The organism is Stenotrophomonas sp. 05N423, from assembly GCF_056397145.1.
The window spans coordinates 277,020-387,825 of sequence record NZ_JBFTMV010000003.1 but is presented as its reverse complement, the minus strand read 5'-3'; the positions used below and the strand labels follow the sequence as shown (position 1 = coordinate 387,825).

108 protein-coding genes (2 of these 108 only partly in view) are annotated in these 110,806 nt (G+C 69.0%); 54 read left to right on the top strand and 54 right to left on the bottom strand.

Features of this window, described 5'->3' with window-relative positions:
• From AC1DGW_RS08195 to AC1DGW_RS08185, 3 genes are all read left to right on the top strand, one after another.
• Positions 1-627 carry the 3' portion of a hypothetical protein gene (locus AC1DGW_RS08195; protein ID WP_478021417.1) on the top strand. The gene continues 69 nt to the left of window position 1, outside the view, so 627 of the gene's 696 nt are visible here — the last part of the coding sequence; its start codon lies off the left edge, out of view; its stop codon occupies positions 625-627.
• Between the two features lie 69 nt (positions 628-696).
• Positions 697-1,272 carry a cytochrome b gene (locus AC1DGW_RS08190; protein WP_478021415.1) on the top strand — a complete coding sequence of 192 codons (576 nt, stop codon included), beginning with the start codon at positions 697-699 and terminating at the stop codon, positions 1,270-1,272.
• Positions 1,273-1,275: 3 nt separating this feature from the next.
• Positions 1,276-2,322, top strand: a complete 1,047-nt coding sequence (locus tag AC1DGW_RS08185) for a PstS family phosphate ABC transporter substrate-binding protein (protein ID WP_478021413.1) — start codon at positions 1,276-1,278, stop codon at positions 2,320-2,322.
• A gap of 51 nt (positions 2,323-2,373) precedes the next feature.
• Here the strand turns inward: AC1DGW_RS08185 and AC1DGW_RS08180 are convergent, their stop codons facing one another.
• From AC1DGW_RS08180 to hemN, 11 genes are all read right to left on the bottom strand, one after another.
• Positions 2,374-2,970: an SCO family protein gene (locus AC1DGW_RS08180; RefSeq protein ID WP_478021411.1), complete on the bottom strand. Its 597-nt coding sequence runs from the start codon at positions 2,968-2,970 to the stop codon at positions 2,374-2,376.
• Positions 2,967-3,734 carry an SUMF1/EgtB/PvdO family nonheme iron enzyme gene (locus AC1DGW_RS08175; RefSeq protein ID WP_478021409.1) on the bottom strand — a complete coding sequence of 256 codons (768 nt, stop codon included), beginning with the start codon at positions 3,732-3,734 and terminating at the stop codon, positions 2,967-2,969. The genes AC1DGW_RS08180 and AC1DGW_RS08175 overlap by 4 nt, the downstream gene beginning before the upstream one ends.
• A 13-nt stretch (positions 3,735-3,747) precedes the next feature.
• Entirely contained in the window at positions 3,748-4,821 is a 1,074-nt protein-coding gene (gene nirK / locus AC1DGW_RS08170) for a copper-containing nitrite reductase (protein WP_478021407.1), read from the bottom strand.
• 179 nt (positions 4,822-5,000) lie between these two features.
• A complete protein-coding gene (locus AC1DGW_RS08165; protein ID WP_478021405.1) occupies positions 5,001-6,242 on the bottom strand; it encodes a hypothetical protein in 1,242 nt (413 codons plus the stop codon).
• Positions 6,239-6,511, bottom strand: a complete 273-nt coding sequence (locus AC1DGW_RS08160) for a DUF2249 domain-containing protein (RefSeq protein ID WP_478021403.1) — start codon at positions 6,509-6,511, stop codon at positions 6,239-6,241. The genes AC1DGW_RS08165 and AC1DGW_RS08160 overlap by 4 nt, the downstream gene beginning before the upstream one ends.
• A complete protein-coding gene (locus AC1DGW_RS08155) occupies positions 6,496-6,906 on the bottom strand; it encodes a SirB2 family protein (RefSeq protein WP_478021401.1) in 411 nt (136 codons plus the stop codon). The genes AC1DGW_RS08160 and AC1DGW_RS08155 overlap by 16 nt, the downstream gene beginning before the upstream one ends.
• Positions 6,903-8,132: an NnrS family protein gene (locus AC1DGW_RS08150; protein ID WP_478021399.1), complete on the bottom strand. Its 1,230-nt coding sequence runs from the start codon at positions 8,130-8,132 to the stop codon at positions 6,903-6,905. Before AC1DGW_RS08150 ends, AC1DGW_RS08155 begins: the two co-directional genes overlap by 4 nt.
• 12 nt (positions 8,133-8,144) lie before the next feature.
• A complete protein-coding gene (locus tag AC1DGW_RS08145) occupies positions 8,145-8,615 on the bottom strand; it encodes a hypothetical protein (RefSeq protein WP_478021397.1) in 471 nt (156 codons plus the stop codon).
• 324 nt (positions 8,616-8,939) lie between these two features.
• Positions 8,940-11,216 carry a nitric-oxide reductase large subunit gene (locus tag AC1DGW_RS08140; RefSeq protein WP_478021395.1) on the bottom strand — a complete coding sequence of 759 codons (2,277 nt, stop codon included), beginning with the start codon at positions 11,214-11,216 and terminating at the stop codon, positions 8,940-8,942.
• A gap of 831 nt (positions 11,217-12,047) precedes the next feature.
• Positions 12,048-12,803 carry a helix-turn-helix domain-containing protein gene (locus AC1DGW_RS08135; RefSeq protein WP_273081154.1) on the bottom strand — a complete coding sequence of 252 codons (756 nt, stop codon included), beginning with the start codon at positions 12,801-12,803 and terminating at the stop codon, positions 12,048-12,050.
• Positions 12,804-12,822: 19 nt separating this feature from the next.
• Positions 12,823-14,226 (bottom strand): oxygen-independent coproporphyrinogen III oxidase, encoded by a 1,404-nt coding sequence (hemN, locus tag AC1DGW_RS08130; RefSeq protein WP_478021393.1) that lies wholly within the window; start codon positions 14,224-14,226, stop codon positions 12,823-12,825.
• Positions 14,227-14,487: 261 nt separating this feature from the next.
• On the opposite strand from hemN, the gene AC1DGW_RS08125 reads away from it, so the two are divergent.
• From AC1DGW_RS08125 to AC1DGW_RS08085, 9 genes are all read left to right on the top strand, one after another.
• A complete protein-coding gene (locus tag AC1DGW_RS08125) occupies positions 14,488-15,072 on the top strand; it encodes an RNA polymerase sigma factor (protein ID WP_478021391.1) in 585 nt (194 codons plus the stop codon).
• Entirely contained in the window at positions 15,062-16,036 is a 975-nt protein-coding gene (locus AC1DGW_RS08120) for a FecR family protein (protein WP_478021389.1), read from the top strand. Before AC1DGW_RS08125 ends, AC1DGW_RS08120 begins: the two co-directional genes overlap by 11 nt.
• A gap of 368 nt (positions 16,037-16,404) precedes the next feature.
• Positions 16,405-19,599, top strand: coding sequence for a TonB-dependent receptor domain-containing protein (locus AC1DGW_RS08115; RefSeq protein ID WP_478021387.1), 3,195 nt, complete (start codon positions 16,405-16,407; stop codon positions 19,597-19,599).
• Positions 19,600-19,673: 74 nt separating this feature from the next.
• Positions 19,674-20,798: an ABC transporter substrate-binding protein gene (locus tag AC1DGW_RS08110; RefSeq protein ID WP_478021385.1), complete on the top strand. Its 1,125-nt coding sequence runs from the start codon at positions 19,674-19,676 to the stop codon at positions 20,796-20,798.
• On the top strand, positions 20,795-21,865 hold the full coding sequence (locus AC1DGW_RS08105) for an ABC transporter substrate-binding protein (protein WP_478021383.1): 1,071 nt from the start codon (positions 20,795-20,797) through the stop codon (positions 21,863-21,865). Before AC1DGW_RS08110 ends, AC1DGW_RS08105 begins: the two co-directional genes overlap by 4 nt.
• A gap of 269 nt (positions 21,866-22,134) precedes the next feature.
• Positions 22,135-23,055: an arginase gene (rocF, locus tag AC1DGW_RS08100; RefSeq protein ID WP_478021381.1), complete on the top strand. Its 921-nt coding sequence runs from the start codon at positions 22,135-22,137 to the stop codon at positions 23,053-23,055.
• 127 nt (positions 23,056-23,182) lie between these two features.
• Positions 23,183-23,335 (top strand): entericidin A/B family lipoprotein, encoded by a 153-nt coding sequence (locus AC1DGW_RS08095; protein ID WP_055766683.1) that lies wholly within the window; start codon positions 23,183-23,185, stop codon positions 23,333-23,335.
• A 55-nt stretch (positions 23,336-23,390) separates the two neighbouring features.
• Positions 23,391-23,525, top strand: a complete 135-nt coding sequence (locus AC1DGW_RS08090) for an entericidin A/B family lipoprotein (RefSeq protein ID WP_478021379.1) — start codon at positions 23,391-23,393, stop codon at positions 23,523-23,525.
• A gap of 188 nt (positions 23,526-23,713) precedes the next feature.
• The gene (locus AC1DGW_RS08085; protein WP_478021377.1) at positions 23,714-23,935 is read left to right on the top strand and encodes a CsbD family protein; all 222 of its coding nucleotides are present in this window, start codon (positions 23,714-23,716) and stop codon (positions 23,933-23,935) included.
• Positions 23,936-24,018: 83 nt separating this feature from the next.
• Here the strand turns inward: AC1DGW_RS08085 and AC1DGW_RS08080 are convergent, their stop codons facing one another.
• Entirely contained in the window at positions 24,019-24,810 is a 792-nt protein-coding gene (locus AC1DGW_RS08080; protein WP_478021375.1) for a hypothetical protein, read from the bottom strand.
• A gap of 109 nt (positions 24,811-24,919) precedes the next feature.
• Between AC1DGW_RS08080 and AC1DGW_RS08075 the strand changes: the two genes are divergently transcribed.
• The 4 genes from AC1DGW_RS08075 to AC1DGW_RS08060 all read left to right on the top strand — a co-directional run bounded on the left by AC1DGW_RS08075 (position 24,920) and on the right by AC1DGW_RS08060 (position 29,525).
• A complete protein-coding gene (locus AC1DGW_RS08075; protein ID WP_478021373.1) occupies positions 24,920-26,212 on the top strand; it encodes a tryptophan--tRNA ligase in 1,293 nt (430 codons plus the stop codon).
• 67 nt (positions 26,213-26,279) lie between these two features.
• A complete protein-coding gene (locus tag AC1DGW_RS08070; RefSeq protein WP_478021371.1) occupies positions 26,280-26,579 on the top strand; it encodes a hypothetical protein in 300 nt (99 codons plus the stop codon).
• A gap of 196 nt (positions 26,580-26,775) precedes the next feature.
• A complete protein-coding gene (locus tag AC1DGW_RS08065) occupies positions 26,776-27,708 on the top strand; it encodes an MBL fold metallo-hydrolase (protein WP_478021369.1) in 933 nt (310 codons plus the stop codon).
• Between the two features lie 164 nt (positions 27,709-27,872).
• Positions 27,873-29,525, top strand: coding sequence for a M28 family metallopeptidase (locus AC1DGW_RS08060; protein WP_478021504.1), 1,653 nt, complete (start codon positions 27,873-27,875; stop codon positions 29,523-29,525).
• Positions 29,526-29,608: 83 nt separating this feature from the next.
• Here AC1DGW_RS08060 and AC1DGW_RS08055 read toward each other — a convergent pair whose 3' ends face one another.
• The gene (locus tag AC1DGW_RS08055; protein ID WP_478021366.1) at positions 29,609-30,943 is read right to left on the bottom strand and encodes an MFS transporter; all 1,335 of its coding nucleotides are present in this window, start codon (positions 30,941-30,943) and stop codon (positions 29,609-29,611) included.
• A gap of 169 nt (positions 30,944-31,112) precedes the next feature.
• Between AC1DGW_RS08055 and yedA the strand changes: the two genes are divergently transcribed.
• Positions 31,113-32,012, top strand: a complete 900-nt coding sequence (gene yedA, locus AC1DGW_RS08050) for a drug/metabolite exporter YedA (RefSeq protein ID WP_478021363.1) — start codon at positions 31,113-31,115, stop codon at positions 32,010-32,012.
• Entirely contained in the window at positions 32,009-32,920 is a 912-nt protein-coding gene (gene rarD / locus AC1DGW_RS08045; protein ID WP_478021361.1) for an EamA family transporter RarD, read from the top strand. The genes yedA and rarD overlap by 4 nt, the downstream gene beginning before the upstream one ends.
• Positions 32,921-32,928: 8 nt before the next feature.
• On the opposite strand, the gene AC1DGW_RS08040 is transcribed toward rarD, so the two are convergent.
• From AC1DGW_RS08040 to AC1DGW_RS08015, 6 genes are all read right to left on the bottom strand, one after another.
• Positions 32,929-34,089, bottom strand: a complete 1,161-nt coding sequence (locus AC1DGW_RS08040) for an alpha/beta fold hydrolase (protein ID WP_478021359.1) — start codon at positions 34,087-34,089, stop codon at positions 32,929-32,931.
• A gap of 181 nt (positions 34,090-34,270) precedes the next feature.
• On the bottom strand, positions 34,271-37,126 hold the full coding sequence (locus AC1DGW_RS08035; protein WP_478021357.1) for a TonB-dependent receptor: 2,856 nt from the start codon (positions 37,124-37,126) through the stop codon (positions 34,271-34,273).
• Positions 37,127-37,378: 252 nt separating this feature from the next.
• Positions 37,379-38,686, bottom strand: a complete 1,308-nt coding sequence (locus AC1DGW_RS08030; protein ID WP_478021355.1) for an ABC transporter permease — start codon at positions 38,684-38,686, stop codon at positions 37,379-37,381.
• 11 nt (positions 38,687-38,697) lie between these two features.
• On the bottom strand, positions 38,698-39,858 hold the full coding sequence (locus AC1DGW_RS08025) for an ABC transporter permease (protein WP_478021353.1): 1,161 nt from the start codon (positions 39,856-39,858) through the stop codon (positions 38,698-38,700).
• 82 nt (positions 39,859-39,940) lie between these two features.
• Positions 39,941-40,627, bottom strand: coding sequence for an ABC transporter ATP-binding protein (locus AC1DGW_RS08020; protein WP_478021351.1), 687 nt, complete (start codon positions 40,625-40,627; stop codon positions 39,941-39,943).
• Positions 40,628-41,675: 1,048 nt separating this feature from the next.
• Complete coding sequence (locus AC1DGW_RS08015; RefSeq protein WP_478021349.1) at positions 41,676-42,926, bottom strand: efflux RND transporter periplasmic adaptor subunit; 1,251 nt, start codon at positions 42,924-42,926, stop codon at positions 41,676-41,678.
• A gap of 205 nt (positions 42,927-43,131) precedes the next feature.
• Here AC1DGW_RS08015 and AC1DGW_RS08010 point away from each other — a divergent pair, with 205 nt between their 5' ends.
• The 4 genes from AC1DGW_RS08010 to AC1DGW_RS07995 are packed head-to-tail and all read left to right on the top strand — an operon-like array spanning position 43,132 to position 46,687.
• Positions 43,132-44,058 (top strand): ABC transporter ATP-binding protein, encoded by a 927-nt coding sequence (locus AC1DGW_RS08010; RefSeq protein ID WP_478021347.1) that lies wholly within the window; start codon positions 43,132-43,134, stop codon positions 44,056-44,058.
• Complete coding sequence (locus AC1DGW_RS08005) at positions 44,058-44,846, top strand: ABC transporter permease (RefSeq protein ID WP_478021345.1); 789 nt, start codon at positions 44,058-44,060, stop codon at positions 44,844-44,846. The genes AC1DGW_RS08010 and AC1DGW_RS08005 overlap by 1 nt, the downstream gene beginning before the upstream one ends.
• A gap of 36 nt (positions 44,847-44,882) precedes the next feature.
• Complete coding sequence (locus AC1DGW_RS08000) at positions 44,883-46,088, top strand: sensor histidine kinase (protein WP_478021343.1); 1,206 nt, start codon at positions 44,883-44,885, stop codon at positions 46,086-46,088.
• On the top strand, positions 46,085-46,687 hold the full coding sequence (locus AC1DGW_RS07995) for a response regulator (protein WP_478021340.1): 603 nt from the start codon (positions 46,085-46,087) through the stop codon (positions 46,685-46,687). Before AC1DGW_RS08000 ends, AC1DGW_RS07995 begins: the two co-directional genes overlap by 4 nt.
• A 74-nt stretch (positions 46,688-46,761) precedes the next feature.
• Here AC1DGW_RS07995 and AC1DGW_RS07990 read toward each other — a convergent pair whose 3' ends face one another.
• The 10 genes from AC1DGW_RS07990 to AC1DGW_RS07945 form a co-directional block, all read right to left on the bottom strand.
• The gene (locus AC1DGW_RS07990) at positions 46,762-47,793 is read right to left on the bottom strand and encodes a hypothetical protein (RefSeq protein ID WP_478021337.1); all 1,032 of its coding nucleotides are present in this window, start codon (positions 47,791-47,793) and stop codon (positions 46,762-46,764) included.
• Positions 47,794-47,895: 102 nt separating this feature from the next.
• Positions 47,896-48,231, bottom strand: coding sequence for a TfoX/Sxy family protein (locus AC1DGW_RS07985; RefSeq protein ID WP_478021334.1), 336 nt, complete (start codon positions 48,229-48,231; stop codon positions 47,896-47,898).
• Between the two features lie 6 nt (positions 48,232-48,237).
• Positions 48,238-49,617, bottom strand: coding sequence for a leucyl aminopeptidase family protein (locus AC1DGW_RS07980; RefSeq protein ID WP_478021332.1), 1,380 nt, complete (start codon positions 49,615-49,617; stop codon positions 48,238-48,240).
• A 55-nt stretch (positions 49,618-49,672) separates the two neighbouring features.
• Positions 49,673-50,332 carry a DUF1294 domain-containing protein gene (locus AC1DGW_RS07975; protein ID WP_478021330.1) on the bottom strand — a complete coding sequence of 220 codons (660 nt, stop codon included), beginning with the start codon at positions 50,330-50,332 and terminating at the stop codon, positions 49,673-49,675.
• 4 nt (positions 50,333-50,336) lie between these two features.
• On the bottom strand, positions 50,337-51,032 hold the full coding sequence (locus AC1DGW_RS07970) for an HAD family hydrolase (RefSeq protein ID WP_478021328.1): 696 nt from the start codon (positions 51,030-51,032) through the stop codon (positions 50,337-50,339).
• A 38-nt stretch (positions 51,033-51,070) separates the two neighbouring features.
• Positions 51,071-52,168, bottom strand: a complete 1,098-nt coding sequence (locus tag AC1DGW_RS07965; protein ID WP_478021326.1) for an AI-2E family transporter — start codon at positions 52,166-52,168, stop codon at positions 51,071-51,073.
• Positions 52,169-52,213: 45 nt separating this feature from the next.
• Positions 52,214-52,630, bottom strand: coding sequence for a protein sip-5 (locus tag AC1DGW_RS07960; RefSeq protein WP_478021324.1), 417 nt, complete (start codon positions 52,628-52,630; stop codon positions 52,214-52,216).
• On the bottom strand, positions 52,627-53,124 hold the full coding sequence (locus AC1DGW_RS07955) for a phage holin family protein (RefSeq protein ID WP_478021322.1): 498 nt from the start codon (positions 53,122-53,124) through the stop codon (positions 52,627-52,629). The genes AC1DGW_RS07960 and AC1DGW_RS07955 overlap by 4 nt, the downstream gene beginning before the upstream one ends.
• 7 nt (positions 53,125-53,131) lie before the next feature.
• Positions 53,132-53,491 (bottom strand): hypothetical protein, encoded by a 360-nt coding sequence (locus AC1DGW_RS07950; protein WP_055766593.1) that lies wholly within the window; start codon positions 53,489-53,491, stop codon positions 53,132-53,134.
• Positions 53,492-53,732: 241 nt separating this feature from the next.
• Positions 53,733-55,157, bottom strand: coding sequence for a Do family serine endopeptidase (locus AC1DGW_RS07945; protein ID WP_478021320.1), 1,425 nt, complete (start codon positions 55,155-55,157; stop codon positions 53,733-53,735).
• A 464-nt stretch (positions 55,158-55,621) separates the two neighbouring features.
• Here AC1DGW_RS07945 and AC1DGW_RS07940 point away from each other — a divergent pair, with 464 nt between their 5' ends.
• The 5 genes from AC1DGW_RS07940 (at position 55,622) to AC1DGW_RS07920 (ending at position 60,804) form a co-directional block, all read left to right on the top strand.
• Positions 55,622-57,775, top strand: a complete 2,154-nt coding sequence (locus AC1DGW_RS07940; protein ID WP_478021318.1) for an adenosylcobalamin-dependent ribonucleoside-diphosphate reductase — start codon at positions 55,622-55,624, stop codon at positions 57,773-57,775.
• A 141-nt stretch (positions 57,776-57,916) separates the two neighbouring features.
• Positions 57,917-58,561, top strand: coding sequence for a hypothetical protein (locus AC1DGW_RS07935; RefSeq protein WP_478021316.1), 645 nt, complete (start codon positions 57,917-57,919; stop codon positions 58,559-58,561).
• A gap of 77 nt (positions 58,562-58,638) precedes the next feature.
• A complete protein-coding gene (locus tag AC1DGW_RS07930; protein ID WP_478021313.1) occupies positions 58,639-59,403 on the top strand; it encodes a TSCPD domain-containing protein in 765 nt (254 codons plus the stop codon).
• 70 nt (positions 59,404-59,473) lie between these two features.
• The gene (locus AC1DGW_RS07925) at positions 59,474-59,899 is read left to right on the top strand and encodes a GNAT family N-acetyltransferase (RefSeq protein ID WP_478021309.1); all 426 of its coding nucleotides are present in this window, start codon (positions 59,474-59,476) and stop codon (positions 59,897-59,899) included.
• A 200-nt stretch (positions 59,900-60,099) separates the two neighbouring features.
• Positions 60,100-60,804: a hypothetical protein gene (locus AC1DGW_RS07920; RefSeq protein ID WP_478021307.1), complete on the top strand. Its 705-nt coding sequence runs from the start codon at positions 60,100-60,102 to the stop codon at positions 60,802-60,804.
• A 60-nt stretch (positions 60,805-60,864) separates the two neighbouring features.
• Here the strand turns inward: AC1DGW_RS07920 and AC1DGW_RS07915 are convergent, their stop codons facing one another.
• Both AC1DGW_RS07915 and AC1DGW_RS07910 read right to left on the bottom strand, forming a co-directional pair.
• Positions 60,865-61,689: a carboxylesterase family protein gene (locus tag AC1DGW_RS07915; protein ID WP_478021305.1), complete on the bottom strand. Its 825-nt coding sequence runs from the start codon at positions 61,687-61,689 to the stop codon at positions 60,865-60,867.
• Positions 61,690-61,876: 187 nt separating this feature from the next.
• Complete coding sequence (locus AC1DGW_RS07910) at positions 61,877-62,254, bottom strand: VOC family protein (RefSeq protein WP_478021302.1); 378 nt, start codon at positions 62,252-62,254, stop codon at positions 61,877-61,879.
• 216 nt (positions 62,255-62,470) lie between these two features.
• On the opposite strand from AC1DGW_RS07910, the gene AC1DGW_RS07905 reads away from it, so the two are divergent.
• Both AC1DGW_RS07905 and AC1DGW_RS07900 read left to right on the top strand, forming a co-directional pair.
• Positions 62,471-63,604: an alpha/beta hydrolase gene (locus tag AC1DGW_RS07905; RefSeq protein ID WP_478021300.1), complete on the top strand. Its 1,134-nt coding sequence runs from the start codon at positions 62,471-62,473 to the stop codon at positions 63,602-63,604.
• A 101-nt stretch (positions 63,605-63,705) separates the two neighbouring features.
• Positions 63,706-64,206, top strand: a complete 501-nt coding sequence (locus AC1DGW_RS07900) for a hypothetical protein (RefSeq protein WP_478021298.1) — start codon at positions 63,706-63,708, stop codon at positions 64,204-64,206.
• Positions 64,207-64,273: 67 nt separating this feature from the next.
• Here the strand turns inward: AC1DGW_RS07900 and AC1DGW_RS07895 are convergent, their stop codons facing one another.
• Positions 64,274-65,152, bottom strand: a complete 879-nt coding sequence (locus AC1DGW_RS07895) for an SDR family oxidoreductase (RefSeq protein WP_478021296.1) — start codon at positions 65,150-65,152, stop codon at positions 64,274-64,276.
• A 156-nt stretch (positions 65,153-65,308) separates the two neighbouring features.
• On the opposite strand from AC1DGW_RS07895, the gene AC1DGW_RS07890 reads away from it, so the two are divergent.
• From AC1DGW_RS07890 to bioD, 6 genes are all read left to right on the top strand, one after another.
• Positions 65,309-65,746, top strand: a complete 438-nt coding sequence (locus AC1DGW_RS07890; protein WP_478021294.1) for a winged helix-turn-helix transcriptional regulator — start codon at positions 65,309-65,311, stop codon at positions 65,744-65,746.
• Between the two features lie 27 nt (positions 65,747-65,773).
• Positions 65,774-66,439 carry a hypothetical protein gene (locus tag AC1DGW_RS07885; RefSeq protein ID WP_478021291.1) on the top strand — a complete coding sequence of 222 codons (666 nt, stop codon included), beginning with the start codon at positions 65,774-65,776 and terminating at the stop codon, positions 66,437-66,439.
• 78 nt (positions 66,440-66,517) lie between these two features.
• Positions 66,518-66,787 (top strand): hypothetical protein, encoded by a 270-nt coding sequence (locus tag AC1DGW_RS07880; protein WP_478021286.1) that lies wholly within the window; start codon positions 66,518-66,520, stop codon positions 66,785-66,787.
• Positions 66,788-66,878: 91 nt separating this feature from the next.
• Positions 66,879-67,415, top strand: a complete 537-nt coding sequence (locus AC1DGW_RS07875; protein ID WP_478021284.1) for a DinB family protein — start codon at positions 66,879-66,881, stop codon at positions 67,413-67,415.
• A 45-nt stretch (positions 67,416-67,460) separates the two neighbouring features.
• A complete protein-coding gene (gene bioA, locus AC1DGW_RS07870) occupies positions 67,461-68,753 on the top strand; it encodes an adenosylmethionine--8-amino-7-oxononanoate transaminase (RefSeq protein WP_478021282.1) in 1,293 nt (430 codons plus the stop codon).
• Positions 68,750-69,400 carry a dethiobiotin synthase gene (gene bioD / locus AC1DGW_RS07865; protein ID WP_478021281.1) on the top strand — a complete coding sequence of 217 codons (651 nt, stop codon included), beginning with the start codon at positions 68,750-68,752 and terminating at the stop codon, positions 69,398-69,400. The genes bioA and bioD overlap by 4 nt, the downstream gene beginning before the upstream one ends.
• A gap of 235 nt (positions 69,401-69,635) precedes the next feature.
• On the opposite strand, the gene AC1DGW_RS07860 is transcribed toward bioD, so the two are convergent.
• On the bottom strand, positions 69,636-72,002 hold the full coding sequence (locus tag AC1DGW_RS07860) for a membrane-bound PQQ-dependent dehydrogenase, glucose/quinate/shikimate family (RefSeq protein WP_478021280.1): 2,367 nt from the start codon (positions 72,000-72,002) through the stop codon (positions 69,636-69,638).
• 211 nt (positions 72,003-72,213) lie between these two features.
• Here AC1DGW_RS07860 and AC1DGW_RS07855 point away from each other — a divergent pair, with 211 nt between their 5' ends.
• A complete protein-coding gene (locus AC1DGW_RS07855) occupies positions 72,214-72,342 on the top strand; it encodes a hypothetical protein (RefSeq protein ID WP_478021279.1) in 129 nt (42 codons plus the stop codon).
• Between the two features lie 72 nt (positions 72,343-72,414).
• Here AC1DGW_RS07855 and AC1DGW_RS07850 read toward each other — a convergent pair whose 3' ends face one another.
• Entirely contained in the window at positions 72,415-72,804 is a 390-nt protein-coding gene (locus AC1DGW_RS07850; RefSeq protein ID WP_478021278.1) for a DUF6165 family protein, read from the bottom strand.
• A 150-nt stretch (positions 72,805-72,954) separates the two neighbouring features.
• Between AC1DGW_RS07850 and AC1DGW_RS07845 the strand changes: the two genes are divergently transcribed.
• A complete protein-coding gene (locus tag AC1DGW_RS07845; RefSeq protein WP_478021276.1) occupies positions 72,955-73,383 on the top strand; it encodes a hypothetical protein in 429 nt (142 codons plus the stop codon).
• A 28-nt stretch (positions 73,384-73,411) separates the two neighbouring features.
• Here AC1DGW_RS07845 and AC1DGW_RS07840 read toward each other — a convergent pair whose 3' ends face one another.
• Positions 73,412-73,612 (bottom strand): heavy-metal-associated domain-containing protein, encoded by a 201-nt coding sequence (locus tag AC1DGW_RS07840; protein ID WP_478021274.1) that lies wholly within the window; start codon positions 73,610-73,612, stop codon positions 73,412-73,414.
• Between the two features lie 218 nt (positions 73,613-73,830).
• Here AC1DGW_RS07840 and AC1DGW_RS07835 point away from each other — a divergent pair, with 218 nt between their 5' ends.
• The 3 genes from AC1DGW_RS07835 (at position 73,831) to AC1DGW_RS07825 (ending at position 77,582) form a co-directional block, all read left to right on the top strand.
• Positions 73,831-76,314: a heavy metal translocating P-type ATPase gene (locus AC1DGW_RS07835; protein ID WP_478021272.1), complete on the top strand. Its 2,484-nt coding sequence runs from the start codon at positions 73,831-73,833 to the stop codon at positions 76,312-76,314.
• An 82-nt stretch (positions 76,315-76,396) separates the two neighbouring features.
• Positions 76,397-76,867, top strand: a complete 471-nt coding sequence (gene cueR, locus AC1DGW_RS07830) for a Cu(I)-responsive transcriptional regulator (protein ID WP_478021270.1) — start codon at positions 76,397-76,399, stop codon at positions 76,865-76,867.
• Positions 76,868-77,006: 139 nt separating this feature from the next.
• Entirely contained in the window at positions 77,007-77,582 is a 576-nt protein-coding gene (locus AC1DGW_RS07825) for an OmpO family porin (RefSeq protein WP_478021268.1), read from the top strand.
• A 118-nt stretch (positions 77,583-77,700) separates the two neighbouring features.
• On the opposite strand, the gene AC1DGW_RS07820 is transcribed toward AC1DGW_RS07825, so the two are convergent.
• Positions 77,701-78,171 carry a YehS family protein gene (locus AC1DGW_RS07820; protein WP_478021266.1) on the bottom strand — a complete coding sequence of 157 codons (471 nt, stop codon included), beginning with the start codon at positions 78,169-78,171 and terminating at the stop codon, positions 77,701-77,703.
• 107 nt (positions 78,172-78,278) lie between these two features.
• Between AC1DGW_RS07820 and AC1DGW_RS07815 the strand changes: the two genes are divergently transcribed.
• Both AC1DGW_RS07815 and AC1DGW_RS07810 read left to right on the top strand, forming a co-directional pair.
• Positions 78,279-79,325 (top strand): NAD(P)-dependent alcohol dehydrogenase, encoded by a 1,047-nt coding sequence (locus AC1DGW_RS07815; protein ID WP_478021264.1) that lies wholly within the window; start codon positions 78,279-78,281, stop codon positions 79,323-79,325.
• A gap of 5 nt (positions 79,326-79,330) precedes the next feature.
• Positions 79,331-79,654 carry a DUF6122 family protein gene (locus AC1DGW_RS07810; RefSeq protein ID WP_478021262.1) on the top strand — a complete coding sequence of 108 codons (324 nt, stop codon included), beginning with the start codon at positions 79,331-79,333 and terminating at the stop codon, positions 79,652-79,654.
• 16 nt (positions 79,655-79,670) lie between these two features.
• Here the strand turns inward: AC1DGW_RS07810 and AC1DGW_RS07805 are convergent, their stop codons facing one another.
• Positions 79,671-80,108 (bottom strand): hypothetical protein, encoded by a 438-nt coding sequence (locus AC1DGW_RS07805; RefSeq protein WP_478021260.1) that lies wholly within the window; start codon positions 80,106-80,108, stop codon positions 79,671-79,673.
• Between the two features lie 137 nt (positions 80,109-80,245).
• Positions 80,246-80,737 carry a lipocalin family protein gene (locus AC1DGW_RS07800; RefSeq protein WP_478021258.1) on the bottom strand — a complete coding sequence of 164 codons (492 nt, stop codon included), beginning with the start codon at positions 80,735-80,737 and terminating at the stop codon, positions 80,246-80,248.
• Positions 80,738-80,881: 144 nt separating this feature from the next.
• Between AC1DGW_RS07800 and AC1DGW_RS07795 the strand changes: the two genes are divergently transcribed.
• A complete protein-coding gene (locus AC1DGW_RS07795; protein WP_478021256.1) occupies positions 80,882-81,130 on the top strand; it encodes a hypothetical protein in 249 nt (82 codons plus the stop codon).
• A 221-nt stretch (positions 81,131-81,351) separates the two neighbouring features.
• Positions 81,352-83,721, top strand: coding sequence for a DUF3772 domain-containing protein (locus tag AC1DGW_RS07790; RefSeq protein WP_478021502.1), 2,370 nt, complete (start codon positions 81,352-81,354; stop codon positions 83,719-83,721).
• Between the two features lie 85 nt (positions 83,722-83,806).
• Here the strand turns inward: AC1DGW_RS07790 and AC1DGW_RS07785 are convergent, their stop codons facing one another.
• Both AC1DGW_RS07785 and AC1DGW_RS07780 read right to left on the bottom strand, forming a co-directional pair.
• Positions 83,807-85,909: a phosphoglycerol transferase I gene (locus AC1DGW_RS07785; RefSeq protein ID WP_478021254.1), complete on the bottom strand. Its 2,103-nt coding sequence runs from the start codon at positions 85,907-85,909 to the stop codon at positions 83,807-83,809.
• 330 nt (positions 85,910-86,239) lie between these two features.
• The gene (locus AC1DGW_RS07780) at positions 86,240-87,892 is read right to left on the bottom strand and encodes an ABC1 kinase family protein (protein ID WP_478021500.1); all 1,653 of its coding nucleotides are present in this window, start codon (positions 87,890-87,892) and stop codon (positions 86,240-86,242) included.
• Positions 87,893-88,073: 181 nt separating this feature from the next.
• On the opposite strand from AC1DGW_RS07780, the gene AC1DGW_RS07775 reads away from it, so the two are divergent.
• Positions 88,074-88,982 carry a DUF808 domain-containing protein gene (locus tag AC1DGW_RS07775; protein ID WP_478021252.1) on the top strand — a complete coding sequence of 303 codons (909 nt, stop codon included), beginning with the start codon at positions 88,074-88,076 and terminating at the stop codon, positions 88,980-88,982.
• 443 nt (positions 88,983-89,425) lie between these two features.
• The gene (locus tag AC1DGW_RS07770) at positions 89,426-92,173 is read left to right on the top strand and encodes a M16 family metallopeptidase (protein ID WP_478021250.1); all 2,748 of its coding nucleotides are present in this window, start codon (positions 89,426-89,428) and stop codon (positions 92,171-92,173) included.
• Positions 92,174-92,257: 84 nt separating this feature from the next.
• Here the strand turns inward: AC1DGW_RS07770 and AC1DGW_RS07765 are convergent, their stop codons facing one another.
• Positions 92,258-93,820: a GGDEF domain-containing protein gene (locus AC1DGW_RS07765; RefSeq protein ID WP_478021248.1), complete on the bottom strand. Its 1,563-nt coding sequence runs from the start codon at positions 93,818-93,820 to the stop codon at positions 92,258-92,260.
• 110 nt (positions 93,821-93,930) lie between these two features.
• Between AC1DGW_RS07765 and AC1DGW_RS07760 the strand changes: the two genes are divergently transcribed.
• Entirely contained in the window at positions 93,931-94,563 is a 633-nt protein-coding gene (locus tag AC1DGW_RS07760) for a Rossmann-fold NAD(P)-binding domain-containing protein (protein ID WP_478021245.1), read from the top strand.
• A gap of 66 nt (positions 94,564-94,629) precedes the next feature.
• Here AC1DGW_RS07760 and AC1DGW_RS07755 read toward each other — a convergent pair whose 3' ends face one another.
• The 8 genes from AC1DGW_RS07755 to pdhA form a co-directional block, all read right to left on the bottom strand.
• Positions 94,630-95,388 (bottom strand): SDR family NAD(P)-dependent oxidoreductase, encoded by a 759-nt coding sequence (locus tag AC1DGW_RS07755; protein ID WP_478021243.1) that lies wholly within the window; start codon positions 95,386-95,388, stop codon positions 94,630-94,632.
• A 53-nt stretch (positions 95,389-95,441) separates the two neighbouring features.
• On the bottom strand, positions 95,442-95,828 hold the full coding sequence (locus AC1DGW_RS07750) for a VOC family protein (RefSeq protein ID WP_478021241.1): 387 nt from the start codon (positions 95,826-95,828) through the stop codon (positions 95,442-95,444).
• A 30-nt stretch (positions 95,829-95,858) separates the two neighbouring features.
• Positions 95,859-96,491, bottom strand: coding sequence for a DUF998 domain-containing protein (locus tag AC1DGW_RS07745; protein ID WP_478021239.1), 633 nt, complete (start codon positions 96,489-96,491; stop codon positions 95,859-95,861).
• A 31-nt stretch (positions 96,492-96,522) separates the two neighbouring features.
• On the bottom strand, positions 96,523-96,861 hold the full coding sequence (locus tag AC1DGW_RS07740; RefSeq protein WP_478021237.1) for a hypothetical protein: 339 nt from the start codon (positions 96,859-96,861) through the stop codon (positions 96,523-96,525).
• A 344-nt stretch (positions 96,862-97,205) separates the two neighbouring features.
• Positions 97,206-98,555 (bottom strand): dihydrolipoamide acetyltransferase family protein, encoded by a 1,350-nt coding sequence (locus AC1DGW_RS07735; protein ID WP_478021235.1) that lies wholly within the window; start codon positions 98,553-98,555, stop codon positions 97,206-97,208.
• A gap of 1 nt (position 98,556) precedes the next feature.
• Entirely contained in the window at positions 98,557-98,907 is a 351-nt protein-coding gene (locus AC1DGW_RS07730) for an SH3 domain-containing protein (protein ID WP_478021233.1), read from the bottom strand.
• Position 98,908: 1 nt separating this feature from the next.
• On the bottom strand, positions 98,909-99,985 hold the full coding sequence (locus tag AC1DGW_RS07725; protein WP_478021231.1) for an alpha-ketoacid dehydrogenase subunit beta: 1,077 nt from the start codon (positions 99,983-99,985) through the stop codon (positions 98,909-98,911).
• Positions 99,978-101,066: a pyruvate dehydrogenase (acetyl-transferring) E1 component subunit alpha gene (gene pdhA / locus AC1DGW_RS07720; protein ID WP_478021229.1), complete on the bottom strand. Its 1,089-nt coding sequence runs from the start codon at positions 101,064-101,066 to the stop codon at positions 99,978-99,980. The genes AC1DGW_RS07725 and pdhA overlap by 8 nt, the downstream gene beginning before the upstream one ends.
• 280 nt (positions 101,067-101,346) lie before the next feature.
• Between pdhA and AC1DGW_RS07715 the strand changes: the two genes are divergently transcribed.
• The 4 genes from AC1DGW_RS07715 (at position 101,347) to AC1DGW_RS07700 (ending at position 105,755) form a co-directional block, all read left to right on the top strand.
• Complete coding sequence (locus AC1DGW_RS07715) at positions 101,347-102,225, top strand: tryptophan 2,3-dioxygenase (protein WP_478021227.1); 879 nt, start codon at positions 101,347-101,349, stop codon at positions 102,223-102,225.
• Between the two features lie 193 nt (positions 102,226-102,418).
• Positions 102,419-103,909 (top strand): peptide MFS transporter, encoded by a 1,491-nt coding sequence (locus AC1DGW_RS07710; protein ID WP_478021224.1) that lies wholly within the window; start codon positions 102,419-102,421, stop codon positions 103,907-103,909.
• 10 nt (positions 103,910-103,919) lie between these two features.
• Positions 103,920-104,516, top strand: coding sequence for a thioredoxin family protein (locus AC1DGW_RS07705; RefSeq protein WP_478021222.1), 597 nt, complete (start codon positions 103,920-103,922; stop codon positions 104,514-104,516).
• A 120-nt stretch (positions 104,517-104,636) separates the two neighbouring features.
• Positions 104,637-105,755, top strand: coding sequence for a hypothetical protein (locus tag AC1DGW_RS07700; RefSeq protein ID WP_478021220.1), 1,119 nt, complete (start codon positions 104,637-104,639; stop codon positions 105,753-105,755).
• A 48-nt stretch (positions 105,756-105,803) separates the two neighbouring features.
• On the opposite strand, the gene AC1DGW_RS07695 is transcribed toward AC1DGW_RS07700, so the two are convergent.
• Positions 105,804-106,298, bottom strand: coding sequence for a MarR family winged helix-turn-helix transcriptional regulator (locus AC1DGW_RS07695; protein ID WP_478021218.1), 495 nt, complete (start codon positions 106,296-106,298; stop codon positions 105,804-105,806).
• Positions 106,299-106,424: 126 nt separating this feature from the next.
• Here AC1DGW_RS07695 and hppD point away from each other — a divergent pair, with 126 nt between their 5' ends.
• Genes hppD through hmgA form a run of 3 tightly spaced genes read left to right on the top strand, consistent with a single transcriptional unit; the run spans position 106,425 to position 109,379 of the window.
• A complete protein-coding gene (gene hppD, locus AC1DGW_RS07690) occupies positions 106,425-107,540 on the top strand; it encodes a 4-hydroxyphenylpyruvate dioxygenase (RefSeq protein ID WP_478021216.1) in 1,116 nt (371 codons plus the stop codon).
• A gap of 31 nt (positions 107,541-107,571) precedes the next feature.
• Positions 107,572-108,036 (top strand): hypothetical protein, encoded by a 465-nt coding sequence (locus AC1DGW_RS07685; protein ID WP_478021214.1) that lies wholly within the window; start codon positions 107,572-107,574, stop codon positions 108,034-108,036.
• Between the two features lie 38 nt (positions 108,037-108,074).
• On the top strand, positions 108,075-109,379 hold the full coding sequence (gene hmgA, locus AC1DGW_RS07680) for a homogentisate 1,2-dioxygenase (protein WP_478021212.1): 1,305 nt from the start codon (positions 108,075-108,077) through the stop codon (positions 109,377-109,379).
• 1 nt (position 109,380) lies between these two features.
• On the opposite strand, the gene AC1DGW_RS07675 is transcribed toward hmgA, so the two are convergent.
• From AC1DGW_RS07675 to AC1DGW_RS07660, 4 genes are all read right to left on the bottom strand, one after another.
• Positions 109,381-109,887 carry a hypothetical protein gene (locus AC1DGW_RS07675; RefSeq protein ID WP_478021210.1) on the bottom strand — a complete coding sequence of 169 codons (507 nt, stop codon included), beginning with the start codon at positions 109,885-109,887 and terminating at the stop codon, positions 109,381-109,383.
• Between the two features lie 99 nt (positions 109,888-109,986).
• On the bottom strand, positions 109,987-110,358 hold the full coding sequence (locus AC1DGW_RS07670) for a Na+/H+ antiporter subunit G (protein WP_478021208.1): 372 nt from the start codon (positions 110,356-110,358) through the stop codon (positions 109,987-109,989).
• Complete coding sequence (locus AC1DGW_RS07665; protein ID WP_456119482.1) at positions 110,355-110,597, bottom strand: K+/H+ antiporter subunit F; 243 nt, start codon at positions 110,595-110,597, stop codon at positions 110,355-110,357. Before AC1DGW_RS07665 ends, AC1DGW_RS07670 begins: the two co-directional genes overlap by 4 nt.
• A gap of 38 nt (positions 110,598-110,635) precedes the next feature.
• Positions 110,636-110,806, bottom strand: the 3' end of a protein-coding gene (locus AC1DGW_RS07660) for a Na+/H+ antiporter subunit E (protein ID WP_478021206.1). The gene runs 336 nt beyond the window's last position; the window shows 171 of its 507 coding nt (coding positions 337-507); its start codon lies off the right edge, out of view; the stop codon is at positions 110,636-110,638.

Below are 110,806 nucleotides of genomic sequence, written 5' to 3'. Positions count from 1 at the left end.
GGCTTCAAGGTCAAGGCGCAGTCCATCCGCGCCCGCGTCGGCCACGAAGTGCACTGGAGCCGCCCCGCACTGGAGATGGGCTGGGGATTCGCGCCGGGCATGGAGGCGACGCTGGGCAGCGGCTATGGCATGGCCGACGGCTACGGCGGGCATCGCCTGCATGGCAGCCACGACATGAAACTGGCGCTGAAATGGAAGCTTCCCGACGTCCTGCCGGCGTCCCTCGACTGGGCGGTCGAACCGGAGATCGTGCTGCCCACGGGCAGCCGCTCGGCCGGGATGGGCGGTGAGGGCATGGGCGTGGCCGTGCCCCTGCGCGCGAGCCGGCAGCAGGGGCGGATGCTGGCGACCGGACAACTGGCGTGGGTGAAGACGCCGGGAGAAGACGCGGGCTGGAGCGCCGGCGCGCTGGTCGAATACGAAGCCGTGCCGACGCTGTGGCTGGGCCTGGAAATGCTGCACGACGCATCGGGCCCGACCGAAGCGTTCCGGCGTGGAAGCCTCGGTTTCCGCTGGGAGGGTTCGCCGCGCCTGCTCATGTTCGGCGCGCTGGGCCGGAGCTGGCGGCGCAGCGCCGACGACGAGGAACATTCCGTCCGCGTCGGCTTCGAATACGCCTTCGAATAGAACACCCGGGGCAATGCGGGCTGGTCATGCCCGCTGCCGGACCGTTGGACAACACAGGAGCCGCAATCCATGAAAAACGAAACGTACAACCGCTGGTCGATCGGGCTGCACTGGCTGATGCTGCTGCTGTTCGTGCTGGCATACGCCTTCATCGAGCTGCGCGTGATCTTCGACAAGGGCACGCCGCCACGCGACCTGATGAAGAGCCTGCACTTCTCCATCGGGCTGTCGATCTTCGCGCTGGTATGGGTGCGGCTGATCGCCCGCGCGCTGACGTCCGCGCCGGCCATCGTCCCGGCGCCGCCGACCTGGCAGCGGTGGGCGGCCACCTCGGCCCATCTGCTGCTGTACGCCTTCATGATCGTGCAGCCGCTGATGGGCTGGCTGGTGCTGAGTGCCGCCGGCAAGCCCGTGCCTTTCTTCGGCCTGACGCTGCCGCCGCTGATGGCGCCGGACAAGCCGTTCGCCGGCACGCTGGAGGAAGTGCACCAGACCGTCGGTACGTTCGGTTACTTCCTGATCGGCGCGCATGCGCTGGCTGCGCTGGTGCACCACTACGTGCTGAAGGACAACACGCTGCGGCGGATGCTGCCTGCCGGTGGACGCCGTGCCAGCGCCGCGCCTTCCGACGCGCGCGGCGCTTAGCGGATGAAGCGTGCCGGCAGTGCGCGGACATGGCTGGTGCTGCTGTCCGTGTTCCTGCCGGGCAGTGCCACGGCTGTGTGCGCTGCCACCGCGGAGACGGCGCGGCAGCTGCGCTGCGGCAGCGTTCCGGTCGTGCTCGGCACGCTGGCCGAGGCCTGGCGCGATGGATTCGCGGCCGGGCAGGCGGGGGCCGCTGTCGCCTATCCGCAACCCTATGGACCGCCACAGGGACGACTGGATCCGCAACTGGCCGGATTCCTGGGCGGCGATCTCGACTTCGCCCTGCTGACCCGCGACCTCGCCGAGGCGGATCTGGCCACCTTCCGCCGTCACCATGGCGGCGACGCACCGCTGCGGCTTCCCGTCGCCGGCGGCAGCTGGAACCGGTTCGGCCATGTCGATCCGATCGCGGTGATCGTGCATGTCTCCAATCCACTGCAGTCGCTGGATCTTGCCCAGCTGGAAGCGGTGTTCGCCGGGGGGGGCGCGGATGTTTTCCGCTGGGACCAGCTGGGCGTGCAGGCGTGGCGCGGGCAGCCGATCCATCTTGCGGGGGGCGGCGCATGGCAGGCGGAGGAATCGGCCCGCGCGCTGTTCCTGCGACGTCATGTCTTCGCGCGTCCGGCGGACGCACGCGGTTGGCGGGCTGCGCCGGACAGCGGCGACGAATCGGACAACGTGCAGCGCGTGGCGGCCGATCCGCAGGCGATCGGATTCACCGGGCTGGGGCATCTGCTGCCGGGCACCCGCGCGCTGGCGATCGCGCCACGGCCCGGCATGGCGCCGGTCGTACCGGACCGTGAATCGGTGGCATCCGGGCGCTACCCGCTCGCACGGACGGTGGACCTGCTGCTGCCGCTGGATGCCCAAGGCCGCATCGATCCGGTCATGGCGCGGTTCGCGGCCTTCCTGTTGAGCGATGCCGGACAGGCGATCATTGCGGCGCAGGAGGCTTTTCTTCCGCTGGACGAATGCAGGCGCCGGCAGTCGCTGGCATGGCTGGCGGCGCGCCGGAACCCGCAGCGGCAAACGCAGTGCGCGGGGGAATGAGGCGTTCCGGCGCTGCGTCGCGATGCCGGACGAAGCGCCAGGGAGGCGGGTTCAGCGCCCGCCCAGCACCGCCTCGATGGCGGCGACCAGTTCCGGGTCCGGAACCATCCCCTGCACCTCGCTGCGCGCCCGCACGCGGCCTTCGGCGTCGAGCAGCACCAGTACGCTGGTGTGGTTGATGCTGCCGTCCTCGCGGAAGCGGTAGCGCACGTCCAGCAGGTTGGCGAGGGCGCGCACGTCGCCTTCGGCCGGGCGCAGGAAGCGCCACTCGTCCGGCGCGCGATGGCGCTGCGCGATCTCGGCCAGCGCGGCGGGCGTGTCGCGCACCGGGTCGAGGGTGAGCATGTCCACGTCCAGGCGCGCACGCTGGTCGGCCGGAAGCTGCTTCTGCACGGCCTTGGCGTTCTCGATGATCAGCGGGCACATCAGGTGGCAGTTGCCGTAGAACATCGAAACCAGTTGCGGGCGGCCGCGCAGCGACGCCCACGGCACGGAGTGTCCGTTCTGGTCGGTGAGCGCGACCTGCAGGTGGTACAGCGACTGGCCCGGCAGGGCGGCGGCCGGCGTGGCCGGCGCATCGGCGGCATGCAGCGCGGGCGGCATGCCCAGCGCCAGGCCGAGCAGCAGGAAAGCGAAGGGTCTGTTCATGGCTGGCTCCTTGCGCAGCGGAAACCGAGATTGCCCAGGGTGGCCCCGGGTTGAAGCGCGGACAGCAGCACGAAGCGCTTGACCACGCCGTAGTCGCCCGGGTCGTTGAAGGCCATGGCGCTGGCGCCGCAGTAGCGCAGGGCGTCGCCGTCCTCCTGGCCGCGGCGGTCGCTGTCGGCCAGCAGCGAGGCGAAGTCCTCGCTCCATTCCCAATACGCGCCATGCAGGCCGTGGACGCCGTAGACATTGGCGGATGCGCCGGCGGCGGCGTCGGGCGCGCGTGGCGTGCCATCGTTGACCTGGCGCAGGCGCCAGCCGTGGTCGCCGCGCGCGTCGCGGCGGGTGGCATCGGCGGCGGCCGCGTATTCCCATTCGAGGAAGGTCGGCAGGCGCGCCTGTTCCGCGCGGCAATAGGCGTCGGCCGCATACCAGTTGACGTGGGTCACCGGCGCCTGCGGGTCGAGGCCTTCGCCGGGCGCATCGGGTCGCGCCCAATGGCCGAGGTAGCCGGGGCTGGAGAAGATCGCCGGCACCCGGTCGCGCCGCCACTGCGGATTGCGCGCCAGGAACGCGGCGAACTGCGCGTTGCTGACCGGACGCGCCATCAGCGAGAAAGCCGCCACGTTGCGCGTGGCGGATGTCTCCTCGAAACGCACGGAGGAACGGAACGGCCCGCCGGGGATGTCGCGATAGCCGGTATCGGCCTCCAGGGCACCGGCCGCAGCCGGTGCCAGGAGCAGCAACAGGAAGAGGGTCCGTTCCATCTGCGTGGCCTGCTTACTTGTACTGGCTGCCCTGCGGCACGCCTTCCTTGTAGTCGATGTCGTGCTGCTGGCCCGTATAGATCTCCGGGTTCTTCTCGCCCTCGACCTTGAGGATGCCCAGCGAGCCCTTGTGGAAGGTGCGGAAGATGCTGTGGTCCACCAGCACGAAGTTGCCGGGCACGTCGGCCTTGAACTCGACGATGGCCGAGCCGCCGGCGGGGATCAGCGTGGTCTGCACATTCTCCTGGTACTTCGTGCCGCCCTCGGTATAGACCTTGTCGAAGATCTCGCCGATGACATGGAAGCTCGACACCAGGTTGGGGCCGCCGTTGCCGACGAACATGCGGATCGTCTCGCCGGCCTTGGCCGTCAGCGCCTTGTCACCCTGCAGCGAATCGACCGAGCCGTTGAACACTACATAGGTCGGGTGTTCCTCGATGGCCTTCTCCAGGCTGAAGGGCTGCAGGCCCGGCTCGCCGTGCGCGCCTTCGGTATAGAAGTCGCCCTGCACCACGTAGTACTCCTTGTCCACCGGCGGCAGGCCTTCTTCGGGCTCGACCAGGATCAGGCCGTACATGCCGTTGGCGATGTGCATGCCCACTGGGGCCATCGCGCAGTGGTAGATGTACAGGCCCGGGTTGAGCGTCTTGAAGGTGAACTGCGTTTCCTTGCCCGGCAGCGTGAACGTCGCTTCGGCGCCACCGCCCTGACCGGTGACGGCATGCAGGTCGATGTTGTGCGAGAAGTGCGAGCTGTGGTGGTTCTTCAGCTTGAACTCCACCGTGTCGCCCTTGCGCACGCGGATGAAGCTGCCCGGCACCGTGCCGCCAAAGGTCCAGAAGTTGTAGCTCACGCCGTCGGCCATGCGCATGTCCTTCTCGACCATTTCCAGGTCGACGACGACGTGGGCCGGCGTCTTGCGCGTGATCGGCGGCGGTGCGAACGGCGGCGCGGTCAGCACGGCCTGGATCGTTTCCAAGGGTGCCTCGGCGGCGGGCTTCTTCGCCGCGAAGGCATTGCCGGCGAAGGCGGCGGCGATGGCGCCGGCGAGTGCGCAGGCGACGAGCGGATGTTGCAGGCGCTTCATGACACTTTCCCGTGAATGGCCTTTGGCCGATGGGTTCATGTTCCCGGGACGCCCGCCCCGCAGCGTTGATCCTGATCAATCCATGCCGGCGGAAAGGGTGGAAAAGCCGGGCAAGAACGCACTGCTTGACTAATGTCAAAGGGCGCCACGCATGACGACGGGCCGCCATGGGAAGCAGGCTACTGCGCGGATGATTGCGGCTGCCAGGCCATGGCCGAGCGCCAGCCATGCCACAGCACGAACGCGGCATGGAGCCAGGCCAGCAGCACCAGCGCACCGGCCGCGCGCGCCAGTTCCGGCCACAGGCAGGCCGCGGCCAGCGCCAATGCGGCGGCGACCTGCAGCCACCACGCGTGCCGTTTCGGCGACTCGCCGAACAGGCTGCCGACGCCGGGCACGCGCGTGCCGCGCGGCATGCGCCGGCGCAGCTCGATCCACGCGAGAAAGCCGGCGATCTCCATCAGCATGCCCAGTACCAGCGCGGGAAAACCCACCGCCAGCACCAGCACGCCGGCGAGCAGGCCGTGGCCGGGCAGCAGCATCGCAGGCGCCGCACCCGCCAGCGCCGCGCCGCCCAGCGCCCAGAAGCGCCGCAGCACGGTGCCGCGCCGGTGCGGCGCACGCAGTTGCAGGGCGATAACCACGCAGGAGAACAACAGCAGCGGCATCGCCGGCAGGGCGCGCACCCGCGGCATCGGCAGCGCGACACCGATGCCATCGACGACCGCCGCCAGCAGCACGGCACAGAGCAGGGCCAGCCAGCCCCACAGCCACGGCGACGGAATGGAGCGCACGCCCTGCAGCATGGGCATGACCATGCTGCCTACCGCGGCCAGCAGCCCGAGCACCCAGCCCAGCAGGCCGAAGCTGGCGTGCAGGCCGGTGAGTGGCACGGTCGGGGCCAGCCACCCCAGTCGCATCGACAGCAGCGCGGCGCCCAGTCCGATCGTGACCAGCAGCGCCACGGCCGCCAGCCCGATGCCGCAGCGGACCGCCCGCGTACCGCTGCCACGCGCCACCGCGACCAACACCGCGCCCGCGGACACCGCCAACGTGCCGGGCAGCAACGGCGCGGCGAGCATGCCGCAGATCGTCGAATGTCCGGCGATGGCCGGCAGCAGCAGGGCCACGCCGAGGTTGAACGCGACGTGCAGCAACGGGACGCCGTGCGCCAGCGGCAACGGGCTACCCGCCGCCACCGGCAGGAACTGCACCAGGCTGCCGAGCATCGCGTTGCCCAGCACGCCCAGGGCGAAGACATGCGCCAGCGCGATGGTGGCCGGCGCATGCAGCGACAGCAGCAGGGCGTCGCCACCGGTCAGCAGCCATGCGCCGGCCAGCGCGCCCCAGAGCGGGGCGGTGGCGAGGAAGCGCAGCGGATGCGACGGCGGCGGCGCCTGGGCGAAGGCCAGCCCGCTCATGGGGCGGGTGGGACATCCAGCAGATGCCGGTCGGCGGCGTGGCAGATCACCAGGCATGCACCGTCGTCGGTGGCGCAGGCATCGCAGGCGAAGCCCAGCTGCTCCAGCATCGGCAGCAGCGGCGCGGGATACAGCGGCGTCAGCGCCACCAGCCGCTGGCCGGGCTGCAGGGTGTGCAGGCGGGCGAGGATGTGCTCCATCGGCTGCGGGGCAGGAAGGCCGCGCAGGTCCAGGCGCAGTGTCGGTGGGGGATCTAGTTGCCCAGCCATAGCAGCCAGCCCAGCGGATGGTGCGCCCGCGCGATGCCGTAGATCTGCGCGAAACACAGCAGCGCAGCGGCCACCAGCAGCGCGCGCGCCAGCGTGCTTCGCCCCTGCCGGAACGCGGTCATGCCCAGCCCGACGTAGGCCAGCAGGAAGGCGAGCTTGGCCCACAGCCAGCCATTGGCGAACAGGCCGGCGGGCAGGATGGTCAGCAGCATCAACGCCGCGGTCAGCAACACCGTGTCGATGGTGTAGCTCAGGTAGCGGACCGCGGCCAGCCGCGGCCAGCGCATGCCGGCCAGCAGTGCCAGCGCCCGCAGCGCGAACAGCGTGCCGCTGGTCATCGCCGCGCTGATGTGGACCAGCTTGATATCGGGATAGAAGACCAGCATCGCGCTCATCCCGGCCGCCCGTCCGCGCGCGGCGCGAGGTAGATCCGGCCGATCCGCGTGACCCACGGCGCCAGCGCCAGCAGCCAGCCGAAGGCGGCCGCGGCCTGCCATGCCAGGGCATCGGGCGCGATGTCGGCGACGATGCGCATCACCGCCACCACCTGCAGCAGGCCGAAGGCGAACCACGCCACCTTGGGCATCACCAGTGCCCGCCCGGAGTGGCCCTGTGTCACCCGCGTCACCATCGCCACCAGCAGGCTGCCGAAGAAACCGATGAACAGTGCATGCATCGGCGCGCGGCCCAGCACGAACGCGCCGCTGGCCAGGTAGGTGAAGCTCTGCACCAGGTACAGCGCGAAGGTGACTGGCAGCCAGGCGGTGCCGATGAACAGGACGGCGAGGATGCCGGGCATGCGCCCGCGCGGCCACCAGCGCCACACCGCGCAGCCGGTCAACAGCAGCAGGGGCACATCGGCCAGCCACAGCCACGCATAGCCATGCACCAGTTCCAGCCCCAGGTGCGCCATCAGCAGCGTCCACATCGCGCCCAGCCACCACAGCGGCCGCCACGGCTGGTAACCCGGCACGACGTTGCCGGCAAAGAACGGGAACATGCGGTGCGCCACGGTCATGTACACCGGCAGCAGCAGGCCGAAGCCGCCAAGTTTGATGCTGGCGAAGGCCCAGCTGGGCGGGGCGCCGAGCACGAAGGCGACGAACATCGCCAGCCCCAGCCAGCCCAGCACCAGCCCGGCGAAGCAGGAACGCGCGTGCCAGGTATGGCCTTTCTCGTCGGCCAGCAGCCGGCCCAGGGTGAACAGCGCCGAGGTCCAGCCGGCCAGCGCCATCCACAGCCCGACGGTCAACCCCGCCTGCCACCCGACCGCGCCCAGCAGGATCGCCAGCTGCCCGCCCATCAGGCCCAGGCCCACGGGCACGTAGCGCCAGCGCTCCAGGTCGGGCAGGCCCATCCAGCGCGGGAACACGGTCAGCAGGAAGCCGAAGATGAAACTGGGCAGCACCAGGTACTGCATCACGAAGGCATGCAGCCAGCCGGCGGGGATCGCCAGTTCCGGCATCGTCCAGCCGCCCCAGCGTGCCGCCGCCAGCCACGGCGCCCACCACAACATGGCCAGCAGCACGTTGCCGGCGCCGACGAAGAACATCAGTCGGTGCGGGGCGTGGGCGAGCCAGGCGGGTGAGAGGCGGGGAGGGAGCGCGGCTTCGGTTTTCATGGGAACAGCTTGCTACCGGGCGGCGGGCGGTGCCTTGACGTGGGTCAGGTTTGGGGGTGGTGGGCCGGAGGCCAGCTGGCTGTTGCCCTTGCCCTTGCCCTTGCTTTTGCCCTTGCTTTTGCGGTTGCTGTCGCTGTTGATCTTGCCCTTGCCCTTGCCCTTGGCATTTGACTTCCCCCGGCCGTAGAGCGAGCCGAGCACCGCAGCGGGACGAGGGGCGAAGAGGCGCACGTGTCTGAGCGAAGCGAGTTGTGCGCCGTCCCCTCGGCACGCGAGGAGCGCAGGGGACCGGCGGGCGCAGCCCGACGGATCGCGTCCCGGCCCGTGTTTTCTCTTGGTTACTTCTCTTTGCACGAGCAAAGAGAAGTAACTCGCGCCCCGAAGGGGGGCGAAAGCTTTTGATCCTGCTTCAGCTGTTCCTTGAGTTTTGGCTCTGAAAAGAAGCAAAAAGCCAAGGCTGAAGCTTGAAAGCAGAGCTTTCACTCCTGCTTCGCAGGAGCGAGTTACTTCTCTTTGCTCGTGCAAAGAGAAGTAACCAAGAGAAACACGCCCCTGCCTACGCGCCCACGGCACTGCGTGCCGCGGGTCCACTCCGCCGGCGGGATTTTTCGACGAGACATCCCTGTCTCGTCGAAAAACGACGTGCATCCATGCACGTCGCCCCTGCGGGGTCTTGTCCGTCGGCTCCGTCGCTGCGGAAGGGGACCCGAAGTCAAAAGCCATCAGCAACAGTCGTCTGGTTACCGTGCCCAGAAAAGAAGAGCCGCTTGCGCGGCTCTTCCTCGTTGCATCGTGCGCTATGCCCGATCAGGCCTGATCGACCTCACCCACCGGCAGCGCCGCCGCCTTGCGCGGCGCCACCCACAGGCGGAACACGAACCAGGCCAGCGTCACCGCACCCACGCTGAACAGCGTATCGGCCGGCACACGCATCCACACCAGCATGTCCACGATCGGCTGCTGCATGAACTCGGCCGAACGTGCATACCAGTAGCCGTGCTTGAGAACGGCATTGAGCTGCAGGATGCCCAGCGGCAACAGGGTGAGCGCGGCCATGCCGGCCAGGCCCAGGTTCAGCGTCCAGAAACTGATCTTGAGCAACTTCTCGTTCCAGATCACGTCGCCCTTGATGCCACGCAGGCAGAACAGCATCAGGCCGATGCCGAGCATGCCGTACACGCCGAACAGCGCGGTGTGGCCATGCGTGGCGGTCAGGTTCAGGCCCTGCATGTAGTACAGCGACAGCGGCGGGTTGACCAGGAAGCCGAACAGGCCGGCGCCCACCAGGTTCCAGAACGAAACGGCCAGGAAGAAGATGATCGGCCACTTGTAGCGGACCATCCACGGCGTCGCCTTGCCCAGCTTGTAGTTGTGCCACGCCTCGAAGCCGATGTAGGCCAGCGGCACCACTTCCAGCGCCGAGAAGCTCGCGCCGAGGGCGATGACCGAGTTCGGCGTGCCGCTGAAATACAGGTGGTGCAGGGTGCCCAGCACGCCGCCGGCCATGAACACGATGGTGGCGAACAGCACCGCTACCGTGGCGCTGCGTGCCTGCAGCAGGCCCAGCTTGACGAACAGGAAGCTCATCACCGCCACGGCGAAGACCTCGAAGAAGCCTTCCACCCACAGGTGCACCACCCACCAGCGCCAGTATTCGACCATCGACAGGTGGGTGTGCTCGCCCCACATCAGCGCGGCGGCATAGAACAGGCCGATGGCAACCACCGACAGGAACAGCAGCATCACGATGGAGCGGGTTTCGCCCTTGCGGGTCAGGGTCGGCCACAACGCGCGGCCCACCAGCACCAGCCACAGGAGCAGGCCGATGAACAGGAACACCTGCCAGAAGCGGCCCATGTCCACGTATTCCCAGCCCTGGTGGCCGAACCAGAAGTTGTATTTCAGGCCCAGCTTCTGCATCACCGCGAACCACTGGCCGGTGAACGAGCCGACTACGATGATGATCAGGCACACCCACAGGAAGTTCACGCCCAGCCGCTGGAACTTTGGCTCATGGCCGGAGATGGCCGGGGCGATGTACAGGCCCATGCCCAGCCAGGCGGTGGCGATCCACAACACCGCCAGCTGCGTGTGCCAGGTGCGGGTCAGCGAATAGGGCAGGAATTCAGACAACGCAACGCCGTAGGCTTCCTGGCCTTCCACCTGGTAGTGCGCGGTGGTCGCGCCCAGCAGGATCTGCACCAGGAACAGTGCGATCACCACCCAGAAATACTTGGCGGTGGCGCGCATCGACGGGGTGATCCTGAGTGCGGCCAGCGGATCGGTTTTGGGCAGCACCAGCGCCATTTCATCGCCATGGTTGGCCGCGTAGTGCCAGCCAAGCAGGCCGACGCCTGCGATCAGGAACAGCACGCTGAACACCGTCCAGATGAAGGCGTCGGAGGTGACCTTGTTGCCGACCAGTTCGTCGGACGGCCAGTTGGCGGTATAGCTGATGTCCGAATCGGGGCGCTCGGTCACCGAGGCCCAGGCCGTCCACCAGAAGAAGGCGGTCAGCTTCTGCCGGTTTTCGGCGTCGGCCACGGTGTTGTTGCGCATGGCGTAGGCCTCGCGCAGCTGCGCCGTTTCCGGCGCGTTGCCGAACAGGCTTTCGTAGTGCGCGGCAACCTTGGCGATGGCCTCGGCGCGATCGGCGCTGATGTAGATCGCGTCGTCGTTTGCGTCATAGGTATTGGGCCGCAGTTCCTGCTGCACGCGCTTGGTGTAGGCCGCCTGGGTGGCCTCGTCGAGCTGCTTGTAGCTGTCCACGCCTGCTTCGCGGCTGGCCCAGATGTCCATCAGGGTTTCGGCTTCGCGGTGCAACCAGTCCGCACCCCAGTCCGGCGCGACGTAGCCGCCGTGGCCCCAGATCGAGCCGAGTTGCTGGCCGCCGAAGGATTGCCAGACCTGGCGGCCCTTCTCCATGTCGGCGCGGTCGAAGACGACCTGCCCGTCGGTGGTGACCACCTTGGCCGGTAGTGGGGGGGCCTTGTGGTTGATCTCGCTGCCGACCCATAGCAGGACGGAGAACGAGACAATGAGCAAGGCGGCGAGCCCTGCCCATAGCTTGCGTGTTGAGTTCATGATGTGGCTCTCCTGGGAATACGGCCGCATCATCGACGGGGCTGTCCAGGGGCTCCATGACACAGGTCAAGCGTGGGGGTGATTGCGCTCTGGGCGGGTGCGGGGCGAGCTTCATGCCGTTGCCGTTGCCGTTGCCGTTGCCGTTGCTTGTGGTTTTGCTGCTGCTTCTGGCTTTTGGCTTCCCCGGCCGTAGAGCGAGCCGAGCACCGCAGCGTGCCGAGGGGCGAAGAGGCGCACGTGTCTGAGCGAAGCGAGTTGTGCGCCGTCCCCTCGGCACGCGAGGAGCGCAGGGGACCGGCGGGCGCAGCCCGACGGATCGTGTCCCGGCCCGTGTTTCTCTTGGTTACTTCTCTTTGCACGAGCAAAGAGAAGTAACTCGCGCCCCGAAGGGGAGCGAAAGCCTTTGATCCTGATCCTGCCGTTGCTTGGGTTTTTTCTCTGGAGAGAAACAACAAATCAAGCGAGAGCTTGAAAGCAAAGCTTTCACTCCTGCTTCGCAGGAGCGAGTTACTTCTCTTTGCTCGTGCAAAGAGAAGTAACCAAGAGAAACACGCCCCTGCCTACGCGCCCTGCGTGCCTTCGGCACTCCGGGTCCACTCCGCCGGCGGGATTTTTCGACGAGACATCCCTGTCTCGTCGAAAAACGACGTGCATCCATGCACGTCGCCCTTCGGGTTTTTCCCGCCGGCTCCGTCGCTGCGGAAGGGGACCCGGAAATCAAAAGCAGAGGAGCAGCAGCAAAATCAACGGCAACGGCTGCAATGACAAGAGCCCGCACGGGGCGGGCTCCAGGGGTCTTCGGGATGCGCGAATCCGTACCGCCAGGCGGACTCAGTCGCGCAGGACCGCCAGCGCCATCGCCTCCAGGCGCGGCAGGTCAAGGATCTCGACGTCGCGCTGTTTGATATGCAGCAGCCCCTCCTGCTCGAACCGGCGCAGCACCCGGCTCACCGTCTCCGGCGCCTGCCGCAGGTAGTTGGCGATATCGGTGCGGGCCATCGTCAGCTGGAACCGGCGCGGCGAGAAGCCGCGTGCGGCCAGGCGCCGCGACAGGCCGATCAGGAACGCGGCCATGCGCTCGTCGGCGCTGTTGTCGCGCGCGAACAGCGACGCCACGCCGATGTCGCGGCTCATCAGCTTGAACAGGTGCTGCTGCAGGTTGGGCAGGCGCGTGGCCAGCAGGGCGATGCGCGGGAACGAGAAACGGCACAGCATCACCGTGTCCAGCGCCACCGCGTTGCACGGGTAGCGGTCGCCGTGGATCGCGTTCAGGCCGATCACTTCGCCGGGCAGGTGGAAACCCAGCACCTGCTCGTGGCCGTTGCGGTCGGTCTGGTAGGTCTTGACCGTGCCGGCGCGGACCGCGGCGATCGCGCCGAACGGGTCGCCCTCGCGGAACACGTGCTCGCCGGCACGCAGCGGGCCGACGTGTTCGACCAGTACGTGCAGGTCGGCCAGCGCGCCCTTGTCCATGCCTTCGGACAGGCAGGCCTGGGAGAAGGCGCAGGTGGAGCAGAACGTGAGGGCGTCGCCATCGTCGGCGACGATGCGCGCGTCGGTGCGCGGGAAAACCAGCGGCGAACTCATTCGGGCACTCCCGTCGGGGTCACACCGTACGCGAGAAGCGCGGTGTCGCGGCGGCGGTATCGGCGGTGGGCAGATGGTTGTCGAAGCACATGGCGATGATACGCAACAGCAGCCGCCCCCGCGAGGTGGCCCGCAGGCCGTCCGCGGAGAGCTCCACCAGTCCGTCCTGGCGCAGCGCCTGCAGGCGTTGCAGCGCCGTGGCGAAGTAGCCGGTGAAGTCGATCACGTGGCGCTGTTCGATGTCGCGGTAGTCCAGCGCGCCGTCGCACATCAGGCGCTGGATCACGTCGGCGCGGATGACGTCGTCCTCTTCCAGGCGCATGCCGCGCCATACCGGCAGGTGGCCGCGGTCGATGGCCTGCTCCCAGCTGCCGAGATCGCGCGGGTTCTGGCTGAAGCTGGGGCCGATGTGGCTGATGGCGCTCACGCCCAGGCCGACCAGGTCGCTTTCGGCGTGGGTGGTGTAACCCATGAAGTTGCGGTGCAGGCTGCCGTTGCGCTGGGCCACGGCCAGGCTGTCGTCGGGCAGGGCGAAGTGGTCCATGCCGATGTAGACGTAGCCGGCCTGGCCGAGCTTGTCGATCGCGCACTGCAGCAGGCCGAGCTTGGCCTCCGGGCTGGGCAGTTCGCTGGCGTCGATGCGCTGCTGCGGGCGGAACATCGACGGCAGGTGGGCGTAGCCATAGATCGCCAGCCGGTCCGGACGCGCCTGCAGGGTGATGTCCAGGGTGCGCGAGAAACCTTCCAGGCTCTGCCGCGGCAGGCCGTAGATCAGGTCGACGTTGACCGAACGCAGACCGTATCGGCGGCAGGCGTCGATGATCGCCAGGGTCTGCTCGACGCCCTGGATGCGGTTGACCGCGCGCTGCACCTCCGGGTCGAAGTCCTGCACGCCGAGGCTGGCGCGGTTGAAGCCGGCTGCGGCCAGCTCGCCCACCTCGTCGGGGGTGATGAAGCGCGGGTCCAGTTCGATGGAGCAGTCCAGTCGTTGCGGTGCGGCGAAGGAGAAGTGCCGGCGCAGCACGTCCATGGCCTCGGCGATCTGCGCCGGCGCGAGGAAATTGGGGGTGCCGCCGCCGAGGTGGACCTGCTCGACGTCGCGGTCGCGGTCGAACAGCGCCGACATCATCGCCATCTCGCGGTACAGCCGGGTCAGGTAGGCGGCGCCGCGGGCGGTGTCGCGGGTGATGATGCGGTTGCAGCCGCAGTAGAAGCAGGGACTGGTGCAGAACGGGATGTGCAGGTAGAGCGACAGCGGACGCGGAATCGGGTCGCCGTTGCTGGTCGCCGCCATCTCGCGCAGGTCCGCTTCCTGGAACTCCGGCGTGAACTGCGGCGCGGTCGGGTAGGAGGTATAGCGTGGCCCCGGCGTGTCGTAGCGCCGCAGCAGCTCGGGATCGAACAGGGGAGACGGAGTGGCCATTGCGCCAGACTAGGCAGGCGCCGCAGAGTTGTCCTTGACGTGGGTCAACCGCGCCGCGCGGGGCCGCGGCGGAGACGGCCCGGGCGCCGGACGGCGGCGGGCTCGCCCTTGTCCGCCAAGGCTTCCGGGGCGCTGGCGGCCGGGGAGTGGCGGAAGCCGGTCGCCCGTGCATCCCATTTGATGAACGAGCTTCCGGACGGGGATGGACATGACGGCGATGCTGCAGTGCGATCACAGGCGGCTCCGCAAGCGGGGCGGGACATGAACGCCCCGCTCCTGCGCGAGCGCGCCGGCTGGCTGTCGCGCAACGTGCTGCCGCACGAGCCCATCCTGCGCGGCTGGCTGGTCCGCCACGTGCGCAGCCATGCCGACGTCGACGACGTGATCCAGGAGTGCTACGCGCTGCTGATGTCGATGGAGGACGTGGGCCATATCCGAGACGCGCGCAGCTACCTGTTCGTCACCGCCAAGTCGGTGATCCTGCAGGGGCTGCGGCGCGCCAAGGTGGTGGACATCGAGAGCATCGGCGAGATCGGGCGGCTGGAAGTGGCCAGCGACCTGCCGTCGCCGGAATCGCATGCCTCTGGCGTGCAGGAACTGCGCTACCTGGAACATTGCATCGGGCAGCTGCCCGAGCGCTGCCGGGAGGTGTTCATGCTGCGCAAGATGAAGGGACTTCCGCAGCGCGACATCGCCGAGCGCCTGGGCATCAGCGAGAACACCGTGGAAAAGCACATGGTCAAGGCGCTCAAGTACCTGGGCCAGGCATTGGCCGTGGACAGATCAACGACGGGTCGCCAGGAGAGGCGCGGCCCTGGGGGAAAGGAGGCAATCCATGAGAAATGAAATCAATGCGGTCGCTGCCGAATGGGTGGCGCGCGAGGACGCCGGCGCGCTGTCGCCGGCGCAGGCCGAACAGCTCGCGGCCTGGCTGGCCGCCGACAGCCGTCATCTGGGCGCCTATGCGCGCATGCAGGCGATCATGTCCAGCTGCGACCGGCTCTACCGCGGCGAGCAGGCGCCCGAGGTCGCGGACGACCGTGTCGTGCGTCCGCGGGTGCGGGCCTGGGCGTGGCGCGCGGCGGCACTGGCGGCATCGCTGGCGGTGGCGACGGTGGCGACGCTGCACTTCCTCGAGGACGGTGCCGACATCTACACCACGCGGATCGGCGAGATCTCGCACGTCACCCTGGAAGACGGTTCGGTGGTGACCCTGAACACGGATTCGCGTGTGCGGGTCCGCTTCGACGAGGGCCACCGCAACATCGAACTGTTGCGCGGCGAAGCCATGTTCGACGTGGCCAAGGACCGGCAGCGCCCGTTCGCGGTGGCGGCCGGCGGCACCCGGGTCGTCGCCGTGGGCACCAGCTTCAGCGTCAGGCGGTCGCCGGCCAGGGTGAATGTCCTGGTCCGCGAGGGCGTGGTGAAGGTGGACGAAACCGAGCAGCCCACGTTCCGCCTGCAGGCCGGGGACAAGGCCTCCATTCCCGAGCGCAGCGCGCCGGTGGTGGCGCGGGTGGACACGGTGGAGGTGCACCGCGAACTGGCGTGGCGCGACGGGATGATCGCCTTCAGCGGCGAAACCCTGCAGGAAGTGGCGCGCGAGTTCGCGCGCTACAACACCCTGCGCATCCGCATCGCCGACCCGGAGGTGGCCGGGCTGGAAGTGGTGGGCATGTTCTCGGCCACCGACCCGATCGGCTTCTCGCGCGCCGCCGCGCAGAGCATGCACCTGGACATGTCGCTGGGCGACAACGAGATCGTCCTGCGCGCCCGGGCGAAGAAGAAGGCGGCCACGGGCAGCTACTGACGGATGTCGGGGCACCGGCATCCGGCCCTTCTTCCCGGCGGGCGGAAGGACGGGAGAAATCCAGGCGGTTTCATCTGCGTTCGCTTTTGCCGGCGCTCCGCCGCCCTCTCCGATGGAAGGAAGAAAGCCGGGCAGGGACCGGCGCCGGCCGCGTGCCGGCTTCGCCTGTCGATGGGGGCGGTGGTAGCAGAAAAATATTTCAGGAAGCAATGGCGGAACGCCATTCCGGTTGCATCCCATTCAGTAGCCCCTGTCGTTGCGCCTCCCGTCGGACACCGGGAGGAAGGGTCGGATCGTCACGCTTCATCCTTCTCCATACGCCCAGTCCGCGCGGTGCGCGCGGTCGCGGCCCTTCTGCAAGGTGAGACATGAACCACCGGAAAAGCACGCTCTTCAATGCCATCTCCTTCGCACTGGTTTCGGGCGCCACGCTGGCCTCGTTCTGTGCCAACGCGCAGCAGATGGACTTCAACATCCCGGCCGACACCGCGGCCAAGTCCCTGCCCGAATACGCGCGGCAGGCCAATGTGCAGATCGTCGCGCCGGCGAAGGGGCTGAAGGACGTCCGCACCGCGGCGATCTCCGGCAACCAGGACGTCCGCGTCGCGCTTCAGGCGCTGCTGCAGGGCACCGGCCTGAAGGTGGTGCGCGACGACGGCACGGTGGTCACGCTCAGCCGCGAGGCCGACGACCAGGACGAGGAGGTCGAGCCGGTAGGTCCGGCGCCGCGCGGGGACGTCCATGCCCAGGTAGAGCCGGCGGCGGTCGCCGCGCCCGAAGCGGGAAACGCGCGCACGCTGGACGCGGTGCAGGTGACCGGCTCGCGCATCATGCGCACGGTCGACGTGGAAACCGTCCAGCCCATTGAAACCATCTCGCGCGAGGACGTGGACCGCTCCGGCCTGCGTTCGGTCGGCGACCTGCTGCAGTCCTCGCCCGCCGCCGGTGCGCCGGCCGCCAGCCGCACCCGCGTGCAGTCGGACAGCGAAGAGGCCGGCGGCACCTACATCGACCTGCGCAACATCGGCGCGCAGCGCACCCTGATCCTGGTCAACGGCCAGCGCCTGGGCACCACCACCGGCGGCTATGCCGACGTGTCGCTGATCCCGTCGGCGACGGTGGAGCGCGTGGAGATCCTCAAGGACGGCGCCTCGGCCATCTACGGTTCGGACGCGATCGCCGGCGTGGTCAACATCATCACCCGCCGCGGTTTCGACGGCGGCCTGGCCAATGCCTATTTCGGCCAGTACTCCGAAGGCGACGGCGCCACGAAGTCGGCCGACCTGTCGTGGGGCATGAAGCGCGACTGGGGCTGGCTGAGCGGCACCCTGCAGTACACCGACGAGGACCCGGTGTGGGCCTCGGACCGTCCGTACAGCGCCTTCCCGAGCACCGTGCGCCATCCGACCACCGGCCTGTCGGCGATCAACCAGCACGGCACCCTGATCGACCCAACCCTGGGCTCGCTGACGGTCAACGCCGGCGCCGATCCGCGCAACATCGCCAACTACCACCGCACCGCGGTGTCCGACTACGCCAACGTCACCGAGCAGCAGACGCTGAAGACCGGCATGGAGCGCAAGTCGGCCTTCGTCGACGGCGGCTTCGAGATCAACGAGCGCCTGCTGCTGCGCGGCAGCGCGCTGTACAGCGTGCGCGACACCTTCCGCAACATTCCCGGCTATCCATACCAGTCGCGGGTGTGGGGCGCGATGAATGCACCGCTGTCCATCGACAGCTACTACAACCCGCTGGGCAACCAGAGCGGCGTGGCCAATCCACGCGCGGTGAACTACCAGCGGCGTACCTGGGAAGTGCCGCGCTCGGGCAACAACAAGGTCACCACCGTGCGCGCCAGCATGATGCTGGAAGGCAACTTCGACTGGGGCGGACAGACCATGTACTGGGATGCCGGCTACCTGTTCAACCGCCTGCGCACCGACAAGACCGGCACCGGCGATCTCAACCTGCGCAACGTGCAGCTGGCGTCGGGTCCGTCCTACTACAACACCGCCACCGGCCGCGTGGAGTGCGGCAGCGCGGCCGCGCCCATCGCCTATGGCAGCGGTGCCGGCCAGTGCGTGCCGTGGAATCCGCTTGCGCCCTATGGCGGCAGCTATGGCGGCACGCTGGCCGATCCGGTGCTGCGCGCCTTCCTGGTGCCGGACAACCTGGACCGCGGCGAGACCCGCACCCGCAGCTTCACCGCCAACCTGAGCGGCACGATGTTCGCGCTGCCGGCTGGTGACCTGGCCTTCGCCGTCGGCATGGAAGCGCGCACCGAGGAAGGCACCTTCACCCCCAGCCTGCAGAAGCAGCGCGGCGAGACCACCAACTCACGCAAGGCTCCCACCCGCGGCGACTACCGCGCCAACGAGGTGTACGCCGAACTGAACATCCCGCTGCTGCAGGACCTGCCGTTCGCACGCTCGCTGAGCCTGGACGTGGCCTCACGCTACTCGGACTACGACGTGTTCGGCAGCACCACCAATTCCAAGGTCGGGCTGGAATGGCGCCCGAGCGATGAACTGCTGGTACGCGCCAACTGGGGCCAGGGCTTCCGTGCGCCGACCATCAACGACCTGTTCGGCGGCGAGCAGGACTTCTTCCCGGCCTACACCGACCCGTGCGACAGCCGCTTCGGCGTGGCCCGCACCTCGGCGGCGTGCCTGGCCGCGGTACCGGCCGGCTATCGCCAGGTCGCCGCTGGCGGCGTGCCGGCCGGCAGCCCCAACGTGCAGTCCAATCTGGCCTTCATCTCCGGCTCCAACCCGGACACCAAGCCTGAGACCTCCACCACCACCACCGTCGGCTTCGTCTACAGCCCGCAGTGGGCCGAAGGCCTGGGCATCACCCTGGACTGGTGGAAGATCGACATCCAGCACGCCATCGTGCAGAACACGCCCACCGACATCCTCAACGACTGCTACGTGAGGAACGTCGCCAGCGCCTGCGGCGCGTTCAAGCGCGATCCGGTCACCGGCGAGATCACCACGCTGAACTATGCCTTCACCAACGCCGGCTGGCTGAAGACCTCCGGCGTCGACCTGGGCATGCGCTACCGCCTGCCGTCGATGGCGATCGGCGACATCAAGCTGGAGTGGAACAGCAGCTACACCAGCTACCGCGACATCAAGAGCAACGACCTGGCCACGACGCCGGTCAACCACACCACCGGTTTTGGCGCCAACTTCCGCCTGCGTTCCAATTTCACCGCCGACTGGTCGCACGGCATGTTCGGCGCGATGTGGCGCGTACGCTACTACTCCGGCATCAAGGAAGCCTGCGCGTTCGACCTGACCGGTGGCCCGGAGTGCGACAAGCCGGATTTCGTCTCGCCCTACACCGGCCGCCAGCCGCTGCGCACCGTCGGGGCGACGGTGTTCAACGACTTCCAGCTGCGCATGACCCTGCCGTGGGACGGCATGGTGATGCTGGGCGCCAACAACGTGCTGGGCAAGGTCGGGCCGACGCTGTACTCGCGTCCGAACAGCGATTTCTCCTACTACGGCGGCTTCGACCTGGGGCGCCTGATCTACATGCAGTACCAGCAGAAGTTCTGATCGTGCCGGGCGGGAGCGCTGCTCCCGCCCGCTTTTCATCCGCATTACCCGTACATGCAGCAAGGGAGTACACAGTGGACAAATCCAGACGTGATTTCTGTACGGTGCTGGGCACCGCGGCGATCCTCTCCTCGGCCGCCGGCGTGCTGGCGCCGGCGCAGGCGGCCGCGCGCGCCGCGGACAAGGCAAAGGCCGGCGCCGCCGCCACGGTTGGCGGGCAGCGCCTGAAAGTCAGGCTGCTGATGAACTCGGCCCTTTCCGGCCCGCACGCCTTCTTCTGCCTGGCCCATGAGCGTGGCTACTTCGCCGATGCCGGGCTGGACATCGAGTTCGCCGCCGGCGACGGCGCCGCTTCGGTGGTGCCGCGCATCCCGCAGGAAGGCTTCGACGGCGGCTACGGCGACCTGTGCGCGCTGATCAAGCTGGCCGGGCTGCGCCCGGACAACTGCCCGGTCGCGGTGCACGTGGCCTTCAACCAGACGCCGCTGACCATTGGCGTGCGCAAGGACGGCCCGATCCATTCGCCGAAGGATCTGGAAGGCAAGGTGATCGGCGGGCATCCGATCGACGCCGCGATCGAGGTGTTCCCGGCCTATGCGTCGGTCGCGGGCGTGGATCAGTCGCGCGTGTCGATCCTGCGCTCGACCACCAGCATGACCACACTGGGCGAGGACGTGCTCAACGGCCACACCGATGGCGTGTTCGGCTTCGTGCACACCATCATCGCCGCGCTGGCGGCCAAGAACATCGACGGCCGCGCCGGCCTGCGCTTCCTCGAATACCGCGACCTGGTGCCGGACATGTACGGCAACGCGCTGATGCTCACGCCCAGGTTCCTCAAGGAACATCCGGACGCGGCGCGCGCGCTGGTGGCCGCGGTCAACCGGGGCATCATCGAGACCCTGGCCGACCCGAAGGCCGCGCTGGAAGCCACCCGCAGGATGGCGCCGAAGTTTGCCGACCACGTCGATGGCCCGCGCCTGATGGGCACCCTGGACGTGGAGATGGCGCATCCGGAGGCGCTGAAGATCGGTATCGGCGACATCGACGACGGCCGCCTGCAGCGTTCGATCCAGCTGATGGCCACCTCCTGCCGCCTGCCGCGCACGCCGAAGCCGGAGGAAATCTTCACCCGCGCCTACCTGCCGCCGCTGGCCGAGCGCGCGCGCCCGCGCAGCGCGGGAGGGAGCCACGCATGAAGCCGACGATGATCGCCGCCGCGATGGCGGCCCTGCTGGTAATGGCCGGCTGCAGCCGCAACGATGCGCCGGCGGAGCCGGCCGCCGCGGCGCCCGCGCAACCGGCCACGCCGCACAAGCTGCGCTTTCTGCTCAACTCCGGCTTTTCCGGCGCCAACGCCTGGTTCCTGGTCGCGCAGCAGCGCGGCTACTTCCGCGACGAGGGCATCGAGGTCGAGTTCACCGATGGACGCGGTGCCTTCACCGCCGCCGGACGCATGCTCGATGAAGGCTTCGACGCCGGCTACGGTGACATCCAGGCCACCTACGAGCAGGCCGCGCACAAGCCGGGGCAGGCGCCGGTGGGCGTGTACATGGTCATGGACGTGTCGCCTTCGGTGATCATCCTGCCGGTCGCATCGCCGGTGAAGGAGCCCATGCAGCTGTCCGGCAGGACCATCACCGGCCACGGCACCGACGTGGCGCTCAACACCTTCGAGCAGTTCGCTTCCAAGGTGGGCCTGGACCCGAAGTCGGTGACCATCGTGCCCAACCCCGGCAACTGGAAGACACTGATCGGCCTGCTCGACGAGCATAAATCCGACGCACTGTTCGGCTATTCCTCCACCAGCACCGCGGCGATCGCCACGGCCGGCGGCAAGGTCGAGGAACGGCTGCGCTTCTTCCGCTTCCGCGACGCGGTGCCCGAGCTGTACGGCAGCGCGCTGATGGTGTCGCCCAAGCTCCTGCACGAACAGCCGGAGATCGCCCGCGGGCTGGTGCGCGCGGTCAACCGCGGCGTCATGGACACGCTGTGCGAGCCGCAGGCGGCCATCGACATGCTGGTGGCGCACAACCCCGACGAGAGCGCCAAGGTCGAAATGGGCCGGTTGATGGACACGCTGGATGACATGGGCGGGCGCGAGCGCATCGCGCGTGACGGTGTCGGCGATATCGACCCGGTGCGCATGCAGGCCGGCTTGGACCTGACCGTCGCCCAGCGCCACCTGCCGCGCAAACCTGAACCGGGCGAAGTGTTCGACCGCAGCCTGCTGCCGGAACAGGCCGAGCGCCGTCCCTGCATGTAACTCCCTGCACGGCGCCGCGATGCCCGGCGCCGGCAGCCAGCGCAAGACTCTCTCCCCATGGCCCGCCGGTTTCTCCGGCGGGCTTTTTTTGTTGCCGCCCTCCATGGCGGCAGCCCTGTGGGCCATCGAGCGGTAATGCCGGGAATCGCTCCGGCGATTCCATTCAGGCCGCAGGCATGGGGTGCGGGTATCGGGCGACGACTGCTGCGTTGCCGCAGGCGGCTGTAACCTGCGCTCGTTAAACTGCTTTCATTTGCAACGGAGGAATCATGGCCACTCATCGTCCCGTTTCGCTGATCGGTGTGCCCACCGACGTCGGTGCCGGCCACCGCGGCGCGCGCCTGGGACCGGAGGCGCTGCGCATCGCCGGCCTGCCCGAGGCGCTGGCCGCGCGCGGCGTGGCCGTGCGCGACGTGGGCAACCTGCAGGGACCGCGCAATCCCTGGACCGACCCGGTGGATGGCTACCGCCACCTGGACGAGGTCGTGGCCTGGAACCATGCGCTGATGGAAGCGACCCATGCCGAACTGCGCGACGGACGCCTGCCGATCATGCTCGGCGGCGACCACTGCCTGGGCATCGGCTCGATCACCGCGGTGGCGCGCTGGTGCCGCGAACAGGGCAAGCAGCTGCGCGTGCTGTGGCTGGATGCGCATTCGGATTTCAACACCTCCGACGTCACGCCCTCGGGCAACATCCACGGCATGCCGGTGGCCTGCCTGTGCGGACTCGGCCCTGACGCCCTGACCCGGCTCGGCGGTGACGCCCCCGCGATCTCGCCGCAGCAGGTGCGGCAGATCGGCATCCGCTCGGTGGACCAGGACGAGAAGCGCCTGATCAAGCAGCACCAGGTGGATGTGTACGACATGCGCTACATCGACGAGAGCGGCATGAAGCGCACCATGGAGGCGGCGCTGGAAGGCATCGACGCCAATACCCACCTGCACGTCAGTTTCGACGTGGACTTCCTCGACCCGAGCATCGCCCCGGGCGTGGGCACCACGGTGCCGGGCGGCGTGAACTACCGCGAGGCGCAGCTGGTGATGGAGATGATTGCCGACACCGGGCTGATGGGCTCGCTGGACATCGTCGAGCTCAATCCGCTGCTCGACCGCCGCAACCGTACCGCCAAGCTGGCCGTGGATCTGGTCGAAAGCCTGTTCGGCAAATCGACCCTGATGCGCGATTGACGGCAGCGCGACGTCGCTGAACCGGCGCCGGCGGCATTCACGTCCGCTGCACGTGAGTGCCGCCAGATTCCTCTCCACGCGCGGCGTCGCCACCCGGCAGCCGCCAGTCGAGCAGAGGAGAAACCTGATGAAGCGAGTACTGATGCTGGCCCTGCTGGGGATGTTTTCGGCGGGAATGCTCAGCGCCTGCAACACCGTCGCCGGCGCCGGCAAGGACATGCAGAAGGCCGGCGAGAAGGTCGAGGACAAGGCCCACGACTGCCGCGACGGCAAGTGTTGATCCCCGCCGCGGCCCGTCCGGGCCGCGATATCCACGAGCCACTCAGGAGAAAGACATGAAGCGCTTGGTAGCCCTGATGATGCTGTCGCTGTTCTCGATCGCAATGCTGTCCGCCTGCAACACGGTGGCCGGTGCCGGCAAGGACGTGCAGAAGGCTGGCGAAAAGGTAGAGGACGCAGCCAAGCGCTGATGCCTGGCGATTGGCAGGAACGGAAAGGCCGGCGCATCGCCGGCCTTTTCTTTTGCGCCGATGGATGCTGAAGCGCTCGTTCAAGAACGTCGTCGCCTGCGAACGAATCGTCGATGCGGCGCCAACATCGGTGCCGGCATGCTGGTCCTGCGGCGGAGCTGCCGCCATTCCCCCGAAAGGAGACACGCATGAACAAAGACATCATTTCCGGCAAGTGGAGCCAGCTCAAGGGCAAGGCGCAGGCAAAGTGGGGCGACCTGACGGACGACGATTTCAAGGTGGCCGAAGGCAACGCCGAATACCTTGCCGGCCGCCTGCAGGAACGCTATGGCTGGGCCAAGGACCGGGCCGAAACGGAAGTCCACGATTTCCAGAAGGCATTGCGCAAGGAATATCCGGATTGGCATTGAGCCGGCGCCGGTGACCGGCATGCATGGATTGCCCTTGGGGCAAGGGGACGGGCCGCGATGCGGCCCGTCCCTGCATGGGGCGATCAGCGCCCGCGTGCCGGCGGATCGGGCGCGAAGCCGCCGGGGAACGCGCGCGGTGCGGTGTCCACGCGGTGGCGCGGCAGGATGCCCATCGCCACCAGGCGCGGACGCGCGTCGTAGCGCAGCTGGCCGAACTGGACCGGCGTGCGGCTGGCGCGCTCGAAGCGGGTGGCGTGGCTGGCCGATCCTTCGCGCTCGCCATGGCCGGTGCCCAGCTGCTGGCGCTCGCGCGCTTCCCCGCGCGCGACCGATGCCTCCGCGGCCATCGCGCGGTCCGCGCGCGCGTCCTGCGCGATGACGGGCGCCGGTCGCCGCGGCATCGGCGCGGGCGCGATGTAGACCGGGCGCGCTTCGCGGAACACGGCGATGCCGACCACGCCGACGTCGGCGGGGCGGCCGGTACGGCTGGCATAGCTGTCGCCATGGTCGGTGAACACGAACTGCGCCACCTCCGCCGACGATTTGCGCCAGCCGGTGATCTCGCTGTCCTGCCAGGGCTCGAGCACGTAGCCGGCCTGGTCCGGCGCGGCGGTTTCGCCGCTGATGGCATTGACCCCGTCCACCGACAGCACGGCCAGTACGCGTTCGCCGGTGAGGTTGCGCAGGCGCACGGCGTAGCGATGGCCGGGGGTGCCGGCCACCCATCGATCGCCGCGGTGCGGGTACTGGTCGAGCTCCTCGCCGGTATCGCGGTCGACCAGCGACAGCGCCACCGGCCCGGGGGTGGGGGGCGGCACGGCGCGGAAGCCGCACAGGGCCAGGACGGTCAGCAGGCAGGCGGGAAAGCGGTACATGGCGGGCTCCTTGACGGGGGACGGGGCCATGAACGGACGGGCGCGGGCGGCGGGGTTGGCGCGTGGCGGTTACACTGGGGCGGTTAATCCGTCCGTCACGTCTGCGTTCATGACCACCCGCGTCCTCACCGGCATCACCCCCTCCGGCACTCCCCACCTCGGCAACTACGTCGGCGCCATCCGCCCGGCCATCGCGGCCAGCCGCGCGCAGGAGATCGAGAGTTTCTTCTTCCTGGCCGACCTGCACAGCCTGATCAAGGCGCAGGAGCCCGAGCGCACCCAGCGCTCGACCCTGGAGATCGCCGCCAGCTGGCTGGCCTGCGGCCTGGATCCGGACAAGGTGTGGTTCTACCGGCAGAGCGACATCCCGGAAACCACCGAGTTGATGTGGTTCCTGACCGTGGTCGCCGGCAAGGGCATCCTCAACCGCGCCCACGCCTACAAGGCGGCGGTGGACAAGAACCGCGAGGAGCAGCTGGACGACGATGCCGGCGTCACCGCGGGACTGTTCATGTACCCGGTGCTGATGGCCGCCGACATTCTCATTTTCAACGCGAACAAGGTGCCGGTGGGCCGCGACCAGATCCAGCACATCGAGATGGCGCGCGATTTCGCCCAGCGCTTCAACCACATCTACGGCAAGGACTATTTCACGCTGCCGGAAGTGGTGATCGACGAGCAGGTGGCGACGCTGGCCGGCCTCGACGGCCGCAAGATGAGCAAGAGCTACCACAACACCATTCCGCTGTTCGCCCCGCGCGAGGAGCTGAAGAAGCTGGTGTTCTCCATCGTCACCGACTCGCGCGCGCCCGGCGAGCCGAAGGACACCGAGGGCTCGGCGCTGTTCCAGATGTACCAGGCCTTCGCCACGCCGGAGCAGACCGCCGCGTTCGCGCAGGCGTTTGCCGGCGGCATCGGCTGGGGCGAGGCCAAGCAGCAGCTGTTCGAACGCATCGACGGCGAACTGGCGCCGCTGCGCGAGCGCTACAACGCCCTGATGGCCGAGCCGGAGAAGATCGAGGCGATCCTGCGCCGGCGTGGCCAGCAACTGCGCGAGCAGTTCGCCATCCCGCTGCTGAAGGAACTGCGCCACGCCGTGGGCCTGCGCGACCTGTCCGCCGCCGGCGACAAGCCCAGGGCCGCGGCCGCCGCCAAGGCCGCACTGCCGCTGTTCAAGCAGTACCGCGAGAAGGACGGCCGTTTCTACTTCAAGCTGCTCGACGGCGAGGGCGTGCTGCTGGTGCAGAGCGAAGGCTTCGACTCGCCGCGCGATGCCGGCCAGCTGATCGCCACCCTCAAGCAGGCCGGGAACGGCGACGCACTGCAGGGAGCGCAGTTCAAGCTTGAGGCCGGCGTCGATACGGTGCTGGCGGCCCTGCGCCAGCTGCGCGAAGCGGACTGACCCGGCGCTTCCCTGCCGCCTGCCACGGCGCGCGCCATGCCGGCGCGCGACCAACACGGAGCTCACGATGGCCTGGTTGTCGTTGCTGTTGTTCCTGCCCTGGTTCGGGGTGATGAGCGCGCTGTACTGGTGGTTCCCACGCCAGCCGCGGCACCGCACGCGGACCGTGTTCGACGCTTCGGTGCTGGCGCTGGCCCTGCTGGTCAGCATCTGTTCCATGCACTGGGGCTACCGCATCGGCGCGGCCGACGTCGATGCGGACACCATGTGGAAACAGATCCTGGCGGTGCTCTACGCCTATGGCGGCTTCCTGGCGGTGATGGTGCTGGCGCTGCTGCTGCGGCCGCGCGTGCTGCACCGCCGGTAGGAACGGCTTCATCCGCTTGATCGGCCAGCAGCGCATGCAGGAGCGCACTCCAGTGCGCGACGAGGCGTTGCCGGAAATATCCCATCGCGCGCTGAAGTGTGCTCCTGCAGCCATCGTTCCGGCGGTACCGACGAAAGCCGTATTGCCGCGCCCTGGTGCCGATGACAGCATCTGGCCGGATACCGGGAGCCACTGCATGAGCGCCGAGCACGACATCCACGTCATCGACACCGCTTTCCAGCGCGACCATTTCGATGCCGCCTATCTGCTGGTGAGCAACGGGCGCGGCGCCTTCATCGATTGCGGCACCAGCCACTCGCTGCCGCATCTGCTGGCGGCGGTGGAGCAGGCCGGGCTGGGCGTCGATGCGATCGACTGGCTGATCCTGACCCACGTGCACCTGGACCATGCTGGCGGCGCCGGTGCGCTGATGCAGCGGCTGCCCAACGCGCGGCTGCTGGTGCACCCGCGCGGCGCGCCGCACATGATCGATCCGGCGCGGCTGGTCGCCGGCGCCACCGCGGTCTATGGCGAAGCGGAAATGGTGCGCAGCTACGGGCAGATCGTGCCGGTGGCATCCGGGCGCGTGGTGGTGGCCGAAGACGGCCATCGCCTGTCGCTGGGCGGACGTGAACTGCTGTGCATCGACACGCCCGGCCATGCCCGCCATCACCTGTGCGTATGGGATGCGGCCAACCGCAGCTGGTTCACCGGCGACACCTTCGGCCTGTCATACCGCGAACTGGACAGTGCGCAGGGCGCCTTCATCATTCCCACCACGTCGCCGGTGCAGTTCGAGCCGGAAGCGCTGCACGCCTCGATCCGGCGCCTGATGGCGCAGGCGCCGGACGCGATGTACCTGACCCACTATGGCCGCGTGCGCGACGCCGAGCGCCTGGCCGCCGACCTGCACGTGCAGATCGACGCGATGACCGCCATCGCCCGCGCCTGCGATGGCCGCGCCGACCGCCACCGCGCGCTGGTGGCGGCGCTGGGCGAGCTCTATCTGGAGCGCGCCCGCGCGCATGGCTGCCGGCTCGACGATGCCGGCGTGCTGCGCGTGCTCGGCATGGACATCGAACTCAATGCGCAGGGCCTGGAGTGCTGGCTGGATCGCGGCCGCGCATAGAAGTGCACTCCAGTGCGCGATGGAGCTGGACACTCCCTCCCTGCGCGACAGCCTGCATCTGCATGTGCGCAGGTTGAACCGTGGAGACCCATCGCAGCGCCAAGCTGCGCTCCTGCAGGTAAAATCCCGCGCTTCTCCTGCTGTCTGGTACCGCCGTGAATCCGATGCGCATGCTGTTGTTGTCGTCCTGCCTGTTCGTCGGTGGCATCGCCAGCGCGGCCAACGACCTGCCCGGCGGCGGCATCGACCCGGAAGCGCTGTCGCAGCATGTGCGCGTGCTGGCCTCGGACGAGTTCGAAGGGCGTGCGCCAGCCACCGCCGGTGAGCAGCGCACCGTCGATTACCTGGTCGAGCAGTTCCGCAAGGCCGGCGTGCAGCCGGGCGGCAATGACGGCGGCTGGGTGCAGGACGTGCCGCTGGTGCGCGCGCAGGTGGACGGCAGCATCGACGCCAGCCTGCAGCTGGCCGGCAGGCGCCAGCCGCTGGTCAACGGCGAGGACGTGACCCTACAGAGCCTCAGCCCGCTCGGCGCGGTGGACCTGGAGGACGTGCCGCTGGTGTTCGTCGGCTACGGCATCGATGCGCCGGAGCGGCGCTGGGACGACTACAAGGGCGTGGACCTGGCCGGCAAGATCGCCGTGGTGCTGATCAACGATGCCGACTTCGAAGCCGACGTATCCGGCGCGTTCGATGGCAAAGCGGTGACCTACTACGGCCGCTGGACCTACAAGTTCGAGGAGGCCGCGCGGCGCGGTGCGGCGGGCGTGCTGATCGTGCACGAGACCGCACCGGCGGCGTATCCGTGGGCGACGGTGAAGGCCTCTGGAACCTCGCCGCTGTTCGACATCCAGCGCAGCGAGTCCGACGCGCGCGCGCTGCACACGCCGCTGCGCGGCTGGATGCAGCGTGCGCTGGCCGGGCGCATCTTCGCCGCGGCCGGGCTGGATTTCGACGCGGAGAAGCGCAAGGCGATGCGCGCCGACTTCCACCCGGTGGAACTGGGCGACGCACGCCTGTCGGCCCGTTTCAAGGTCAAGCGCGAACCGGTGGTCACCCGCAACGTGGTGGCGAAGCTGGAAGGCGCGACGCATCCGGACGAATCGGTGATCTTCTCCGCGCATTGGGATGCGTTCGGCATCGGCCAGCCCGACGCCAGCGGTGACACCGTGCGCCATGGCGCCATCGACAATGCCACCGGCGTGGCTTCGGTGCTGGAACTGGCGCGCGTGTTCGCCGCCGGCCCGCGCCCGCAGCGCACGCTGTACTTCATCGCGCTGACCGCGGAGGAAAAGGGCCTGCTCGGCGCCAGCTACTACGCCGAACATCCGCTGGCACCACTGGAGAAGACTGCCGCGGTGCTGAACATCGAGATGTTCAGTCCCGATGGCGAGACCACCGACATCGCCACCTGGGGCAAGGGCCGGGTCTCGCTGGAAGCGGACGTGGACCGCGTCGCCTCGGCCCGCGGCCGCCGCTGGTCGCCTGACCCGAACCTGGAAGCCGGCTTCTTCTACCGCGCCGACCATTTCGCCTTCGCCCGCAAGGGCGTGCCGGCGATCACCGTCGGCGCTGGCCTGGACAAGCGGGACGGCGGCGTTGCCGCCGGCCGCGCACTGCGCGATGCCTACTTCGCCCGGTGCTATCACCAGGCCTGCGACGCATGGTCGCCGCAGTGGGACGCGCGCGGCCTGGCCGCCGATACGCTGCTGGTCTACGACCTGGGCCTGGAACTGGCGAACAGCCGGCGCTGGCCGGCATGGGACAAGGGCGCGGAGTTCGAGGCCGCACGCGAGGCCAGCGACGCGGCGAGGCGTTGAATTTCCGGTTTCCGGCGTCCTGATTTCGCGCAGGGGCCGGCATTCCCGCCTGTGCGGCAATGCCGGCGTGGCCGCGCGCCGGTCTAGCGGCGCGTACCGTCCAGCCAGTTCGGCCCCTTGTTCTCCAGGAAGAACAGGTAGACCACCAGCGACACCGCGATCACCACGGTGACGTAGAGCGCGAACGCGCCGACATGGCCGGTGCGCAGCGCGGCCTGGTACAGCAGCGGCGCGGTGCCGCCGAACAGCGAGTTGGCCAGCGCGTAGCCGAAGCCCACGCCGAGCGCGCGCACGTGGGTGGGGAACAGTTCGGCCTTCACCACCGCGTTGATCGAGGTGTAGCCGGTGAGGATGACGAAGCCCAAGGCCAGCGTCGCGAAGGCCGCCAGCGCATCGTGCTGCTGCGGCAGCCGGGTCACCAGATACCAGGTGTAGAGCACGCCGCCGACGCCGAAGAACACCAGCAGGGTCTTGCGGCCGACGAGGTCGGAGAGCCAGCCGCCGACCGGCTGCAGCACCATCAGGAACGCGAGCACGCCGAGGTTGATCAGGGTGCCGGTCATCGGGTCGTCGCCGGCGAAGGCGCTCTGGATCATCTTCGGCCCGTTCACCGAGTACGTATAGAACGCGACGGTGCCGCCGGCGGTGATCAGGAAGCACAGCAGCAGCGGCCGCCACTGGTGCACGAGCAGCTCGCGCATCGAGCCGGCGGCGCGCGCCTTGCCTTCGCGCGCGGCGGCGATGGACGACTGCTCCAGCGATTCGTCCATGGAGCGGCGCAGCCAGAACACCACGATCGCCGCGATGCCGCCCAGGGCGAAGGCGATGCGCCAGCCCCAGTCGGAGATCTGCGGCTTGTCCCAGAAGGCGAGCATGGTCAGCAGGGTCAGCTGCGCCAGCACATGGCCGCCGACCAGGGTGACGTAGTGGAACGAGGACAGGAAGCCGCGGCGGCCGGGCAGGGCGGCTTCGGACATGTAGGTGGCGCTGGTGCCGTACTCGCCGCCGGTGGCGAAACCCTGCAGCAGGCGCGCCAGCAGCAGGATCAGCGCCGCCCAGATGCCGATCGTGCCGGCGGTGGGGGTGATGGCGACCACGAACGAGCAGCCGGCCATCAGCGATACCGAGACGGTCAGGGCCAGGCGCCGGCCGTAGCGGTCGGCGAAGCGGCCGAAGTACCACGCGCCCACCGGCCGCATCAGGAAGGTGGCGGCGAAGATCGCCCATACGTACAGCGTGGAATTGCGGTCGGCGGCGGAGAAGAACTGCGATTCGAAATAGACCGCGAACACCGAGTAGACGTAGACGTCGTACCACTCGACCAGGTTGCCGGCCGAACCCTTGAGGGTGTTGGCGATGGAGCGCCGCAGCGCGGTGCGCTCCGGTTGCATGGCAGTGGCGGCGGTGGAAGTGCGCATGCCGGGAGGGCCCTCGCGTCGAAGCCGTATATCCGCGCCTGGCCGGCATGGCCGTGGCGACTCCGCCGGCAGCGTGGCCGGGGCGGATACAGCATGCCGTTTTTCGCGCTGATCGCCAGCGCCGCGGTGCCCTAGAATCCGCATTCCCCCGGATGGCGGTACCTGCCCCATGTCTGCGCCCCCCACCACGTCGGCTGCTCCACGGAGCGGCCTTGTCGTTCTGGCCCTGTTCCTCGTGTACGTGGTCTGGGGCTCGACCTACCTCGGCATCCATCTGGCGCTGGAAGGCGGCATGCCGCCGCTGTCGGTGATCTCCGGCACCCGCTTCGTCATCGCCGGCAGCGTGCTCTACGCGCTGCTGCGCTGGCGCGGCGTAGCCGCGCCGACGCGCGCGCAGTGGCCGACGCTGGCGGTGATGGGTTTCAGCCTGCTGTTCCTGGGCAACGGCATGGTGGTGATGGCCGAGCGCGACGTGTCCTCCGGCCTGGCCGCGGTGGCGGTGGCTTCGGTACCGTTGTGGATGGCGCTGTTCTCCGCGTTCCGCGGCGAGCGTGTGGCCGGCGGCGAATGGCTGGGCATCGCGGTCGGTTTCGCCGGGGTGCTGTGGCTCAATGCCGGCAGCAGCCTGACCGCGACGCCGGCGGGCCTGGTGTTCCTGCTGGTGGCGCCGTTGGGCTGGGCTGCCGGCTCGATCTGGTCGCGCGGGCGCGACCTGCCGTCGCCGTTCATGACCGCCGCCGGGCAGATGCTGTGCGGCGGCGCGATCCTGGTGGTGGCCGGACTGCTGCGCGGCGAGCGTCTGGACGGGCCGCCGTCGCTGCAGGGCATGCTGGCGGTGGCCTACCTGTGCGTGTTCGGCTCCATCGTCGCCTTCACCGCCTACGTGTGGCTGCTGCACAACGTGCGCCCGGTGCTGGCCAGCAGCTATGCCTACGTCAACCCGGTGATCGCGGTGGCACTGGGCGCGTGGATCGCGCACGAGCGCTTCAGCGCCGCCGACATCGGCGCGATGGCGGTGATCCTGGCCGGCGTCGTGGTCATCACCCTGGCCCGGATGCGCCGCGCATGACGCCCGCCCACGAACACCGCAACGGCCTGCTGGCCACCACCTTCGCCTTCGTCATCTGGGGCCTGTTCCCGCTGTACTGGCGGCTGCTGATCGAGGTGCCGTCGTTCCTGATCATCGCCCACCGCATCATCTGGAGCGCGGTGCTGCTGATCGGCGGGCTGGGCATCGTCCGCGGCTGGGGCTGGCTGCGCGAGGTATGGGCGACGCCGCGGCGGTTCTGGCTGCTGGGGCTGTCGAGCCTGCTGATCGGCGCCAACTGGAGCCTGTACATCTGGGCGGTGAACGCCGGCCACGTGGTCGAGACCAGCCTGGGCTATTTCATCAACCCGCTGCTGAGCGTGGTGCTGGGCGTGGCGGTGCTGCGCGAACGGCTGGGCCGGCTGCAATGGCTGGCGGTGGCGCTGGCGGCGCTGGGCGTGGCCTGGCTGACCTGGCAGAGCGGGCGCGCGCCGTGGATCGCGATCGGGCTGTCGATCACCTTCGGCCTGTACGGGCTGCTGCGCAAACTGGTGGTGGTCGAGGCGGTGACCGGACTCGGTGTGGAAAGCCTGTTCATGGTGGCGCCGGCGCTGGCCTATGCGCTGTGGGCCGAGAACGGCCACGGCGGCGGTTTCGTGTCCGGCTGGGGCTGGGGCAACGACGCGCTGCTGGTGCTGGCCGGCGTGGTCAGCGCGGTGCCGCTGATCGCCTTCGCCTACGGCGTGCGCCGCATCCCGCTGTCGGTGGTCGGGCTGCTGCAGTACATCGGCCCGACGCTGCAGTTCCTGATCGGCGTGCTGATCCTGCGCGAACCGTTCGCACCCTCGCAGCTGGTCGGCTTCGGCCTGATCTGGGCCGGACTGGTGGTGTTCGCCAGCGCTGGCGTGCGCGCCGCGGCACGGGCGCGTTCGCAGGCGCTGGCAAGGTAGGGGCGACTTCAGTCGCGAAACGCTTCGGCGGCGGAGTCCTTCGAGGCCGACGCCGCGCCTGCGGCCGAGGATGCCGCCACCACCGTCCGGCCGGATGCGGGTATGGCAGGCGTCGGGCATGGTGCCCCGTCGTTGCCGGCCTGCGCGAACCAGTCGTCGATCACGCCCGAGAGGCGATCCAGCCGCAGCGGCAGGGTCAGGTGATCCTCGCCCTGCAGTTCCAGGTAGCGCGCCCGCGGCGCGGCGGCGGCCAGGGCGCGGCCCTGCGCGACCGGGATGTGCGCGTCGTCGCGGCCATGCAGCAGCAGGACGCAGGCCGGCACCTGCGCCAGCGCCTGGCCGACATCAACGCGGTCCAGGTCGATGCCGAGCCTGCGGTCGGCAGCGGCGATGGCCTCGTCGAGCCCGCTGCCGCCGTACTGCCAGCGCGCCAGCGGCAGCGCCACATAGTCGCCCAGGCGTTCGGGCGGGCGCGACAGCATGTGCGGCACCATCGCGCGGATCGCCTGGCCGGCGTTGTCGAAGGATTCCATCGCCACCACGCTGCGCAGCCGCGGGCCGAGTTCGCGCGCGGCGAAGATCGCGGTGGCCGCGCCGTAGGACACGCCGAGCAGGTGCACCGGCCCGCTGATCTCGCCGCGGGCGTCGAGCGCGCGCAGCGCGGCGGCGACATCGTCGCCCTCGCGCGTGCCATAGCCGGAAGGCGCCTGCCCGGAACGGCCGTGGTTGCGCAGGTCCAGGGTGATGGTGCGGTAGCCGTTCTGCGCCAGTTGCAGCGCCCATGGCAACAGCGAGCCGCCGTCCATCATCCATCCGTGCAGCAGGATCACCGTGCCGCGCGGCGCGGCCGCGGCGGCGGGCGTGGGCGCGAAGGCCTCCATCGAGAATTCGGGGAAGCGCTCGCCCCTTCCGAGGTAGCGGTACTGCAGGCGATAGTCGCCGGGATCGAAAGCGGCCCAGTGCAGCGCCACCCCGCCGCTGCCGGGCACCATGCCCTGGCGGTACGGCAGGTGTGCGAGCAGGGCGTCGATGCGCGCGGTCGGCACCATCGGCGAGGTGCCGCCGGGCGCGGCCAGCCGCGCGCTGAGCGACAGCGGCGGCATCGGGGAGGACAGGGCGAAACCAGCCAGCATCACGCAGACGCCGGCCAGCGCCAGCGAACGCAGCATGGCGGTGATCCGAAAAGGGAGGGGCGCCACAGTAGCGCCTGCGCCGCCGCGGCTCTACCGCACGAAGATGACAGCAGGATGACCGTTGTGTGCCGTTCGGGTTGGCGGCCGCCGCGCGCGGGAAAAAGCAAAGGCACCTCGCGGTGCCTTTGCCGGGTGGAACGCGCCGGTGACCGGACGATCAGAAGCGCTGCTGGTACTTCATGTACATGAAGCGGCCGATGTCGAAGCCACCGTAGTAGGTGAAGCTGCTGTTCGGCTGGCTGTACATGATCGGGCCTTCATGCTTGAACACGTTGTTCACGCCCAGCGACACGGTGCCGTCCCACGGCAGGGCATAGCGCACCTGCAGGTCGTGGAAGGTATTGGAGCCCACCTTCCGGCTCGGCTGCACATCGGTGTACGGCGAGCGGAAGTCCGGCTGGTTGCACTCCGGGCCGCCGTCCAGGTCGTAGGAACACTTCTCCTTCATGCTGGAGGTGTAACGGGTGGTCCAGCTCGCGCCGAAGTTGCCGTTCTGCCAGTCCAGGGTCAGGTTGGAGCGCACCCGGAAGTTGCCCTCCCAACCGGTGAACTGTTCCACCGGGGTGGTGTCCACGTTGTCGCTCTTGCGCGAGAGGTAGTCCACGTAGGTGGTGTTCCAGCGCAGCGAGATCTGGCCGATGGCCAGCTCCGGCAGGCGGTAGCGCACGCCGACGTCGTAGCCGGCGGTTTCCTGGTAGCCGGCGTTGTTGAGCGAGCGGTTCATGCCGCTGACCTGGCCCTTGTTGGTGCCGGAGGTGTAGCGGGTGAAGCGCGAGCACGCCGAAGCGATGCCCTGCACGTAGCACTGGTTGAGGATGTCGGTGGCCGACTCGCCGACGATCACGTTGTCGATGCGGATCTTCCACCAGTCCAGGCTCAGGTCCAGGCCGGAGACGAAGTCGGGGCTGTAGACCAGGCCCACGGTCCAGGTCTTGGCGGTTTCCGGCTTCAGGTCCGGGTTGGAGCCGGAAGTGAAGTCGGTCACCGCCTGCACGCCGGAGGTGCTGGCGAGCTCGCCGTCGCCGGTCTTCTGGCGGAAGTCGTTGCCCATGCCGGCGGCGGTGCAGCGCGCGGCCACTTCGCCGTTGCGCGCCGCCGCGCCGAAGGAGCGGTCGCACGGATCGGTGATGCGGTCGCGCGTGGTGACGGTGCCGCCGTACAGGTCGTCCACGGTCGGCGCGCGGAAGCCGGTGCCATAGGTGGCGCGCACCAGCAGCGTATCGACCGGCTTCCACTTCAGGCCGAACTTGCCGTTGGTGGTGCCGCCGAAGTTGTTGTAGTCCGAGTAGCGCCCGGCCACGTCCAGCGACAGTTCGCGCACGAACGGCAGGTCGGCCAGAAGCGGCACCTGCAGTTCCAGGTAGACCTCGTCCAGTTTGTAGTCGCCACGGGTCGGCTGGCCGCTGGTGCCGGCGATCTCGCCGTTCTGCACCATCAGGTCCGGGGTGTAGCTGGCTTCCTCGCTGCGGTGCTCCACGCCCATCGCGGCCATCACGTCGCCGGCCGGCAGGCTGAACAGCGAGCCGGAGATGTTGGCGCTGATCACCTTGGTGGTGCTCTGGACGTCGTCGACGAAGCTCCGGAACAGGTAGTCGCGCACGGCCGGGTCGCCGCTGAGCGAGCCGGGACTGTTGCTGCCCATCGGCGCCAGCGGGTTCCACGGCACGCAGCCTTCGATCACGTTGTCGCGGGTGCCGCAGCGGGCCACGCCGTTGTCGTCGATGAACGAAGCGCCCACCGCCTTGTTGACGTTGGGCTGGTACATGCTCTGCAGCGTGCGGCGCTCGCCTTCATTGCGGTTGAACATGTAGCCCACGTTCCAGTCCCAGAAGTGCGAACCGGTTTCGAAGCTGCCTTCCAGGCCGAGGCTGGCGCGCTTGGTGGTCAGGCTGTTGTTGGTCGCGCGCGGGAACTCCTCGGTGCGGTGCGAGAACAGCACGTCCTTGCCCCAGTGGTTGAACGCGCTGTCCTTGGACAGCATCGCGCGCGTGCCGCTGGCCGCCTGCGCCGAGGACACCGAGTACGGGTAGCCGGCCAGCTGCTTGAGCGATTCGCGCTCGCTGTACAGCACGTCGCCGACGATGCGCAGCGTGTCGGTGATTTCGAAGCCGCCGTTGGCGAAGGCCGAGCGGCGCTCCAGGCCCGACAGCAGGGTCATGTTGGTCTTGGTGTTGGCGTAGACCGAGCGGTCCAGCGGCTTGAAGTCTTCCACCTTGGATGGATCGCCACCGGGGCCGACGCTGATCACCTTGCCATCGACGGTGACCGAGCCCCACTGGGTGGTGCCATTGAGGCCATCGGTGGGGTGGTAGGGGCCGTTCGGATAGGCGGTGAATTCGCGCGCGCCGCCCAGCACCGGGTCTTCCTTCACCTTCTCGGCGCCGACGGTGATCCAGCCGCGCTCGAACGTCTTGCCGTAGGTGGCGCTGTAGGAACGCTTCTGGCCATCGCCTTCGCTGTACTGGCCGACATAGGCGTTGGCCTGGCCGCCGTCGAAGTTCTTGCGGGTGATGATGTTGACCACGCCGGCGATGGCGTCCGAGCCGTACAGCGCCGAGGCGCCATCGGTCAGTACTTCCACGCGTTCGACGATCGCCGACGGGATCGAGCCCAGGTCGGAGTAGCCGCCGGCGCTCACGCCCATGCGGCGGCCGTCGACCAGCACCAGGCTGCGCTCGGGGCCGAGGTTGCGCAGGCTGACGAACATGCCGCCATAGTCGCGTGCCGAGGACAGGGCCGAAGCGCGGCTCAGCGCCGGCGAACCGGCGGCGGTGACGTCCTGCAGGATATCGGCGACGTTGACGTAGCCCTTCTTCTCGATCTCGGCGCGGGTCAGCGCGATGACCGGCTTGGCGGTCTCGAGGTTGGCCTGGCGGATGCGCGAGCCGGTGATCTCGACGCGGTCCAGGGTGGTGGTGCCGTCATTGCCGGACTGAGCGAGGGCGGGGGCGCTGCATGCGGTGGCAAGGGCCAGCGCGATCGCGGAGCGGAGCGGGGTCGACTTCAGATACATCAGTTTTGTGTTTCCTTTACTGCCTACGAAAAAAGCGCCTGCGAGGGGCGCCATGAACAGATGCGATCACCGTTGGGGGAGGGACGCAGCATCCGCTGTCACGCAGCTGCGCTGCCCGCCGGTCTTCGGCGGGCGCGCATCATGGACCAAACGGATAGATGCGTGAAGGGGAGAAATCCGCCATCCCGCCGGAGCGATCGTTTCGCAGGCATGGACGGCGGCGCCGTTTCCGGGCCGCCGCCGCCGTTGCCGTCAGGTTTCGCGCAGGGCAGTGGTGATCGGCAGCCGCGCCGCGCGCAGCGCCGGGAACAGGCCGCCGACCAGGCCGATGCCCAGTGCCCACTTCAACCCGCTCCACAGCAGCTCGGGCGAGACGTGGAACTTGAATACCACCGCGCTGAAGTTGCTGCCGATGGTTGACACGCTGTAGCCGTTGAACACCAGCCAGGCCACCGCGCAGCCGAGCAGGCCGCCGACCAGCGCCAGCAGCATGGTCTCCAGCATCACCGCGGTGACCACCGGCAGGCCGCGGAAGCCGATCGCGCGCATGGTCGCGATCTCCCGCGCGCGCGTGGCCACCGCCGCGTACATGGTGTTGAGCGCGCCGAACACCGCGCCCACCGCCATGATCGCGCCGATCACGGTGCCGAGGACGCTGATCAGCTTGTTCAGCCCGCCGCCCTGCTTGCGGTAGTAGTCGCGCGTGGTCTCGACATCCAGCTTCAGGCGCGGGTCGGCCGCCACCGCCGCCTTGAACCGCTCGAAGCCGGGCTTGCCCTCGGTGCGCACGCTGATCGACTGGTAGGCGCTGCGCTGGTAGGTGGTGGCCAGCGTCTGCACGTCGGTCCACAGCTCCGAATCGTGCGCGTCGCCGGAAGCGAACACGCCGACCACCGTCCAGGCCTGGTTGCCGAGGCTGAGGGTCTTGCCGACCTCCATGTCGCGGAACTGGCCCTGCGCGCCTTCGCCAACCACGATCTCGCGCAGGCCCGGCTTGAACTGCCGGCCCTTCACCAGCTTCACCTTGCCGTGCACCTCCCAGGCCATGTCGCCGACGCCGCGGAACTGCGCGTTGACGTCGGTGCCGTCGGCCCTGGACACCAGGTTGACCACCTGCGACAGCTCTGCCGACAACAACGCGCGGCCCTGCGCGTCGTGCGCCACGCCCGGCAGCGTGCCCAGCAGCGGCACCTGGTCGCGGGTGATCACCGAGTTGGTCTCGGCCTGCGAGCCGCCGCGCAGCACGATGGCGGTGGTGTCATCGCCCGTGCTGTCGAGCGTGGCCTGGAAGCCTTCGCCCATCGCCAGCATCGCCACCAGCACGCCGACCACGCCGGCGATGCCGACCACGATCACCGACGAGGCGCCCCAGCGTTGCGGCAGGCTGGCGATGCCGATGCGGGTGGCGGCCAGTGCCAGCCGGCCGCTGCGGGTGAGCGGCAGCCACAGGGCGATGAGCAGGGCCACGGCCGCGACGCCCACCCACGGCAGGACGATCCAGGCGCCCAGGCCGATGGCGAGCAGGAGGATCACCAGTGAATTTGCAATGAACTTCTTCATGGTTGTTCTCCTTATCGTCCGGCCAGTGCGTCGACGATCTTCAGCCGCTTGGCGCGCAGCGCCGGCAGCACGCCCACGATCAGGCCGATCAGCACGATCAGGCCCGCGCCCACCAGCCAGGTCTGCAGCGGCACGTGCGGCGGCAGCATGCCCATGGTCTTGGGCGCCATCGCCGGCAGCGCCAGCGCCGCCAGGCCCAGGCCGATGGCGCCGCCCAGGCCCACCAGCAGCACCGATTCGACCATCACCAGCGCCAGCACCGTGCCGTCCTTGAAGCCCAGCGTCTTGAGCGTGGCCAGCTCGGGAATGCGCTCGCGCACCGCCTGCGCCATGGTGTTGCCGGTCAGCAGCAGCAGGGTGAAGAACACCGCGCCCATGATCGAGGTGACGATCATGCCGATGTCGGCGAACTGCTTGATGAAGGCCTGCTGGAACGCCGATTCGGTCTGGCTCTTGGTCTCGTGGTCGGAGTTGGCCGAGATCGCGTCGATGGCCTGCGCCACGCGTGAGGCGTGGTCGGCGTTGTCCAGCGTCACCGTGTACCAGCTCACCTGGTTCTTGATGTAGTCGTTGGATTCGTCGAAGTACTTCCAGTTCATCATCAGCTGGCGCTCATCGTTGGCCGCGGTGGCGGCGTTCTTCGAGTGGAAGATGCCTACCAGCTGCAACGGCCAGTCGTTGCTGCCGCCGCGCGGGAAGATCGTGGCCTGCAACGGGATGGTGTCGCCGATCTTCCAGCCGAACTGCTGGGCCAGGGTCGCGCCGACGATGGCGCCGGTGCGGGTGTTGTGGAAGGCGTCCAGCTGCTCCTTCGGCACCTCGAATTCGCGGTACACGTCGAAATAATTCGGCGCCACCGAGAAGTTGGGGAAGAAGTTCTTCGGGTCCTGGTAGATGCCGCCGAACCACATGGCGGATGTCACGTCGCGCACGCCCTGCACCTGGCGGATCTGCGGGTCCAGGCGGATCGGCAGCGACTGGGTGATCGACAGCCGCGAGGTGACGACCAGGCGGTTGGCGCCGGCGACGCTGCTGCCGCCGCTGCTGAAGGCCACGCGCACCGAATCGAGCATGCCGAACAGCAGGAACGCGGTGACCACCGACAGCAGGGTGAACAGGGTGCGGGTGCGGCTGCGGAACAGCTGCGCCCATATCAGGGAGAAATATTTCATGGCGCACCTCCCTGTGCGCCACCCTGCGGGCGGCTTCGCCGCGAAAGACACCGATCGTGTTGTTTTTTCATGGTCGCGCTCCTCAGTGCACCGGGGCGTCGACCAGCTCGCCCTTGTCCAGATGCACGGTATGGGTGGCGTACTCGGCCGCCTTCGGATCATGGGTGACCATGATGATGGTCTTGCCGTGCTCGCGGTTGAGCAGCTGCAGCAGCCCCAGCACTTCCTCGGCCGAGTGGCGGTCCAGGTCGCCGGTGGGCTCGTCGCAGATCAGGAAGGTGGGATCGGAGACGATGGCGCGGGCGATGGCCACGCGCTGCTGCTGGCCGCCGGACAGTTCGTTGGGACGGTGGTCGCGGCGGTCGGCCAGGCCGACCAGGGCCAGCGCGATCTGCGCGCGGCGCTTGCGCTCGCCGGCCGACAGGCTGGTCAGCAGCAGTGGCAGTTCCACGTTCTTCTGCGCGGTCAGCATCGGCATCAGGTTGTAGAACTGGAACACGAAGCCGACGTGGTGGCTGCGCCAGGTCGAGAGCTGGCCGGCGCCAAGCTGGTCGATGCGCTGGCCTTCGATGGCGATCTCGCCGCCGGTGGGCGTGTCCAACCCGCCGATCAGGTTGAGCAGGGTGGTCTTGCCCGAGCCGGACGGGCCCATCAACGCGACGAAGTCGCCGCGGGCGATGTCCAGGTCGATGCCGTGCAGCACCTGCACCTTCTCGGGGCCGCGCTGGTAGGTCTTGGTGATGTTGCGGAGGGTGACGAGGGCGGTCATGGGTGGTCCTCTGCGGTGGGTGGCGGGCGCTGCCGCGCCGTTCTGCTTTTTCCCCCGCGTGGGCGGGAGCGGTGAATGGGGCGACGCTTCTGCGGTTGCGGTTGCGGTTGCGGTTGCGGTTGTTGCTTTTGCTTCCTGCTTTTGATTTCCCCCGGCCGTAGAGCGAGCCGAGCACCGCAGCGGGGCAGGGGGCGAAGAGGCGCACGTGTCTGAGCGAAGCGAGTTGTGCGCCGTCCCCCTGGCCCGCGAGGAGCGCAGGGGACCGGCGGGCGCAGCCCGACGGATCGCGGCCCGGCCCGTGTTTCTCTTGGTTACTTCTCTTTGCACGAGAAAAGAGAAGTAACTCGCGCCCCGCAGGGGAGCGAAGGCTCTTGATCCTGCTTTTGCTGTTGTTTCGGCCTCTCAAACACAAACGGCAACAGCCAAGACAGCAGCAAAGCAACGGGGTGGAGCCAAGGCAGGAGCTTGAAAGCAAAGCTTTCACTCCTGCTTCGCAGGAGCGAGCCGCCTTTCTTTGCTCGTGCAAAGAAACGTGGCCCAAAGAAAGCACGCCCTGCCTCCGCGCCCAACGCGCTACGCGCGTCGGGTCCACTCCGCTGGCGGGATTTTTCGACGAGACATCCATGTCTCGTCGAAAAACGACGTGCATCCATGCACGTCGCCCTTCGGGTTTTCCCCGCCGGCTCCGTCGCTGCGGAAGGGGGGCCGGAGGATCAAGAGCAAGAGCAAGGGAAACAGCAACAGCAACAGCAACAGCAACAGCAAAATCGGGTTGGTGCGGCGATCTGGCTTCCGAAGCTCATCTCCCTCCGGAGCGAGAAGGCACGGCTTGCACGCCACTGGTGCGCGTGCCTTGGAGCGCCCACACAGCTGGCGTGGACCGGGGCGGAGTGAAGGTCGGGCGAAGCCCCGTGACTGAACATGGCAGGTGCTTCGTCTGTAACCCTCATCGCCCCTTTGGGGCATCTTCATCCCGAAGAAGAAGGGAAGAACGTTTTTTGTGGTGAGCCGTAGGGCGCCAACCGTCACACGGCCGAACGGATGCGGCTCACTGCCCCGCGTCGCTGGCCAGTACCACCTTGTCGCCCTCCTTCAACGCCGGCGGCGGGTTCACCACCACCGTCTGACCCGCCGACAGGCCCGACAGCACCTGCCGGTCCTTGCCCATCTCCATGCCGGTCTTCAGCGCCTGCGCCTGCACCGTGTCGTCGCCACCGACCACGAACGCCACCGCGTCCTGTCCGCGCTGCACGATCGCCGCCGCCGGCACGCGCACGCCTTCGGGTTTCTTCTGCCCGGCCTCGGCCGGCTTTTCCAGGAAGCTCACCCGCACGCCCATCTCCGGCACGATGCGCGGGTCCTTCACCTTCAGCGCCACGCGCACCTTCACCGTGGCCTTGCCGCGGTCGGCGGTGGGGATGATCGCGATCACCTCGGCGGGGATCTTCCAGTCCGGGTAGGCATTGAGCACCGCTTCCACCGGCATCTTCGGCTGTACGCGGCCGATGTAGGCCTCGCCGACCTCGACCTCGATCTCCAGCGATTCCATGTCCACGATGGTGCCGATGCCGGTGCGGGTGAAGCCGCCGCCGGCCGACAGCGGCGAGACGATCTCGCCCGGCTGCGCGGCCTTGGCGGTGACCACGCCGGCGAACGGCGCGCGCACCACGTTGTTGTCCACGCCCAGGTCGGCGATGGCCAATGCGTCCTGCGCGACCCTGGCGTTGTGGCGGGCGGAGGCCAGCTGTGCGCGCAGGTTGTCGCGCTGGGCGACGGACTGGTCGTACTGAGAGCGCGACACCAGCTGCCGGCCCACCAGCTGCTGCAGGCGCTGCGCGTCGGCCTCGGCCTGGCGCAGCTGCGCCTGCAGGCCGTCGACCTGGCTGCGCGCGGCATCGAGCTGGGCGGCGTTGAGCGCGCGCTGCGCGTTGGCGTCGATCGGGTCGAGCGTGGCCATGACCTGGCCTTCCTCCACGCGCATGCCTTCCTCGATCATCACTTCGCGTACCTTGCCGGTGATCTTGGCCGAGACGGTAGCCATGCGCCGCGCCACCACGTAGCCGCTGGCGTCGAGCACTGATGCGCTGGCGCTGTCCTGGCCGATGGCGACCACCGGCGCGGTCTCCACCACCACCGGCTTGCCGCGGCTGAAGAAGATGCCGGCCGCGATCGCCAGCACCAGCGCCAGCAGCAGGCCCAGTACCCACCACAGCCAGCGGCGTGGCGAGGACGGGCCGGACGGCGGCGGCGCCGAACGGTCGATGCGGAGTTCCTTGAGCAGGTCTGCGGAGGTGTTCATCGGCACCAGGACGGAGAAAGCGGAAAGATGTGACGGAAAGTAACCCAAACCGGTCCGGCGGGCTTGCCGGCGACGGAGACCGATTCTAGGCAGGGCCTGTCCATGGCGCAGGTGACGGGTGTCACCCGCTTGGCCTGACCGCCCGCACTGCAGGGCGACGGCGCGCATCGCTACCTTGGCGCCATTCCCGACAGGAGGCGACGAGATGGACGCGAACGGCGAAGTACTGGCATGCCTGCGCGGCGTGCACAAGCGCTACGGCGCGCTGCAGGCGCTGGCCGGCGTGGATCTGGATCTTCATGCCGGCCAGGTGCTGGCGTTGCTCGGCCCGAATGGCGCCGGCAAGACCACCACCATCGGCCTGCTGCTGGGCCTGCTGCGCGCCGATGCCGGCCAGGTGCGCCTGTTCGGGCACGATCCGCAGCAGGTGGCGGCACGGCGCGGCATCGGCGTGATGCTGCAGGACGCGGCGCTGCCGCCGACCTTGAAGGTCGGTGAACTGCTGCGGCTGACCGCGAGCTATTACCCGGCGCCGCGCCCGCTGGCCGAAAGCGCGGCGCTGGCCGGGGTCGAGGAACTGCTCGACAGGCCCTACGGCAAGCTGTCCGGCGGCCAGCAGCGGCGCGTGCAGTTCGCCCTCGCCCTGTGCGGACGGCCGCGCCTGCTGTTCCTGGACGAACCCACCGTCGGCCTCGACCTGCCGGCGCGGCAGCGGCTGTGGGCCACCGTGCGCGCACTGGCCGGCGAAGGCGTGGCGGTGGTGCTGACCACGCATTACCTGGAGGAGGCCGGGCACCTGGCCGACCGGGTGTGCGTGCTGATGCGCGGGCGCATCGTCAGCGATGGCAGCGTGGATGCACTGCGCGCGCGGGTGGAAACGCGCCGCGTCCGCTGCGTCTCCACGCTGGACGCCGATGCCGTGGCCGCCTGGCCCGGCGTACGCCAGGTACAGCGCGACGGCATGCGGCTGGATATAGCCAGCGACCAGGCCGAAGCAGTGGTGCGGCGCCTGCTCGACACCGATCCGGCACTGTCCGGCCTGGAAGTGCAGGCCGCCGGACTCGACGAAGCGTTCTGCGACCTGACCCGCGACGACGGCGTCGCGTCTTCCGATCTGCGCGAGGCGGCCTGATGAATACCCTGCGTTCTTCCTTCTCCGCCGCGCAGGCGCCGATGCCGCGCCGCCGCGTACTCGCCGCCTATCTGCAGGAGACGCGTGCCGAATGCCTGCGCTACGTGCGCAGCCCGTCGTTCCTGCTGCCGACGCTGCTGTTTCCGGCGGTGTTCTTCCTGATGTTCGGCGTGGTGCTGGCCGGGCGCGGCACGCCGGAGGCGCCGCGCTTCCTGCTGGCGTCCTATTCCACCTTCGGGGTCATGGCGCCGGGCCTGTTCGGTTTCGGCATGTCGCTGGCGCTGGAGCGCGACAACGGCCTGCTCACCCTCAAGCGCGCGCTGCCGATGCCGCCGGCCGCGTACCTGGTCGGCAAGATGGCGATGGCGATGCTGATGGCCGCGCTGATCACCACCCTGCTGCAGACGCTGGGCCTGACGCTGGCGCACGTGCAGCTGCAGGCGGCGCAGATGCTGCATCTGGCCCTGGTCTGCATCGCCGGCGCCGTCCCGTTCTGCGCGCTGGGCCTGCTGCTGGGCACTCTGGTGAAGGGCCAGGGCGCGCCGGCCATGGTCAACCTGCTGTACCTGCCGATGGCCTTCCTGTCCGGGCTGTGGTTCCCGCTGCAGATGCTGCCGCCGCTGGTGGCGGCGCAGGCGCCGCTGTGGCCGAGCTACCACCTCAATGCGCTGGCGCAGTCGGCGGTCGGTTTCGATACCGGCAGCGCCTGGCCGCACCTGCTGTGGCTGGCGGTATTCACCGGTATCGTGTTCGTCATCGCCGTGCGCCGCCTGCGCCGGCATGGCTGATGGCATCATCGACGCCTGCGCGACAGGAACCGCCCCGTGAACCACCGCCACCTTCCCGCCTGGCTGAAGCCCGCTTCCGATTCGGTGGTGGCCGACAACCTCAAGCTCGGCAAGTGGCCGTGGATCGACGCCGTGCACCTGCTGTGGACGGTGTGGGTGTTCCTCACCCCGATGTTCGGCGGCGGCTTCACCCTGCGCTGGCTGCTCATCACGCTGTGGTCGTACCCGCTGTTCCTCCTGTTCTACGGGCTGACCCTGGTGACGTCGCGGCGCCGTGCGCCGATCTTCGCCCTGGCGATGATCGCGCTGTCGATGGCGCTGCTGCCCATCTATCCTTCGGGCATGAGTTACTTCGTGTTCGGCTGCGTGATGCTGCGCACCAACCGCTGTATCGGCGTGCGCCGATATCTTCTGGAACTGGCGCTGCTCAACGCCGGCTTCGTCTCGCTGGCGTGGTGGATCGGCTATCCATGGCAGGTCTTGGCCTGGATACCGGCGTTGACGGTGATCATCGGCCTGATCGTCAACGTCGAGCGCGCCGCCAGCGAGAAGGATGCGGCATTGCGGCTGTCGCACGAAGAAGTACGGCGGCTGGCCGCCACCGCCGAGCGCGAGCGCATCGGCCGTGACCTGCACGATCTGCTCGGGCATACGCTGTCGCTGATCACGTTGAAGATGGAGCTGTCGCGCAAGCTGTTCGAGCGCGACCCGGCGCGTTCGCAGCGCGAGCTGGCCGAGGCCGAGCAGATCGCCCGCGACGCGCTGGCGCAGGTGCGCAGCGCCGTCACCGGTTTCCGCGCCGCCGACATGGCCGCGGAAATCGCCTCCGCGCACCTGCTGCTGGAATCCTCGCGCGTGCACCTTCGGCATGCGCCGCCGCCGCCGATGCCCGGCTGGATCGAATGCGGACTGGCGATGGTGCTGCGCGAGGCGGTCACCAACATCGCGCGGCACGCGCAGGCCAGCGAGGCGACGATCGCGCTGCGCATCGATGGCGGGGCGGTGGTGCTGGACGTGGCCGACAATGGCCGCGGTGGCGTATCCGCCAACGGCAATGGGCTGGCCGGCATGCGCGAGCGGGTGGCGGCGCTGGGCGGCACCCTGCGCATCGACTCGCCGCGCGGCGGTGGCACCGCGCTGACGGTGACGGTGCCGCTGGGAGACGGGAACGCGGCCGCGCCTGCCGCCTTGCCCGATCCCGATCCCGATCCCGACCTCGCCGCCATCGAGGCGCGCGCATGATCCGCATCCTGCTGGCCGAAGACCAGGCGATGGTGCGCGGCGCGTTGTCGGCGCTGCTGAACCTGGAGGCCGACATCGAGGTGGTCGGCAGCGCCGCCGATGGCGAGGCAGCGTGGCGCGAGCTGCAGCGGCTCGCGCCCGACGTGCTGGTCACCGACATCGAGATGCCCGGCCTGACCGGGCTGGAGCTGGCGCAGCGCGTGCAGCGCCACGGACTGGCGGCGAAAGTGGTGATCGTCACCACCTTCGCACGCACCGGCTTCCTGCGCCGCGCGCTGGATGCCGGCGTGCAGGGCTACCTGCTCAAGGACGCGCCGGCGGAGAAACTGGCCGAAGCCCTGCGCCAGGTGCATCGCGGCGGCCGCGCCATCGACCCGCAGCTGGCGGTGGAAGCCTGGTCCGAGGCCGATCCGCTCAACGACCGCGAACGCCAGGTGCTGCGCCTGGCCGGCGAAGGCCGCTCGGCCAACGAGATCGCCGAACAACTCGGTCTCTCGCACGGCACCGTGCGCAACTACCTGTCCGAATGCATCGGCAAGCTCGGCGTCGCCAACCGCATCGAAGCGCACCGGCTGGCGCGGCAGAAGGGCTGGCTGTAGCGCCGAGGGCAGGCAGCATGACGGAAACCACGCCGACGGGAAGGCCAGGGGCAGTCAAGGCAGCGGGTAGCCCGCTACAGCCCCTGCTGCCTCTGCTCCCGGGCGGCATCGAGATCGGCCAGCAGCGCCTGCACGCTGGCATCGTTGCGTGCAATGTGTGCCTGGACCTCGGTTTCGAGCTCGGCGACCTGTGCCGCATCGGCGTCGTCCGGTACCGTCTGCATGCGTTCGGCCATCCGGTCCATGTCCTCTTCGATCGCCCGCATGCGCAGCGCGATGTCGAAATCCTTGTCGCCCATGCCCGGATGCCAGTAGGTGAGCAACGGGCCGCCTGCACGCTCGCAAAGGATGCGGGCTGATCGATGGATCAGTTCGGGGTTCTCGCGCAGCAGGTCGAGCGGAACCGGCAGGGTGCCGATGCGTTCCCTGCTCTGCAGGGCGCGCCTGTGCAGCCAGCGGCTGGGCGGTGGCAAATTGCGCAGGTAACGAGCTGCATCACGCACGCCGAGCATCAGTACATATGACTGGCCGTAGCGCGTGTAGGTGCTCTGCAGGTGCATGCCGACCACCTCGCTCCATGGGACGGGGCCGTACATCGCGTGGTCGATGCACCGTGCATCCATGCGCAGCATTGGACCGGGACGCAGGAACTGGGCCAGCAGCTGCCATGCAAGTAGAAGCAGAAATGCGGTGAACGCGGCGAACAGCGCGAACATGACCCAGCGGTGCGTTGCCGCCGCCAGATAGGTGCCGATGCCCAATACGGCGACCATGAGTATCAGCAACAGTGGCTTGCCGATGTCGCTGCGGGCCTCGAACAACAGGTCGCCGCGGCTTGCGTCGTGCGATTTCCCGCCGCTGCTCCGCCGCCGTTGTTCAGCAGGCTGCTGCCGTCGGTCCAGCCTTCGGTAAAGCCAGAGAGCGGTACCCAGGATGAGCGCACCGGCAAGGGGAAGACTCCACGCCAGCACGGCTCTTCGCTCGGGCAAGGGGACATCGTTCAGGAGATGGGCCAGCACCGGCACGCTTCCGACCAACAGGAGCAGGCCGGAAGCCGTCATGACGATCAATAGTGCGAATTTGCCAAGTGCGCGCATCCCTGCCATTCCCCGGTCCTTTGGCGGGATCGTCACCGACCGGCGCCGTGGCTGTCCAGCGCCGCCACATGGCGCTCCCAGCATGGCGATGCTGCGCCGAGGCGGAGGGCGCTACCGCGTACGCCTGCCAGGCTTAGGCGGCTTCGGCGGCGGCATCAGTTCGGCGGTACGCAGGATCAGCCGGCGCAGCGCATCGGCGTCGTCCAGCAGTTCGTCGGCCACCGGGTAGTCCTTCGCACCGGGGTAGGGCGCACGTTGCGGCAGCAGCGGCGCCAGTTCGGCGGCCGCCGCGGAGGGTTTGACGAACAGGCTGTTGTCGCAGGCGAAGGCCACCACCTTGTCGTCGACGTAGAGCGCGTACTCGCCGAACATCTTCCGCTGCGTGAGCCGCGGGCCGAGCGCGATCTGCTCGGCCACGTAGTCGATGAAATCGCGGTCGGTGGCCATGATGGCTCAGCCGCCGTAGCGGGCCTGGAGCATCGCCCAGGCCGAGCGCAGCGCAAGCGCCTCGCCGCCGGCCGGGCGGCCCGGGCGCTCGCCGTCGTTCCAGGCGTAGACGTCCAGGTGCGCCCACTTCTGGCCTTCCTCGACGAAGCGCTCCAGGTAGAGCGCGGCGGTGACGCTGCCGGCCATGCGCGAGCCGGCATTGGCCAGGTCGGCGATGCCGCTGTGGAGGTAACGCAGGTACGGACGCCACAGCGGCATGCGCCACACCGGGTCGCGGGTGCGGTCGCCGGCCTCCAGCCACTGCTGGGCGAGCGTGTCGTCGTTGGCGAACAGCGCCGGCAGGTCGGGGCCGAGGGCTATGCGCGCCGCGCCGGTGAGCGTGGCGAAATCGACGATGGCGTCCGGCTGCTGCTCGCTGGCGTAGGCCAGGGCGTCGCACAGGATCAGGCGGCCTTCGGCGTCGGTGTTGTCGATCTCCACGGTGATGCCCTTGCGCGTGGTGATGACCTCGCCCGGGCGGAACGCATCGGGGCCGATGGAATTCTCCACCGCCGGCACGATCAACGTCAGCCGCACCGGCAGCTGCCGCGCCATCACCAGCCCGGCCAGCGCCAGCGCGTGCGCGGCGCCGCCCATGTCCTTCTTCATGTTGCGCATGCCGTCGGCCGGCTTGATGTCCAGCCCGCCGGTGTCGAAGCACACGCCCTTGCCGACCAGCGCCAGATGCGGCGCGGCCTCGTCGCCCCAGCGCAGCACGATCAGCCGCGGCGCGCGATGCGAGGCGCGGCCGACGGCGTGGATGGTGGGGAAGTTGCGTTCCAGCAGTTCGTCGCCGGCGATCACTTCCAGCGCGCCGCCATGGGCGTCTGCGAGTTCGCGGGCGGCGTCTTCCAACTGCTGCGGGCCCATGTCCTCGGTCGGCGTGTTGACCCAGTCGCGTACGCGCAGGCAGGCGGCGAGCACGTCCAGCACTTCCGGCGACGGCGTGGCGGCCAGTTGCGCCGGTTGCCGCGCCGGCTTGCGGTAGCGGGCGAAGCGATAGCTGCCCAGGCCCCAGCCCAATTGCAGGTTGGCGATGTCGGCCGCGTCCAGCGGGGTGGCCAACTGCCAGGTGCTGCCGGCCGGCAGTGCGAACGGCGCATGCGCGTAGGCGTAGGCATCGGCGCGGTCGCCGACGCCCAGTACCGCGCCGGCCAGCCCGCCGTCGCCAGGCAGCAGGGCGACGCTGCCCGGCGCGGCGGCGAACTGCTGGCTGCCGAGCCAGGCGCGGATCACGGCCGGCTGGGCGTCCAGCCACGCGGCGAAGCTCGCCTTGTCCAGCACGTGCAGCGGAAGTGCGTTGCTGGCGTCGGAGGTGAAGCCTGCGGGAGACAGCGAAGCGGACATGGGGGTCATTCCTGGTAGTGGGGGGCGGTGGCTCGCGATGGCCGGCAGCCCGTTGTCACGATGCCGTTCCGATACGTGGAAGCAGCCAGTAGAGGGCGGCACAATTCAATATCACGCTGATCCAGAACCCAAGCTGGAAGCTGGTTTTGCGGGTCTTGTGGCGGAATACCTGCTGCGCCAGCAGGCCGCCCGGCCAGCCGCACAGCAGGTCGAACAGGTGCAGGGTTCTTTCCTGCGTGCGTTGCAGATTCTGGTTGGCGGCGCTCTTGTCCAGCGCATAGGCAATGAACGACAGGGCGCTCATTCCTGCAAAGGCCAGTGTTACCGCAAGCGGCCACCAGTGCAGCCACGTGCCGGCGACCAGCGTGATGAGTGCGCCGGCCAGGATCAGGCGATGCACCAGATCCCGCCATTTGCTGGAGGCATGGCGTTGGCGTGCGGTGACTTTGGTTTCGTTGCGGCGCTGTGCCTGCGCACGCATCACGTCGGCATTGACGAAGCTGACGTTCACTGCGTTCAGGCGGCCCTTGTCGTCGCGTCGGGTTTCATAGCGGACCAGGTCGCCGCTACCCGGGCGGCGACCGGCATATTCGATGGTCTTGATGTGCACGAAGGCGCGCGCCGCATGATCGACGCCGGCCTGCGATTCGAGCGGGCGCACGAAGCCGTAGCCCTTGCCGTCGTTCCACTGTTCGATGCGGCCGAGCTGCGGCATCGGCTCAATCCTGCGCGTCCAGCCAGTCGGCCAGCCCGGTGAGGGTGTCGAACTGCAGGTCCGGCTGCGGGCCGGCGTGGGTCCAGGCGTGGGATTCGCGGTTGATCCAGCAGCCGCGCAGGCCGGCGCGCATCGCCCCGGCCACGTCCATCTCGGCGTGGTCGCCCACGTGCAGCACATGGGCATGCGCCACGCCCAGGCGCTCGCAGGCGGCGTGGAAGATGCCCGGGTCCGGCTTGGCCGCGCCGAACTCGCGCGAGCCGAGCTGGAAGGCGAACAGCCCGCCGATGCCGATGCGCTGCAGGTCGGCGTTGCCGTTGCTGACCGCGGCCACCGGCACGCGCGCGGCGATGCGGCGCAGCGCGTCCAGCGCGTCGGGGTAGAACTCCACCTGGTTGCGCGCGGCGTAGAACGCTTCGTAGGCCGGTTCCAGCAGGTCCATGCCGGCGCCGCTCTTCTCCAGCGCCTCGGCCAGGGTGAGGCGGCGCAGCGCGCTCAGGTCGTAGTGCAGGTGCGGGTTGTCGTCGAAGGTGCGCACGCGCAGTTCGCGCATGGCCTCTACCGGGTACATCGCCGCCGTGGCCGGGCTGTGGACGCGCATCCAGTCGTGCAGCACCTGGTCGATGCGGGCGCCGATGGGCGCGAACGGCCAGAGTGTGTCGTCCAGGTCGAGGGTGATGGCTAGGACAGGAAAGTTCACGGGGCCATTTTACGGCAGCGGACCGGGCCGCGCCTTGCCTATTCCAGCAATCGCGCCCAGCCCTGCATGCCGTCCAGCCGCGCCAGCACCAGTTTGGCGCAGACCAGCAGCGGCACCGCCAGCAGCAGCCCGATGATGCCCCACAGCCAGCCGGACAGCATCAGCGCGAGCACCAGCATCAGGGGCGAGATCGCCATGCGCCGGCCCAGCACGATCGGCGTGACCAGCTGCCCCTCCAGCGTGTGCAGCGCCAGGTAGACCAGCGCCGGTGCCGCCACCGCCAGCGGCTCGCGGAACTGGGTCAGCCCGACCAGCAGCATCAGCGCGATGCCGAGCAGCGGGCCCACGTACGGCGCGAAGTTCAGCAGCATCGCCACCGTGCCCCACAGCAGCGCCTCGGGCAGGGCGATGCCCAGCAGCGCCAGCACCCCGGCCAGCGCCAGCCCGAGCAGGGTGTTGATGATGGTGATGGTCAGCACGTAGCGCGATATCTCGCGCTCCATCGCACGCAGGATGTCGGTGGTGAATCGCTTCTGCTGGCGGTTGGGCAGCAGCGCGATCACGTGCCGCTGCAGGTTCTCGCCGTAGATCATGAAGAACAGCGTCAGCAGCACCACCGCCAGCGCCGAGGCGGCCAGCCGCGGCGTGCGCACCAGCACCTTGTACGGATCGTCGAGCCGGGTACGGATCACCTGTACCTTGCGGTTGTCCTCGCCGCCGGCGGCGCGGGCGAAGCTCTCCGCAGCCTGGTTGGCCTGCTGCATCGGCCGCACCAGGTCCTGTACCTTGCGTGAGACTTGGCGCAGCTGCTGCGGCGCCTGCGCGAACCAGTCGGTCGCCGGCTCGGCCAGCTGCAGCGTCAGCGCGCCGGCCGCGGCCAGGCCCATGGCCAGCACCAGCAGCGCGGCGAGGAAACGCGGCAGGCGCAGTTTCTGCAGCAGGCGGATGATCGGGTTGCCGACCAGGGCGAAGAACATCGCCAGCAGCACCGGCAGGATCACGTCCTGCGCGGCCCACAGCGTGTAGCCGACCGCCAGCGTGGCCAGTACGAGCACGGCCGAGGACGCGCGCGGGCGCGGTGTCGGCGGGGCGGGTTCGGTGGCGGGCGGGCAGGGATCGGACGGCAGTGCGGGCATCGCGGCACTCCGGAGCGGGAAGGGCGCGGCCGGCGGCCGCGCGGATCAGGATTCTGACAGCTTGGTGGCGGCTGCGGCCGCCTGCGGAGGTGGGCCGGCCGTGGCTTCCGGCTGCGCGGATACGCCCGCGCCGTCGTCCGTGGCGGTTCCGCCGGCCGCCATGCCCGCCGCGGCCGCCAGTCCCGCTTCATGCAGGGAGGCGATCGACGCCTGCGCCGAGGCCACCAGGCCCGATACCGAGCTGATCATCTGCAGCCAGCGCGCGCCGCTGAAGGCGCCGCCCGGCTCCAGCTTGCCTGCCACGAAACCGCCGGCCAGGCCGGCGATGACGATGCGGCCCGGCGTCCAGCTGCGGCGCCAGGTCGTCTCCAGCGCGTCCCAATGCTGCACGGTCTCGTCCATGCGCACCTGCACGACGGCTTCGGCGCGGCGCACGCGGCGCTGCAGGGCATCGAAATTCATGGCGTGCCGTCCCCCGGGACATTCACGTCGGCGTCGGGATCGTCCTCGGCCGGTTCGTCGAACAGGCCCAGCCGCGACAACTGCCGGCGCGTGGCGTGCATGCCGGTGTGGTGGAAGAAATACGTCACCCGCCAGACCGCATAGCCGGTGACCGCCAGGCTCGCCACCGAGGTGATCAGCAGGGATACGAACCACGACAGCCCGACGTAGTGCAGGAAGGCGATCAGCGTGGCCGCCAGCAGCAGCCACGCCGAGGCGCCGAACACGATGGCCACGCCGCTCCAGGCCAGCGCGCGCCCGAAGGCGCTGCGGGCCAGGGCGAAATCGGCCGAGGCCAGGCGCCGCAGCGAGCGCAGCGTGTGCGTCGCCGAATCCAGCGTCTGCCGGCCGGCGCTGCCGACCTGGCGGATGCTTTCTTCCAGCCCGGGCGCCGCGTTGCCTTCCTCGCCCATGCCGTTGCCGGTGGCGCCGGGTGGTGGCGCGTTGTCGCTCACGCCCGGGTCAGTCGTTGCTGCGGGCGAGCTTGGCGATGATCCAGCCGGCGGCGAAGGCCACGCCGAACGAGGCCAGCGGGCGCTCGCGGATCAGGTCGGCGGCGCTGTCGATCAGGTCCTTGCCCTTGTCCATCAGTGCGTCCATCTGCTCCTTCGCCGCGGCGCCGGAGAGTTCGGCGGCGGCCAGGCCGGACAGCGCGCTGTCGGACAGCTCCGCCTTCACGTTGGCCTTGCCCAGGCGCAGTTCGTCGCCGGCCGTGCTGGCCGCGTCCTTGACCGCCGAGCCGGCGGCGCGCGCCGCGGATTTCAGGTGCGATCCGGCATCGCCCAGGTGTTCCTTCATGCTGTCGGTGTTGGTGGGGCTCATCACTTCGTCTCCTCGTTCGGCGGGAGCGCCACCGTGGCGGCGCAGGGGGAAAGCAATACCAGCGATGGGGTGTAAGAAACGTTAGAACCTGTCCGCGCTCCTGTTGCGCGCGCCCTGCGGTCCGCGTGCGGTGCTCGCAATGCTCGCGTATTCACATGCGTTGCGCATGCTCCGCTCCACCACGGGCCACAGGCCTTCGCTCTCGACGGAGCGCGAACAGGTTCTGCCGAGCGCCGGTCGATCATCGCATCACCAGCTGGCCCTGCGTGTCGCCGCGCACGATGCGCAGCACCAACTGCTGCGGACGCGGGCTGAAACTCGCGCGCCAGCTGGCGAGATCGACGAACTCGCCGCTGCTCGCCGCCAGCACGATGTCGCCGCCGGACAGGCCCGACTGCGCGGCGCGGCTGCCGCGCGCCACCTCGCTGACCAGCACGCCGTTGAGGCCCGCCTGGCGCGCCGATTCGGGCAGGTCGACGAAGGTGGCGCCGGACAGGCGCGGGTCCAGCGTGTCGCCGGTCACCGCGCGCGGTTGTTCCTTGAGCGTGGCCTTGAGCTGCAGCGGCTTGCCGTCGCGGCGCACGTCCAGGTCGACGACGCGGCCCACCGGCTGCAGGCCCTCGAAATTGTGCAGCGCCTGCGCATTGTCCACGCGCTGGCCATTGATCGCGGTGACCACGTCGCCGGCGCGCAGCCCCGCCGCGGCCGCGGCCGAGCCGGACAGCACGCGGGTGACCAGCGCGCCGCGCGCTTCGGCCAGGCCCAGGCCCTGTGCGATCTGCGCGCTCAGGTTCTGCGTCTCCACGCCCAGCGTGCCGCGCACCACCACGCCCTTGGTGATCAGCTGCTCGACCACGTCGCGGGCGAGGTTGGAGGGAATGGCCAGGCCCAGGCCGATGTTGCCGGCCATGCTGCCCTGCGGGTTGAAGCTGGCGGTATTGATGCCGACCAGCTGCCCGGCCAGGTTGACCAGGGCGCCGCCGGAGTTGCCCGGGTTGATCGAGGCGTCGGTCTGGATGAAGTTCTGGTAGCCCAGCCCGCGGATGCCGCTGCGGCCCACCGCCGAGACGATGCCCGAGGTCACGGTCTGGCTGAAGCCGAACGGGTTGCCGATGGCCACCACGAAATCGCCGGTGCGCAGCTGGTCGCTGTCGCCCAGCGGCAGCGCGGTGAGTTTGTCGGCCGGGATGCGGATCAGCGCGATGTCGGTGTCGCGGTCCGAGCCGAGGAACTCGGCCTTGACCGTGCGCCCGTCGGCCAGCGTCACCTGCACGTCGTCGGCATTCTCGATCACGTGGTGGTTGGTCAGCACGTAGCCCTTGGCCGCGTCGATGATCACGCCCGAGCCCAGCGACTCGTTGATGCGCTCCTGCGGTACCTGCGGGAACAGGCGGCGGAAGAACGGATCGTCGAAGAACGGGTTGCGCACCCGCACCACCTGCTTGGTGTTGACACTGACTACTGCCGGCATCACCCGTTCCAGCATCGGTGCCAGCGACGGCACCGGCTGGCCGGCGACCGAGGCCGGCAGCGCCGCGGTGGCGGGCAGCAGGGCGCCGGTGGATGCCTCGGCGCGGTTGTCCAGGTGGGCATTGATGGCGCTGGCGGTGAAGCCGCCGAAGGCGGCGGCAAGCGCGAGGGTGAGCAGGGTCGGGAGCGGTCGCATAAGGGCCGGGGTTCCATGCTGGGACGCCGCACGGGGCGTCCGGGTGGGGCGGGAGTGGCTGAACGGGAGTGTGGCGGCAGCCACCTAAATCGACAATGAAATGTTCCGCAGCGCCGCAATCGCAAGGGCGCCAAGCCCTGCGCCGATTGCAAGATCCCCGGCGCATATTTTTCGTTTGACATCACCCCTATGGTGGGTAAGCTTGGCGTCGCCATCAGCCACTAGATGTTGGGTTGATGTGAAATGCGTCCCCAAGAAGTAGGGTTGAGGCCCGGGGTGCAGGCACCCCACAGGAAGGCGTGCAATGACGACGGAAGCGATGCAGACAGCCGGCCCCCGCCGGACCAATCCCCGCCCGCCCGCAGGCGCGTGACCACGCGCCGGCATCGTCGTCGTTGCAGCCCGGCCCGACCGGGGAAACGGTAAATCGCACCGCAAGGTGCACAAGGAGAGTTCCCACCATCATGAGCACGGTGCGTCTGGAAGTGGTCAGCAACCCAACCCGATCGGACCTTATCCCCCTGCAGCCCGCCTCGCAGGACATCTGGGACAAGAAGTACCGCCTCAAGACCAAGGCCGGCGAGGCGCTGGATGCCGACATCGACGGCACCTACCAGCGCGTGGCCCGTGCCCTGGCCGACGCCGAGGGCAGCGACGACAAGCGCGCCTACTGGTACGAGCGTTTCGTCTGGGCGCTGCGCCGCGGCGCGATTCCGGCCGGCCGCATCACGTCCAACGCCGGCGCGCAGGAACACAAGCCGGCCACCAGCACGATCAACTGCACCGTGTCGGGCACCATCACCGACTCGATGGACGGCATCCTGGAGAAGGTCCACGAAGCGGGCCTGACCCTGAAGGCCGGCTGCGGCATCGGCTACGAGTTCAGCACGCTGCGTCCGCGCGGCGCGTTCGTCGCCGGCGCCGGCGCCTACACCTCCGGCCCGATGTCCTTCATGGATATCTACGACAAGATGTGCTTCACCGTGTCCTCGGCCGGTGGCCGCCGTGGCGCGCAGATGGGCACCTTCGACGTGTCGCACCCGGACGTGAAGGACTTCATCCGCGCCAAGCGCGAGGACGGGCGCCTGCGCCAGTTCAATCTGTCGCTGCTGATCACCGACGGCTTCATGGAAGCGGTGGACCAGGACGCCGACTGGCCTCTGGTGTTCCCGATCAACATCAATGAACAGGCCGAGCTCGACCCGGCCAGCGGCGAGGAAGTGGTCTGGCGCGAGTGGCCGACCCACGAGAACTACATCGTGCGCGACGACGGCCTGGTGGCCTGCAAGGTGTACGGGCACATCCGCGCCCGCCACCTGTGGGACATGATCATGGTCTCGACGTACGACTACGCCGAGCCGGGCTTCATCCTGATCGACCGCGTCAACGAGATGAACAACAACTGGTGGTGCGAGAGCATCCGCGCCACCAACCCCTGCGGCGAGCAGCCGCTGCCGCCGTACGGCGCCTGCCTGCTGGGCTCGGTCAACCTGACCAAGTTCGTGCGCGACCCGTTCACCGACAAGGCCTCGTTCGACTGGGACGAGTACAAGGAAGTGGTGCGCGTGTTCACCCGCATGCTCGACAACGTGGTCGAGGTCAACGGCCTGCCGCTGGAGCAGCAGCGCAACGAGATCATGCGCAAGCGCCGCCACGGCATGGGCTTCCTCGGCCTGGGCAGCACCATGACCATGCTGCGCATGAAGTACGGCTCGCCGGAGTCGTGCGGATTCACCGAGGCCATCGCCCGCGACATGGCCGTGGCCGGCTGGGAAACCGGCCTGGAGCTGGCCCGCGAGAAGGGCCCGGCGCCGATCATGGAGGAGGCCTTCGACGTCACCGCCGCGATGCTCCGCCAGCGCCCGGAAATGCGCAAGGACGGCTGGAAAGCCGGACAGAAGATCCAGGGCAAGGTGCTGCACGCGCGCTACAGCCGCTACATGCAGCGCATCGCCTCGGTCGCCCCGGAACTGGTGGACGAACTGGCCGAGACCGGCGCGCGCTTCACCCACCACAGCTCCATCGCGCCGACCGGCACCATCAGCCTGTCGCTGGCCAACAATGCTTCCAACGGCATCGAGCCGTCGTTCGCGCACCACTACAGCCGCAACGTGATCCGCGAAGGCAAGAAGACCAAGGAGAAGGTGGACGTGTTCTCCTTCGAACTGCTGGCCTACCGCGAACTGGTCAACACCAGGGCCATGCCGTTCGCCGAGGACGCCGAGGCACGGCTGCCGGATTACTTCATCGCCGCCGACGACATCTCGCCCAAGGAGCACGTGGACGTGCAGGCCGCCGCGCAGAAGTGGGTGGACAGCTCGATTTCCAAGACCGCCAACGTACCGACCGACTATCCGTACGAGCAGTTCAAGGACATCTACCGCTACGCCCACCAGCAGGGCCTGAAGGGCTGCACCACGTTCCGCTTCAATCCCGCCGCCTTCCAGGGCGTGCTGGTCAAGGAAGCGGACCTGGAGAACACCACCTACCGCTTCGAGCTGGAAGACGGCCAGGTGGTGGAGGTCAAGGGCAACGAGCAGATCGAGTACGACGGCGAGATGCACACCGCCGCCAACCTGTTCGATGCCCTCAAGGAAGGCTACTACGGCAAGTTCTGAGGTCGCCTTCGCAGGCCGTTCCGCCGTTGGGCGGAACGGCGACGGTGGTTCCGCCACCCGGTTCCCGCGCATGTTCCACGCTTCATCGGCTTCGATTCAACATCCCGACGTTACGGACCCGATGCCCTTAAGGAGGGCTTTATGAGCAATGGCAATGGTGTGACGGCGACCGTTTCCCAGGTTGCCGAGAACGTGAAGGAAACCGCAGCCCACCTGGGCGACGCGGTGGCCGCCACCGCCGGCGATGCCGTGGCCGCGGTCAAGACCCGCGCGCGCAAGGTCGGGGCCGGCGCAAAAAAGCAGGTCGCCAAGGTGAAGAAAGCCGTCAAGAAAGCCGAGAAGGCCGTCGCCAAGAAAGCGGCCGCCGCGAAGAAGGAAGTAAAAAAGACCGTCTCGAGCGTGCGCCAGAAGCTGGAAGCCGCCAAGGCCAGCGCCAAGGCCGAGGCCGCCGACCTGAAGAAGAAGGGGGCGGGCAAGCGTGCCACCGCCAAGAAGGCCGTCGCCGCTGCCGAGAAGAAGGCGGTGAAGAAGGCCGCATCGGCGAAAAAGACGGTGAAGGCCGCCGAGAAGAAGGTGGCCAAGGCCGTCGGCAAGAAGGCCGCTGCGGTGAAGAAGGCCGTCGGCAAAGTCGAGAAGAAAGTCGCCGGCAAGACCGCCGCCGCGAAGAAGGCGGTGAAGAAGGTCGAGAAGAAGATGGCCGGCAAGGCCGCTTCGGCGAAGAAGACGGTGGCGAAGAAGGCCGCCACCGTGAAGAAGGCGGCGAAGAAGGCCGTCCGCAGCAGGTAGGCCGCACCCGCGTCCCCGTCCGCAGCGGACGGGGACGCCCGCAACCCGCACCACAACGCATAACCAGGACCCGCACCATGGCCGTCAAGATCGACAAGAAAATCAAGGGTTATTCCGTCCTCACTCCGGACGACAAGGCCCGGGAAGCGACGGCCAAGGCTCCGGTCGCACAGGCGCAGGACGATGCCCAGGACAGCAACATCGTGCACATGCACGAGCGCATCGAGCGCCCCGACGTGCTGATCGGCAGCACCTACAAGATCAAGTCGCCGCTGGTGGAGCACGCCTTCTACGTGACCATCAACGACATCGTGCTCAATGCCGGCACCGAGCACGAGCTGCGCCGCCCGTTCGAGATCTTCATCAACTCCAAGTCGATGGAACATTTCCAGTGGATCGTGGCGCTGACCCGCATCATGTCCGCCGTGTTCCGCAAGGGCGGCGACGTCACCTTCATCGTCGACGAGATGAAGGCCGTGTTCGATCCCAAGGGCGGTTACTTCAAGGCTGGCGGCGTGTACATGCCGTCGCTGGTCGCCGAACTGGGCTCCATCGTCGAAGATCACATGAAGTCGATCGGCCTGCTGCACGACCCGGAAATGAGCGCCCACCAGCGCGCGCTGATCGCCGAGAAGCGCAGGCAGTTCGAGGAGCGCTCAAAAAAAAACACTGACGCCGTAGCCGCTGCTCCCGCCAGGCGCGAGGAAGATATCGAAGTCACCGGCGAAGGCACCAGCTTCCCGCCCAGCGCCACCATGTGCCACAAGTGCAGCACCAAGGCACTTGTGGTGATGGATGGCTGTGCGACCTGTCTGAATTGCGGGTACAGCAAGTGCGGGTGAGGGGTTGACTGCCCGCCTGTGATGCGTGGGTGCGGCCGGAGCCGCAGCCCACGGGCATTCCGGAGGATGGATGGAGATCGCTTTCGTTGAAGATGCGGCCGCGATCGCGCGTTGCTACCCGCTCATGGCGACGCTGCGTCCACGCCTTTCGCGCGAGGACTTCCTCTCCGCCCTGCCGCGCATGGCGGTAGAGCAGGGCTACAGGCTGGTCTGCCTCGAAGACGAGGGTGTCCTGCGCGGGTTGGCGGGCATCCGTATCGGTGAATGGCTGCACACGGGGCGTTATCTGGAGATCGAGGACCTGGTCACCGCCGAAGGGCACCGGTCCAAGGGCTACGGCCGTGCGTTGCTGCATTGGGTCGCCGAGCATGCCAGGCGGCAGGGATGTCGCCAGCTGCGTCTGGTTTCCGGGGTGAAGCGTGCCGACGCGCATCGCTTTTACGAGCGCGAGGCCATGACCTTCGAGGCCAAGTATTTCTCGATGGATCTGGCGTGAGCCGGTTGCCCCGCTGACGCGGTCTGCGGGGCGGATCGGTTCCATCGCGGCCTTCTCCCGGTCAGGGCGGAAAGCGGTAGACGGTGTTCAAGCTGCCCGCCAACGCCACCTGAATGCCCGGAGACCGGCAAACCAATGGCAGGGGTGGCGGTTCGCAGGCCGCCTCTAGCATCCCGTCATCGCCCATGCTGGATACCGTCATGCGCATCACTGTTCCTGTCGCGACCTGCCTGCTGCTCGTGTTGTCTGCCTGCACCCCCGCGCAGATGCGCATGCCCGAGGGCTTTGCCGCCGATGCGGCGGCCTACGAGGTGAGTGGTCATTCGCCGCGGCGGTTCAACGAGCCGGTACGGTTCGGGCCATACAGCGCCCTGCAGATGCGCGAGGGTTCGACGTTCTCCTGGCGCGTGCCGCTGCCCGCGTTCGACGTGGGTCGTACGTCCAAGCCCTACGACTACACGATGGTGGCGCGCGGTCAACCGCCGGTGGAAGTGCAGTGCCGCACGCGCGCGTGGACCGCGGGCATGGGCGACGATGCGCACCGGACGACGGTCGACCTGACCGCGATGGCGGGGCCGCTGCTGGCCTGCGGGCTGCGGATGGACGACCACGCCGTGCAGGTACTGGAGGTCGCCCGCGAGGGCAACGGCCTGCGCGGCCGCCTGCAGTCGCCGTGGGGCCGCGAGTACACGGTGCGCGGCGTGTACGGCTACGAGGGAACGCCGGTCACGGGCACGCTGCCGACCGGGTATGTGATCGCCGATGGTGGCACCACGCTCGCCGTGGTCGATGTGCTCAACCGCGGCCGCGTGCATCTGGATCGGCGGCTCGACGGCGACCAGCGCGTCTACTTCGCCGCGGCCGCGGCCGCGCTGCTGTTGCTGGATCCCGAGCTGGGGGAATGACAGGGGAGGGTCGCTGTGCGGCGCCGGGAGAGCCCGCGTCGCGCCGATGCCTCGGAAGGGTTACGGCCGCTTCTGCAGGAACAGCCAGTCGCGCCAGGCCGTGCCCGGTTGGATGTCGGCGGGCGGACTGTGGGCGAGGCCTTCGTATTCGCGGAGCCGGATACGCCGTCCGCCGGCTTTCCGGATGGCGGCGAAGAAACGCCGGTCGGCGGTGATCGGGTTTTCGTCGTCCGCGTTGCCGTGGAAGACGAGGACGGGCAGCGTCCTGAACACGGGGGCGCGGCTGTCCGCCGGTGCGATGCCGGAGATGGGCGCGATGGCGGCGAACAGTGCGGGATCCAGCGTCGGCGCCAGCCAGGCTGCCGATCCACCCATCGAGAATCCGGTGGCATAGATCTGCGAGGGATCGACCGGGTGCTTCGACGCGAACGCGCGCACCAGCTCAATGGCCGCGACCAGCGCGGGCGAGGCTTCGGAGTGCTGGTCGGGCGACGCCGGGCCATAGTTCGCGCTGCGGATCGGGAACTGCGGCACCAGGACATAGGCCTGGTAGCGTTCGCGCAGATCGGGCAGGGCCCAGCTCCTGGCGAGCGGGTCGAGCTGGCGGGCGTTGTCCGTGCCGATGCCGCCCGAGCCGTGGAACTGGACGACAAGGGGATAGCTGCGCCCTTCCTGCAGGCGTGAGGGGCGCAGTACCCGATAGGGCAGGACCGTCCCGTCGGAGGCGGTGAAGGTTCCCGCGTCGAACTGGCCGGCATCGACCGACGCGGAAACGTCCGCTGCCATCGGTGCGATGCCCGCGACATGCTCCATCGGGGAGCTGGCCTGGACGCACCCGGCGGCCAGCAGGCACAGGCAGGCGAGGGGGCGGATCGTTTTTCGCATGGGAATTTCCGGTGGAGGCCTGCGCGGCGGGTTGAACGCGGGTGCTGCCTCCAGCGGCAGGCGCAGGGTGGCGGGGCGCGGCGATTGTAGGCCGTAGCCACCGCATGGCCGCCTGTGCCGGCCTGGACATTTTTCTATGGCAGCCACTCAACGGATCTGCATCCGCGGGCGTCTCCCGCAGGCAGGCTCATGCGGACGGCGGGTCGATGTTCTGCCCGATCCGCCACAGCACGCCGCTGGGGTCGGTCAGCACGAAATCGCGGATCGCCCACGGCCGGTCTTCCGGTGGAAGCGTGCGTACGCCGTAGCGCTCGGCCAATCGCTGCGCCTGCACCTGCAGCCACCACGACTCCACGTCGGCGACGAGCATGTGCATCATGAAGTTGCCGGCATGCTCGGCTACGTAGAACTTCTGCAGCAGGAAGCTGCAATCGCCGGCATGCAGGTAGGCCAGGTCGTCCGACGACCAGGGCACGCTGAAGCCCAGGTCGCGGTAGAAGCGCAGAGAAAGATCCATGTCGCGCGCCGGCACGAAGGCCTTGATCTCGATGGTTTCCAGGTTCACGGGGCATTCCTGCCGAGGGGCGGGCCAATCCTGCCGCATCATCCCGCTTCTTTCCAACGTCATGGTCCGGCGCTGTTTCCGCTCCGCAGGACGGCTGCATTCGAGTGCGACGAAAGAAAGGGTGACTTTGGACCTGCTTGATCCGTGGGCCGGTCAGGGGGAGGCTGCAGGGCATCGCATTCCGGCGATGCCATGAGTCGGACGTGGAGGTTGTTCATGAAAATTCGACGCAGGTGGCTATGCGTGCTTGCCGCCCTGTTGCCGTTGCTGGCGTCGCCGCTGGCGGCCTTGGCGCAGGCGCAATGCCCCGACCGCTCAAGTGATGCGCCGGCGCGCGCGATCATCGCCGACCTCGGGCATATCGTCTCGCCCGATGGCGTGCAGGAAGACTATGCGGCGAAGATCGGTGGCATCGAGCAATGGGTGAACGTGCGCGGGCAGGACCGCGACAATCCGCTGCTGCTGTTCGTGCATGGCGGGCCGGCGTCGCCGGCCATCCCCACGCTGTGGCAGTTCCAGCGGCCGCTGGAGGAATACTTCACCGTCGTCAACTACGACCAGCGTGGCGCCGGCAGGACGCTGCTGCTCAACCCGCGGGAAGAGGTGGCCGGCACGCTGCGCATCCAGCGCTACGTGGACGACGCCATCGAACTGGCCGACTACCTGCGCAAGCGCTACCACAAGCGCAAGCTGGTGCTGGTCGGCCACAGCTGGGGCACGGTGGTGGCGATGCAGGCGGCCCTGCAGCGCCCGGACCTGTTCCATGCCTATGTCGGCATCGGCCAGGTGATCGACGTGCGCACCAACGAACGGATCAGTTTCGACTATGGCCTGCGCACCGCACGCGAGCGCGGCAATGCGGAGGCGGTGCGCGAGATGGAATCCATCGCGCCGTACCCGGGCGACAAGCCGATCACCCGCGAGCGCATCGTCATCGCCCGCAAGTGGCCGCAGTACTACGGTGGGCTCAGTGCCTACCGCAGTGAATCCGGCTACTTTTTCCAAGGGCCGAGGCTGTCGCCGGACTACGACGATGCCGCACGCTGCGCGATCGATGCCGGCAGCATGTTCACGCTGGGGCGGCTGCTGGACGAGTTCCTGCAGGTGGACTACAGCGGCGTGAAGGAATTTCCCATCCCGGTGCTGATGTTCATGGGGCGCCACGACTACACCACGCCCTCGGAACCGACTGCCGCCTGGCTGGCGCAGGTGCGTGCGCCCTACAAGAAGGGTGTCTGGTTCGAGCACTCCGCGCACATGATGCCGTGGGAAGAGCCGGGCAAGACCCTGGTCAGCCTGCTGCAGTACGTGCGTCCGCTGGCGGTGGCCGGAGAAATGGAGGGCCGCTGACCGCACCGGATGGAACCGCCTCACATTTCCGTGCACGGTACGGATGGCCGCCCGCGGTTGCGGGCTATGATCGCTGCCATCTCGACGGAAAGGAGCACCGCATGGCAATGGCAAGGCGATATGGCGTGCTGGGATTGGCAGGGGCGATGGTCGTGCTGGCGGCATGCCGTGCGCCAGACGACGCGCCGGCGGCCACGGCGCCGTCGACTACCCCGGATGCGCCGGCGGCGGTTGCGGAGCCGGACACGACGGCAGCGCATGCACCGGTCGGCGCCGATGCCACGCACGCCTGCATGATTGCCGGCGAATTCCATCTCCTCGGCCAGGTCATCCGTTCCCGCGATTGCGTGCAGACGGCGGGCGCGACCACCGAGGCGCAGCTCAAGCGCGTATGCGAAGGCCTGGCCCAGACCTCGGCGCAGATGGGCGGCAAGGCCGGCGACATCACCTACATGGATGCGTGTCCTTCGCCATCGCAGGGCAGTTGCCGCGGCCTGTTCGGCCAGGATCTCGACGGCTATTACTACGAGCGCTCGGCCGACGACCTGGCCGGGTTGCCGGCCAGCTGCGCGCAGGGAGGCGGCACCTGGATGGCGGATTGACATACCGCCGCCGGGGCGCGGCGCAGGGCCGGCCGGAGGTTGTGCCGGCTGGCCGCGGTGGCCGGATTCAGTGGTCGGCGTCCCAGCCGCGCGCGGTTTCGCGCACGAAGTCCGCATAGCTGCGCGGCGCGTGGCCGAGCAGGTCCGCCAGTGCCGCGACGTCGGCCGCGCTGGCCGGCGATCCTTGTTCCTGGAAACCACGGAACATCAGGCGCAGGTCGTAGGCGAAACTGGCCGGCACGTGCTGCGCCATCAGCGTTTCGAACGCATCCAGATCGTCGCCGCCGTAGGCGATGGTGCGGCCGAGCGCGGCGCTCCAGAGGGTAGTGATGCTTTCAGCGGTCAGGTTGTCCGGGCCGACCACGTCGTGGCAGACCAGCGGCAGCGGTTCGGCGCTGGCCTCGCGGCGCAGCAGTTCGCGGGCGGCGAGTTCGGCGATGTCGCGCGTATCGACGTAGGCCATGCCGCGGTGCCCGACCGGATGGCCGTAGACGCCGTGGTCGAGCGCCGGCTTCTGCCGCAGGTCGTTCTGCATGAAGAACGCAGGGCGCAGGAGGGTGGCCGGCAGGTCGAGCCGGCGGATCATGCGCTCGACGATGAGCTTGCAGGCGAAGTGCGGTACATCCGGATGCAGGTCGCACTGGTACACCGACAGATAGACGATGCCGCGCACGCCGGCCTCGCGCGCCAGGTTCAGCGCCGTCATCGTCTGGTGCAGCTCGTCGCCGACGTTCGGCGCCAGCAGGAACAGGGTCGAGACGCCCGCCAGTACGGCGCGCATGCGTCCGATATCGCCGAGTTCGCCCTGCACGGTGGCCACGCCATCGGGGAAGCCGGCCTGTGCCGGCGAACGGGTGAGCGCGCGCACGTCGGCGCCCTGCGCGGCGAGCAGGCGGACGATCTCGCGCCCGGTGTGCCCGGTACTGCCGGTGATGAGGATGGTCATGCGGGGGATCTCCTGTATTTCTTCCGTCGCGCGGCGGTGCGGACACGATCCGGCGCCGTGGCGGCGCCTGCAGTACGTCCGGCTTGACCGGAGTGGCGCGCGGCAGAATATTGGTCGCGACGATCCACGTGAAGTACGCACCTGCCGGTAAGTGCCATGGACAAACGGGAAGAGGACAGGGAAACGCTGACCGCGCGCGTCCGCCGCGGCGATCTGTTCACTGGCGACGGCAACTGCCGTTCGCGCGACGTGTTCGCGCACGTGACCAGCCTGTGGGGCGTGTTGTGCCTCATCGCGCTGCGCGACGGCACCCAGCGCTACAGCGAGCTGCGGCGCAAGGCCAACGGCGTCAGCGAAAAGATGCTGACCCAGACATTGAAGCGACTGGAAGCCGACGGCTTCGTCCGTCGCACCGCCCATCCGGTGATGCCGCCGCGGGTGGACTACGACCTGACCGCGCTGGGCCAGGAGGTCGCCGCGCACGTGGCGGCGCTGGCTGACTGGTTCGAGCTGAACCTGCCAAGGATCAAGCGCGCGTCGAAGGCCGGCCAGTCCGCGCCGGCTTGCAAGCCGGGCACGCGCGCCGCAGATTGACGCCATCGCCAACCAGGGAGCGCACCCATGCGGGGTCTCGATTTCAGTTCGTGGCAAGCCGTGCTTTCAACGCTGCTGGGGCTGATGATCATCACCCTGGTAGGCGTGGGCATCCGCCTGCTGGTGATGCAGACGCTGCAGCAGCGACGCGAACGCGAGAACCGGCAGATCAACGAGCGCCTGCGCACGCTGATCGCCGCCTACAAGACGCTGGGCGGCTCGTTCACCGGCGAACTCGGCGTGGACCCGAAGCATCTGCGCGACCTGCGCGGGCAGGAAGGCGCAGAGGCACTTGCCGCCACGGCGTCGGACCGCTCCCGGCGCATCCGCGACGCAGTGGAAGCGGCGCTGTCGGACATCCTGCTGCTGGGCACCGACGAGCAGGTGCGGCTGGCCGCGCATGCCGCCGCCGAACTGGCGCAGGGCCGCCCGGTGCATACCGATGCGCTGGTGGTGTCGCTGCGCGATTTCATCCGCCAGGCGCTGGACCTGGCGCCGATTCCCCGCGATCTGGCGATTCCGCGGCAGGGGCCGACGCGCCCGGCTGCCGGCGCGGCCAAGGGGCGCAAGGACGAGGGCAACGCCAAGGGGGGCAAGGGCGGTGGCGGCGGCATGGGGGCGATGGGCGGCGGCATGGGTGCGGGCATGGCGCTGGGTGCGCGCGGTGGCGAGGACCACGACCGCGACGCGTGACATGAACGGGCGCGCCGCGATTGCGTTGGCAATGCGCTTCGCGCAAGCTCTGGGCTCCCTCAATCCTGGTGGCCGTCCATGCAAGACAACATCATCCAGATCATGCCCGCCGCCGGCTGGGTTGCCGTGTTCGACGAAGACGGCGAGGAGAGCGCGCAGGGCGTGGTGTGCTTCGCGCTGGTGGAAAGCGCGATGAAACGCGAGGTGCGGGCGATGATCGCCGACGGCGCGCAGATCGGCTTCGCCGACGCGCTGCCCAACTTCGTGCGCGTGCAGGAACTGGATGCGTTCGAGGAGGAGGACGACGAAGACGAGGAAGAAGAGGACGAGGAAGAAGACGAGGCGTGATCCCGGCTCTGGCCTCTGTTCCCGGTTGCGCGGTGGGCCGCCCTGGTGGCCGTCCCCGCTGATGCCGGTGTTTTCCGGCACGGAGAAGTGCATGTTCGACGAGGCTTTCGCCTATAAACGCTGGGCGATGCGGCGCACGCTGGAAGCGATAGGCGCCATGGATGCGCAGGCATTTCCTTCAGGCGTCGCGTTCGCGCGTCAGCAGCTGAACCATGTCGTGATCGTGGAAGAGCTGTTCCGCGCGCGCCTGCAGGGCGACGCGGCGCCGCATGCGGCCACCAACACCGCCGAGGTGCCGGCGTTCGAGGAACTGGCCGCGCGGCTGGAGGCCTCGGACCAGTGGTATGCCGGCCACCTGGCCGGCATGGCGCCGGAGCAGTGGGACCAGGCGTTGCGCTTCCGCTTCGCCGACGGCCGCGAGGGCTGCATGACGCGGCGGGAGATCCTGTTCCACATCCTCAACCATTCCACCTATCACCGCGGCGCCATCGGCCATGCGCTGGATCTGGCGCGGGTGCCGCATCCGGCCGACACCTGGACCGTGTTCATCCACGAGACCCAGCCGCAGCGGCGCGAAGGCGCCTTGCCCGGCGCGGCCCGGGATGCGGGCATGCAGGCGAAGCGGTAAGGTACGCGCCCGCACGCCGCCGCGCCGGTGGCACGACACACGTACATGCTGACCGATCCATTCGACAGGGAGCATCTCTGGCATCCCTACAGCGCGCTGGGCCAGGCGCAGCCGGCGCTGAAGGTGGCGCGCGCCGACGGCGTGCTGCTGGAACTGGCCGACGGCACCCGGCTGATCGACGGCATGGCCTCGTGGTGGTGCGCGATCCACGGCTACAACCATGCGGTGTTGAACCAGGCGGCCATCGACCAGCTCGGGCGCATGTCGCACGTGATGTTCGGCGGACTCACCCACGAGCCGGCCATCGCCCTGGGCAAACAGCTGCTGGCGATGGTGCCGCAGCCACTGGATGCGATCTTCTATGCCGACTCCGGCTCGGTGTCGGTGGAAGTGGCGCTGAAGATGGCGATCCAGTACCAGGCCGCGCGCGGCCGGCCCGGCCGCCACAACATCGCCACCACGCGCTCGGGTTACCACGGCGATACCTGGAACGCGATGTCGGTGTGCGACCCGGTCACCGGCATGCACGGCCTGTTCGGCGCGGCACTGCCGTCGCGCCGCTTCGTGCCGGCGCCCGTCACGCCGTTCGACGGCGTGTGGGACGCGGCCGACAGCGCGCCGCTCGAACGCCTGTTCGCCGGGCACGGTGACGAACTGGCCGCCTTCATCATCGAGCCGGTGGTGCAGGGCGCCGGCGGCATGCGCTTCTACCACCCGCAATACCTGCGCGAACTGGCGCGGCTGTGCCGCGAACACGACGTGTTGCTGATCTGCGACGAGATCGCCACAGGCTTCGGCCGCAGCGGCCGCCTGTTCGCCTGCGAGCATGCCGGCATTGCCCCGGACATCCTGTGCATCGGCAAGGCGCTGACCGGCGGCTACCTGACCCTGGCCGCGACGATCACCCGCCGCGACATCGCCGACACGATCGCGTCCGGCGAGGCGGGTGTGTTCATGCACGGGCCGACCTTCATGGCCAATCCGCTGGCCTGTGCGGTGGCGCTGGCCTCCACCCGGCTGCTGCTGGCGCAGGATTGGCAGGGCAACGTGCAGCGTATCGAACGTCTCCTGCGCGAACGGCTGGCGCCGGCGCGCACGCTGCCGCGGGTGGCCGACGTGCGCGTGCTCGGCGCCATCGGCGTGATCGAGCTGACCGCGCCGCTGCGGCTGGAACGCATCCAGCAGCGCATGCTGGAGCAGGGCATCTGGATTCGCCCGTTCGGGCGGCTGGTGTACGTGATGCCGCCCTACGTGATCGATGACGAACAATTGAGCCAGCTGTGCGACGGCATGGTCGCGCTGGTGGAAGGGCTGCAGGACGAGGACATGCGTGCATGAGCGGCGAGGCGATTTTCGTAGGCGGCATCGACACCGAGATCGGCAAGACCGTGGTGACCGGCTGGCTGGCACGGCAGTGGATCGAACAGGGCCGCGAGGTGATCACCCAGAAGCTGGTGCAGACCGGCTGCGTCGGCGCGTCGGACGACATCCTGCTGCACCGGCGGCTGATGGGCTGCGGCCTGTTCGACGAGGACCGCGACGGCACCACCATGCCGGCGCTCTATGCCTACCCGGCCTCGCCGCACCTGGCGGCGAAGCTGGAAGGCCGCGCGCTGGACCTGGACGCCATCGCCGAAGCCACCGCGCGCCTGCGCGCGCGCCATGACACGGTGCTGGTGGAAGGTGCCGGCGGGCTGATGGTGCCATTGACGACGGAACTGCTGACCATCGACTACGTGGCGCGGCAGGGCTGGCCGGTGATCCTGGTCACCTCCGGGCGCCTGGGCAGCATCAACCACACCCTGCTGTCGCTGGAAGCCATCGCCGCGCGCGGCATCGCGTTGCACGGCATCGCCTGGAACAGCCGCGACGACGGCAGCGACGAAGTCATCGCCGCTGAAAGCCGCCGCTACATCCGCGAGTGGATGCAGGCGCGCTTCCCGCAGGCGCGCTGGTACGACGTGCCGGTACTGATGCTGGAGTGAGCGTCCGCTCCCCACAGGTGCGGGGCTTGCCCGGCACGCTCCTGCCACCCCGCACGCTCCTGCCGCAATTCACGGGAAAGCCCGATGCCGGGCGAGCCTGGCATCTACGCGGGTGTGCTGCCATGGTTGTTGGCCGGATTGCCCGCGTCGCGCATTGCCCCGTGCGGGCGTCGCCGGGTGGGCTGTTCGCGGATTGCGTCGTGCGGCAGGAGCGCGATGGCGCCGTGCCGCTGCTTCACTCGCTCCTGCCTCCGTTCCCGTTCTCCAGCCGGTACGCGAGCACGTAGTCGCCGGGGCGTGTGCCGATCGAACCGTGGCCGCCGGCCACCAGCAGCACCATCTGCCGGCCCTGGCTGTCCAGGAAGGTCATCGGCGTGGCCTGGCCGCCGGCTGGAATGCGCACGTTCCACAGCACCTTGCCGCTGGTCAGATCGTAGGCGCGGAAGTTGTCGTCCACCGCCGCGGCCAGGAAGGCGACGCCGCCGGCAGTCAGCAGCGGGCCGCCGATGCCGGGCACGCCCAGGCGTATCGGCACCGGCACCGGCGAGAGATCGCGGATGCTGCCGTTGCGGTACTGGTAGGCGACCTTGCCGGTGCGCAGATCGGCGGCGGCGACGGTGCCCCACGGCGGTACCTGGCAGGGCACGCCCAGCGGCGACAGGAATGGCTTGAGTTCCACCGCGTATTCGGCGCCCTTGTTCTCGTTCAGGCCATGCTCGCCGGTGTTCATTGCCTGTCCGTCGAGCTGCGCCTTGGGCACCAGGGTGGAGACGAACGCCAGATAGGTCGGCATGCCGAACATCGCCTGTCGTTGCGGATCCACCGCCACGCCGCCCCAGTTGAAGGTGCCGAAATTGCCGGGGTAGATCAGCGAGCCGCGCAGCGACGGCGGGGTGTAGCGGCCCTCGTAGCGCAGGCGGCGGAACTGGATGCGGCACAGCATCTGGTCGAGCAGGCTGGCGCCCCACATGTCGGCTTCGCGCAGCGGCGGCGGTTCGAAGCTCAACGCCGAATAGGGCTGCCGTGCGGCCACGACCTGGCCGGGAATCTCCGTACCCTGCGGTGCTGCGCGCTCGTCCACCGGCAGCAGCGGGCGGCCGTCACGGCGGTCGAGCACGTACACGTCGCCCTGCTTGGTCGGCACCACCAGCGCCGGCGTGCGTCCCTGCGGCAGGTCCAGGTCCAGCAGCGACGGCTGCGCCGGCGTATCCATGTCCCACAGGTCGTGGTGCACGAACTGGCGTACCCAGCGCACCTGGCCGCTGGCCAGGTCCAGGGCGACCACCGAGGAGGCGTACTTCTCCTCGGCCGGACTGCGGTACATGCCGAGCTGGTCCGGCGTGCGGTTGCCCATCGCGAAATACGCCAGGCCCAGCGCCTCGTCGGCGCTGGCCACCGCCCAGCTGTTGGGCGAACTGGCGGTATAGACCTGCGTCGGGTCGGCCGGGTCCAGCGGCGCCGTCTGTGTCGGGTTGCCCGAGTCCCAGTTCCACAGCAGCCTGCCGCTGCGCGCGTCGTAGGCCCGGATCACGCCGGACGGCGAGTCCACCGCATAGTTGTCGTTGACCGCGCCGGCCACGATCACCTTGCCGGCGGCGACCAGCGGCGGCGAGGTCGAGTAGTAGTAGCCGGCCTGCCTGAACGGCATGTTGTGGGTCAGGTCGAGCACGCCGTGCTCGCCGAAGTCCTCGCAGTGGCGGCCGGTGGCCGCGTCCAGCGCGTGCAGCCGGGCATCGGCGCTGGCCAGGAAGATGCGCGTCGCGCAGGTGCCGTCACCCGCAGAGGCGGTGTTTCCGCCAGCTGGCGCGGCGAACCAGGACAGCCCGCGGCAGGTCTGGTGCTGGCGTTGCGGTTCCATGCCCGCGCCCGGGTCGAAACGCCAGCGTTCCTTGCCGGTATCGGCATCCAGCGCCAGCGCCCAGCTGTGCGGCGTGCACAGGTACAGCGTGTCGCCGATCTTCAGCGGCGTGGCTTCGTAAGTGGTCTCGCCCACGTCCTGCGGCAGGCGCACATCGCCGGTGCGCATCTGCCAGGCCAGCTGCAGCCGTTCGACGTTGGCCGCGGTGATCTGCGTCAACGGTGAATAGCGCTGGCCGTAATCGCTGCGGCCGTAGGTGCTCCAATCGCCGGCCGGGGGCGTGTTGTCGCCCAGCGCGGGCACGCCGGCGACGGCGGCTGTCGGCAGGGTGCCGTGGATCTCGTGCAGGTGGCGCGGAATGCCGGCCAGCGCCACCACCGCCAGCAGCAGCGACGCGCCCAGTACCGGCCAGCCGGCCGGGCCGGTGTAGCCATGGGGCCCCGAGCGGCGCGCTGCGGGCAAGGCCAGCAGCAGTCCGAGCAGCACCGGCACGCCCAGCCGGGTCGCCAGTGGCCACCAGTACAGCCCGGCTTCCCACAGCGACCAGGCCAGCAGCACCAGCAGCCATGCCGCATACAGCCAACTCGCCCAGCGCCGGTGGCGCCACAGGCCCCAGGTCACCCACAGCAGCGCCAGCCCGCTGAGCAGGTAGAACGCGCTGCCGCGCAGCGCCAGCAGCCAGCCCCCGCCGACGGCCAGCGCCAGGCCGAACAGCAGGAACAGGCACAACGTCATCACGCGCATGGCGCACCCGCATGGCACGGAAGGTGCGGCCATCGTGCACGCGGCCATGTCTGCGTCGCGTCATGCGCTGTCTGCGCGCGGCGGGGCGCCGGAAGCAGGCGCTGCGTGCCGCGTGGCTTGAAAATACGGGCTGCCGTCGCCATATCGCTGGATCGAACAATGATCCAAGAGAGGGCTCATGGAAGCCATCACGACTGGAATGGTCCAGTGCATGAAGTGCAATACGGTGTATCAACCCGCGATCAAGGTACTGGAGAGCGTCTGCCCGATGTGCCTGTCGATCAAGACCGCGCCTGTGCCGGTCGAACAGGCGCGCAGCGCCCCGGCCACCCTGCGCTGAGCCGCCTCCAGGCTGCATCCCGCGCGGGCCAGGTCATCGACCTGGCCTTTTCATTGCGCCAGGCCGGGCGGTCTATTCGCCCTGGTACTGCTTTTCCTCGACCAGCGCCGAGCCGGCGACGCGGTTGATCTCGTTCTTGACCGCCACGCGCTCGCCGTTGGTGCCGTAGACGCCACGCGCCAAGGTGATGAATTCGGCGCCGAAATCCTGCGCGGTTTCCTTGGCGCGCAACGCGTCCTGGATGTCCCACATGCGTTCGTTGATCGCCTTGAGCTGCTGCTTGAGCGCGGCCAGCTCCGGGCGCGAGGCCTGTTGCTGCAGCCACAGCGGCCACAGGCCATCCAGCTCGGTGCGCACGTTGCCCAGCTTGGACGCATCGGCGATGCGTTCGGCCTTGATTTCGAGGATGGTGATCTTGTCGATCAGTTCGCCGATCGATACCGGGGTAAGGAGGGTCTGCACGCGCATGCTGCCGAGAAAGGTTGGAGGCCATGATACCGCCCCCGCCGCGATGGCCTCCGGGATGGCGGGGAAGGTTGCCGATGAACCGGTGCTGGTGGCGCCGCGCCACGGCCGCGCACAATGCCGCTTCCCGCTTCCATGGAGATCGCGATGCCGATGCGCCCTACCTTGCGCCTGCTTGCCGCCACGCTGCTGTGCGCGGGTTCCGCCTTTGCCGCCGGCGCCGCCGACCTGTCGCGCCTGCAAGGCGCCTGGCAACTTCAATCGGGCGAATCCATCGATGGCGACGGCGCACGCGTGGACTACGCCAGCCGCGGCCTGGCCGGCACCAAGGTGCTCGCCGACGGCCGCTTCGCCTTCACCACCACCAGCAACGGTACGTTCTGGGCCGGCGGTTCGGGCACCTACGAGGGCGATGGTTCGCGCTACGTGGAGCAGCCGCTGATGGCGTCCTATCCGCTCGAAAGCGGCGGCAGCTATGAATTCCGCTACACGCTGGAAGGCGATATATGGACGCTGGAGCGCTGGGACGGCGGGCGCCGCGTCGAGCGCGAGGTGTGGAAGCGGGTGGGCCGCTGAGGGCGGGGCAGCGCCCCGCTCCACGGGATCAGGCCTGCTCGAGCTGCGGCGGGAAGCCGGCTTCATCCAGCGCACTGGTGAAACGTTCGGCCGGCTGCGCCGATTCGATGCGCACGCGCCTGGCGCTCAGGTCGATCTCGATCGCGGCGGCCGGGTCCACCTCCTTGACCGTGGCGGTGACGCTGCGCGCGCAGCCGCCGCAGGTCATGTTCTCGATATGCAGGTTCATGGCGGTTTCTCCTTGAGGGGAGGGCAGTCTGGGGCCTGCCACGGTGGCAAGGTCAACAGGCCGGGAACTGGGGACAGGAACCAGGGACATGGTGAAGGCAAAAGCCGAGGGCATGCGCCCTCACTGCGTTTCCAGTTTCTACTTGCTGCCCCCTTGACCTTCCCATGATGGGAAGCTTCAAGATGCCGCCATCATGGACAAACCCAGGTGAGCCGGCGATGAGCCAGAACAGCCAGAATCCCGCCCGCGATGGCGGACAGACGCAGGATCTTGCCGTCGTGGGCATGACCTGCGCTTCGTGCGTGGGCCGGGTGGAACGCGCGCTGGCCGCCGTGCCTGGCGTAGCCAGCGCCGCGGTGAACCTGGCCACCGGCCGCGCCACCGTCCATGGCGATGGCGTGGACAGGCAGGCGCTGGTGCGGGCGGTGGAGAAGGCCGGCTACGAGGTACCGGCGCCGGCGCCGCTGGAACTGGGCATCGACGGCATGACCTGCGCCTCGTGCGTGGGTCGCGTCGAGCGCGCGTTGGACAAGGTGCCCGGCGTGCAGTCGGCCAGCGTCAACCTCGCCACCGGCCGCGCGCAGGTGCAGGGCGAAGCTGCGCTGGATCCGGCCGCGCTGATCGCCGCGGTCGCCAGGGCCGGTTACGAGGCGCACGTGCTGGAAGCTGCCGTGGACGGCGACCGCGAAGCGCAGCGCCGCGAAGAAGAGCTGCGCGGGCTCAGGCGCGACCTGCTGCTGGCCGCGGCGCTGACCCTGCCGGTATTCGTGCTGGAGATGGGCGCGCACCTGGTGCCGGCCTTCCACGCGTTCATCGCCGCCACGCTGGGCATGCACAACAGCTGGCTGCTGCAGTTCGCGCTGACCACGCTGGTGCTGGCGATCCCGGGCCGCCGCTTCTACCGCGCCGGCATTCCCGCGCTGCTGCGCGCCGCGCCGGACATGAACTCGCTGGTCGCGGTCGGCACGCTGGCCGCCTACGGCTTCTCGCTGGTGGCGACCTTCCTGCCGCGGCTCCTGCCGGCCGGCACCGTCAACGTGTACTACGAAGCGGCGGCGGTCATCGTCACCCTGATCCTGCTCGGGCGCATGCTCGAAGCGCGCGCCAAGGGCCGCACCTCCGAAGCGATCAGGCGCCTGCTCAAGCTGCAGGCCAGGACTGCGCGCGTGCGCCGCGATGGCGGCGCGGTGGAGGTGCCGCTGGCGCAGGTGGCGGCCGGCGATGTGATCGACGTGCGCCCCGGCGAGCGCATCGCCGTCGATGGCGAGGTGGTCGATGGCGACAGCTACGTGGACGAATCGATGATCACCGGCGAACCGGTGCCGGTGGCCAAGGCGACCGGTGCCCGCGTGGTCGGCGGCACCGTCAACCAGACCGGCGCGCTTGGCGTGCGCGCCACCGCCGTCGGCGGCGCCACCGTGCTGGCGCAGATCATCCGCATGGTGGAACAGGCGCAGGGCGCCAAGCTGCCGATCCAGGCGCGGGTGGACCGGATCACGATGTGGTTCGTGCCGGTGGTGATGGGTCTGGCGCTGCTGACCTTCGCGGCGTGGTGGCTGTTCGGCCCGTCGCCGGCGCTGACCTTCGCCCTGGTCAACGCGGTGGCGGTGCTGATCATCGCCTGCCCGTGTGCGATGGGCCTGGCGACGCCGACCTCGATCATGGTCGGCACCGGCCGCGGCGCCGAGCTGGGCGTGCTGTTCCGCAAGGGCGAGGCGCTGCAGCTGCTGAAGGAAGCGGCGGTGGTGGCGGTGGACAAGACCGGCACGCTGACCGAAGGGCGCCCCGTGTTGACCGACCTGCATGTCGCCGACGGTTTCGCCAGCGAACACGTGCTGGCACAGGTGGCGGCGGTGGAGGAGCGCTCCGAACATCCCATCGCCCGCGCCATCGTCAGCGCCGCGCGGGAAGCCGGGCATGCGCGGCCGCAGGTGCAGGCCTTCGAATCGGTTACCGGCTACGGCGTGCGTGCGCAGGTGGACGGCGCATGCGTGGAAGTGGGCGCGGACCGCTTCATGCACTCGCTCGGCCTGGATGTGGCGCCGTTCGCCGCCGTCGCCGCGCGGCTCGGCGAGGAAGGCAAGACGCCGCTGTATGCCGCCATCGATGGCGTGCTGGCCGCGATCATCGCCGTTTCCGATCCGATCAAGGCCGACACCGCCGCGGCCATCGCCAGCCTGCATGCGTTGGGGCTGAAGGTGGCGATGATCACCGGCGACAACCGTCGCACCGCCGAGGCCATCGCGCGCCAGCTGGGCATCGACGAGGTCGTGGCCGAGGTGCTGCCCGAGGGCAAGGTCGATGCGGTGAACCGGCTGAAGGCCGGACATGGCCGCCTGGCCTACGTCGGCGATGGCATCAACGACGCGCCGGCGCTGGCCGCGGCCGACGTCGGCATGGCCATCGGCACCGGTACCGACGTGGCGATCGAGGCCGCCGACGTGGTGCTGATGTCCGGCAGCCTGCAGGGCGTGCCCAACGCCATCGCCCTGAGCCAGGCGACAATGCGCAACATCGGCCAGAACCTGTTCTGGGCGTTCGCCTACAACACCGCGCTGATCCCGGTGGCGGCTGGCCTGCTGTATCCAGTGTGGGGCGTGCTGCTGTCGCCGGTGTTCGCCGCCGGTGCGATGGCGCTGTCCTCGGTGTTCGTACTGGGCAACGCGCTGCGGCTGCGGCGCTTCACCGCGGCGAATCCATAGCCCGGCAGGGCAATCAGGCTTCCCGGCAAGGTTCCGGCGGGACAAACCCCGCCGCTGCGAGGAGAAAGTGATGGAAGACGCCATGAACATCGGCCAGGCGGCCAAGGCCACCGGCATCTCGGCCAAGATGATCCGCTATTACGAGGACAGCGGCCTGATCGGCCCGGTGGCACGCACCGGATCCGGCTACCGCGTCTATGGGCCGCGCGACATCCACACGCTGGGTTTCATCAAGCGCTCGCGCGATATGGGCTTCAGCGTGGAGCGCATCGGCGAACTGCTGCAGTTGTGGCGCGACCGTTCGCGCCACAGCGCCGACGTCAAGCGCATGGCGCTGGAACACGTGGCGGTGCTGCAGCAACGCATCGCCGAACTGCAGGACATGGTGACCACGGTCCGCACCCTGGCCGACTGCTGCGCCGGCGACGAGCGGCCGGACTGCCCCATCCTCAGCGACATCGCCACCGGCGCGCCCCTGCACCACCAGGCCGGCGCGAAAAGGTTGGCGAAAGGAAAGCCGCGGCAGAACGCGCGCGTGCCAGAAAACGCCTGAATAAAAGCCAAAAAACGCCGTCCAGGGGAAACGGCGACTTCAGGAAGGATTGAGGTGGATAACGGAAAAATTACATCCGGACGCAGGCAGCCGACGCGCTGCCGCGCCACCAGACAGTAATTCCTGAAGGTGTACCCCCATGAAGATTTCCCTGATTGCCCTGGCCCTGGCGGCCGCCCTCCCGTTCGCCGCTTCCGCTGCCGACAACCTTTCCTACAATTACGTCGAAGGCGATTACGTCAAGACCGACATCTCCGGTCCCGATGCCGACGGCTGGGCGCTGAAGGGCTCCTGGGCTTTCCACCCGAACTTCCACGTGTTCGGTGATTTCACCCAGCAGAAGGTCGACCACGTCGACGCCAAGTACGACCAGTGGCGCATCGGCGCCGGCTACAACCGCGCCATCGCATCGGGCACCGACCTGGTCGCTCGCGTGGCCTACCAGAAGCTCGACCCGCACCACAGCAACCTGGACTTCGACGGCTACAACGCCGAAGTGGGCCTGCGCAACGCGTTCGGCGAGCACGTCGAGGTGTATGCCTTCGCCGGTTACCAGGACTACACGAAGAAGCACGGCGTCAACCCGGATGGCGCGTTCTACGGCCGCCTGGGTGGCCAGGTGAAGTTGAACCAGAACTGGGGCATCAACGGCGACATCAAGATGGACCGCCACGGCGACAAGGAATGGTCGGTCGGCCCGCGCTTCAGCTGGTAAACGGCCCGCGAACGGCGACATGCGAAAAGCCCGGCGATGCCGGGCTTTTTGCTGGGTGCCTGTGATGTGCGGCGCGGAACCTGTCGCGGCCGATGCCGCTCCCGCAAAGGGGCGGGGTTTACGCGGTGCGCAGGCGCGCGGTCAGGCCCTTGAGGAAATTGCGCAGCAGCTGGTCGCCGCAGGGCCGGTAGTTCTTGTGGTCCGGCTGGCGGAACAGCGCCGACAGCTCCGGCTTGGACAGCGGGAAGCCGGCCGCGGCGAAGACCTCGTGCATGTCCACGTCCTTGAGCTGGAAGGCGACGCGCAGCTTCTTCAGCACCAGGTTGTTGGTGATGCGCGTTTCCGGCGCGCGCTGCGGCTGCGATTCGTCGCGGCCGCGGAAGTGGAGGATCAGGCCGTCGAGGAAGCGCGCCAGCGCCGCATCCGGGCAGGCTTCGAACAGCGGCTCGTCGTCGCGGCGCAGGAAGTCGTGCACCTGCGCCTGGTCCACGTCGAACGCCGGGTCGGCCAGGTGGATCAGGTCCACCACGTGCTTGTCGCCCAGGTCGAGCATGTAGCGGATGCTGCGCAGTACGTCGTTGTTGATCATCACCACTCCGGAACGGCCGCGGCGCGACTGCCCGGCAAGGCGCACAGTGTAACGCCGCCGCCGGGGGCGGCCGGTACAATCCGGGTGATCCATCCCCCGGAACCGCCATGCACACTCCCGCCTACGCCGCGTTCTCCGCCGGCGCGCCGCTGCAGCCGCTGGCCATCGAGCGCCGCGCGCTGCGGCCGGATGACGTGGCCATCGACATCCTGTACTGCGGCGTCTGCCACTCGGACCTGCACCAGGTGCGCAACGACTGGGGCGGCTCGCGCTATCCGATGGTGCCGGGCCACGAGATCATCGGCCGGGTCAGTGCGGTTGGCAGCGCGGTCGCGCGGCTGAAGGTGGGCGATCCGGTTGGCATCGGCTGCATGGTCGACAGCTGCCAGGCGTGCGACCAGTGCGCGCACGGCGAGGAACAGTTCTGCCGGCAAGGGCCGACCATGACCTACAACGGCCGCGACCGCATCAGCGGCCAGACCACGCGGGGCGGCTATTCGCGGATGATCGTGGTGCGCGAGGAATTCGCCATCGGCCTGTCGCCGACGCTGGACCTGGCGCGCGCGGCGCCGCTGCTGTGCGCCGGCATCACCACCTGGTCGCCGCTGCGCCATTACGGCGCCGGCCCCGGCACGCGATTGGGCGTGGTCGGCCTGGGTGGACTGGGGCACATGGCGGTCAAGCTCGGCGTGGCGCTGGGCTGCGAGGTCACCCTGGTGACCGGCAGCGCGGCCAAGGCCGACGACGCGCGCGCGCTCGGCGCCCATCGCGTGCTGCTGTCGCGCGACGTCGAGGCGATGAAGGCGGCGGCTTCGTCGATGGACCTGATCATCGACACGGTGCCGGTGGCGCACGAACTCGACCCCTATGTGCGCCTGCTCGACGTGGAGGGCCGCATCGTCGTGGTCGGCGCGCTGGAGCAGATGCCGGTCAACGCCGCGGCGCTGATGCGCGGCCGCCGGCAGGTGTCCGGCTCGCTGATCGGCGGCATAGCGCAGACCCGCGAACTGCTGGAGTTCTGCGCCGCGCGCGGCGTCTATCCGGACTGCGAGTCGATCCCGATCCAGCGCATCGACGACGCCTTCGCGCGCATGGAGCGCTCGGACGTGAAATACCGCTTCGTCATCGACATGGCCTCGCTGGCCGACGCCTGAGCGCGATGGGACTGCGCGCGATCCTGCATATCGGCCTGCATGTGGCGGTGCCGGCGCTGCTGGCGTGGCTGTTCTGGCGTCCGCGGTTCGGCCGCGCCTGGCTGCTGATGCTGCTGGGCTGGGTGATCGACCTGGACCATCTGCTGGCCGATCCGATCTACGCGCCGGACCGCTGCAGCATCGGCTTCCACCCGCTGCACACCGCACCGGCGGCCGTCGTCTACGCCGGCCTGCTGCTGCCGCGGCGCACGCGCTTGTTCGGCATCGGCCTGCTGCTGCACCTGGCACTCGACGCCATCGACTGTGCCTGGATGCGCTGCGGCGGTTGATGCCCGCCGCGCAGGCTTACCAGCCGCCGTACCAGGGGCCGGGGCCGTAGCCGAACGGGCCGGCGCCCTTGCCCTGGCTGACATGGATGTTCAGGTCCACGCGCCGGGTCTTGCCCTCGTCGGTGTTGTAGTTCTTGCCGAGGTTGATGTCGGCCGAACTCCAGTGGCTGTTGCCGAAGGCCTTGGAATAACCGATGCCGGTGCTGAGCGTGCCGTGCACCTGCAGCTTGTCGTCGACCACCGTCGCGGCCGTGGCGTCCTTGCGCGGCAGCGGGCCGCTGTGGTCGCCGTAGTAGGTGCCCGGGGCATCGGCCTGGTAGGACGTGTCGTTGAGGTAGCGCAGCGGCGCCTGCGGCACGCTCAGGTCCAGCGAACCCGGTGCGGTGCCGACAGGCTGCGCCATCGCCAATGCCGGTGCCAGCAGGCAGGCAAGCATCATGAGGAACCGGTTCATCGCGCTGGCGCTCCTGGCTGGGGCCGTCATCGTGGCAGGTGGGACACGCCGACGCTACCGCGGCAGCGGTGAACCAGGGCTGTCATGGCCGGCGCGCTCACGCCAGGCGGGCGGAACCGGACAGCCGCCGTAACGGCTCAGATGGTCGGATGGCCGGTGTGCGGGGTGTGGATCAGGCGCTCCACGTCGAAGCCCTGCTGGCGCGCGTAGGCGATGTAGTGCTTGCGCGTGGTCTCGTCCATGCGCGGCTCGCGCGCCAGCAGCCACAGGTATTTGCGGTCCGGGCTGCCGACCAGCGCCGTGGTGTAGCCGCCATCGACCAGGATCACCCAGTAGTCGCCCTTGGTGAACGGAATCCAGCGCAGCCCTTCGGGCAGGAAGCTCACCTCCAGGCGGCTGTTGGAGGCATCGACCGGCCGGGCCTGGCCGATGGCTTCCTCCAGCTCGCCATCGCGCAGGCAGCGATTGCGCACGCGGATGCCGCCATCGCCCTCGAGCGTGTAGTGCGCGCTGACGTCGGTCGCGTCCTCCGGTTCATGGCGCATCGGCAGGCGGTCGATCTCGTACCAGGTGCCGAGATAGCGCGGCAGGTCGAGGTTGGCCACGGCGGGCAGGGGAGGATGATTCATGGGGAACTCCGGCAGCGGTTGACCCAGGGAGCTATAGGCCTGCCGCGGTGAATGCGATGTGCCCAAGCATCCGCCCGTGGCATCGCGACGCCCTCCGGCAACGCGCTTGCGTTAGGCTTGCAGCTCCGAAAACGGGAGAGGCCGATGTACGCCGTGATCCTTCTCAGGGACCCGGAGCGCTTTGCGCGCGAACGCTGGGAGCAGGTGCCGGACCTGGTCGACTACGAGGGCGACAGCTACTCGCTGCGTGCCGGGCCGCGGCAGCCGTTGCCGACCGACCACGCGTGGGATCCGGTGGCGGTGTATGCGCTGGACGAGCTCACCGAGGAAGAGTTCCAGGAGCTTTACGAATCGCATCGGCCGCACGTGGCCGAACTCGGCCTGAAGTACTGAGCCGGGCCGCGGCGCGGGCGCTGTCCGCCGGCTGGGCAACGATGCGGCATGGACAACTGCGCCGCCGTTGGCGGGCGTGGACGCGGGCTGACTTATAGTCCGCACACGCGCGGTGCTCCGCGCATGCCCGCGGACCCGCCGTCTTGTTCTTCCGTCACCGTTTCCCGTTGCTGCGCGCGCTGTTGCTGGTATTCCTGCTGGTCGGGAGCGGCGCATCGCCCATGGCGGCTGGCGCCGCCGACACGGCCGCCGACGCACCATCGCCGCAGGCACGCATCGGCCAGGCCGAGCGCGCGCTGCAGGCGGTGCGTCGTTCGCTGGACGACGCCGACGCACCGGAGACGCTGAGGACGCTTTCCGAACAGGCGCTGCAGGCCAGGCGCGATGCCGACGCGGCGGTGGCCGCGCTGGCGCCGCAGTTGGAGCAGGTCGACGCGCGCATCGCCCAGCTCGGGCCGTTGGACGACGGCGCTACCGAGGAGCGCAGCATCACCCGCCAGCGCAGCGCGCTGGACCAGCAGCGCAGCCAGCTCGATGCGGACATCAAGCGCGGCAAGCTGCTGGCCGAGGACGCGCGGCAGCTGGGCGATTCGATCGAGAAGACGCGCGCGCAGCAGTTCGGCGAGCAGCTCGGGCGCAAGGTCGGCTCGCCGCTGTCGCCAGCGCTGTGGCGCCAGTTCGCCGCCAGCCTGCCCGATGACCTCGTGCGCCTGCAGGGCCTGTACCGGCAGGCGGCCGGTGGATTGAAGACGGCCGTGGCCGCGCATGGCTGGACATCGCCGCTGCTGGGCGCGGCGCTGGCGCTGCTCATGGTGTTCCCGCTGCGGCTGTGGCTGCGCCACCTCGGCCGCCGCTATGCTGCATCCGACCATGCGCCGGCCGGGCGCCTGCGCCGCTCGGGCCTGGCGGTGTGGCTGCTGCTGGTCGGCACCCTGCTGCCGGGCTTCGCCGCGATGGTCGTGGTCGCCAGCCTGCGCGGGATCTCGGCGATTCCGCCGCGGCTGGAATCGGTGGCCGACATCTTCGTCATGGCCACCTTCGTCGCCGCCTTCTACGCGGCGCTGGCGGCCAGCCTGCTGGTGCCGCACCGGCCGTCGTGGCGGCTGCTGGGCATCGACGACGCGGCCGCGCTGCATCTGCGCCGGTTCGCCTGGGGGGCGGCCGGGGTGACCTGGCTGGCCGCGCTGCTGCGCGAGATCAACCGTTCGGCGCGCACCTCGACGGTGAGCACGGTCACGCTCGATGGCCTGGTCGCCCTGAGTTATGTAGCGCTGATCATGGCGGCGCTGGTGACACTGGCGCGGCTGCACCGGCGCCGCGCCGCCGAGGCCGCGCTGGCCGAGCAGCAGGCCGGCGCATCGCCCGACGCCAAACCGCCGCGCGCAGCGCGCAGCGGCTGGCTGGTGCTGGCGCGCCTGGGCGGGCACCTGACCGTACTGTCGGCGCTGGTGGCGGCGCTGCTGGGCTACCTCAACTTCGCCATGTTCGTCGCCCAGCAGATGGTGTGGATCACGGTCGTGGTGATGGCGGTGGCGCTGCTGACCCGGTTCGCCGACGACCTGTCGCTGTGGCTGTTCGCCCCGGACAGCGCCTTCGGCCGTACCCTGCGCCTGTCCACGGGCGTGCAGCCCGCGCGGCTGGAACAGGTGGGCGTGCTGCTGTCGGCGGCGCTGCGGATCGGCGTGGTGCTGCTGGGCGTCGCCGCCGTGGTGGTGTGGTTCGGCAACGCCGCGGCGCTGTCCACCTGGGCGGACACGGTGAATGCCGGCCTGAAGATCGGCGGCCAGACGCTGCGTCCGTCGTCGCTGCTGTGGGCCATGGTGGTGCTGGTGCTCGGCCTGGGCCTGATGAAGGTGCTGCAGCAATGGCTGGTGGACACCTGGCTGCCACGGACCGGCCTGGACAGCGGCGCGCGCAACTCGATCAGCACGGTTGCCCGTTACCTGGGCATCGCGCTGGCGGTGCTGTGGTCGCTGGCCACGCTGGGCATCGGCTTCGAGAAGCTGGCGCTGCTGGCCAGCGCGCTGTCGGTGGGCATCGGCTTCGGCCTGCAGGCGATCACCCAGAACTTCGTCTCCGGCCTGATCCTGCTCGCCGAGCGCCCGGTGAAAATCGGCGACTGGGTAAAGATCGGCGACCAGGAGGGCGACATCCGCCGAATCTCGGTGCGTTCGACCGAGATCCAGGCAGGCGACAAATCCACGCTGATCGTCCCCAACTCCGAGCTGATCACCAAGACCATCCGCAACATGACGATGGCCAATGCGCTGGGCCGCATCCAGATACAGTTCTCGGTGCCGCTGGGCACCGATGTGGGGCGCATGCGGCAGTTGCTGCTGGACCTGTTCGCGGGCAACGAGAAGGTGCTGGCCGAGCCGGCGCCGTCGGTGTTCATCGACTCGATCAGCGGCGGCCTGGTGGCGTTGAACTGCTTCGCCTATGTGTCCAGCCCGCGCGCGGTCTATGGCGCGCGCTCGGACCTGCTGTTCGAGCTGCTGCGCATCACTGCCGAGCAGGGCATCGCGCTGGTGACGCCCGCCGACGTGCGTCTGGTGCCGGTGGATCCGCAGGCACCCGGAACAGCGACATAGCGCCCTGTAGGAGCGCACTTCAGTGCGCGATGAGGCTTTCCCGGTAGAGCCCTTTCGCGCACTGAAGTGCGCTCCTGCGCAAAACTCAGGAGCGCGGCCGGACGCGTATCGCCGGCACCAGCGCGTAGCTGTCCACCGCGAGCTTCTCGGCATGGCCAAGCCAGGCGCGGATCTCCAGGTCGTCGATCTCCTCGTCCAGGCCCAGTGGCAGGGTGATGCGGCCGTCGCTGTCCGGCAGCACCCATTGCTGGGCCACCACCACCTTGCGCTGCGAGGACACCGCCTCGACCCAGAACGCGCGTTCCGGGCGCTGGCTGGCATACAGCTCCAGTACGTACTGGCCCGGCCGCGTGTGCTGCGCCTGGCGGCTGATCATGCGCGACTGGCGCACGCTCGGGCGCGGGCCATGGAACGGCGCCAGCGGCGCATCCACGGCGATGCCGCGACGCAACTGCGCATCGCGGTACAGGCGCATGCCCTGGTCGCTGTCCACCAGCAATGCGCACCAGTCGCCATCGGCCGAGGCGTCCTCGAACGCGGTGCAGCGGTCCACGTACGCCAGGCGGTGACTGGGATCGGCCTCGTCGAACCTGCGCGAGGTGTTCTCCAGGTACACCGATTCCAGCGCCCACTGCGCGTCGTATTCCAGCAGTACCGGTGGCTGCACCTTCTGCACGCCGACCAGCACCTGGCCGTCGTCCAGGCGCAGCATGCGGGTCTTCTCGCCCAGCCACAGCGAGCGGGCGAAGGCACGGTAGCGCGCGTAGTCGGACGGATCGGCCTTGAGCGCGGCGACGCTGGCGCTGGCGGTGCGCGGCGCGGCCAGCAGCGAACGGCCGAAGCCGATCGCATCGATGCCCGGGTCCAGCAACTGCAGCAGGGTCGCGCCCGAATCCAGGGTGGTGCCGGCGCTGGCGGTCAGCTGGCGCGGTGCGATGTCCTTGCCCAGGAACAGCAGCAGGTTCTCGCGCTGCAGGTTTTCCAGCACATCGCTCAGGTCGTTGGGCATGGCCAGGTGGTCGGAGGCGACCACCACCAGGGTGTCGTCGCCGAACTCGCTGGCGCGGATGCGATCCACCAGCCGCGAGATCAACCGGTCGGTGCACTTGAGCGCCTTGAGCAGGCCGATGTCGCCATGCGCGCTCGGGTAGCGCATGCCCTTGCAGGCCACCGGCAGGTGCCCGGCCGGATGGTGCGTGTCCATGGTCAGCGCGGTGAGCATGAACGGCTGGCCGGCGCGCGAGAGTTCGACGAAACGGTCGAAGGCGCGTTCCAGCAGCACGTCGTCGTGGATGCCCCAGTTGGAGAAATGCTTGCCTGCGATGCGCTGTTCCTTGAACCAGGCCAGGTCGCGGATATCGTCGTAGCCATGGCTGGCGAGGAAGTCGGCCTTGGCCGCGAACTGGCCGTTGGCGCCGCCCATGTAGTGGTTGCCGTAGCCCTGCTGCTTCAGGTAGTCGCCCAGGCAGAACGCCTCGGGCAGGAAGTGGCCCATGCGGCCCATGCTGTTCTCGTCGCCCTGCGCGGTGGTCAGCGGTACGCCGCACATCGACGAGACCAGGCCGGCGATGGTCCAGCCGCTGCCGTCGGCCGAGGCGATGCCGCGGAAATCCAGCGCTTCGCCAGCGAGGCGGCGCAGGTTGGGCATCAGCCCGGGAAACGCCTGCTCGTCCAGATAGGTGCGTTCCAGGCTCTCGCCGTAGATCCATACGATGTTCTTCGGCCGCGCCAGTGCCCGCGCGGGGACCGCGTACTCCGGCGCCACCGCGCTGTAATCCACCGGCTTCATCTGCTGGTAAAGGCGGCGCGCATCGCCATACAATGGGCTGCCCACCACGGAAGCCACCAGCAGCGCGGCGAAGGCCGCCGACAGTCCAGCGCCGTACCGCGGCAGGCGGAAGCGGCGCACGCGCAGCAACAGCAGCGGCGTCAGCGACAGCAGGGCAAGCGCGACGAACGCGATGATGTAGCCATTGAAATCACCGACCCCGGCACCTTCCATGTCGCTGCGCAGGTGGTAGAGCGTGGCCGAGTTGATGCCGTCGCCGCTGAGCCGGTCGACCAGCCACCAGGTGCTGGATGCCAGCAGCAGCAATGACAGCAGGCCCGCCTTGAGCCGCGCCAGCATGGGCGTGGACAGCAACAACAGGAACAGCGCGGGCAGGTACAGCCAGAAGGTCCAATGCATTCGGTCGCTTGGGTAGTGGAAACGGAAGGCGCCTCGACGCGGGGGAGGAGCGGCGCGATCCACAGGCCCATGTCAGGCTCATGAAACGTGGATGACAGAAATCATGCACAGACAAACCTGACTGAAATGTTTGCTGGAAACGGCACAGTGCGCGGCATGTTGCTGCCGGCATTCCATGTGTCGCGTTGCGTCCTGAAAGCGCCGTGGCGCGGTGCGTCGCATCCGGTGACGGCGCGATCCGCACTGCCATCGATTCAGATGTATGGGCCCACGTGTGACGGATATGGCCGGTTTGCCGGCACTTTTGCGCTCGTGCAGCGCCGGTGATGCTCAGCGGTGCCCGCGTTCCTCGCGCGCACGCGCACGGGTGCGCCGGTCGAACAGCAGCGCACTGAGGATCAGGCCCAGGCCGATGACTACGCCGATCAGGAACAGCAGCATCGCGAACGCCGGATAGCCGAACAGCGAGAAGCGGCTGGGAACGCGCATCAGCAGGGCCGAGGACAGCAGCAGCGCGGCGGTGATCAGGCCGGCGGCGATGCGGTTGGCGACCTTCTGGATGTTCTCCATCAGCCGCGATTCCTCCAGCCCGGTGACCTTCATCTGCAGTCGGTTCTCGGCGACCAGGCTGAGGATGTCGGACATGCGCCGCGGCCCGGTACGCAGCAGCTGCTGCAGTTCCATCGCTTCGCTGGCGAGGTTGGCGACCGACAACGATTTGACCAGGCGCGCGCGCATCACGTGCTGCAGCTGGCGTTCGACTACCTGGCGCGTGTCCAGCGCCGGCGCCAGCAGCCGGCACGCGCCTTCCAGGTTGAGCAGCGCCTTGCCGAGCAGGCTCAGTTCCGGCGGCGTGCGCAGGTTGCAGGCGGTGGCGATGCGCACGATCTCCAGCACCACGCGGCCCTCGGACAGGGTGTCGTTGGCGGCGTAGCGCGCGATCATCTGCCCGGTCAGGCGCAGGTAGCGCTCCTCGTCGTAATCCTCCAGGCGCGTGCTGATACCGATGATCTCGTCGGCCACTTCCTCGCCGCGCCCGTCCACGGCGGCGAACAGCACCTTGAGCAGGCGCTCGCGCAGGCGCGGCGGCACGTGCGCGACCATGCCCAGGTCGAACACCGCCAGGCGCTGGTCGCCGGTCACGCGCAGGTTGCCGGGGTGCGGGTCGGCGTGGATCTCGCCATGCACGAAGATCTGGTCGAGATAGCCGCGCACCAGCGCCGCGGCCAACGGCAGCATCGACTGCTCGGTACGTCGTACCGGCGGAATCGCGTCCACGCGCACGCCATGCACCAGCTCCATGGTCAGCACCCGCCGCCGGCACAGGTCCCACAGCGGCTGCGGCACCCATAGTTCCGGATAGGGCGCCAGGTGCTGGCCGAAGCGCGACAGGTTGGTGGCCTCGGCTTCGTAGTCCAGTTCCATGCGCAGGGTCGTGGCGAACTCGTCCAGCCAGTCGGCGAAGCGCACGCGGCGGCCGACGCGGGTGAGGTGGTCGGCGGCGCTGGCGAAGCTGCGCAGCACGGCGATGTCCGAGCGCAGCTGGGCGGCGACCTCGGGCTTCTGCACCTTGATCGCCACCTCGCGGCCGTCGTGCAGCACGGCGCGGTGCACCTGGGCGATGGAGGCGCAGCCCAGCGGCTCGGGGTCGAACAGGGCGAACAGCTTGCCGACCGGCGCGCCGAGTTCTTCCTCGATCACCGCGCGGATCTGTTCCACGGGGATGGGCGCGACCTGTTCCTGCATGCGCTCCAGCGCGGCCACGTACTCCAGCGGGATCATGTCCGGCCGCGTGGACAGTACCTGGCCGAGCTTGACGAAGGTGGTGCCCAGCGCTTCCAGGTCGGAGACGAACTGCGCCGGGTCGGCATCGTCGGGAAGCTTCGTGTTGCGCGGCAGTTCGCCGTCCAGCTGCAGGCCGGAGAAGACTCCTGAGTTGCGGTAACGCAGCAGCAGCCGCAGGATCTGCTGGCGCCTGCTCATGCTGCCGACGGTCGTGGGAGCGGCCGGATCGTGTTTCGCTGCAGTCAAGGCGTTCTCCCGCACGGCATGATCGGGCAGTGTCACCGCCCGGCGGTGGTCGGCGGGTGAATGCAGGCGGCCATGTCGCTCCGGCCCGCGATGCGGGACAATCCACGCATTCCCCAAGCGCCCACGGTGCCTCATGGCTGGAGCCGGCCTGTTCGCCCTGCTCGACGATATCGCGACCCTGCTCGACGACGTTTCCATCCTGACCAAGGTCGCGGCCAAGAAGACCGCTGGCGTACTCGGCGACGACCTGGCGCTCAACGCGCAGCAGGTCACCGGCGTCAGCGCCGCGCGCGAACTGCCGGTGGTATGGGCGGTGGCCAAGGGGTCGCTGCTCAACAAGGCGATCCTGGTGCCGGCGGCCCTGGCGATCAGCGCATGGCTGCCCTGGGCGATCACGCCCTTGATGATGCTCGGCGGCGCCTTCCTCTGCTATGAGGGCGTGGAGAAACTGGCGCACAGATTCCTCCATGGCAAGGAGGACGAGCAGCGGCATACGGAGCGCGTACAGGCGCTCGCCGACGCCGACGTGGACATGGTCGCCTGGGAAAAGGACAAGGTGCGCGGCGCGATCCGCACCGACTTCATCCTTTCAGCCGAGATCATCGTGCTGTCGCTGGGCGTGGTGGCGCACGTGCCGTTCCTGCAGCGCGTGCTGGTGCTGGCGGCCATCGCGCTGGCGATGACCGTGTTCGTCTACGGGCTGGTGGCCGGCATCGTCAAGCTCGACGACATCGGCCTGTGGCTGATGCGTCGCGGCCGGGCTGCGGCCGCGTTGGGCCGCGCCATCCTGCGCGCGATGCCGTGGCTGATGCGCGGCCTGTCGATCGCCGGGACCGCGGCGATGTTCCTGGTCGGTGGCGGCATCCTCGTGCACGCGATACCGGCCCTGCACCACCTCGTGGTGGGCTGGATCCCCTCGCCGTCCTGGGAGATGGCGGCCAACGCACTCGGCAGCGTGGTGGTGGGTATCCTCGCCGGCACGCTGGTGCTGGCGGCGGTGATGCTGGTGCAGCGCCTGCGCGGTGGCAAGCCGGCGCATTGAGCGGCGTCCGTCATTCGTGTCGGGCATCCATCCAGTGCCGGTGGCAGCCTGGCCTTTTGCGTCTGGCTGCGATCCGCAGAAAAAGCGATCGCCGGGCAGGTAGCCTGATGGTCGAAGCAGAGCATGACTGCGCGGATGGGGGCGTGGAGATCCGGGCGGTTTTGTCGGCGCGGATCACTCGATAGATCCGGATATGTCCGTGCGCCATGTGCTCATTGCGCACGGTGATGGGGGGATGGAGCGTGCAGGGGGCCGGATGTCCTGTCTGCGATTCCGCTGGTCGCACCGAGAAGGGTGGATGCGTCGCTGTCAGCTCTGACAGTTGCATGCACGCATGTATTCCGGCTCAAATCCCTGGATTCGCGGCGCATGGATGCCGTGTCGTGCGTGCCGACCCGGATGGATGCCGGCGTGTTGTATCGATCATCAGACAAGGGGAAATGATGCTGAAGCTGTCTTCCTGCGCCCTGGGCGTAGCGCTCTCGTTCGCGTTGATGCCGGCGGCGTACGCCACGGGCGGGCCTCCGGCGCTGCCGCGCGCCGTGACGGCCGGGCCGTGCGTCGAGGGCATCTGCGAGTACCGCCTGCCAAACGGCCTGCGGGTGCTGCTGTTCCCCGATGCGAGCAAGCCCACCGTCACCGTCAACCTGGTCTATGGCGTGGGCTCGATGCAGGAGAACTACGGCGAGACCGGCATGGCGCACCTGCTGGAGCACCTGCTGTTCAAGGGCACGCCCAGGCACCCGGACATCCCCGGCGAGATGCAGCAGCGCGGGGTGAACAAGAACGCCACCACCTCGCTGGACCGCACCAACTATTTCGCTTCATTCCCGGCCAACGACGACACGCTGGACTGGCTGCTGGCGCTGGAAGCGGACCGCATGATCAATTCCAACGTCGCCAAGGCCGACCTGGATAGCGAGATGACCGTCGTCCGCAACGAGATGGAAGCCGGCGACAACAATCCCGCCGGCGTGCTGATGAAGCGCATGCGCTCGGTCGCCTACGACTGGCACAACTACGCCAACCTGCCCATCGGCGCGCGTTCGGACGTGGAGAACGTGCCGATCGGCAACCTGCAGGCGTTCTACCGCACCTGGTACCAGCCGGACAACGCGCTGCTGATCGTGGCCGGCCGCATCGACGCCGACAAGGCGCTGGCGCGCGTCGCCGCGCATTTCGGGCCGCTGAAGAAACCGGCGCGCGTGCTGCCGGCGTTCCATACCGTCGAGCCGACACAGGACGGCGAGCGCGAGGTGACGGTGCGCCGCACTGGCGACCTGTCGCTGGTGGCCGCCACCTACCACGTGCCGGCGCTGGCGCAGGCCGACAGCGCGGCGCTGGCGGTGCTGGGCAACGTGCTCGGGCATACACCCAGCGGGCGCCTGCACAAGGTGCTGGTGGAAACCAAGCTGGCGGCGGGTGCGGGGGCCGGCAGCGGGAGCATGCGCGATCCGGGGCTGTTCAACGTGATCGCGGTGTTGCCCAAGGACGGCGACGCCGGCAAGGCCGAGGCCGAGCTGCTCCGGCAGGCCGAGGCCGTCGTGGCCCGGCCGGTGACCGAGGAGGAGGTGGACGCGGCGAAACAGCGCATCGCCAACGACCAGGAAAACCTGCTCAACAACGTCAACGCGGTGGCGATGGCGTTGTCGGAGTACCAGGCGGCCGGCGATTGGCGCCTGCTGTTCGTGCAGCGCGATGCCATCGCCAGGGTGACGGCCGCGGACGTCAACCGGGTGGCCGCGGCCTACCTGAAGCCGAGCAACCGCACGCTCGGCCGGTTCGTGCCCACCGACGCGCCGGACCGCGCCGAGGTTCCCGCCGCGCCGGCGATCGCCAGCGTGGTCGACGGCTACACTGGCCGGGCGGCGGTGGAAGCGGGCGAGACGTTCGAGGCGACGCCGCAGAACATCGCCGCGCGCACGCAGACGTTCACGCTGGGCGATGGCCTGAAGGTGTCGCTGCTGCCGCGCCGGACCCGCGGGCAGACGGTCACGGTCAATGCCAGTTTCGATTTCGGCAACGAACAGGCGGTCACCGGGCGCGACACCGCCGCGCAATGGGTGGGCTCGATGCTGCTGCGGGGCGCCGCAGGGCAGAGTTACGAGCAGTTGGTCGCCCGTTTCGATGCGCTCAAGACCGCGGCGTCGATCAGCGGCAGCCTGCAGGGCGCGCAGATCCACCTTGCCGGCAAGCGCGAAACCCTGGCCGAGGCGCTGGCGCTGGCCGCGCAGGTGCTGCGCCAGCCGGACTTCCCGCAGGACCAGTTCGAGCAGCTGCGCCTGCAGACCATCACCGGCATCGAGGCGCAGCGCAAGGAGCCGGGCATGCAGGCGTCGATGGCGATGGCGACGTACTTCGATCCGTGGCCGGTGGGCCATCCGTTGCATGCCGATTCGCTCGACGAGTCCCTGGCCAAGCTCAAGGCGCTGAAGCTGGAAGACCTGCGCGCCTGGCACCGTGATTTCTACGGTACCGCCAGCGGCCAGATCAGCGTGGTGGGCGACTTCGATCCCGAAGCGGTGAAGACGCAGCTGCAGGAACTGTTCGCCGGCTGGAAGTCGCCGGTGCCGTATGCGCCCATCGCCACCCGTTACCAGCCGCGCGCCGCGCACCGCGAAAGCTTCACCACGCCGGACAAGCCCAACGCGGTGCTGCTGGCGCGGCAGAACGTATCGCTCAACGTGGCCGACGCCGACATGCCGGCGCTGAGCATCGCCGTGGACATCCTGGGCGGCGACCCGCTCAAGTCGCGCCTGGCCGACCGCATCCGCCAGCGCGAAGGCCTGAGCTACGGCGTGAGCGCCGGCCTGCGCGCGGATGACAGCCGCATCGGCCGCGACGACAACGGCAGCCTCACCGTGCAGGCCATCGCCGCGCCGGAGAACATGGGCAAGGTCGAGACCGCATTGCGCGAGGAACTGGCGCGGCTGGTCGCCGATGGCGTGACTGCGCAGGAAGTGCGCGATGCCGTCGCCGCGCGCATCGTGCAGCGCGAACAGTCGCGCGCCAGCGATGCCGCGGTGGCCGGCCTGCTGCAGGGCCTGCTCGACTACGACCGCACCATGTCGTTCGTGATCGAGCGCGATGCGGCCTACCAGGCGCTGACGGTCGAGCAGGTCAACGCCGCCATCCGCAGGCACCTCAAGCCGGACAGCCTGAGCGTGTTCGTGGCCGGCGACTTCAAGTAAGCGGATGCCGGGGCGGCCGCGTGCCGCCCCGGTCGTATCGATGCATGCGCGCCCGTATCGGCCCGGGCAGCGCCGACGCCGGTGCTAGTCGGCGTTGCCCACCCGGTCGCGACCGGCCTGCTTGGCCGCGTAGAGCGCGCGGTCGGCGCGCTGCAGCAGGGCGTCGGCGGATTCGCCCGGGCGCCATTGCGCGATGCCGGCGCTGAAGCGGACGTGCACGCGCTGGCCTTCGTGCAGGAACGGGCGGTGGGCGAGGGCTTCCTGCAGGCGCCGCAGCTGTGCGTCGGCCTGGTCCTGCGGCATGCCGGGCAGGACCAGAACGAATTCGTCGCCGCCCAGGCGCGCGACCTGGCCGTGGCTGCCCAGGCGCGTCTGCGCGGTGGCCACCAGGTGGCGCAATGCGTGGTCGCCGCCGGCATGGCCGTAGTCGGCATTGGTCTGGCTGAAATGGTCCAGGTCCAGCATGGCGATGCTGAGCTGCGCCTGCGCGCCGCCCATCGCGTCGGCGAGTAGTTCCTGCAGCCCGCGCCGGTTCAGGGCGCCGGTCAGCGGATCGGTACGCAGCTGGCTGCCGGCTTCCTCCAGCTCGCGTTCGAGCTGCTGCACGCGCTGTTCGGCGGCCAGCGCTTCGGCGCGCGCGCTGGCCAGGCGGTCGCGCGCGCGCAGGGCCTGCGACTGCAGGCGGGCGGTGTCCTGCAGCACGTTCTGCAGCAACTGGCCGAGGTCGGCGAGGCTGCGCGCCTGGCGCACGGCGACCGCGTAACTGGCGATGCGGTCGTGGTACTCGCCGGTCTCCGAGGCCATGCCGTCCACCTGCTCGACGAAATCGACCATCAGGTCGCGCATCGCCGCCTTGGATTCCTCGAGGCCCTGCTTGAGCACGCCCTGCCGGTAGATCACCTCGCGCAGGTCATTGCGGGTGCGCTCCAGCGAGGTGCGGTCCAGCGGCCCGACGAGCATCTGCCGCACGTTGCCGATCTGGCCATGCAGCCAGCTGCCGCCATCGATCAGCTCGGCGATGTTCTGCAGCAGCAGGTCGAACAGGTTCAGCAGCAGGTCGTGCTGTTCGTGCAGCACGTCGTTGCGCACGCCGACCTGGTGGCAGAGTTCGCGCAGGTGCTGCTCCACCGGCTCCAGCGATTGCCCGGACTGCCAGCCGCGCAGTTCCTCGCCCATGCGCCGGGCCTGGGTTTCCAGCTCCGGCGCCTGCTGCAGCAGGCTGGACAGCACCGCGCCGAGGGTGTTGCGCAACATGTCGCGCAGGCGCTCGGCCTCGCTGTTGCCGGCGTGTGCGGGTTCCAGTTCGATGGTGCGGATGTACTTGTCGATCAGCTGGCGAAGCAGGCGACCGTAACGTTCCCACTCCTGGCGGTCGTAGGCGCTCTGCAGCAGGCGGCCGAGGTCGCCCAGTTCGCCGGGCAGGCTGGACATGCCCTGGGCGAAGGCGTGCAGCAGCGCTTCCGGCGCATGCGCGTGGGTGAACATCCGTTGCAGCGGCGCCGCGCCGTGGCCGTGGGACGCGCCCGTCGGTGCGGGTGCAGGTGTGCCGGGGGCGGATGCCGGTGCCTCGGCCATGGCCTGGCGGCGTGACAGGATGCGCCCCAGTCCGGCAGGCTTGGGGGGCGGTGTGTCGGTGCTGTCGGCCATCGCGGGGCGGTTCCGGGCGGGAGGCGCGGCCGGGCCGCGGGCGGGGATCGATGCCCCCATTATCGGCATGGCAGGAGCCGGCTTGAACAGCCGGGCGAAGGAGGAACGGGATGCGCGTATTGCTGGCCGGGGCCACCGGACTGGTCGGATCACAGGTGCTGCAGCGGTTGCTGGCCGACGCGCGCTGCACGGCCGTCGTCGCACCGGGGCGCAGGGCGTTGGCCTTGCAGGATCCGCGCCTGCTCAGTCCGCTGCTGGACTTCGACCGCCTGCCGGCGGAGGTGCCCTGGTGGCAGGTGGACGCGGCGATCTGCGCGCTGGGTTCGACCCTGAAGCAGGCCGGCTCGCGCCAGGCCTTCCAGCGCATCGACCACGGCTATCCGCTGGCCATCGCGCGCGCCGTGCGCGCCCATGGCTGCACGGTCTTCGCCTTGAACTCGGCGATGGGCGCCAATCCGGGCTCGCCGTTCTTCTACAACCGGGTCAAGGGCGAACTGGAGCAGGACCTGCGCATGCTGGAATTCGCGTCGCTGGCGCTGGTGCGGCCGGGGCTGATCGGCGGCGAGCGCGCCGAACCGCGCCCCGGCGAGCGTGCCGCCGCACGGGTACTGGGGGCATTGGCGCCGGTGCTGCCGCGCGCGTGGCGCATCAACCCGGCCGGGCATATCGCCGATGCGCTGGTCGAAGCGGCGCTGGCGCCGCGGCCGGGCGTGCAGGTGATAGGTTCGGCACTGCTGGCGTAGGCGCGGCGCGAGGGCGGGCCAGTGGCGGCTGCGACGCCTGTCGGCTGCCCCCGGCGCGGGATGCGCTCAGGCCGGCAGCGACTGGCCGCCATCCACCGCCAGCACCTGCCCGGTGATCCAGCGGGCAGCGGGCGAACACAGGAACACCGCGGCCGCAGCCACGTCGTCGGCATCGCCGAAGCCGCCGAACGGAATCCGGTCGCGGATGCGTTCGTACAGCGCCGGCTCGGACGTGCGGCGCTGCTCCCACAGCCCGCCGGGAAACGCGATGGAGCCGGGGGCGATGGCATTGACGCGGATGCGCTCGCGCGCCAGTTCGGTGGCCAGGGTGACGGTGTAGTAGTCCAGCGCCGCCTTGGCGGTGGAATAGGCGGCCGCGCGCGGTGTCGGCACGCGGCCGTTGATCGAGCTGACGTTGAGGATGGCCGGTGCCGCGCTGCGCCGCAGGTGCGGCAGCGCGAAACGGTTGGTGCGCACGGCGGCCATCAGGTCGACGTCGAAGCCGGCCTGCCAGCTGGCGTCGTCGTTGCCGTTGCCGAACCCCGAGGCGTTGTTGACGACGATGTCGATGCCGCCCAGCGCGGTGGCGGCCGCGTCGACCCAGGCTTCGATCTGCGCCGGATCGGCCAGGTCGCAGGCCTGCACGTGTACATGGGCGCCGCCGGCTTCCAGCGTTTCCTGCGCGCGCCGCAGGCCGTCGGCACCCCGCGCGCACAGGCCCAGCCGCGCGCCCTGCCGGGCGAATGCGCCGGCAATGGCCAGGCCGATGCCGCGGCTGCCGCCGGCGATCAGGACACGGGCACCGGCCAGGTCGGGAAGGGACATTCTCGGACTCCGTCGGAGGGAAAGGCGGACATTGTCGCCGCAACGACCCGCGCTCATTCCCAGGCGTTGGCGGGCTGCCCCTGGTCGGGATGGTGCATGCGCACCACGCAGAAACGGTGGCCGGTGGGCGCTTCCATCACCCACCAGCGCTTGACGAAGCCGATGCGGCGTGCGCCCAGGGCTTCGAGCCGGTCGGCTTCGGCATCGATGTCGTCGGCCTCGATATCCAGGTGCACGCGCGAGGGGTGGCCGACGCGCTGCACTTCCACGTGCAGGCCGCCGGGCGCGCCGAGCAGTTCGGCGTACTGCGCGCCATCGGCGTCGGTCTCGGCGGGGCGGGACGGCAGCCCGAGCGCGGCGCTCCAGAACGTGGCGGCGGTGTCGCTGTCGGTGTCCTGGCAATCGATGATGAAGCCGGCCAGACGGCTGCGATGGGCCATGGGAGCGCTCCTGCGGTGGGAACGGCGAGCCTAGGCCCGCGTCGGGGAAGCGCGCGTGGACGCCGTTGCACGGGCCGGTGCGCCAAGGTGCCATGCGGCGCCGCACAGGGCGCCGTAGACCAGCCACTCGGCCAGCCGTTGCAGCAGGCCGCGCCAGGGCTGCAGTTCCGGTGCTGCCATCAGCACGAACAGCAGCAGCCATGTCACCGCCAGCGCGATCCACAGCAGGCGGAAGCCGATGCGCAGGCGTGGCGCGGTCGCCAACAGCAGCAGGCCCAGTGCGGTTCCGCCGTACGTGAACACGCCCAGCAGGGTATGCAGCTGCTGGCTGGCGCTGCCGCCCGTCGGGCAGCCGAGATCGCAGGGCGCCAGTGCCGAGCCGATCCAGGCCAGCGGCTCGCACAGCAGCAGCCAGTAGCCGAACCGGCTGGCGCCGCCGACCGGCGCGAAGCGCGCGGTGGCCACCAGCAGCCAGGCCGCGATCAGCCCCACCGGGACGAAACCAGCCAGGCTGATCAGCCGTGCATGCGTGCTGCCGCTGGCGCCCAGTTCGCTGATGTACTGCGTCAGGTGCGAATAGCCAGGCTTGAGCAGCGCGCCGCCGAACAGCATGCCGAGGTAGACCAGGGCGAACAGCACGACGATCCGGCGGGGATGGTGCATGGCGGCTTCCGGGTGCGAGGGTTGCGCCGGATCAGCGCGGGGCGTTGGCAAGAAACAGTTCGACCTTGCCACAGGACGGACAGGCGTGCAGGTCGAATTCCTCGCGGTTCACCAGCAGCTCGCCGATGCCGCCAAGCAGGAACGGCATGGCCTGCGAGCCCTCATGGAAGCGCTTGCGGCCGGCGAACACCATGGGCGTGCCGGGGCAACGCAGGCAGTGGAGCAGGCGCGGCGGCCAGGCCAGCGGATCGGCGTTGTCGGGCCGGAAGGCCGGGTCCGCGCTGCCGTCGGCGCGCGTGCCGCATTTCCAGCATTGCTCGAAACCGTCTTCGTTGCTTTCCCTGCAGTCCGGGCAGATCCAATGGGTCATGGCGGTATTGGGTAGAGACGATTCCGCATCGTAGCTCGACCGGGCTTCGCCGCGATGGCCGGAGTTTCAATCGATGCGCTTCCCGGCAGCCCCGGGCCGGCGACACGAAGACCGCCACCGCGGAGCGCGGCAAAAAAGGAATCGCCTGGAGCGATTCCCGACATCGCTTGTCGATGGCCCGCAGGGTTGCCGCCAGGGAGGGCGGCAACAAAGGAATCGCCTGGAGCGATTCCTGACATCGCTTGTCGATGGCCCGCAGGGTTGCCGCCAGGGAGGGCGGCAACAAAAAAAGCCCGCATCGCTGCGGGCTCAAGTCTTGCTGCAAAACGGTTGCCGTGCGGCGGTCAGTTCGGCCGGGCCAGGTCGTCGATCAGCACGCGCAGGAAGCGTGCGGCCTCGCCGCCGGTGCAGGCGCGGTGGTCGAAGGTGACCGACAGCGGGATGACCTTGTGGGTTTCCACGCCGCCCATCACCGGCGTCACCTGGAAGCGGGCGCGGCCGGCGGCGACGATGGCCACGCACGGCGGCACCACCACCGGGGTGGCGTAGCGGCCGGCGAACATGCCGAAGTTGGACAGGCTGATGGTGTAGCCGCTCAGTTCCGACGGCGCGATGCTGCGGTCTTCCACCTGCTGGCGCAGGCGGTTGATGCCTTCGCGCACGCCGCGCGCGTCGAGCATGTCGGCGTTGCGCAGCGCCGGCACGAACAGGCCGTCGTCGGTGTCCACGGCGATACCGATGTCCACCTGCGCGTGCAGGGTGCGGGTGAGGTTGTCGCCGTCGAACCAGGAGTTCATCGCCGGCACCGCCTGGCAGGCCGCCACGATCCCGCGCACCAGGCGCGAGGTCATGTCGTTGCCCGGCGCCCACGCATGGATGTCGGCGTCGTCGGTCAGCGTGGTCGGCACGACCTTGCTGTGCGCATCGGCCATCACCCGCGCCATGTTGCGGCGCACGCCCTTGAGCGGTTCCGGCTGGCCCTTGGCGACCACGCCCGGCGGAGCGGTGCGCATCGGCTTGCCGGCGGCTGACAGCGGCGTGCGCGCGGCTTCCACGCGCACGGCCGGTGCCGGTGCGGCGGCCGCCTGCGGCGCGGCGGCGGGCGCCGAGCCGATACGCGCGGTGCCTGCAGCGGCGGCCTGCTTGACGTCGTTCATCGTCACCGCGCCATCGGCGCCGGTGGCGCGCACCAGCGCCAGGTCCACGCCGAGCTTGCGCGCCATCGCGCGCACCGCCGGCACCGCCTTGACGCCGCCCACGGCCACGGCCTGTTCGGTGTGCACGGCATTGGAGCTGACCATCGCGCCGACCACGGTGCCTTCGTCGGCACGTTCGGCGGCGGCCGGTGCCGGGGCGGGAGCCGCCGCGGGTGCCGGTGCCGGTGCGGCCGGAGCGGGCGTGCCGTGGTGATGGCCGGTGTCCTGGCCTTCGGCGCGTTGCGGCAGGTTCGGGTCGATCTCGAACTGGGCCAGCATGTGCCCGGTCACCACGATGTCGCCGGCGGCGCCGGCCAGCTTCAGCACCTTGCCGGAGACCGGCGAGGGCACTTCCACCACGGCCTTGGCGGTCTCCATCGACACCAGCGGCTCGTCCAGCTTGATCACATCGCCTTCCTTGACGAACCACTCCACGATGGTTGCGTCCGGCAGGCCTTCGCCCAGGTCGGGCAGGTTGAAATTCTTGGTCTGGCTCATTTCAGGGGGTTTCTTCCAGTAGTTCCAGGTCGCGTGCCGGCAGCCAGCCGAGCGCGCCGTTGGCGCGTTCGGCCCACCACCAGCCACCGTGTTCGTGATGCAGTCGCACCATTTCGCCGCTGTCCACGTCCAGCTCCTGCGCGGTGTAGTCGCGCAGCGCCTCGGCGCGGCCGTCGTCGAGCACGCGCAGCCACGCCACCGGCGCCCAGCCGGCGCGGTTGTCGGCGGTGCGTACCCAGGCGAAGTCCGGCCATTCCTCGTCGCGCACGCCGAGCTGGACGATCTCGCCGGCACGGAAACGCAACGGCACCGGGTACTGGCTGCGGTAGGCGCTGAGCAGTCGCGCGCGCATGTCAGCCCGCCGCCACCGCGCGCCTGGCTGCCGCCACGATCCGCTCCACGCTCGGCAGGTACTTCATTTCCAGGCGGAACAGCGGGATGTGGGTGTCGTAGCCGGTGACGCGTTCGACCGGCGCGAGCAGGTCGTACATCGACTCCTCGGCCAGGCGCGCGGCGATCTCGGCGCCGAAACCGGCGGTCTTGGGCGCTTCCTGCACGATCACGCAGCGGCCGGTCTTGGCCACCGATTCGGCGATGGTGGCGAAGTCCAGCGGGCGCAGCGTGGCCACGTCGATGACTTCGGCGCTGATGCCCTCGCCAGCCAGCTTGTCGGCCGCTTCCAGCGCTTCCTTTACCTGCGCGCCCCAGGTCACCAGGGTCACGTCGGTGCCGTCGCGCAGCACGAAGCACACGTCCAGCGGCAGCGCCTCGCCGTCGTTGGCGACCACTTCCTTGTACTGGCGGTAGATGCGCTTGGGCTCCATGTAGATCACCGGATCCGGCTCGCGGATCGCGGCCAGCAGCAGGCCGTAGGCGCGCTGCGGGCTGGACGGCAGCACCACGCGCAGGCCCGGCACGTTGGTGAAGATGGCTTCGTTGGCCTCGCTGTGGTGTTCCGGCGCGCGGATGCCGCCACCCCACGGCACGCGCAGCACCATCGGGCAGTGCAGGCGGCCGCGGGTGCGGTTACGCAGGCGCGCGGCGTGGCAGATGATGTGGTCGACCATCGGGTAGACGAAGCCGTCGAACTGGGCCTCGGCTACCGGCTTCATGCCCTGCGCGGCCAGGCCGACGGTGAGGCCGGCGATGGTGGTCTCGTCCAGCGGGGTGTCGAGCACGCGCTGCGCGCCGAACTGCTGCTGCAGGCCGGCGGTGGCGCGGAACACGCCGCCATTGACGCCCACGTCCTCGCCCAGCACCAGCACCGACGGGTCGTGCTCCATCTCCCATGCCAGCGCCTGGGTCACGGCTTCGATCAGGGTGATGGGAGTGGCGGTCATGGTGGTTTCTCCGCTGGCGCCTGCGGCGCCGTGGTCGCTGACGGGTTCGTGGCCGGCGTGCGCGCCAGTGCTGCGCTTCATGTCATCCATGGCGCTGCTCCAGGGCGATGGCGGCGGCGCGCTGGGCCAGCAGGTCCGGCGGCGGGTCGGCGTACAGGTAGTCGAACATGGCTTCCACCGGCTGCACCGGGCAGTTGAGGTAGGCATTGACCTCCTCGTCCACGCGCGCGCCGCATTCGGCGATCCAGTTCTTTTCTTCTTCCTCGTTCCACACGCCCTGCGCGGTCAGGTATTTGCGCAGGCGGATCAGCGGCTCCTTCAGCCACGCGGCCTTGACCTCGGCATCGTCGCGGTAGCGACGCGCGTCGTCGGCGGTGGTGTGGTCGGACAGGCGGTAGGTGAGGAACTCCAGCACCGTGCCGCCCTGGCCGGACAGGGCGCGCTCGCGCGCCTGCTCCATCGCCGCCAGCACCGCGATCAGGTCGTTGCCGTCCACCTGCAGGCAGAACAGGCCGCCAGCCAGGCCCTTCTGGGCCAGGGTTTCGGCGCCGGTCTGGGCAGCGCGCGGCACCGAGATCGCCCAGCCGTTGTTGACCACGCACAGGATCAGCGGCAGCTGGTAGGCGCCGGCCGAGTTCACCGCGGCGTAGAAGTCGGTCTTGGAACTGCCGCCGTCGCCGCACACGGTCACCGCCACCTGCGGCTTGCCCTGCAGCTTGAACGACAGCGCCGAACCGGCCGCGTGCAGGCATTGGGTGGAGATCGGGACGCAGATCGGGAAGTCGCGCACCGCATCACTGTTGCGGTCGTAGTCGCTGCCGCGCTCGTCGCCGCCCCAGTACATCAGCACGTCGCGCGGACGCACGCCGCGCATGAACATGGCGCCGTACTCGCGGTAGCTGGGGGCGAACACGTCGCCGGGCCGCATGGCCGCGCCGATGCCGACGTGGGCCGCTTCATGGCCGAGGCAGGAGGCGAAGGTGCCGAGCTTGCCGGTGCGCTGCAGCGCCACGGCCTTGGTGTCGAACACCCGGGTGGCCAGCATCTGCCGGAACATCGGCAGCAGCGCGCGCGCATCGCGCAGCGATGCCGGCAGGTCGTCGCGTACCAGGGTGCCGTCGGCATCCAGGTACTGCAGGTATTCGATTTGGAACTGGGCGGAAACCGTCATTGCAGCAACACCTTGGACAGATGGTTTCAAATGATAGGAATTGCGCATGGTAAGGACTCGGGCCGGAAAAGCCGTCCTGCGCCGCAGCACGAATTTCCGCGCGCCAGCCCATGCACGGTCCGGACGGCGCATGGATGCTGCGCATTCAGCCTGTCGCGGCGACCGCGGACGGATTGTCGCGCCGGTTGCGGTTGCAAGTGTTGGCATTCCGTTTGCGCGCCGGCGGCGGCCGGCCGCCGCGCTGCGTTACCCTTTGCGCCCCGCGCAGATGGCAAGGCCGATGACCGTAGAACAGAACCAGCGTGAGCTCGAAGCCGGTATCCACACCGACCTGCACGGCCGGCTCACCTATGGCGGCTACCTGTGCCTGGACCGGCTGCTGTCGGCGCAGCAGCCGCTGTCGAACCCGGCGCACCACGACGAGATGCTGTTCATCATCCAGCACCAGACCTCGGAGCTGTGGCTGAAGCTGCTCGACCACGAGCTGCGAGCGGCCATGGGCTTCCTGCAGCGCGACCAGGTCTGGCAGTGCCGCAAGGTGCTGGCGCGCGGCAAGCAGGTGCTGCGCCAGCTGACCGAGCAGTGGTCGGTGCTGGAGACACTGACCCCATCCGAGTACATGGGCTTCCGTGAGGTGCTCGGGCCGTCCTCGGGCTTCCAGTCGCTGCAGTACCGCTGCATCGAGTTCCTGCTGGGCAACAAGAACGCGGACATGCTGCTGGTGTTCGGGCACGACCCGGACGGGCAGGCGAAGCTGCGCCAGGCGCTGGAGGCGCCGAGCCTGTACGAGGAATTCCTGCGCTACCTGGCGCGCTTCGGCCATGCCGTCCCGCCCACCTACGAAGGCCATGACTGGACCCTGCCGCATGTCAGCGATCCGGCGCTGCGCCCGGTCTTCGAGAACATCTACCAGGACACCGACCGCTACTGGCGCGAGTACTCGCTGTGCGAGGACCTGGTGGACCTGGAGAGCCAGTTCCAGCTGTGGCGCTTCCGCCACATGCGCACGGTGATGCGGATCATCGGCTTCAAGCGCGGCACCGGCGGCTCCAGCGGCGTGGGTTTCCTCAAGCAGGCGCTGGAACTGACCTTCTTCCCCGAACTGTTCGAGGTGCGCACCAGCATCGGCGGCGAACCGGCGGCACCGGCGGGGGCCTGAAAGGCCTGCGTATTCAGCGGCCTGGCGCTGGCCGATGGCCGCTTCTGGCCGCCAACGCCGGGCTGGCGGCGGCGATCTGGCCGCTTCGCTGTGGATTTGACGTGAAGCCAGCGCTTCTGTGATCCTCGCCCGTCGCGCCGGTTCCGGCCGACTTTTCTTGCTTTTAGCCCAACGAATCACAGGGGAATCCCGCATGAGCGCTGCCGCGCCGAATTCCGCAACGACCCCGGCGCCCGTGCCGGAGTTCAAGAACCTCCTCGGCCACCCGCGTCCGCTGTGGATGCTGTTCATGACCGAGTTCTTCGAGCGCTTCGCGTTCTACGGCATCCGCTGGGCGCTGACGCTGTACATCGTCGCCCAGTTCTCCGAAAGCCAGGCCGGAGCCAGCAAGCTCTACGGCGCCTACCTGGCGCTGGTCTACGCGGCGGCGCTGTTCGGCGGCTTCGTCGCCGACCGCATCATCGGCTACCAGCGCTCGATCCTGATCGGCGCGGCGGTGATGTCGCTGGGCCTGTTCCTGATCGCCATTCCCGACGACCAGGTGTTCCGCCTCGGCCTGGCCACGGTCATCGCCGGCAACGGCCTGTTCAAGCCCAACATCTCCAGCATGGTCGGGCAGTTGTACGGGATCAACGACTCCCGCCGCGACTCGGGCTTCACCATCTTCTACATGGGCATCAACGCCGGCGCGCTGGTCGCTCCGGTGCTGACCGGCATCCTTGCCGAGAACGTGTTCGGCACCGAGGCCATGCCGGCCTACAAGTACGTGTTCATCGCCTCGGGCTTCGGCATGCTGGTCAGCCTGGTGTGGTTCTGGATCGGCCGCCGTCAGCTCGGCACCATCGGGGCCGCCCCGGCCGGGGCCGGCATCGGCCGCACCCTCGCGGTGCTGGTCGGCGCGCTGGTCGCCGTGCCGGTGGCCTACGGCCTGCTGTCGATCGACGCCGGCATCCTCGGCTGGATTCTGGGCGCGCTGTTCACCGCGCTGTGCGTGATGATCCTGGTCGAGGGCGTCCGCGAGGGCAAGGTCGCGCGCGACCGCTCCATCGCCATGCTGATCATCTTCGTGTTCAACGTGCTGTTCTTCATGTTCTTCGAACAGGCCGGCAGTTCGTTCAACTTCCTGGCGCAGAACATCGTCAACCGCGACCTGTCCGGCTGGATGTTCCCGGTGGGCTGGTTCCAGTCGGTGAACTCGGTGGCCATCCTGGCGCTGGGCCCGATCTTCGTGTGGCTGTGGACCGCGCTGGGCTCGCGCAACCCCTCGATCCCGCGCAAGTTCGGCCTGGGCCTGATCTTCAACGGCCTGGCCTTCCTGCTGCTGATGTACGCGCTGTCCTCGCTGGTCGACGGCGCCGGCAAGATCCCGTTCTGGACCCTGTTCATGGTCTACGTGATCCAGACCGTCGGCGAGCTGTGCCTGTCGCCGATCGGCCTGTCGATGACCACCAAGCTGGCCCCGCTCAAGGTCGTCGGCCTGGCGATGGGCGGCTGGTTCCTGTCCACCGCCATCGGCAACAACCTGTCGGGCATCTTCGCCGCGGTGGTCAGTGGTGAAAGCGGCATGACCGTCGAATCGGCCCTGAAGGGGTATACCTTCGGCTTCTGGTCGCTGCTCGGCGCGGGCGTGCTGCTGTTCCTGATCGCGCCGCTGGTGCAGAAGCTGATGCATGGCGTGAAGTGAGGAAGCAACGATGAAGCGGATGTCCGGTGGAATCTCCCTGCTGCTTGCAGCGGTGCTGGGCGGTTGTTCGCAGCCGCCGGCACAGCCTCAGGAGAAGGTGCAGCCGCTGGACACCTCCGAGCAGAAGGCGCCGGTGGCCGATACCAGCCAGCCGGTCGCCTCGGGCAATACCCCGGCCGCGGCGGACGTCGCCGCCGTGGCCGCGCTCAACGCGCAGTTCGACCCGGCGCGCGACCCGGTCGCCGACCTGGAAATGGCCAAGGTCGAAGCCCAGCGCGGCGGCAAGCGGATCGTGCTGGACGTGGGGGGCGAGTGGTGCTCCTGGTGCCACCTGATGGACGCCTTCATGGAAGGCGATTCGGAGATCCGCCGCTTCCGCGACGCCCACTACGTGTGGATGAAGGTCAACTACAGCGAGGACAACGAGAACGTGGCGTTCCTGTCGCGCTTTCCGGCCATCACCGGCTATCCGCACCTGTTCGTGCTCGACGCCGAGGGCCAGCTGCTGCACTCGCAGTTCACCGGCGAGCTGGAGAAGGGCAAGGGCTACGACCGCGGCAAGTTCTTCGCCTTCCTCAAGGAATGGGCGCCGCCGGCCACGCCCTGACCGGGCGATGGGCGAGGGGGAAGACGGCGCCGCAGGGCGCCGTTTTCCGTCCGGGGCTTCATTTCCGCGCTGGCCGGCCGCTAACGGGAGCATTCCCTTGCTCGCCGGGGCCCATTCCCCATGTCGCTTCCTTCCGATGCCACCCCTGAAGCCGCCGTTCCGGCCACCGCCGATGCGACGGGCACGGGCCTGCCCACGGTGGATGCGCTGATGGACGAACAGCCGCCTGCCGAAGGCGACGGGCCGCCACCGCGCTACCGCCTGCCGCAGGCAGCGGTGCCGCCGAACATCATGCTGCAGGCGGCGGTGGCGCGGCTGGTGGAGCAGAAGGAACGCATCGACCTGCTGGCCCGCGAAGGCCTGCTGGATGGCTTGTTCCCCGCCGAGTGGAGTGCGGTGCCGGGCAACGAACTGCGTGCGTTCGTTGCCTCGGTGGTGCCTTTCGCCTCGGACAGCGTGCGTGGCGAGACCATCGCCGCGCGCGTGCCGCTGAAGTACCTGCTGGGCCAGTCGCACCGCTGGGGCCGGGATGATGTCGCCGAACCGCGTTCGCTCAGTGCGTTCCTGGCCGGCGACGAGCGCGCCGGCGCCGGTGCGGCCGATGCGGCCGAAGTGATGCTGCTGGGGCCGCTGGGGCTGGGCTGGGCGCAGGTCGGGCGCAGCCGGGTCGGTTTCCTGCGCGCGATGGGGGTCGAATCGCTGGCTGCGCGGGTCACCGCGCTGCCGTATCCGGCGCCGGAGCAACTGGCGCTGTACCACGTGACCGCGGCCGGGGTGTCGCAGGTGTGGTGCGTGCTGGACAGCCGCCGGCTGCGCGCGCTGTCCGCCCCGTCGCTGACGGTCCCGTTGCTGACCGCCTATGGCGTGGCCGCGCCGCAGGCATGGCCGGCGCAGTGGCCCGACCCGGTCGAGGTGGATGCGGAAGTCGGCCTGGCAAGGGCCGGAAAGGGCGCCCATGAGGTCGACCTGGTCAAGCTGGTGGACAAGATCCAGCGCAGCCGGGCCGGCGAGGCCTGGAGCAGCGCGAGTCTGATGCAGCTGCATACCTGGGTGCCGCGCTGGCGCTTCTTCCTGGCCTCGTTCATCGGCCTGCCGGCGGCGCTGCTGCTGATCGCGGCGCTGGCCCTGCCCGGTCGCGTCGAAGCGGCGGCGGTGGCCGCGGCGCTGGGTTTCGCCGGTGGCGCCATCGCCGCGCTGGCTGCGCCGTGGATCTATGCCCGCCGCAAGTTCCTGAGCTGAGCGGGCACAGCAGGCCCGCCTCGATGCCCGGCCGCCGCCGGGCGTGCCTCAGTCGATGCTCATCTGCGCAAGGCCGGCATCGGCCAGCCGGGTGATGAGCCGCTCCAGCACCTGCTCTTCTTCCTCGGTCAGTACCGACATCAGCTTGCGGGTGATCTCCATCACCATCGGCGCCACGGTCTCGTAGACCTCGAAGCCCGCCGCCGACAGGGCCAGCACCGAACGGCGGCGGTCGTCGCCATGGGTCTCGCGGCGGATGAAACCGCGTTCCAGCAGGCGCGCCACCGCGCGGCTGACCGCCACCTTGTCCATCGCCGTGCGGTCGGATACTTCGCTAGCCGACGAACCCGGGTACAGCGCCAGGATGGTGATCACGCGCCATTCCGGGATCGACAGGCCATAGCGCTCGCCATACAGCCGCGCGATGTTGGCGCTGACCCGGTTGGACAGGACGCTGATGCGATAGGGCAGGAACTGTTCGAGATCGAGCAGCACGTGCGAGGAGCGGAAGCTGGTGGACTTGCTGTAGTCGGAAGAGCTCATGTTGCAGTGCACCTTGATGGTGGTTTCATGTGAAACTATAACCCTCAGTCTCGACCCGCGTTCGCCGCGCGTCTTCCTGTCCCCCGCCGCCGGCATCGGCGACGGCCCCACTTCCGGAGGCAAGCCATGAATACCCAAGTCCACGCCGCATCCAACGCGCCCAACCTGGGCATGCAGGTGACCACCTTCGAGAACCCGATGGGCATTGACGGCTTCGAGTTCGTCGAGTTCGCCGCGCCGGCGGGGCAGGCCGCCCAGCTGCACGACTACTTCAGGAACATGGGATTCACTGCCGTGCTCCGCCACCGGCAGCGTGCTATTACCGTCTACCGTCAAGGCGGCGTCAACTTCCTCGTGAACGAGGAGCCGGACTCCTTCGCCGCCGACTTCGCCGCCAAGCACGGCCCCTGCGCCTGCGGCTTCGCCATCCGCTTCCAGAAGCCGGCCGCCGAGGTCCTGGCCGCCGCGCTGGGCAACGGCGCCGAGGAAGTGGCCCTGCTGGCCGACACCCGCGCGGTGCCGGCGCCGGTGATCAAGGGCATCGGCGACTGCATGCTGTACCTGGTGGACCGCTACGGCGGGGCCGGCAGCATCTACGACACCGACTACGTGCCGGTGGAAGGCGCCGAGCCGAACCCGAAGGGCTTCGGCCTGACCTTCATCGACCACCTGACCCACAACCTGTACCTGGGCAACATGCAGCAGTGGTCGGACTACTACGAGCGCCTGTTCAACTTCCGCGAGATCCGCTACTTCGACATCAAGGGCGCCAAGACCGGCCTGGTGTCCAAGGCGATGACGGCGCCGGACGGCATCGTGCGCATCCCGCTGAACGAATCGTCCGACCCGAAGAGCCAGATCAACGAATACCTGGACGCGTACAAGGGCGAGGGCATCCAGCACATCGCCTGCTTCACCGACAACATCTATGACACGGTCGAGGCGATGCGCGCGCGCGGCGTCGAGTTTCTGGACACGCCGGACACCTATTTCGACGTGGTCGACCTGCGCATTCCCGACAATGGCGAGGACGTGCCGCGCCTGCGCCGCAACAAGATCCTGATCGACGCCGACCCGGAGACCAAGCAGCGCAAGCTGCTGCAGATCTTCACCCAGAACTGCATCGGCCCGATCTTCTTCGAGATCATCCAGCGCAAGGGCAACGAAGGCTTCGGCGAGGGCAACTTCCAGGCGCTGTTCGAGAGCATCGAGCGCGACCAGATCAAGCGCGGCGTGCTGTAACGTTGCCGGTCCACTCCCCGAGGAATACACGATGCTGGCCGAACTGATCACCCTGCTGACCTGCGACGGCCTGGAAGGCGATGAACTGGCCGACTGCGTGGCCAGGATCAAGGCATCGCCGGCGGACCCGGAGCTGGAGTGGATCGACGGCGAGAGCCCGGGGGAGTTCATGCAGTTCGCGATCCTCGCCGAACTGGGTGATTACCTCGCCATCGGTGACAAGCTCGACGAACTGCACGAGGAGATCAGCGAGCAGTTCGCCGACCCGTTGCCGCCGTTCCCGGGACGGGACACGCTGGCGGTGGACTACTTCCAGTGGCTGGACGGGCAACTGGCCGCCCGTCCGACGCCCTACGAAATACTGCTGTGGGGCAACCCCTTCGACGACAACCTCTATGCCTTCATCGTCCGCCGCAGGGACACCGCGCGCGTTCTCGACCTCGCCGGCGGACTGGGGCTGCTGGCCGAACGTGCGACCCGGCGCCAGCTGACCTGAAACCACCGTCCTTCCGGGCATACCAAGCGAGCGCAGCCATGTCCCAGAGCAACAACGCCTATCAATCCGGTTTCGGCAACGAGTTCGCCACCGAGGCGGTGCCCGGCACCCTGCCGATGGGACGCAATTCGCCGCAGCGCGTGGCCCATGGGCTGTACGCCGAGCAACTGACCGGCACCGCGTTCACCGCGCCGCGCGGCAGCAACCGCCGCAGCTGGCTGTATCGCATCCGCCCGGCTGCGATGCACGGCCAGTTCACGCCGTTCGAGCAACCGCGCCTGCATGGCGATTTCAGCCACGGCGCGGTGTCGCCGGACCAGCTGCGCTGGAACCCGCTGCCGCTGCCGGAAGCGCCCACCGATTTCGTCGAGGGGCTGTACACCATGGGCGGCAACGGCTCGCCCGAGGCGCATGCCGGCGCCGGCATCCACCTGTATGCCGCCAACGCCGACATGCGCGGCCGCTACTTCTACGATGCCGACGGCGAACTGTTGATCGTGCCGCAGCTCGGCCGCCTGCGCCTGCGCACCGAGATGGGCGTGGTCGAGATCGAACCGCAGCAGATCGCGGTGATCCCGCGCGGCGTGCGCTTCGCCGTGGACCTGCCGGACGGGCAGGCGCGCGGCTATGTCTGCGAGAACTTCGGCGCGCTGCTGAAACTGCCCGACCTGGGCCCGATCGGCAGCAACGGCCTGGCCAACCCGCGTGATTTCGAAACCCCGGTGGCCGCGTACGAAAACGTCGAGGGCGACTTCGAGCTGGTCGCCAAGTTCCAGGGCCGGCTGTGGCGCGCCGACATCGGCCACTCGCCGCTGGACGTGGTCGGCTGGCACGGCAACTACGCGCCGTACCGCTACGACCTGCGCCGCTTCAACACCATCGGTTCGATCAGCCATGACCATCCGGACCCGTCGATCTTCCTGGTGCTGCATTCGGCCAGCGATACGCCCGGGACCAGCAACCTGGACTTCGTGATCTTCCCGCCGCGCTGGCTGGTGGCGCAGGACACGTTCCGCCCGCCGTGGTTCCACCGCAACATCGCCAGCGAATTCATGGGCCTGATCCACGGCGCCTACGACGCCAAGGCCGAGGGCTTCGTGCCCGGCGGCTGCTCGATCCACAACTGCATGACCGGCCACGGCCCGGATGCGGCCACCTTCGACAAGGCCTCCAATGCCGACCTGTCGCGACCGGACGTGATCACCGACACGATGGCCTTCATGTTCGAGACCCGCGGCGTGATCCGCCCGACCGGGCAGGCCATTGCCGCCGCGCACCGCCAGCGCGACTACCAGGCGTGCTGGAGCGGACTGCGCGGCAACTTCGCGCCGCCGCAGGCGTGATTCAGGTCGGCAGCGGTGTTTCCAGCACCGCTGCCAGGTGCGACTCGGGCAGCACTTCGCGCAGGCGGTCGCGCACGCGCTGCACGTAGCCGTCGGAGGTCATCGCCGGCAACTGGGCCAGCGCCAGCCGCAGGGCGTGCAGGGTGTCCGTTTCCTCGCGCGTGGCCTGCAGCAGCTGGTGCAGGCGCGCCGCCGCCGGATTGCGCTGCAGCGCGAGCATGTCCAGCAGGTAGATGCGCGCGGCGACCAGCGAACGGCGGCGGACCATCGCCGCGGGTGCGGCTTCGGGTACCGGTGCCGGCGGCGGTACCGGCTGCTCCGCGTGCAGGTAACCGTCGCGCTGAAGCTGCGCGACCAGGGCCGGCGCATCGTCGCCGAGCAGGACGCGCAGTTCGCCGAGGCCGCGCTTGCCGTCGCACAGGATCAGGGCGCGGCGCTGGCGCAGGTCCAGCGGGGCGCGGTGGGCCTGGAGTGCGGCATGCGCGAGGTCGGTCTTGCGCGGTTGCATGGGCGGAAGGGCAATGCGACGCGGAGCCCAGAGCCTGCGGGTCGCAGGTGAAAGCGTGATGACAATGGCGCGGCCGCGTGTCGTGGCCGCGCGTGGCCCTCAGTCGCCGTCGCCGCCTTCCGGCGGCGGCAGCTGTTCCTTGCGCGCGGTGCCATCGCCCGGCACTTCAGGCCGGCTTTCCATCATCAGCGACAGCGCGGCCTTGGCCATCAGGTGCGCGCTGATCGGCGCGGTGATGAACAGGAACACGGTGATCAGCAGTTCGCGCGGCTGCGGGTCCTCGCCGAGGAAGATGTGATAGGCCACCGAGCACACCAGCACGCAGCCCACGCCCAGCGTGCTGGCCTTGGTCGGCGCGTGCAGGCGCTTGAAGAAGTCGGACAGGCGCACCAGGCCGAGCGCGCCGACCAGGATGAAGAAGCAGCCGGACAGCAGCAGCGCCGACAGCAGGATCTGCAGGAAGAGCATCATTCGACGATGTCCCGGCGCAGCACGAACTTGCTCAGCACCACGGTGCTGCAGAAGCCGAGCATGGCGATCACCAGCGCGGCCTCGAAGTAGACCGCCGAGTTGATGTACATGCCGAACAGCATCAGTTCGGCGATGGCGGTGACCGAGAGCGTGTCCAGGGCGAGGATGCGGTCGGGCACCGTCGGACCACGCAGCAGGCGCCACAGCGCCAGCAGCATCGCCACGCCGACCATGTGCATGCACACCACCAGGGTGGTCTGGAAAACCAGGTGTCCGGTCACGGGAAGATCTCCATCAGCGGCGCTTCGTAGCGGGACTTGATCTCGGCGATCAGGGCCTGCGGATCCTCCAGGTGCAGCACGTGCACCAGCAGGTAGCGGCGGTCGTCGGACAGGGCCGAGGACACCGTGCCCGGGGTGAGCGTGATCAGGCTGGTGAGCGCGGCGAT

Bases quoted from the DNA above. Each gene is read 5' to 3' on its own strand.
- AC1DGW_RS08030 (WP_478021355.1), bottom strand. From the start codon at position 38,686: ATGAAGAAGTTCATTGCAAATTCACTGGTGATCCTCCTGCTCGCCATC.
- rocF (WP_478021381.1), top strand. From the start codon at position 22,135: ATGGCCACTCATCGTCCCGTTTCGCTGATCGGTGTGCCCACCGACGTC.
- AC1DGW_RS07840 (WP_478021274.1), bottom strand. From the start codon at position 73,612: ATGAACCTGCATATCGAGAACATGACCTGCGGCGGCTGCGCGCGCAGC.
- bioD (WP_478021281.1), top strand. From the start codon at position 68,750: ATGAGCGGCGAGGCGATTTTCGTAGGCGGCATCGACACCGAGATCGGC.
- AC1DGW_RS07665 (WP_456119482.1), bottom strand. From the start codon at position 110,597: ATGCACATGGTCGGCGTGGCGATGCTGCTGGCGCTGTGGCGCCTGCTG.
- AC1DGW_RS07800 (WP_478021258.1), bottom strand. From the start codon at position 80,737: ATGAATCATCCTCCCCTGCCCGCCGTGGCCAACCTCGACCTGCCGCGC.
- AC1DGW_RS08055 (WP_478021366.1), bottom strand. From the start codon at position 30,943: ATGCGCACTTCCACCGCCGCCACTGCCATGCAACCGGAGCGCACCGCG.
- AC1DGW_RS07820 (WP_478021266.1), bottom strand. From the start codon at position 78,171: ATGATCAACAACGACGTACTGCGCAGCATCCGCTACATGCTCGACCTG.
- AC1DGW_RS07670 (WP_478021208.1), bottom strand. From the start codon at position 110,358: ATGATGCTCTTCCTGCAGATCCTGCTGTCGGCGCTGCTGCTGTCCGGC.
- cueR (WP_478021270.1), top strand. From the start codon at position 76,397: ATGAACATCGGCCAGGCGGCCAAGGCCACCGGCATCTCGGCCAAGATG.
- AC1DGW_RS07900 (WP_478021298.1), top strand. From the start codon at position 63,706: ATGGCAATGGCAAGGCGATATGGCGTGCTGGGATTGGCAGGGGCGATG.
- AC1DGW_RS08140 (WP_478021395.1), bottom strand. From the start codon at position 11,216: ATGAACTCAACACGCAAGCTATGGGCAGGGCTCGCCGCCTTGCTCATT.
- hppD (WP_478021216.1), top strand. From the start codon at position 106,425: ATGAATACCCAAGTCCACGCCGCATCCAACGCGCCCAACCTGGGCATG.
- AC1DGW_RS07730 (WP_478021233.1), bottom strand. From the start codon at position 98,907: ATGCGCGCGCGACTGCTCAGCGCCTACCGCAGCCAGTACCCGGTGCCG.
- AC1DGW_RS07885 (WP_478021291.1), top strand. From the start codon at position 65,774: ATGCGGGGTCTCGATTTCAGTTCGTGGCAAGCCGTGCTTTCAACGCTG.
- AC1DGW_RS08115 (WP_478021387.1), top strand. From the start codon at position 16,405: ATGAACCACCGGAAAAGCACGCTCTTCAATGCCATCTCCTTCGCACTG.
- AC1DGW_RS07810 (WP_478021262.1), top strand. From the start codon at position 79,331: ATGGGACTGCGCGCGATCCTGCATATCGGCCTGCATGTGGCGGTGCCG.
- AC1DGW_RS08150 (WP_478021399.1), bottom strand. From the start codon at position 8,132: ATGAAAACCGAAGCCGCGCTCCCTCCCCGCCTCTCACCCGCCTGGCTC.
- AC1DGW_RS07750 (WP_478021241.1), bottom strand. From the start codon at position 95,828: ATGGCCCATCGCAGCCGTCTGGCCGGCTTCATCATCGATTGCCAGGAC.
- AC1DGW_RS07740 (WP_478021237.1), bottom strand. From the start codon at position 96,861: ATGACCCATTGGATCTGCCCGGACTGCAGGGAAAGCAACGAAGACGGT.
- AC1DGW_RS08185 (WP_478021413.1), top strand. From the start codon at position 1,276: ATGAAGCGTGCCGGCAGTGCGCGGACATGGCTGGTGCTGCTGTCCGTG.
- AC1DGW_RS07880 (WP_478021286.1), top strand. From the start codon at position 66,518: ATGCAAGACAACATCATCCAGATCATGCCCGCCGCCGGCTGGGTTGCC.
- AC1DGW_RS07695 (WP_478021218.1), bottom strand. From the start codon at position 106,298: ATGAGCTCTTCCGACTACAGCAAGTCCACCAGCTTCCGCTCCTCGCAC.
- AC1DGW_RS07700 (WP_478021220.1), top strand. From the start codon at position 104,637: ATGTCGCTTCCTTCCGATGCCACCCCTGAAGCCGCCGTTCCGGCCACC.
- AC1DGW_RS08180 (WP_478021411.1), bottom strand. From the start codon at position 2,970: ATGAACAGACCCTTCGCTTTCCTGCTGCTCGGCCTGGCGCTGGGCATG.
- AC1DGW_RS07895 (WP_478021296.1), bottom strand. From the start codon at position 65,152: ATGACCATCCTCATCACCGGCAGTACCGGGCACACCGGGCGCGAGATC.
- AC1DGW_RS08065 (WP_478021369.1), top strand. From the start codon at position 26,776: ATGAGCGCCGAGCACGACATCCACGTCATCGACACCGCTTTCCAGCGC.
- AC1DGW_RS07905 (WP_478021300.1), top strand. From the start codon at position 62,471: ATGAAAATTCGACGCAGGTGGCTATGCGTGCTTGCCGCCCTGTTGCCG.
- AC1DGW_RS08095 (WP_055766683.1), top strand. From the start codon at position 23,183: ATGAAGCGAGTACTGATGCTGGCCCTGCTGGGGATGTTTTCGGCGGGA.
- AC1DGW_RS07765 (WP_478021248.1), bottom strand. From the start codon at position 93,820: ATGGCCGACAGCACCGACACACCGCCCCCCAAGCCTGCCGGACTGGGG.
- AC1DGW_RS07960 (WP_478021324.1), bottom strand. From the start codon at position 52,630: ATGAATTTCGATGCCCTGCAGCGCCGCGTGCGCCGCGCCGAAGCCGTC.
- pdhA (WP_478021229.1), bottom strand. From the start codon at position 101,066: ATGACGGTTTCCGCCCAGTTCCAAATCGAATACCTGCAGTACCTGGAT.
- AC1DGW_RS08015 (WP_478021349.1), bottom strand. From the start codon at position 42,926: ATGAACACCTCCGCAGACCTGCTCAAGGAACTCCGCATCGACCGTTCG.
- bioA (WP_478021282.1), top strand. From the start codon at position 67,461: ATGCTGACCGATCCATTCGACAGGGAGCATCTCTGGCATCCCTACAGC.
- AC1DGW_RS08090 (WP_478021379.1), top strand. From the start codon at position 23,391: ATGAAGCGCTTGGTAGCCCTGATGATGCTGTCGCTGTTCTCGATCGCA.
- AC1DGW_RS07795 (WP_478021256.1), top strand. From the start codon at position 80,882: ATGTACGCCGTGATCCTTCTCAGGGACCCGGAGCGCTTTGCGCGCGAA.
- AC1DGW_RS07735 (WP_478021235.1), bottom strand. From the start codon at position 98,555: ATGAGCCAGACCAAGAATTTCAACCTGCCCGACCTGGGCGAAGGCCTG.
- AC1DGW_RS08040 (WP_478021359.1), bottom strand. From the start codon at position 34,089: ATGCTGCGTTCGCTGGCGCTGGCCGGCGTCTGCGTGATGCTGGCTGGT.
- AC1DGW_RS08080 (WP_478021375.1), bottom strand. From the start codon at position 24,810: ATGTACCGCTTTCCCGCCTGCCTGCTGACCGTCCTGGCCCTGTGCGGC.
- AC1DGW_RS07770 (WP_478021250.1), top strand. From the start codon at position 89,426: ATGCTGAAGCTGTCTTCCTGCGCCCTGGGCGTAGCGCTCTCGTTCGCG.
- AC1DGW_RS07975 (WP_478021330.1), bottom strand. From the start codon at position 50,332: ATGCCGCAGCTCGGCCGCATCGAACAGTGGAACGACGGCAAGGGCTAC.
- AC1DGW_RS08060 (WP_478021504.1), top strand. From the start codon at position 27,873: ATGCGCATGCTGTTGTTGTCGTCCTGCCTGTTCGTCGGTGGCATCGCC.
- AC1DGW_RS08120 (WP_478021389.1), top strand. From the start codon at position 15,062: ATGAGAAATGAAATCAATGCGGTCGCTGCCGAATGGGTGGCGCGCGAG.
- AC1DGW_RS08190 (WP_478021415.1), top strand. From the start codon at position 697: ATGAAAAACGAAACGTACAACCGCTGGTCGATCGGGCTGCACTGGCTG.
- AC1DGW_RS07940 (WP_478021318.1), top strand. From the start codon at position 55,622: ATGAGCACGGTGCGTCTGGAAGTGGTCAGCAACCCAACCCGATCGGAC.
- AC1DGW_RS07925 (WP_478021309.1), top strand. From the start codon at position 59,474: ATGGAGATCGCTTTCGTTGAAGATGCGGCCGCGATCGCGCGTTGCTAC.
- AC1DGW_RS07835 (WP_478021272.1), top strand. From the start codon at position 73,831: ATGAGCCAGAACAGCCAGAATCCCGCCCGCGATGGCGGACAGACGCAG.
- AC1DGW_RS07715 (WP_478021227.1), top strand. From the start codon at position 101,347: ATGACCGTAGAACAGAACCAGCGTGAGCTCGAAGCCGGTATCCACACC.
- AC1DGW_RS08160 (WP_478021403.1), bottom strand. From the start codon at position 6,511: ATGGCTGGGCAACTAGATCCCCCACCGACACTGCGCCTGGACCTGCGC.
- AC1DGW_RS07815 (WP_478021264.1), top strand. From the start codon at position 78,279: ATGCACACTCCCGCCTACGCCGCGTTCTCCGCCGGCGCGCCGCTGCAG.
- AC1DGW_RS07980 (WP_478021332.1), bottom strand. From the start codon at position 49,617: ATGTCCGCTTCGCTGTCTCCCGCAGGCTTCACCTCCGACGCCAGCAAC.
- AC1DGW_RS07745 (WP_478021239.1), bottom strand. From the start codon at position 96,491: ATGCACCATCCCCGCCGGATCGTCGTGCTGTTCGCCCTGGTCTACCTC.
- AC1DGW_RS07890 (WP_478021294.1), top strand. From the start codon at position 65,309: ATGGACAAACGGGAAGAGGACAGGGAAACGCTGACCGCGCGCGTCCGC.
- AC1DGW_RS07725 (WP_478021231.1), bottom strand. From the start codon at position 99,985: ATGGATGACATGAAGCGCAGCACTGGCGCGCACGCCGGCCACGAACCC.
- AC1DGW_RS07945 (WP_478021320.1), bottom strand. From the start codon at position 55,157: ATGCGACCGCTCCCGACCCTGCTCACCCTCGCGCTTGCCGCCGCCTTC.
- hmgA (WP_478021212.1), top strand. From the start codon at position 108,075: ATGTCCCAGAGCAACAACGCCTATCAATCCGGTTTCGGCAACGAGTTC.
- AC1DGW_RS07785 (WP_478021254.1), bottom strand. From the start codon at position 85,909: ATGCATTGGACCTTCTGGCTGTACCTGCCCGCGCTGTTCCTGTTGTTG.
- AC1DGW_RS08155 (WP_478021401.1), bottom strand. From the start codon at position 6,906: ATGAGCGCGATGCTGGTCTTCTATCCCGATATCAAGCTGGTCCACATC.
- AC1DGW_RS07705 (WP_478021222.1), top strand. From the start codon at position 103,920: ATGAAGCGGATGTCCGGTGGAATCTCCCTGCTGCTTGCAGCGGTGCTG.
- AC1DGW_RS07920 (WP_478021307.1), top strand. From the start codon at position 60,100: ATGCGCATCACTGTTCCTGTCGCGACCTGCCTGCTGCTCGTGTTGTCT.
- AC1DGW_RS08135 (WP_273081154.1), bottom strand. From the start codon at position 12,803: ATGAGTTCGCCGCTGGTTTTCCCGCGCACCGACGCGCGCATCGTCGCC.
- AC1DGW_RS07935 (WP_478021316.1), top strand. From the start codon at position 57,917: ATGAGCAATGGCAATGGTGTGACGGCGACCGTTTCCCAGGTTGCCGAG.
- AC1DGW_RS07760 (WP_478021245.1), top strand. From the start codon at position 93,931: ATGCGCGTATTGCTGGCCGGGGCCACCGGACTGGTCGGATCACAGGTG.
- AC1DGW_RS07985 (WP_478021334.1), bottom strand. From the start codon at position 48,231: ATGGCCACCGACCGCGATTTCATCGACTACGTGGCCGAGCAGATCGCG.
- AC1DGW_RS07950 (WP_055766593.1), bottom strand. From the start codon at position 53,491: ATGAGCCCCACCAACACCGACAGCATGAAGGAACACCTGGGCGATGCC.
- AC1DGW_RS07995 (WP_478021340.1), top strand. From the start codon at position 46,085: ATGATCCGCATCCTGCTGGCCGAAGACCAGGCGATGGTGCGCGGCGCG.
- AC1DGW_RS08175 (WP_478021409.1), bottom strand. From the start codon at position 3,734: ATGGAACGGACCCTCTTCCTGTTGCTGCTCCTGGCACCGGCTGCGGCC.
- AC1DGW_RS08020 (WP_478021351.1), bottom strand. From the start codon at position 40,627: ATGACCGCCCTCGTCACCCTCCGCAACATCACCAAGACCTACCAGCGC.
- AC1DGW_RS08085 (WP_478021377.1), top strand. From the start codon at position 23,714: ATGAACAAAGACATCATTTCCGGCAAGTGGAGCCAGCTCAAGGGCAAG.
- nirK (WP_478021407.1), bottom strand. From the start codon at position 4,821: ATGAAGCGCCTGCAACATCCGCTCGTCGCCTGCGCACTCGCCGGCGCC.
- AC1DGW_RS08125 (WP_478021391.1), top strand. From the start codon at position 14,488: ATGAACGCCCCGCTCCTGCGCGAGCGCGCCGGCTGGCTGTCGCGCAAC.
- AC1DGW_RS08010 (WP_478021347.1), top strand. From the start codon at position 43,132: ATGGACGCGAACGGCGAAGTACTGGCATGCCTGCGCGGCGTGCACAAG.
- AC1DGW_RS08070 (WP_478021371.1), top strand. From the start codon at position 26,280: ATGGCCTGGTTGTCGTTGCTGTTGTTCCTGCCCTGGTTCGGGGTGATG.
- AC1DGW_RS07675 (WP_478021210.1), bottom strand. From the start codon at position 109,887: ATGCAACCGCGCAAGACCGACCTCGCGCATGCCGCACTCCAGGCCCAC.
- AC1DGW_RS08075 (WP_478021373.1), top strand. From the start codon at position 24,920: ATGACCACCCGCGTCCTCACCGGCATCACCCCCTCCGGCACTCCCCAC.
- AC1DGW_RS07775 (WP_478021252.1), top strand. From the start codon at position 88,074: ATGGCTGGAGCCGGCCTGTTCGCCCTGCTCGACGATATCGCGACCCTG.
- AC1DGW_RS08035 (WP_478021357.1), bottom strand. From the start codon at position 37,126: ATGTATCTGAAGTCGACCCCGCTCCGCTCCGCGATCGCGCTGGCCCTT.
- AC1DGW_RS07805 (WP_478021260.1), bottom strand. From the start codon at position 80,108: ATGAACCGGTTCCTCATGATGCTTGCCTGCCTGCTGGCACCGGCATTG.
- AC1DGW_RS07825 (WP_478021268.1), top strand. From the start codon at position 77,007: ATGAAGATTTCCCTGATTGCCCTGGCCCTGGCGGCCGCCCTCCCGTTC.
- AC1DGW_RS08025 (WP_478021353.1), bottom strand. From the start codon at position 39,858: ATGAAATATTTCTCCCTGATATGGGCGCAGCTGTTCCGCAGCCGCACC.
- AC1DGW_RS07790 (WP_478021502.1), top strand. From the start codon at position 81,352: ATGGCGGCTGGCGCCGCCGACACGGCCGCCGACGCACCATCGCCGCAG.
- AC1DGW_RS07965 (WP_478021326.1), bottom strand. From the start codon at position 52,168: ATGCCCGCACTGCCGTCCGATCCCTGCCCGCCCGCCACCGAACCCGCC.
- AC1DGW_RS07845 (WP_478021276.1), top strand. From the start codon at position 72,955: ATGCCGATGCGCCCTACCTTGCGCCTGCTTGCCGCCACGCTGCTGTGC.
- AC1DGW_RS07755 (WP_478021243.1), bottom strand. From the start codon at position 95,388: ATGTCCCTTCCCGACCTGGCCGGTGCCCGTGTCCTGATCGCCGGCGGC.
- AC1DGW_RS08105 (WP_478021383.1), top strand. From the start codon at position 20,795: ATGAAGCCGACGATGATCGCCGCCGCGATGGCGGCCCTGCTGGTAATG.
- AC1DGW_RS08165 (WP_478021405.1), bottom strand. From the start codon at position 6,242: ATGAGCGGGCTGGCCTTCGCCCAGGCGCCGCCGCCGTCGCATCCGCTG.
- AC1DGW_RS07710 (WP_478021224.1), top strand. From the start codon at position 102,419: ATGAGCGCTGCCGCGCCGAATTCCGCAACGACCCCGGCGCCCGTGCCG.
- AC1DGW_RS07780 (WP_478021500.1), bottom strand. From the start codon at position 87,892: ATGAGCAGGCGCCAGCAGATCCTGCGGCTGCTGCTGCGTTACCGCAAC.
- AC1DGW_RS07855 (WP_478021279.1), top strand. From the start codon at position 72,214: ATGAAGTGCAATACGGTGTATCAACCCGCGATCAAGGTACTGGAGAGC.
- AC1DGW_RS07915 (WP_478021305.1), bottom strand. From the start codon at position 61,689: ATGCGAAAAACGATCCGCCCCCTCGCCTGCCTGTGCCTGCTGGCCGCC.
- AC1DGW_RS07990 (WP_478021337.1), bottom strand. From the start codon at position 47,793: ATGGCAGGGATGCGCGCACTTGGCAAATTCGCACTATTGATCGTCATG.
- AC1DGW_RS07860 (WP_478021280.1), bottom strand. From the start codon at position 72,002: ATGCGCGTGATGACGTTGTGCCTGTTCCTGCTGTTCGGCCTGGCGCTG.
- AC1DGW_RS07875 (WP_478021284.1), top strand. From the start codon at position 66,879: ATGTTCGACGAGGCTTTCGCCTATAAACGCTGGGCGATGCGGCGCACG.
- rarD (WP_478021361.1), top strand. From the start codon at position 32,009: ATGACGCCCGCCCACGAACACCGCAACGGCCTGCTGGCCACCACCTTC.
- yedA (WP_478021363.1), top strand. From the start codon at position 31,113: ATGTCTGCGCCCCCCACCACGTCGGCTGCTCCACGGAGCGGCCTTGTC.
- hemN (WP_478021393.1), bottom strand. From the start codon at position 14,226: ATGGCCACTCCGTCTCCCCTGTTCGATCCCGAGCTGCTGCGGCGCTAC.
- AC1DGW_RS08005 (WP_478021345.1), top strand. From the start codon at position 44,058: ATGAATACCCTGCGTTCTTCCTTCTCCGCCGCGCAGGCGCCGATGCCG.
- AC1DGW_RS07930 (WP_478021313.1), top strand. From the start codon at position 58,639: ATGGCCGTCAAGATCGACAAGAAAATCAAGGGTTATTCCGTCCTCACT.
- AC1DGW_RS07685 (WP_478021214.1), top strand. From the start codon at position 107,572: ATGCTGGCCGAACTGATCACCCTGCTGACCTGCGACGGCCTGGAAGGC.